Annotated in this window: 91 protein-coding genes and 1 pseudogene (2 of these 92 running past the window's edge); 39 read left to right on the top strand and 53 right to left on the bottom strand. The window is 72.9% G+C overall.

The features are described from left to right. The 3 genes from HCN51_RS06425 to HCN51_RS06435 form a co-directional block, all read right to left on the bottom strand. Positions 1–210, bottom strand: partial view of a HAMP domain-containing sensor histidine kinase gene (locus HCN51_RS06425; RefSeq protein WP_346433552.1) — the 5' end (the start) only. 1182 nt of this gene lie to the left of the window's left edge; the window shows 210 of its 1392 coding nt (coding positions 1–210); it begins with the start codon at positions 208–210; its stop codon lies beyond the left edge, outside the window. Next, positions 207–905, bottom strand: coding sequence for a response regulator transcription factor (locus HCN51_RS06430; RefSeq protein ID WP_080036568.1), 699 nt, complete (start codon positions 903–905; stop codon positions 207–209). Before HCN51_RS06430 ends, HCN51_RS06425 begins: the two co-directional genes overlap by 4 nt. Positions 906–969: 64 nt before the next feature. Continuing rightward, positions 970–2163, bottom strand: a complete 1194-nt coding sequence (locus HCN51_RS06435; protein ID WP_168007757.1) for a cytochrome P450 — start codon at positions 2161–2163, stop codon at positions 970–972. 91 nt (positions 2164–2254) lie between these two features. On the opposite strand from HCN51_RS06435, the gene HCN51_RS58000 reads away from it, so the two are divergent. Further along, a complete protein-coding gene (locus tag HCN51_RS58000; RefSeq protein ID WP_080036566.1) occupies positions 2255–2812 on the top strand; it encodes a TetR/AcrR family transcriptional regulator in 558 nt (185 codons plus the stop codon). Between the two features lie 7 nt (positions 2813–2819). Here the strand turns inward: HCN51_RS58000 and HCN51_RS06445 are convergent, their stop codons facing one another. Beyond that, on the bottom strand, positions 2820–4325 hold the full coding sequence (locus tag HCN51_RS06445) for an FAD-dependent oxidoreductase (RefSeq protein ID WP_168007759.1): 1506 nt from the start codon (positions 4323–4325) through the stop codon (positions 2820–2822). Between the two features lie 95 nt (positions 4326–4420). Beyond that, positions 4421–5311: a LysR family transcriptional regulator gene (locus tag HCN51_RS06450; RefSeq protein WP_080036564.1), complete on the bottom strand. Its 891-nt coding sequence runs from the start codon at positions 5309–5311 to the stop codon at positions 4421–4423. Positions 5312–5381: 70 nt separating this feature from the next. Between HCN51_RS06450 and HCN51_RS06455 the strand changes: the two genes are divergently transcribed. The 4 genes from HCN51_RS06455 (at position 5382) to HCN51_RS06470 (ending at position 11026) form a co-directional block, all read left to right on the top strand. Then, positions 5382–6392 (top strand): YeiH family protein, encoded by a 1011-nt coding sequence (locus HCN51_RS06455; RefSeq protein WP_168007761.1) that lies wholly within the window; start codon positions 5382–5384, stop codon positions 6390–6392. Between the two features lie 122 nt (positions 6393–6514). After that, positions 6515–7441 carry a pseudouridine-5'-phosphate glycosidase gene (locus HCN51_RS06460; protein WP_168007764.1) on the top strand — a complete coding sequence of 309 codons (927 nt, stop codon included), beginning with the start codon at positions 6515–6517 and terminating at the stop codon, positions 7439–7441. Beyond that, positions 7438–8367: a PfkB family carbohydrate kinase gene (locus tag HCN51_RS06465; RefSeq protein WP_168007766.1), complete on the top strand. Its 930-nt coding sequence runs from the start codon at positions 7438–7440 to the stop codon at positions 8365–8367. The genes HCN51_RS06460 and HCN51_RS06465 overlap by 4 nt, the downstream gene beginning before the upstream one ends. 79 nt (positions 8368–8446) lie before the next feature. Continuing rightward, positions 8447–11026, top strand: coding sequence for a hypothetical protein (locus HCN51_RS06470; protein ID WP_168007768.1), 2580 nt, complete (start codon positions 8447–8449; stop codon positions 11024–11026). A gap of 57 nt (positions 11027–11083) precedes the next feature. On the opposite strand, the gene HCN51_RS06475 is transcribed toward HCN51_RS06470, so the two are convergent. After that, positions 11084–11647: a helix-turn-helix domain-containing protein gene (locus HCN51_RS06475; protein WP_168007770.1), complete on the bottom strand. Its 564-nt coding sequence runs from the start codon at positions 11645–11647 to the stop codon at positions 11084–11086. Positions 11648–11709: 62 nt separating this feature from the next. Here HCN51_RS06475 and HCN51_RS06480 point away from each other — a divergent pair, with 62 nt between their 5' ends. Continuing rightward, positions 11710–13116 (top strand): erythromycin esterase family protein, encoded by a 1407-nt coding sequence (locus HCN51_RS06480; RefSeq protein WP_168007772.1) that lies wholly within the window; start codon positions 11710–11712, stop codon positions 13114–13116. 97 nt (positions 13117–13213) lie between these two features. Here HCN51_RS06480 and HCN51_RS61140 read toward each other — a convergent pair whose 3' ends face one another. The 6 genes from HCN51_RS61140 to HCN51_RS06510 form a co-directional block, all read right to left on the bottom strand. Further along, positions 13214–16180 carry an AAA family ATPase gene (locus HCN51_RS61140; protein WP_168007774.1) on the bottom strand — a complete coding sequence of 989 codons (2967 nt, stop codon included), beginning with the start codon at positions 16178–16180 and terminating at the stop codon, positions 13214–13216. Between the two features lie 85 nt (positions 16181–16265). Next, positions 16266–16700, bottom strand: a complete 435-nt coding sequence (locus HCN51_RS06490; RefSeq protein WP_080036556.1) for a GNAT family N-acetyltransferase — start codon at positions 16698–16700, stop codon at positions 16266–16268. Positions 16701–16746: 46 nt separating this feature from the next. Then, positions 16747–17883, bottom strand: coding sequence for an acyl-CoA dehydrogenase family protein (locus HCN51_RS06495; RefSeq protein WP_080036555.1), 1137 nt, complete (start codon positions 17881–17883; stop codon positions 16747–16749). A 3-nt stretch (positions 17884–17886) separates the two neighbouring features. Then, positions 17887–18780: a hydroxymethylglutaryl-CoA lyase gene (locus HCN51_RS06500; RefSeq protein WP_168007776.1), complete on the bottom strand. Its 894-nt coding sequence runs from the start codon at positions 18778–18780 to the stop codon at positions 17887–17889. Between the two features lie 12 nt (positions 18781–18792). Next, positions 18793–20862 carry an acetyl/propionyl/methylcrotonyl-CoA carboxylase subunit alpha gene (locus HCN51_RS06505; RefSeq protein WP_206066628.1) on the bottom strand — a complete coding sequence of 690 codons (2070 nt, stop codon included), beginning with the start codon at positions 20860–20862 and terminating at the stop codon, positions 18793–18795. A gap of 3 nt (positions 20863–20865) precedes the next feature. Further along, positions 20866–22419 (bottom strand): carboxyl transferase domain-containing protein, encoded by a 1554-nt coding sequence (locus HCN51_RS06510; protein WP_428981528.1) that lies wholly within the window; start codon positions 22417–22419, stop codon positions 20866–20868. Positions 22420–22485: 66 nt separating this feature from the next. Between HCN51_RS06510 and HCN51_RS06515 the strand changes: the two genes are divergently transcribed. From HCN51_RS06515 to HCN51_RS06535, 5 genes are all read left to right on the top strand, one after another. Further along, on the top strand, positions 22486–23079 hold the full coding sequence (locus HCN51_RS06515; protein ID WP_168007780.1) for an SACE_7040 family transcriptional regulator: 594 nt from the start codon (positions 22486–22488) through the stop codon (positions 23077–23079). Positions 23080–23161: 82 nt separating this feature from the next. Next, the gene (locus tag HCN51_RS06520; RefSeq protein ID WP_168007782.1) at positions 23162–23734 is read left to right on the top strand and encodes a PadR family transcriptional regulator; all 573 of its coding nucleotides are present in this window, start codon (positions 23162–23164) and stop codon (positions 23732–23734) included. Further along, entirely contained in the window at positions 23735–24712 is a 978-nt protein-coding gene (locus HCN51_RS06525; protein ID WP_168007784.1) for an ATP-binding cassette domain-containing protein, read from the top strand. Between the two features lie 2 nt (positions 24713–24714). Next, a complete protein-coding gene (locus tag HCN51_RS06530; RefSeq protein WP_168007786.1) occupies positions 24715–25569 on the top strand; it encodes an ABC transporter permease in 855 nt (284 codons plus the stop codon). 60 nt (positions 25570–25629) lie between these two features. Continuing rightward, positions 25630–26028 (top strand): hypothetical protein, encoded by a 399-nt coding sequence (locus HCN51_RS06535; protein WP_168007788.1) that lies wholly within the window; start codon positions 25630–25632, stop codon positions 26026–26028. 62 nt (positions 26029–26090) lie between these two features. Here HCN51_RS06535 and HCN51_RS06540 read toward each other — a convergent pair whose 3' ends face one another. Beyond that, positions 26091–27431, bottom strand: a complete 1341-nt coding sequence (locus HCN51_RS06540; RefSeq protein WP_168007790.1) for a hypothetical protein — start codon at positions 27429–27431, stop codon at positions 26091–26093. A gap of 198 nt (positions 27432–27629) precedes the next feature. Here HCN51_RS06540 and HCN51_RS06545 point away from each other — a divergent pair, with 198 nt between their 5' ends. Beyond that, positions 27630–29849 carry a thiamine pyrophosphate-dependent enzyme gene (locus tag HCN51_RS06545; RefSeq protein WP_168007792.1) on the top strand — a complete coding sequence of 740 codons (2220 nt, stop codon included), beginning with the start codon at positions 27630–27632 and terminating at the stop codon, positions 29847–29849. Between the two features lie 11 nt (positions 29850–29860). Here HCN51_RS06545 and HCN51_RS06550 read toward each other — a convergent pair whose 3' ends face one another. Next, the gene (locus HCN51_RS06550) at positions 29861–31735 is read right to left on the bottom strand and encodes a protein kinase domain-containing protein (protein WP_168007794.1); all 1875 of its coding nucleotides are present in this window, start codon (positions 31733–31735) and stop codon (positions 29861–29863) included. Between the two features lie 46 nt (positions 31736–31781). Continuing rightward, positions 31782–32480, bottom strand: coding sequence for a M50 family metallopeptidase (locus HCN51_RS06555; RefSeq protein WP_080036544.1), 699 nt, complete (start codon positions 32478–32480; stop codon positions 31782–31784). Between the two features lie 509 nt (positions 32481–32989). Here HCN51_RS06555 and HCN51_RS06560 point away from each other — a divergent pair. Genes HCN51_RS06560 through HCN51_RS06570 form a run of 3 tightly spaced genes read left to right on the top strand, consistent with a single transcriptional unit; the run spans position 32990 to position 34913 of the window. Next, on the top strand, positions 32990–33298 hold the full coding sequence (locus tag HCN51_RS06560) for a hypothetical protein (RefSeq protein WP_168007796.1): 309 nt from the start codon (positions 32990–32992) through the stop codon (positions 33296–33298). A 7-nt stretch (positions 33299–33305) separates the two neighbouring features. After that, a complete protein-coding gene (locus tag HCN51_RS06565) occupies positions 33306–33779 on the top strand; it encodes a nuclear transport factor 2 family protein (protein WP_080036542.1) in 474 nt (157 codons plus the stop codon). Positions 33780–33794: 15 nt separating this feature from the next. Further along, positions 33795–34913 carry a magnesium and cobalt transport protein CorA gene (locus HCN51_RS06570; protein ID WP_168007798.1) on the top strand — a complete coding sequence of 373 codons (1119 nt, stop codon included), beginning with the start codon at positions 33795–33797 and terminating at the stop codon, positions 34911–34913. Positions 34914–34937: 24 nt separating this feature from the next. Here HCN51_RS06570 and HCN51_RS61145 read toward each other — a convergent pair whose 3' ends face one another. The 9 genes from HCN51_RS61145 to HCN51_RS06615 form a co-directional block, all read right to left on the bottom strand. After that, positions 34938–35690 carry an IclR family transcriptional regulator domain-containing protein gene (locus HCN51_RS61145; RefSeq protein ID WP_168007800.1) on the bottom strand — a complete coding sequence of 251 codons (753 nt, stop codon included), beginning with the start codon at positions 35688–35690 and terminating at the stop codon, positions 34938–34940. Next, entirely contained in the window at positions 35687–37174 is a 1488-nt protein-coding gene (locus tag HCN51_RS06580) for a heparinase II/III domain-containing protein (RefSeq protein ID WP_346433553.1), read from the bottom strand. Before HCN51_RS06580 ends, HCN51_RS61145 begins: the two co-directional genes overlap by 4 nt. A 59-nt stretch (positions 37175–37233) precedes the next feature. Then, a complete protein-coding gene (locus tag HCN51_RS06585) occupies positions 37234–37995 on the bottom strand; it encodes a hypothetical protein (RefSeq protein ID WP_168007802.1) in 762 nt (253 codons plus the stop codon). Next, positions 37988–38575: an RNA polymerase sigma factor gene (locus HCN51_RS06590; protein WP_168007804.1), complete on the bottom strand. Its 588-nt coding sequence runs from the start codon at positions 38573–38575 to the stop codon at positions 37988–37990. The genes HCN51_RS06585 and HCN51_RS06590 overlap by 8 nt, the downstream gene beginning before the upstream one ends. Positions 38576–38633: 58 nt before the next feature. Beyond that, positions 38634–39593: a winged helix DNA-binding domain-containing protein gene (locus tag HCN51_RS06595; protein ID WP_168007806.1), complete on the bottom strand. Its 960-nt coding sequence runs from the start codon at positions 39591–39593 to the stop codon at positions 38634–38636. A 177-nt stretch (positions 39594–39770) separates the two neighbouring features. Then, positions 39771–42080, bottom strand: a complete 2310-nt coding sequence (locus tag HCN51_RS06600; protein WP_168007808.1) for a transglutaminase TgpA family protein — start codon at positions 42078–42080, stop codon at positions 39771–39773. Beyond that, on the bottom strand, positions 42077–43327 hold the full coding sequence (locus HCN51_RS62160) for a DUF58 domain-containing protein (RefSeq protein ID WP_206066629.1): 1251 nt from the start codon (positions 43325–43327) through the stop codon (positions 42077–42079). Before HCN51_RS62160 ends, HCN51_RS06600 begins: the two co-directional genes overlap by 4 nt. Beyond that, positions 43328–44470, bottom strand: coding sequence for an AAA family ATPase (locus tag HCN51_RS06610; protein WP_240972509.1), 1143 nt, complete (start codon positions 44468–44470; stop codon positions 43328–43330). It lies immediately after the preceding gene. Between the two features lie 14 nt (positions 44471–44484). Then, complete coding sequence (locus HCN51_RS06615) at positions 44485–46590, bottom strand: fibronectin type III domain-containing protein (protein WP_168007810.1); 2106 nt, start codon at positions 46588–46590, stop codon at positions 44485–44487. 173 nt (positions 46591–46763) lie between these two features. Between HCN51_RS06615 and HCN51_RS06620 the strand changes: the two genes are divergently transcribed. From HCN51_RS06620 to HCN51_RS06635, 3 genes are read left to right on the top strand one after another with little or no spacing between them, the layout of a single operon-like run. Next, entirely contained in the window at positions 46764–47963 is a 1200-nt protein-coding gene (locus tag HCN51_RS06620; RefSeq protein ID WP_168007812.1) for a hypothetical protein, read from the top strand. Then, complete coding sequence (locus HCN51_RS59120; RefSeq protein WP_240972510.1) at positions 47960–49249, top strand: hypothetical protein; 1290 nt, start codon at positions 47960–47962, stop codon at positions 49247–49249. The genes HCN51_RS06620 and HCN51_RS59120 overlap by 4 nt, the downstream gene beginning before the upstream one ends. Before the next feature lie 24 nt (positions 49250–49273). Continuing rightward, positions 49274–52441, top strand: coding sequence for a coiled-coil domain-containing protein (locus tag HCN51_RS06635; RefSeq protein ID WP_206066630.1), 3168 nt, complete (start codon positions 49274–49276; stop codon positions 52439–52441). 228 nt (positions 52442–52669) lie between these two features. Here HCN51_RS06635 and HCN51_RS59125 read toward each other — a convergent pair whose 3' ends face one another. Then, on the bottom strand, positions 52670–54166 hold the full coding sequence (locus HCN51_RS59125; protein ID WP_346433554.1) for a citrate synthase: 1497 nt from the start codon (positions 54164–54166) through the stop codon (positions 52670–52672). Between the two features lie 73 nt (positions 54167–54239). Here HCN51_RS59125 and HCN51_RS06650 point away from each other — a divergent pair, with 73 nt between their 5' ends. Continuing rightward, on the top strand, positions 54240–55457 hold the full coding sequence (locus HCN51_RS06650) for a LeuA family protein (protein ID WP_168007814.1): 1218 nt from the start codon (positions 54240–54242) through the stop codon (positions 55455–55457). Between the two features lie 33 nt (positions 55458–55490). Here the strand turns inward: HCN51_RS06650 and HCN51_RS06655 are convergent, their stop codons facing one another. Then, a complete protein-coding gene (locus tag HCN51_RS06655) occupies positions 55491–56870 on the bottom strand; it encodes an NAD(P)/FAD-dependent oxidoreductase (protein ID WP_168007816.1) in 1380 nt (459 codons plus the stop codon). A gap of 80 nt (positions 56871–56950) precedes the next feature. Continuing rightward, the gene (locus HCN51_RS06660) at positions 56951–58240 is read right to left on the bottom strand and encodes an MFS transporter (RefSeq protein WP_168007818.1); all 1290 of its coding nucleotides are present in this window, start codon (positions 58238–58240) and stop codon (positions 56951–56953) included. Positions 58241–58347: 107 nt separating this feature from the next. Between HCN51_RS06660 and HCN51_RS06665 the strand changes: the two genes are divergently transcribed. After that, entirely contained in the window at positions 58348–58980 is a 633-nt protein-coding gene (locus HCN51_RS06665; RefSeq protein WP_168007820.1) for an HAD family hydrolase, read from the top strand. Between the two features lie 24 nt (positions 58981–59004). On the opposite strand, the gene HCN51_RS06670 is transcribed toward HCN51_RS06665, so the two are convergent. From HCN51_RS06670 to HCN51_RS06680, 3 genes are read right to left on the bottom strand one after another with little or no spacing between them, the layout of a single operon-like run. Next, positions 59005–59889 (bottom strand): NAD-dependent epimerase/dehydratase family protein, encoded by an 885-nt coding sequence (locus HCN51_RS06670; RefSeq protein ID WP_168007822.1) that lies wholly within the window; start codon positions 59887–59889, stop codon positions 59005–59007. 40 nt (positions 59890–59929) lie between these two features. Beyond that, the gene (locus tag HCN51_RS61150; RefSeq protein WP_168007824.1) at positions 59930–63601 is read right to left on the bottom strand and encodes an AAA family ATPase; all 3672 of its coding nucleotides are present in this window, start codon (positions 63599–63601) and stop codon (positions 59930–59932) included. Continuing rightward, positions 63602–64711: an exonuclease SbcCD subunit D gene (locus HCN51_RS06680; RefSeq protein WP_168007826.1), complete on the bottom strand. Its 1110-nt coding sequence runs from the start codon at positions 64709–64711 to the stop codon at positions 63602–63604. A 107-nt stretch (positions 64712–64818) separates the two neighbouring features. Between HCN51_RS06680 and HCN51_RS06685 the strand changes: the two genes are divergently transcribed. Continuing rightward, the gene (locus tag HCN51_RS06685) at positions 64819–66312 is read left to right on the top strand and encodes an alpha/beta hydrolase family protein (RefSeq protein WP_168007828.1); all 1494 of its coding nucleotides are present in this window, start codon (positions 64819–64821) and stop codon (positions 66310–66312) included. Between the two features lie 6 nt (positions 66313–66318). Here HCN51_RS06685 and HCN51_RS06690 read toward each other — a convergent pair whose 3' ends face one another. Together HCN51_RS06690 and HCN51_RS06695 are read right to left on the bottom strand one after the other, a co-directional pair. Next, a complete protein-coding gene (locus tag HCN51_RS06690) occupies positions 66319–67236 on the bottom strand; it encodes an alpha/beta hydrolase (protein ID WP_168007830.1) in 918 nt (305 codons plus the stop codon). A 1-nt stretch (position 67237) separates the two neighbouring features. Continuing rightward, entirely contained in the window at positions 67238–68110 is an 873-nt protein-coding gene (locus HCN51_RS06695; RefSeq protein WP_168007832.1) for an enoyl-CoA hydratase-related protein, read from the bottom strand. A gap of 171 nt (positions 68111–68281) precedes the next feature. Between HCN51_RS06695 and HCN51_RS06700 the strand changes: the two genes are divergently transcribed. The 3 genes from HCN51_RS06700 to HCN51_RS06710 all read left to right on the top strand — a co-directional run bounded on the left by HCN51_RS06700 (position 68282) and on the right by HCN51_RS06710 (position 70810). After that, complete coding sequence (locus HCN51_RS06700) at positions 68282–69736, top strand: LCP family protein (protein WP_230465954.1); 1455 nt, start codon at positions 68282–68284, stop codon at positions 69734–69736. 37 nt (positions 69737–69773) lie between these two features. Continuing rightward, entirely contained in the window at positions 69774–70412 is a 639-nt protein-coding gene (locus HCN51_RS06705; RefSeq protein WP_168007834.1) for an ankyrin repeat domain-containing protein, read from the top strand. Between the two features lie 191 nt (positions 70413–70603). Then, a complete protein-coding gene (locus HCN51_RS06710; protein WP_168007836.1) occupies positions 70604–70810 on the top strand; it encodes a hypothetical protein in 207 nt (68 codons plus the stop codon). 6 nt (positions 70811–70816) lie between these two features. Here HCN51_RS06710 and HCN51_RS06715 read toward each other — a convergent pair whose 3' ends face one another. From HCN51_RS06715 to HCN51_RS06725, 3 genes are all read right to left on the bottom strand, one after another. After that, entirely contained in the window at positions 70817–71821 is a 1005-nt protein-coding gene (locus HCN51_RS06715) for an enolase C-terminal domain-like protein (RefSeq protein ID WP_168007838.1), read from the bottom strand. Between the two features lie 9 nt (positions 71822–71830). Next, positions 71831–73213 (bottom strand): MFS transporter, encoded by a 1383-nt coding sequence (locus HCN51_RS06720; RefSeq protein WP_206066632.1) that lies wholly within the window; start codon positions 73211–73213, stop codon positions 71831–71833. Between the two features lie 63 nt (positions 73214–73276). Then, positions 73277–74029 carry a TetR/AcrR family transcriptional regulator gene (locus HCN51_RS06725; RefSeq protein WP_168007840.1) on the bottom strand — a complete coding sequence of 251 codons (753 nt, stop codon included), beginning with the start codon at positions 74027–74029 and terminating at the stop codon, positions 73277–73279. 98 nt (positions 74030–74127) lie between these two features. On the opposite strand from HCN51_RS06725, the gene HCN51_RS06730 reads away from it, so the two are divergent. Next, the gene (locus tag HCN51_RS06730; protein WP_168007842.1) at positions 74128–75579 is read left to right on the top strand and encodes an MFS transporter; all 1452 of its coding nucleotides are present in this window, start codon (positions 74128–74130) and stop codon (positions 75577–75579) included. A 123-nt stretch (positions 75580–75702) separates the two neighbouring features. Here the strand turns inward: HCN51_RS06730 and HCN51_RS06735 are convergent, their stop codons facing one another. The 5 genes from HCN51_RS06735 to HCN51_RS06755 all read right to left on the bottom strand — a co-directional run bounded on the left by HCN51_RS06735 (position 75703) and on the right by HCN51_RS06755 (position 83415). Beyond that, positions 75703–76869 carry a VWA domain-containing protein gene (locus tag HCN51_RS06735; RefSeq protein WP_168007844.1) on the bottom strand — a complete coding sequence of 389 codons (1167 nt, stop codon included), beginning with the start codon at positions 76867–76869 and terminating at the stop codon, positions 75703–75705. 64 nt (positions 76870–76933) lie between these two features. Further along, positions 76934–79189 (bottom strand): DUF5682 family protein, encoded by a 2256-nt coding sequence (locus tag HCN51_RS06740; protein ID WP_168007846.1) that lies wholly within the window; start codon positions 79187–79189, stop codon positions 76934–76936. A 223-nt stretch (positions 79190–79412) separates the two neighbouring features. After that, positions 79413–80477: an ATP-binding protein gene (locus tag HCN51_RS06745; RefSeq protein WP_080036516.1), complete on the bottom strand. Its 1065-nt coding sequence runs from the start codon at positions 80475–80477 to the stop codon at positions 79413–79415. Continuing rightward, positions 80474–82000, bottom strand: a complete 1527-nt coding sequence (locus HCN51_RS06750; protein WP_206066633.1) for a DUF5691 domain-containing protein — start codon at positions 81998–82000, stop codon at positions 80474–80476. Before HCN51_RS06750 ends, HCN51_RS06745 begins: the two co-directional genes overlap by 4 nt. Continuing rightward, a complete protein-coding gene (locus HCN51_RS06755; RefSeq protein WP_168007848.1) occupies positions 81997–83415 on the bottom strand; it encodes an SWIM zinc finger family protein in 1419 nt (472 codons plus the stop codon). Before HCN51_RS06755 ends, HCN51_RS06750 begins: the two co-directional genes overlap by 4 nt. An 81-nt stretch (positions 83416–83496) precedes the next feature. Between HCN51_RS06755 and HCN51_RS06760 the strand changes: the two genes are divergently transcribed. After that, positions 83497–84042, top strand: a complete 546-nt coding sequence (locus HCN51_RS06760) for a cupin domain-containing protein (protein ID WP_346433555.1) — start codon at positions 83497–83499, stop codon at positions 84040–84042. 92 nt (positions 84043–84134) lie between these two features. Here the strand turns inward: HCN51_RS06760 and HCN51_RS06765 are convergent, their stop codons facing one another. Next, positions 84135–84875: an SDR family oxidoreductase gene (locus HCN51_RS06765; protein ID WP_168007850.1), complete on the bottom strand. Its 741-nt coding sequence runs from the start codon at positions 84873–84875 to the stop codon at positions 84135–84137. 122 nt (positions 84876–84997) lie between these two features. On the opposite strand from HCN51_RS06765, the gene HCN51_RS06770 reads away from it, so the two are divergent. The 3 genes from HCN51_RS06770 to HCN51_RS06780 all read left to right on the top strand — a co-directional run bounded on the left by HCN51_RS06770 (position 84998) and on the right by HCN51_RS06780 (position 88102). Next, entirely contained in the window at positions 84998–85546 is a 549-nt protein-coding gene (locus tag HCN51_RS06770; RefSeq protein ID WP_168007852.1) for a TetR/AcrR family transcriptional regulator, read from the top strand. 115 nt (positions 85547–85661) lie between these two features. Continuing rightward, complete coding sequence (locus tag HCN51_RS06775) at positions 85662–86531, top strand: UTP--glucose-1-phosphate uridylyltransferase (protein ID WP_080036512.1); 870 nt, start codon at positions 85662–85664, stop codon at positions 86529–86531. A 32-nt stretch (positions 86532–86563) separates the two neighbouring features. Next, positions 86564–88102, top strand: a complete 1539-nt coding sequence (locus HCN51_RS06780; RefSeq protein WP_168007854.1) for an aldehyde dehydrogenase family protein — start codon at positions 86564–86566, stop codon at positions 88100–88102. A gap of 40 nt (positions 88103–88142) precedes the next feature. On the opposite strand, the gene glnII is transcribed toward HCN51_RS06780, so the two are convergent. After that, entirely contained in the window at positions 88143–89162 is a 1020-nt protein-coding gene (gene glnII, locus HCN51_RS06785; protein WP_080036510.1) for a glutamine synthetase, read from the bottom strand. Between the two features lie 107 nt (positions 89163–89269). Further along, positions 89270–90373 carry an NAD(P)/FAD-dependent oxidoreductase gene (locus tag HCN51_RS06790; RefSeq protein ID WP_168007856.1) on the bottom strand — a complete coding sequence of 368 codons (1104 nt, stop codon included), beginning with the start codon at positions 90371–90373 and terminating at the stop codon, positions 89270–89272. Between the two features lie 112 nt (positions 90374–90485). Between HCN51_RS06790 and HCN51_RS06795 the strand changes: the two genes are divergently transcribed. Continuing rightward, complete coding sequence (locus HCN51_RS06795) at positions 90486–91667, top strand: TerC/Alx family metal homeostasis membrane protein (protein ID WP_168007858.1); 1182 nt, start codon at positions 90486–90488, stop codon at positions 91665–91667. Between the two features lie 106 nt (positions 91668–91773). Here HCN51_RS06795 and HCN51_RS06800 read toward each other — a convergent pair whose 3' ends face one another. Together HCN51_RS06800 and HCN51_RS06805 are read right to left on the bottom strand one after the other, a co-directional pair. Then, positions 91774–94848, bottom strand: a complete 3075-nt coding sequence (locus HCN51_RS06800) for an AAA family ATPase (protein WP_168007860.1) — start codon at positions 94846–94848, stop codon at positions 91774–91776. A 9-nt stretch (positions 94849–94857) separates the two neighbouring features. Further along, a complete protein-coding gene (locus tag HCN51_RS06805; protein ID WP_168007862.1) occupies positions 94858–95535 on the bottom strand; it encodes an LptM family lipoprotein in 678 nt (225 codons plus the stop codon). Positions 95536–95784: 249 nt separating this feature from the next. Between HCN51_RS06805 and HCN51_RS06810 the strand changes: the two genes are divergently transcribed. After that, on the top strand, positions 95785–96120 hold the full coding sequence (locus HCN51_RS06810; protein WP_168007864.1) for a carboxymuconolactone decarboxylase family protein: 336 nt from the start codon (positions 95785–95787) through the stop codon (positions 96118–96120). On the opposite strand, the gene HCN51_RS06815 is transcribed toward HCN51_RS06810, so the two are convergent. Continuing rightward, positions 96080–97237, bottom strand: coding sequence for a PQQ-dependent sugar dehydrogenase (locus HCN51_RS06815; protein ID WP_346433556.1), 1158 nt, complete (start codon positions 97235–97237; stop codon positions 96080–96082). The two genes, HCN51_RS06810 and HCN51_RS06815, sit on opposite strands and share 41 nt — an antisense overlap. A gap of 35 nt (positions 97238–97272) precedes the next feature. Here HCN51_RS06815 and HCN51_RS06820 point away from each other — a divergent pair, with 35 nt between their 5' ends. Continuing rightward, entirely contained in the window at positions 97273–98025 is a 753-nt protein-coding gene (locus HCN51_RS06820; protein ID WP_168007868.1) for an SDR family NAD(P)-dependent oxidoreductase, read from the top strand. A gap of 116 nt (positions 98026–98141) precedes the next feature. Here the strand turns inward: HCN51_RS06820 and HCN51_RS06825 are convergent, their stop codons facing one another. Beyond that, positions 98142–99356 carry an ABC transporter ATP-binding protein gene (locus HCN51_RS06825; protein WP_080036503.1) on the bottom strand — a complete coding sequence of 405 codons (1215 nt, stop codon included), beginning with the start codon at positions 99354–99356 and terminating at the stop codon, positions 98142–98144. A 201-nt stretch (positions 99357–99557) separates the two neighbouring features. Between HCN51_RS06825 and HCN51_RS06830 the strand changes: the two genes are divergently transcribed. Beyond that, positions 99558–100628 (top strand): LacI family DNA-binding transcriptional regulator, encoded by a 1071-nt coding sequence (locus HCN51_RS06830; RefSeq protein WP_168007870.1) that lies wholly within the window; start codon positions 99558–99560, stop codon positions 100626–100628. Here HCN51_RS06830 and HCN51_RS06835 read toward each other — a convergent pair. Beyond that, positions 100600–101787: a 2,5-dihydroxypyridine 5,6-dioxygenase NicX family protein gene (locus HCN51_RS06835; RefSeq protein ID WP_206066634.1), complete on the bottom strand. Its 1188-nt coding sequence runs from the start codon at positions 101785–101787 to the stop codon at positions 100600–100602. The two genes, HCN51_RS06830 and HCN51_RS06835, sit on opposite strands and share 29 nt — an antisense overlap. Positions 101788–101904: 117 nt before the next feature. Here HCN51_RS06835 and HCN51_RS61160 point away from each other — a divergent pair, with 117 nt between their 5' ends. Together HCN51_RS61160 and HCN51_RS06845 are read left to right on the top strand one after the other, a co-directional pair. Then, the gene (locus tag HCN51_RS61160; protein ID WP_168007873.1) at positions 101905–104880 is read left to right on the top strand and encodes an AAA family ATPase; all 2976 of its coding nucleotides are present in this window, start codon (positions 101905–101907) and stop codon (positions 104878–104880) included. Between the two features lie 3 nt (positions 104881–104883). Beyond that, positions 104884–105768 carry an alpha/beta fold hydrolase gene (locus tag HCN51_RS06845; protein ID WP_168007875.1) on the top strand — a complete coding sequence of 295 codons (885 nt, stop codon included), beginning with the start codon at positions 104884–104886 and terminating at the stop codon, positions 105766–105768. Here HCN51_RS06845 and HCN51_RS06850 read toward each other — a convergent pair. Beyond that, the gene (locus HCN51_RS06850; protein WP_080036498.1) at positions 105765–106250 is read right to left on the bottom strand and encodes a glutathione peroxidase; all 486 of its coding nucleotides are present in this window, start codon (positions 106248–106250) and stop codon (positions 105765–105767) included. The two genes, HCN51_RS06845 and HCN51_RS06850, sit on opposite strands and share 4 nt — an antisense overlap. A gap of 188 nt (positions 106251–106438) precedes the next feature. Here HCN51_RS06850 and HCN51_RS06855 point away from each other — a divergent pair, with 188 nt between their 5' ends. Beyond that, positions 106439–106834, top strand: coding sequence for an aggregation-promoting factor C-terminal-like domain-containing protein (locus HCN51_RS06855; protein ID WP_346433557.1), 396 nt, complete (start codon positions 106439–106441; stop codon positions 106832–106834). A 338-nt stretch (positions 106835–107172) separates the two neighbouring features. Beyond that, on the top strand, positions 107173–107652 hold the full coding sequence (locus HCN51_RS58005) for an aggregation-promoting factor C-terminal-like domain-containing protein (protein ID WP_206066635.1): 480 nt from the start codon (positions 107173–107175) through the stop codon (positions 107650–107652). Positions 107653–107682: 30 nt separating this feature from the next. On the opposite strand, the gene HCN51_RS06865 is transcribed toward HCN51_RS58005, so the two are convergent. Further along, positions 107683–108330 carry a TetR/AcrR family transcriptional regulator gene (locus HCN51_RS06865; protein WP_168007877.1) on the bottom strand — a complete coding sequence of 216 codons (648 nt, stop codon included), beginning with the start codon at positions 108328–108330 and terminating at the stop codon, positions 107683–107685. 21 nt (positions 108331–108351) lie between these two features. Next, a complete protein-coding gene (locus HCN51_RS06870; protein ID WP_168007879.1) occupies positions 108352–109215 on the bottom strand; it encodes a transglutaminase-like domain-containing protein in 864 nt (287 codons plus the stop codon). 59 nt (positions 109216–109274) lie between these two features. Here HCN51_RS06870 and HCN51_RS62905 point away from each other — a divergent pair. Next, positions 109275–109868: pseudogene (locus HCN51_RS62905) on the top strand (NACHT N-terminal helical domain 7-containing protein); the annotation flags it as partial. Positions 109869–112235: 2367 nt separating this feature from the next. Here HCN51_RS62905 and HCN51_RS06875 read toward each other — a convergent pair. After that, positions 112236–113519, bottom strand: a complete 1284-nt coding sequence (locus tag HCN51_RS06875) for a sensor histidine kinase (protein WP_168007881.1) — start codon at positions 113517–113519, stop codon at positions 112236–112238. Positions 113520–113585: 66 nt separating this feature from the next. Next, entirely contained in the window at positions 113586–114065 is a 480-nt protein-coding gene (locus HCN51_RS06880) for a deaminase (RefSeq protein ID WP_168007882.1), read from the bottom strand. 188 nt (positions 114066–114253) lie between these two features. Between HCN51_RS06880 and HCN51_RS06885 the strand changes: the two genes are divergently transcribed. Beyond that, positions 114254–115343 carry the 5' portion of an ABC transporter ATP-binding protein gene (locus HCN51_RS06885; RefSeq protein WP_168007884.1) on the top strand. 635 nt of this gene lie beyond the right edge of the window, so only the first 1090 of its 1725 coding nucleotides appear in the window; it begins with the start codon at positions 114254–114256; its stop codon lies off the right edge, out of view.

The raw sequence follows: 115343 nt of genomic DNA on the forward strand, positions 1-115343 counted from the left end.
CTCCAGGAACGGTTTGTCGCTCTTCCTGGCGCTCTGCTCGATGGTGGCGTCGAGGTTGCCCCGCAGCCGGTCCTGGAGGATGAAGTACGACAGGCCGGCGCACATCGCGATGGCCAGCGCCACCGCCACCGTGACCAGGAGCGTCAACCGCGTGCGCAGGCTGCCGCGCGTGGCCAGGGCGCGGACACGGTCACCCCATGTGCCCTTCACTGCGTGGCCCTGAGCACATAACCCACCCCGCGCACGGTGTGGATCACGCGCGGCTCGCCCCCGGCCTCCGTCTTGCGGCGCAGGTACATCACGTACACGTCGAGCGAGTTGGAGGTCGGCTCGAAGTCGAAGCCCCACACCTCGCTGAGGATCTGGTCCCTGGTGAGCACCTGGCGCGGGTGCGCGAGGAACAGCTCCATGAGCAGGTATTCGGTCCTGGTCAGGTCGAGCCGGCGGTCGCCGCGCGTGACCTCCCTGGTCGCCGGGTCCATGCGCAGGTCGCCGTACGACAGCGTGTCGCCCTCGGGGGTGCCGGCGCTGAGCGCGCCGCGCCGCAGCAGCGCCCGCACCCGGGCCAGCAGCTCGTCGAGCTCGAACGGCTTGACGAGGTAGTCGTCGGCCCCGGCGTCGAGCCCGGACACGCGGTCGCCGACGGCGTCGCGGGCGGTGAGCATGAGCACGGGCACGTGGTTGCCGGAGGCGCGCAGGCGGCGGCACGCGGTGAGCCCGTCGAGCCTGGGCATCATGACGTCGAGCAGCACCGCGTCGTACGTCTCCGCCGCCAGCGCGTCGAGCGCCTGCTGCCCGTCGTTGGCCGTGACGACCTTGTAGCCCTCGAACTCCAGGCTCGACTGCAGAGCCTCGCGCAACGCGGGCTCGTCGTCCACTACCAGCAACCGTGCGGGCTCACTCATGCTTGAAACGCTAGGGGCTCATCATGAAAACGTGATGAACGACCTCACGGAGATTTTATGAGGATCACCACGCGACGGGCATCGAGGTGAGCCCGAAGATGGCTCCATCGTACTTGGCGGTCAGGTCCGCGTCGGCCACGGTGACGCGCAGGCCGGGCAGGCGCTCGAACAGGGTGCGCAGCGCGATCTCCAGCTCGGCGCGCGCCAGGTTCTGACCGAGGCACTGGTGCACGCCGTAGCCGAAGGCGACGTGGTGGCGGGCGCCGCGCTCGATGTCGAACGCGTCCGGCCGCTCGAAGACGCGCTCGTCCCGGTTGGCGGAGGCGCCCAGCACGAAGATGCCCTCGCCCTTCCTGACGAGCTGCCCGCCGATCTCCTGGTCCTCGACGGCGACCCGGTCGAAGGCGGCCCAGTCGACGATGGAGTGGAAGCGCAGCAGCTCCTCCACCGCCATGGGCCAGCCGGCGGGGTCGGCGCGCAGCGCGGCGAGCTGGTCGGGGTGGCGCAGGAGGGTGAGCACGGCCAGGGGGATCATGTTGGCGGTGGTCTCGTGGCCGGCGACGAGCAGCAGGAACATCACGCCCACCAGCTCGTCGTGGGTGAGCCGGCCGCCGGTGATGAGCCGGCCGAGCAGGTCGTCCTTCGGGGCCTGCTCGGCGGCGGTGACGAGCCCGTCGAGGTAGTCCCTGATCGCGAACGCCGCCGCGTGGGAGTCGTCGTCAGTGCTGAGCATCTCCCGGGTGCGGGCCTGGAAGAACGCGTGGTCGGCGTACGGGACGCCGAGGAGCCGGCAGATCACCAGCGAGGGCAGGGCGAGCCCGAACGCCTCGACCAGCTCCGCCTCGGACCCCTGGGCGACCATGTCGTCGATGAGCCCGTCGACCAGCTTCTGAATGTCGGGGCGCAGCTCCTTGATCCGCCGGACGGTGAACTCGGGGATGAGCAGCCGCCGGAACCTGGTGTGCTCGGGCGGGTCGAGGTCGATGAAGTGGCCGGTCCTGAAGTGTTCGAGGGCCTGCTCCTCCTCGGGCGAGGGGGCCTCGGTGCGGAAGGCGGCGGTGGGATGGCCGGGCGTGGCCGGGCTGGTGCTGATGCCGGTGCCGGCGAGCACGCGCTGCGCCTCGGCGTGCCGGGTGACGAGCCAGACGTCGCCGCCGGGCAGGGAGGCCCGGACGAGCGGCGCCTCCTCGCGCATCCGCGCGTACTCGGGCGGCGGCGCGAACGGGCAGGTACGCGGAAGCGGGAAGGAATGCGCCATAGTCTTGACCCCCTGGGAAGCAGCCGATCGCATTGCTTACTTACGCGAAAGTAAGCAATGGTGCGATGGGCCGTCAAGTGATGGGAGCGGAATGGCGGGCCGGCGGACGGACACACGTGAGCGGATCCAGCAGGTGGCGCTGGAGCTGTTCGCCGAGCGCGGATACGACAAGACCTCGTTGCAGGAGGTGGCCGAGCGGCTGGAGATCACCAGGCCCGCGCTCTACTACCACTTCCGCACGAAGGAGGACATCCTGGCCAGCGTCGTCGACCGGCTGTGCGACTCGATCGACGAGCTGGTGGCCTGGGCCAAGGAGCAGCCCCAGACGGCCGCGTCCCGGCAGGAGATCCTGCGGCGCATCTCCGGGCTGCTGGAGGACCAGTGGCGGCCGCTGTTCAAGTTCGCCCAGGTGAACCAGGGTGTCATGCAGGGCAACCCGGCCGGGCAGCGCATGCGGAGCGGGATGCTCGGCATGCTGTCGGTGCTGTCCGTGCCCGGCGCGAGCGCGGTCAAGCAGTTCGAGGCCAGGCTGGCGGTGTTCGCGGTGATACTCGGGAGCGTGCCGTTCCTGTTCGAGATGGACCTCGACGAGGCCGAGCGCGCGGACGTGGCCCTGGAGGTGGCCACCAAGCTCGTCGGCGACGACTGAGCAGCCTCTACCGGCGCAGCAGCGCCATGGCGGCGTTGTGGCCGCCGATGCCGCTGACGCCGCCGCCCCTGCGGGCGCCCGCGCCGCACATGAGGACGCGCTCGTGCTCGGTCTCCACGCCCCACCCGCCGCCCTCGGCGAACGGCCAGCTCAGGTCGGTGTGGAAGATGTGGCCGCCGGGCAGGCCCGCGTCCCGTTCGAGGTCGACCGGGGTCTTGACCTCGACGCACGGGGTGCCGTCGGGGGCGGTGAGCAGGCAGTCCTCGATCGGCTCGGCGAGGACCGCGTTCATGGAGGCGAAGGTGGCGTCCAGGGCCAGCTTCCTCGCCTTGTCCGGATTTTTCCGGAAAAGGCGGGCGGGCATGTGCAGGCCGAACAGCGTCATCGTCTCCGCCCTGCCCCGCAGCTCCGGCCCCAGGATCGACGGGTCGGTCAGCGAGTGGCAGTAGACCTCGGCCGGCGGCAGGTCGGGGATCTCGCCCCGCTCCGCCTGCGCGTACGCCGCCGCGAGCTGATCGCGCCCCTCGTTGATGTGGAACGTCCCGCTGAAGGCCGCCCTCGGGTCCACCGAGTCGTCCTTGAGCCGGGGCAGCCGCGTGAGCACCATGTTCACCTTGAGCTGCGCCCCCTCCGGCACCGTCGCGGGCCGGCCCATCAGCCGGTCGAGCACGGCCGGCGGCAGGTTCACCAGCACGTAGCCGCCGCTCACGGTGTGCTCGCCGTCCTCCGCCACGAACGTCACCTCGCCCGACGGCGAGATGCCGACGATCTCCGCGCCGGTCCTGATCTCGGCGCCCGCCCGCCTGGCCGCCGCCTCCAGCGCGCCCGACACCGCGCCCATGCCGCCGACCGGGACGTTCCACTCGCCGGTGCCGTCGCCGATCACGTGGTAGAGGAAGCACCGGTTGGCCAGCAGGTCGGTCGACGGGTCGGCGAACGTGCCGATCAGCGCGTCGGTCAGCACCACGCCGCGCACGGTGTCGTCGCGGAACCGCTCGTCCACGACCTCCCCGATCGGCCGCGCGAACAGCTCACCCCACGCCTCGGGGCCGACCAGCCGCTCGATCTCGATCTGCGACCGCAGGGGTTCGAGCAGCGTCGGGGCGAGGGCCCGCGCCACCTCGGCGGTCATGCCGTAGAAGCGGCGCCACGCCTCGTGGTCGGCCTCGCCGCCCGTGACGCTTCTGAACGAGGCCGCCGTGCGCAGGTCGTCCTCGTTGTCGACGAGCAGGCCCGTGTCGCCGACGGGCGTGTACGAGGCGTAGCGGCGGCGCCGCAGCTCCAGGTCGAGCCCCAGGTCGCGGACGATCCGGGTCGGCAGCAGGCTCACCAGGTACGAGTACCGCGACAGCCGCACGTCCACCCCGGGGAACGCCTGGGCGGAGATCGCCAGGCCGCCCACGTGCGCGTACCGCTCCAGCACGAGCACCTGCCGCCCGGCGCCGGCCAGGTACGCCGCCGCGACCAGCCCGTTGTGCCCGCCTCCTGCCACGACCACGTCATACGAAGCCACCTTCGCACCCTACGACCCGCCCTGCCCCGCCCGTCAACGACCTCCCCGTGGGAAGGGCGAGCGAGTCAGGGGTGGTCGGCGCTCCGCGATCCGGGTCAGGGGCGGCTGGCGATCGCCAGGAGGGTGGCGGCCGGGCCGGTCAGCGGGCGGCCGCGCCGCCACACCGCCCGCAGGCTGCGCACCAGGTTGACCCCCGTGAGCGGCACCTCCACGAGCCGCCCCGTCGCCACGTCCGACTCCACCGCGTACCCGCTGAGCACCGCGGGCGCCACCCCGGCCTGGGCCGCCCCCTTCACCGCCGAGTTCGACCCGAGCTCCAGCCGCGGGCTGGCCCGGTGCATCGCGGCGAACGCCACGTCGAGCGTCTCCCGCGTCCCGGAGCCCGGCTCCCGCACGACGAGCGGCGTCGCGGCCAGCTCCGGCCCCCTCAGCACGGTACGGCGGCGCGCCCACGGATGCGCCGGCGCCACCACGACCACGAGCCGGTCGGTGCCCACGACCCGCACGGCCAGCCCGTCGGGCACGGTCGGCCCCTCTACGAACCCCAGCTCGACCTCCCCGGCCAGCACCCGGGCCGCGACGTCGGCCGAGTTCACGACGTCGAGCCCCACCTGGACGTCCGGCTCCCGGTGCTGCAGCTCGCCGAGCCAGCGCGGCACGAGGTACTCGGCCACCGTCATGCTCGACGCCACCCGCAGGTGGGCGGCCTCGCTGAGGCGCACGGCCTGGGCGGCCCGCATGAGCTCCTGCGCGGCCCCGAGCACCTGCGCCGCCCAGCCGGCCACCATCTTGCCCTCGGCGGTGAGCGTGGAGCCGCGCGGCGTGCGTTCGAGCAGGGGGAGGCCGAGGCGGCGTTCGAGCAGGGCGATGCGCTTGCTGGCGGACGGCTGGGCGATCCCGGCCGCCCTGGCCGCGCGCCCGAGGCTGCCCAGCTCGCCCACGTCGACGAGGAGCTTCAGCGAGTCGAGGTCGGGCAGCGCACTCATAGCCACAGGCTATGGCCTCACAGGCAAGGCATGGCTACTCGGCCCTCCTCCCGCTCTGAAGACTGGGATCATGCTCACCACTCCGCACGAAACCCGCTCCCACCTCAGGACATTGGCACCAGGAGCGGGTGTCGCGGGCGGGGCGGTGGTGCTGGCGATGCTCGTCAACCTGCTCGTCCCGGCCCTGTCGCCCGCCGTGGTGGCCGTCGCCGCCGGGGCCGCCCTGGCGAGCCTGGCGGGGGTCGGGGAGCGGCTCAGGCCGGGGCTCGCGTTCGTCTCCAGGCGGGTGCTGCGGGTGGCGATCGCGCTGCTCGGCCTGCAGATCGCCGTGCCGCAGGTGCTCGCGCTCGGCTGGCAGAGCCTGGCCGTCGTGGCGGTGGCGACGGGCGTGACGTTCGCCGTGACCCCGGTGATCGGGCGCCGGCTGGGGCTGAGCCGCGGCACGTCCCTGCTCATCGCGACGGGGGTGTCCATCTGCGGCGCCGCGGCCATCGCCGCGATGCGCGAGAGCACCGACCTGCCCGACGACGAGGAGGCCGCCGCGAGCGCGCTCGGCGTCGTGGTCCTGTACGGGACCGCGTCCATCGCCCTGATCCCCCTTCTGGCCTCCCTGCTGGGCCTGTCTCCGGCGGAGCTGGGCGTGTGGACGGGCGCGGCCGTGCACGAGGTGGCGCAGGTGGCCGCGATCGGCGCCGCCTCGGGGGTGCTGGCCGTCGCGGTGACGGTCAAGCTGGGGCGGGTCGTCCTCCTGGCCCCCATCGTCGCCCTGACGTCCTACCGTTCCCGCACCGCCTCACCCTCCGACCGGCCTGAGGCTGGGCGGAGGCCGCCGGTCGTGCCGCTGTTCGTGCTCGCGTTCCTCGCGATGGTGGCCGTCCGGAGCACGGGGCTGGTGCCGGCGTCGGTGACGGGCGCGCTGCCCGCCGTCACGAACGTGCTCATGGCCGCCGCCCTGTTCGGCCTGGGCACCGGGATCGACGTGCGGAAACTCGTGCGGGGCGGCCGGGCGGCGCTGCTCGGCGGCATCGCCACGGCGATCATCGCGGTCACGTCCCTGGCCGGGGTGGCGCTCCTCGTGTGATCCTCGGGGTGGACGGCCGGGCCTGCGGGGCCGTACCCTGCTCCGTTCGGAACAAATACCGCGAAAGCGGCCGTTCCCCGTAAGCAGTCCCAAAATCCACCCAAAGGAGCACGAAACCCGTCATGCACAGCACCACCGACTCCCTCCTCCAGCCGTCCGACGAGGTCGCCGAGGCCCTGGCGGCCGGCGCGCCGGTCGTGGCGCTGGAGTCCACGATCATCTCCCACGGGCTGCCGCAGCCGCGCAACCTGGAGGTGGCGCGGGAGCTGGAGGGGGTCGTGCGGGCGGCGGGCGCCGTGCCGGCCACCATCGCCGTCCTCGACGGCGTGCCCCGCATCGGCCTGAACGAGCCGGAGCTGGAGCGCATCGCGACCGAGCCCGGGCTGCGCAAGCTGAGCCAGCGGGACCTGCCCCTCGCGGCGGCGCTGAAGGCCAGCGGCGCCACCACGGTGTCGGCCACCTCGTTCCTGGCCGCGCGGGCCGGGATCCGGGTCTTCGCCACCGGCGGCCTCGGCGGCGTGCACCGCGGCTGGACCGAGGACCAGGACGAGTCCGCCGACCTCGACACGCTCTCCCGCACCCGGATCACCGTCGTGTGCGCGGGCGTCAAGTCGATCCTCGACGTGCCGGCGACGCTGCAGCGGCTGGAGACGCGGGGCGTCAGCGTCGTCGGGTTCGGCACCGACACCTTCCCCGGCTTCTACCTGCACTCCTCCGGCCAGCCGATCGACTGGCAGATCGGCTCGCCGGACGAGGCCGCGGCCATCATGCGCGGCCAGGACGCCCTGGGCGGCCCCGAGACCGCGCTGATCGTGGCCAACCCCGTCCCCGAGGACCAGCAGCTCGACCCCGAGCTGCACGACCGCGTGCTCGGCGAGGCGCTGGCCGCCGCCGAGCGCGAGGGGATCAAGGGGCAGGCGATCACCCCGTTCCTGCTCGGCTACCTGGTGGACGGCACCGGCGGCGCCTCCCTGGAGGCCAACCTCGCCGCCGTGCGCGGCAACACCGCCCTGGCGGCCCGGATCGCCGTCTCCTGGGCCCGATCGTGACCGACAACGCCCTCCTGATCATCGGGGACGTCGTCACCGATGTGGTGGCGTTGCACGGCTCCCCCGTGATGTCCGGCACCGACACGGCCGCCGACATCGTGCTGCGCCCGGGCGGCTCCGGCGCGAACACCGCCGCCTGGGCCGCCCGCCTCGGCGCCGAGGTCCACCTGCTGGCCAGGCTCGGGTACGACAGCAGCGAATGGCACACCACCGAGCTGGTCAAGACGGGCGTGCAGCCGCACGTGACGGTGGACCCCCACCGCCCCACCGCCGTCGTGATCGCGATGGTGGACCGCAGCGGCGAGCGCTCGATGCTCACCAACCGCGGCGCCGGCGGCCTGATCTCCGAGGCCGACTGGGACCCGGCGCTGCTCGACGGCATGGCCCGGCTGCACCTGTCGGGCTACATCCTGTTCGCCGAAGCGGGGCTGGGCCTGGCCCGACGCGCCATGGCGGACGCGGCGGCGGCGGGCGTCGGCATCAGCGTCGACCCGGCCTCCACGGGCCCGCTGCGCGAGTTCGGCGTCGAACGTTTCATCGCGGAGACCGCGCCGGCGGACCTGATCATCCCGAACCTCGACGAGGCCCTCCTCCTCGCCGGGGCCGAAACGGCGCAGGCGGCGGCCGTACACTTGAGTGAGAGATACGGCACAGCGGTCGTGAAGCTGGGCGCGCGCGGCGCGCTGGCCGCCGTCGACGGAGAGGTGGTGGCCACCGCGGAGGGTGTGTCCGCCGAGGTCGTCGACTCCACGGGGGCGGGCGACGCGTTCGCCGCCGGGTTCCTCGCCGCGAAATTGCTCGGCGCCGACGAACAGGCCGCTTTGCAGGCCGGTTGCCGTGCCGGTGCCGAATGTGTGGCCCAGGTGGGCGGCCGTCCACGGTACGGTTTGGATCTGAACCGTCTTTACCCTATTCACACTGATTGATAGCTTGCCGCGTAGGCTGCACCATTAGCCACAGGCGTTACGGGCAGCAGCGGCTCACTGGGGAGGATAAGGTCCGCCGATGGAAGTCGAGTCATCGATCTGCCTGAGCGACCTAGTCCCTGCGCTGCGTTGGAGCCGCCCGCAGCAGGTGGCCGAGGCGCTGGGCGACCCGCGGCTGCCCGCGGGGTGGTGGTCCTCTCTCGCGCTGTCCAAAGCGCTCGGCACGGCGGGGCTCGACTGGATCTGCGAGCGCCTGGCCCGGCTCGCCTCCGCCCGCTGGGACCACCTGCCGCTCGCCGACCTGCTGCCCGCGCTGACGGTTCACCACGTCGACCCCTCCCTGCCCGGCTGGCCCGAGGCCACCCGTACCGCGATCACCGGCCTCGGCGGCTGGCAACGGCTGCGCCGCCTGTCACCCAGCGACCTCGCGACCCCGTCGGCCACGCCCGAGGTCGTGATCGGATCGGTCTTCCGCGAGATCCTCGGCCGCATCCCGGCCCAGCGCGAAGCCCCCGCCCCGGCCACCACGGCCCATCCCGAGGTCACCCGGCCGCTGCAGCGCGGCCAGTCGCCCGCCTCCGGCTCCTTCCCCGACCAACCCGCCCCCGGCACGGGCTCGTTCCCGGCCCAGCCCGCGGCCGGTCCCGGCGCCCAACCCCCGGCCGGTACGGGGGCGTTCCCCGCGCAGCCGGCGGCCGGATCGCGCCAGACCGGCCCCTTCCCGCTGCCCGCGGCCGCCGACGCCGGGCCCGGGGCGCGCCAGACCGGCTCCTTCCCCGCCGTACCCGGCGATCGCCAGACGGGTTCCTTCCCGGCGGTCCCCGGCGAACGCCAGAGCGGCCCGTTCCCCGCGGCGCCCGCCGCCGACGGCAGCTCGGGAGCACGTCAGACCGGCTCCTTCCCCGCCGTACCCGGCGATCGGCAGACCGGCTCGTTCCCCGCTGTTCCGGGCGAACGCCAGACCGGGGCGTTCCCCGCCGTTCCCGGTGAGCGGCAGACCGGCTCCTTCCCCGCCACGCCTTCCGAACGCCAGAGCGGCCCGTTCCCCGCAGCGCCCGCCGCCGACGGCAGCTCGGGAGCACGTCAGACCGGCTCCTTCCCCGCCGTACCCGGCGATCGGCAGACCGGCTCCTTCCCGGCCGTTCCGGGCGAACGCCAGACCGGGGCGTTCCCCGCGCAACCCCAGGGCGGGCCGCGTCAGGGGCTCGCCGGTGAGGGCGGCCTGCCCCAGCGCCCCGCCCCCGGCCAGCCCGAACGCCTCCCGCAGCGCCCCACGGGCCCGCAGTCGGGCCGCCAGGACCCGAGCGCCCTGCCGTCCCGTCCCGGCACGCCGGGCGCCCCCGGCACCTCGAACGTCCCGGGCACGTCGAACGCGCCCGGCTCGCCCTTGGGTGCTCCCGGCGCCCGCCCCGCCGGCTCCCCGGTTTCCGGCGCCCCCGGCGCACCGGGCACACCCAGCACCCCGGGCGCGCCCGGCACCCCGGGTGTCACCCCGCCCTCCGGCGGTCCGGGCGTCGGCTCGGTCCCGCCTGTCCCCGGCGGCCCCGCCGACCCCGCCAAGAGCACCCCGTCCTACTCCACCCCCGTCCCCTCGGACACCGACCACGCGATGGTCCGCGTCGTCGACAGCCTCTTCCGGGGCCTCGACAAGCTGGAGCTGGCGGTGGCCGTGCACCGGCTGTTCGCCGAGGACCCGGTCAGCCTCCGTACCCTCGCCCACAAGCTGCTGGTCGAGCGGGAGGCGCTCTCGCAGGCGCAGCGCACCGCCGAGGAACGCGTCCTGCAGTGGCTGCGCTCCTCCGAGTCCGCGCCGGTCACCGGCCACATGTTCCGGCTGACCGAGTGGCTGGGCGCGGCGGCCACGGAGGAGCAGCTCATCGGCGCCGACCCGGCGCACCCGGTGATGGTCCCGTCGCTGCGCACGCCGCTGTGGCGGGTGCTGGTGACGCTCATGCCCGACCGCCGCCTCCAGGACGGCTGGCTGGTGGTCGGCGACATCCACGGGCTCCAGGCCCGTACGAGGCAGCTGCTGGCGGCCAGCCCGCCGGACGCCGACGTCGTCGAGCTGATGGGCGAGCTGGGCATCCGCGCCCACTCGGCCAAGGCGTGGCTCGACGCCCTGCCGCCCGAGACGGCCCAGGACCCGGTGGCCGCGGCGCCGTCCCCGGCCCAGCCGCTGCCCCGCCGCACGCCGGGCGCCAACGGCCACCACCATCGGGGCGGCCAGCCCGTCCCGCCGGCGACGGCCGGCTCCATCGACCCGTCCGCCGCGCTCGCCACGCTGTCGGCGCTGTCGGGCGGCCGCTCGCCGATGCTGCCCACGGGCGGCCTGGCGGGCACCCCGTCCACGCCTCCGCCGCCGCTGCCGAGCCCGTCGTCCGACCCGCGCCGCTGGCAGCGCATCGAGGTCACGCCCGAGCACCTCAGGGGCGGCCCGGTGGCGGTGCCCGAGGGCTACGCGGCCCAGCTCGGCATGCGCCCCGGCACGCTGCTGTCGGTGACGGGCCCCGGCGACAACGCGATCGTCCTGGTATGGCAGGGACACCAGCCGGTCTTCGACTCGCTGCAGCCCGTCCTGATGCGCCTGAACGCCCGCCCGGGCGACCAGGTGTACGTCACGGTGGACGGCTACCGCCTGGAGGCCCAGCTCACCGCCTGACGCGATCATCGGCCAGGAGACTCGGCGCACCGCCTGACGGGACCATCCGCGCGGCGCTCAGCTCACCGCCTGGCCGGGTCCTGCGCCCGGCTCCGGTTCCTCCGTCGGGAAGAAGATCGCGCTCAGAACGTACGGCCGCCGCCCGTCCCCCGGCCCGTTCCCCGCCCGGGGCGCGAGCACCTGCCGCAGCTCGCCCGCGACCTCCTCCATCTCCTCCGGACGGAGCCACAGCGTGCCCTGCCGGTAGCCCACCCGGTCGGCCACGGGGTCGGCCGCCGGCCGGTCGAGGTAGGCGTTGAACTCGGCGAGCAGCGCCGCCATGGCCGCCGCGAACCCGTGGCGGTGCTCCTCCAGCGACATCGCCCCGGCCGTCTCGGGGTCGACGTTCGCGGCGCCCTGGCGCAGCCGGTAGTGGCGCTCGACCATGCCCCGTACGCGCTGCTCGCCCGCCACCTCCAGCAGCCCGCCGTCGGCGAGCAGGGCGACGTGCCGGTACAGGGTGGTCTTGGGGATGTCGGGCAGGCTCTCGCACAGCTCGGACGTCGTACGCACCCGCCCGCCCGACAGCGCCCACATGATGCGCAACCGAACCGGATGCAAGATCAGCTCCAGGGTGTCCATTTTCCAATGTTCCCATAAGTGGTACTGTTCCCAAAGTTGGAAACAGTGGAGAGGGGCACCCAGTGAACACGCATCCGGCGACACCACCACCGTCCAGGCTCAGCGAATCGGCGGTGATCCCCCTGCGCACGCTCGACCCCGCCGCCCCGCTCGACGACCTCACCTGGCTCGACGACGCGATCGGCGACGCGCGGGTGGTGGCACTCGGCGAGAGCGCCCACTACAACCGCGAGTTCTACGACCTGCGCCACCGCATCCTGCGCTACCTCGCCGAACGGCACGGCTTCAGCGCCTACGCCATGGAAACCGGCTTCACCGAGGCCTGGCGGGCCAACGCCTGGGTCACCGCCGACGCCAGGGCTGCGGACAGCTCTTCGGGCACGCCCGGGTCCCCGCGCGAGGGCGCCTCGGGCACGGATGGCGGTGACCGGCTCGGTGAGGTCATGGCGAGCGGGCTGTCCTCGCTCATGGGTGTGTGGCGGCAGCTCGGCGCCCACCTGGAGTGGATGCGCCGGCACAACGCCACCGCCGCACGCCCCGTCGGCTTCTACGGCATCGACCTGGGCGGCCACAACGCCTCCCTGCTCCCCGCCCTGGACGCCGTGCTCGCCTACCTCGCGCGGGCCGACCCCGACCACCGGGTGGACCCGGCCGTCAGGGAGACGGCCGCGGCCTTCGCGGCGACGTCCGCGTTCGCCGCGCCCGCGGCCCTGGCCGCCTACGCCCAGCTCCCGCCCGAGACGAGGAACGCGCTCACCGCCGGCCTGGCCGCCCTGTCCGCGCGCATGAGGGGCCGCCGCCTGGAGTACGCCCGCCGCACCGGCGCGGAGGAGTACGAGCGCGCGCTGCGCTGCCTGTCGCTCGCCGTCACCCTCGACTCGGGCATCCGCGACATGGTCTCCGGAGACCTCCAGAGCGTCATGTACGAGCGCGACGCCGAGATGGCCGACACGGTCGAGTGGATCCTGCGCCGGCACGACCGGATCGTCGTGGCCGCGCACAACGGGCACGTCCAGCGCTGGCCGGGCGTGCTGCCCGGGATGGACCCCGTGACCCCGCTGGGCATGCACCTGGCGGACCGGCTCGGCGCCGACTACCTCGTCATCGGCGCCACCACGGGCACCGGCCAGATGCTCAACTCCGACCCCGCCGCCTTCCAGTCGGGCGCCCTCTTCGCACCGATGGGCCCGCCGGACCCCGGCAGCCTCGACGCTCTCCTGCATGCCGGCCACGACGGCCCGTTCGTCACGGACCTGCGGCGGCTGTCACCGGCCGACGCGGAGGCCGTCCGCGCCGCCGCCGTCCAGCGCGCCGGGAACGGCCCGCACCACTCCCCCATCAGCGCTCTGGACGCCTACGACCTCGTGGTGCACCTCCCGCACGTCACGGCGGCCGACCCGGACGAGGCCGCCCTCGCCGCCTCCCCCGAGGAGGTGCGGGAGATCTTCTCCCACTACAAACCCCTGTGACGATCCCTCGCCAAGGGCCCGCACCCGGCCCGCGACAAAGCCCGGCACCCGCCACGCCGCCTCCGACGAGGAAGGCACAAGGTGGCAAGCACGGCCGTCAGTCGAACAGGCGCAGCCGGTGGGCGGTGGCCGCGGCCTCGCCGCGGGTGGCCGCGCCCAGCTTGGCCAGGATGTTGGACACGTGCACGCTGACCGTCTTGATCGAGATGACCAGCTTTTCGGCGATCTCGCGGTTGCTCCGCCCGCGCGTCACCTCCCGCAGCACCTCCAGCTCGCGCGCCGTCAGCCCGAGCGGCTGCCCGCCGGCGGGCTCTTCGGGGCCGCCGATCCTGGCGCGCCGGCCGAAGACGTCGAGCTGCTCCAGCAGCGGGGTGGCGCCGAGGTCGCGGGCCAGGTCGCGGGAGCGGGTGAGCCGGGCCGCCGCCCCCTGCCGGTCGCCGGCCGCGAGCGCCGCCTGTGCGGCGGCCAGCAGGGTGAGCGCTTCGGCGTACGGCTCCCGCAGCGCCTGCCATGCCTCCACGGCGAGGTCGCACGCCTTGAGCCGCCAGGCTGCCGCCTCATCGGCGTGCTCCGGCGCCGGCTCGGGGCCGGTCAGCGCGGTGAACGTGAGCCGGTGTGCCTGCTGCAGCTCGCCCTCGGCCACCAGCTGACCGGCCAGCGCCCGAAGGCGGGGCAGCAGCGACAGCGCCAGCCGCTCGACCGGCCCGAGGGAGCCCGCCCTGGGCTCACCGGCCTCGGCAGACCGGGACGGCGGCACCACGGCCCGGACGAGCTGGGCGATGGTCACCAGCACCGGCCAGGCGTAACGCGGGCTGCTCACCAGGTCGCGCTCGTCGAGCGCCCGCGCGGCCATCTCGACCGCCTCGCCGAGCTGCCCCCGCGCCTGCCGCAGCCGCAGCTCCCTGCACAGGTGGGGCAGCGTCGTCTGGTCGCGGTAGCTGCCCCGCGACAGCACGCTCTTGGACGACTCCAGCAGCTTCTCGGCCCGGTCGTACTGGCCCCGCGCCATCGCGATGTCGGTGGCGAAGCCCTGGAGGCTGGCCCGGTAGGGGGCGGGCGGGGCGAGCTCGAGGGCGTGCTCGACGACCTGGAGCGCTTCGTCCCAGCGCCCGAGTGACACCAGCGGCTCGGCGAGGTTGATCGACAGGAACGTGCCGGATGTGCGCGCCAGGCCGTACTGGCGGGCCTCCTCGACGCCGTCGCGGGCGACCTGCGCGGCCCGCTCGTGCAGGCCGGCGCCTTCGAGGGCGTCGGACTCGGAGATGGCGCACCGCATCAGCGCGTTGTAGGCGTCGCCGCGGGCGGCGATGCGGCGGGCCTCGGCGAAGGCGGCGAGCTGGGCGTCCATGTCGGAGTAGCAGGAGTCGCCCCAGGTGAGGCTGATCATCGCGTGCGCCTCGACGTTGGTGTCGCCGACCTCGTGGCCGATCTCCATGGCGCGGCGGGCGGTGGCCTGCCGCTCGGGCCGGTCTTCGGGGCGGTGGAGCATGCGGGACAGGCTCTCCAGCACCTGGCCGCGCAGCTTGAGCTGGTCGGCGGGCACGAGCTCGGCGGCCCTGCGCAGGTCTTCGACGTAGCCGGGGCGGCCCAGGTCGTAGCGGGTCAGGCCGCGCTGGCGCAGCAGCATGGCGGCCCTGATCGGCTCGACGCAGTGGTCGAGCTCGTCGAGGGCGGCGCCGGCCAGGGCGATGCTGCGTTCGTACTCGCCGGACAGGTGGGCGACGGTGGCCGTCTGCCGCAGGACGTCGATGCGGTCGTGGCCGATGCGCTCGGCGGCGTCGGGCACGGAGTCCCACAGCTCCAGGACTCTGGAGAGCATGCGGAGCTGCTCGTCGTAGGCGGTGGACTTGCGTGCGGCGGCGGCGGCGCGCCAGGCGCTGATCAGCGCCCAGGTGGAGTCGTGGGCGGAGTGCCAGTGGTGGGCCAGCTCGATCGCGCCGCGCGGGGCGGGCAGGATCGACAGGTCGCGCTCCAGCGCCTCGGCGTAGCGGGTGTGCAGGCGGACGTGCTCGCCGGGCAGCAGGTCGTCGTGGAGTGCCTCGCGGATGAGGGCGTGGCGGAAGCTGTAGCCCTCGCCGTCGACGACGAGCACGTTTCCGGCCACGGCGGGCCGCAGCGCGCGGGACAGCGTGCTCTCGTCGAGCCCGGCGACGGCGCTGAGCAGGGCGTGCTCGATGCGCTGGCCGCCGGCGCTGGCGACGCGCAGCAGCTCCTGCGTCTCCTCGGGCTGCCGCTCGACGCTGGCCAGCAGCAGGTCGCGCAGCGACTCGGGCAGCGCCTCGCCGCCGTCGCACTCGTTGAGCAGCGCCTCGACGAACAGCGGGTTTCCCTCGCTGCGCGCGTAGATGAGGTCCATGTCGGCGGGGGACGGCTCGCGCTCCAGGATGCCGGCCGCCAGGGCGACGGCCTCCCTGCGGGTGAGCCGGCGCAGCTCGGTGCGGGTCACCCACTCGACCCGGCCGAGCTCGGCGAGCAGCGGGCGCAGCGGGTGGTTGCGGTGCAGCTCGTCGGTGCGGTAGGTGACGACGATGAGCAGGCGGGCCGCGGTGCGCTGATAGCGCACGAGGAAGGTCAGCAGGTCGCGGGTGGAGCGGTCGGCCCAGTGGGCGTCTTCGACGATGAGCACCACCGGCCGCTCCTCGGCCAGCCGCTCCAGCAGCCCGAGCACCTGCTCGAACAGGCGCGCCCTGGCCTCGGGCCCGTCTTTGCCGGGCTCGCCGAACTCGGGCAGCAGCCGGGCCAGCCCGCGCGCGTTGCCGCCGGGCACGAGCGCGGCCACGGCGTCGCGGCCCAGCTCGCGCACCAGCCCGCGCAGCACGGCGGTGAACGGCGCGAACGGCAGGCCCTCGGTGCCCAGCTCGAGGCAGCCGCCGACGAGGACGCGCGCGTCACCGGCCCGGTGGTCGGTGAACTCCTTGATGAGCCGCGTCTTGCCGACCCCGGCCTCACCGCCGACGAGCACGGTGGACGACGCCCCGGCGCGCGACCTGGCCAGGGCGTCACCGAGAGCGGCGAGCTCGCGGGCACGCCCGACGAACAAGGGGCTCACGGCATGGATACTCACGCCCTAAGGATGCCATCCGCCTACGACAGAAACGCGCGCCAGTCCGGCCGTACGCGCTAAGCGGACAAACTCCCACAAACTGGACTCAACGCAGGACCTTGCGGAAGAAGGTGGCCGACGCCTCGTACCCCAGAGCGTGGTAGAACTCCGGCGCCCGCCGCGTGGCCATCGCCACGTAACCGGCCTGCCGGGAGCGCGCCCAGCGCTCGAACTCCTCCAGCAGCGACCGCCCGATCCCCTGCCGCCGCGACCCGGACTGCACCATGGCCTCCTCGACCCAGGCCACCGGCCCGTTCGCGAACAGCGTCAGGTGCACGAACCCGAGCAGATACCCGTGCACCCGCCCGCCCACGACGGCGGTGAGCAGCAGGGCGTCGTCGTTGGCCAGCAGCTGGGGCAGCGCGGCGTCGAAGGCGTCGCGCTCCGGCCTGAACGTCAGGCCGAACTCGCGGGCCAGCGCGAACACCTCGTCCGCGTCCGACTTCTCCGCCCTCCTGATGAGAAGATCGTCAGCCGTCATGACCAACGACCCTAGATCGTCGCATGCGCATGACGCAAACACCTGTTCACAGGTCGCCCAGCCCGAGCTGGCGCGCGATGAGCATCCGCTGCACCTCGCTGGTGCCCTCACCGATCTCCAGGATCTTGGCGTCGCGGTAGAAGCGGCCGACAGGGAACTCGTTCATGAACCCGTAGCCGCCGAACACCTGCGTGGCGTCGCGCGCGTTGTCCATGGCCGCGTTCGACGAGACCAGCTTCGCGATCGCCGCTTCCTTCTTGAACGGCACCCCGGCCAGCATCCGCTCGGCCGCGTGGTAGTAGGCCAGGCGGGCGGTGTGCGCGCGGGCCTCCATGTCGGCGATCTTGAACTGGATGGCCTGGTAGTGGCCGATCGGATGGCCGAACGCGCGGCGGTCGCGCACGTACGTCAGGCACTCGTCCACGCACCCCTGCGCCAGCCCGACGCCGATCGCCGCGATCGCGACCCGGCCCTCGTCGAGGGTCTGCAGGAACTGCGCGTAGCCGCGGCCCCGCTCGCCGAGCAGGTTCGCAGCCGGGACGCGGCAGTCGGTGAACGACAGCTCCCGCGTGTCGGAGGCGTTCCAGCCGACCTTGGAGTACTTCTTCGACACGGCGAACCCGGGCGTGCCGCTCGGCACGAGGATCGTGGAGATCTCGCGCTCGCCGGTCAGCGCGGCCACGCCGATGACGCCGGTGATGTCGGTGCCGGAGTTCGTGATGAACGCCTTGGTGCCGTTGATCACCCACTCCTGGCCGTCGAGCACGGCCGTGGTGCGCATCCCGCCCGGCACGTCGGAGCCGCCGCCCGGCTCGGTCAGCCCGAACGCGCCCAGCCGCTCCCCCGAGGTCAGCCGGGGCAGCCACTGCCGGCGCTGCTCCTCGCTGCCGAACCGGAAGATCGGCATCGCGCCCAGCGACACCGCCGCCTCCAGGGTGATCGCCACGCTGGAGTCGACCCTGGCCAGCTCCTCCAGGGCCAGGCAGAGGGCGAAGTAGTCGCCGCCCATCCCACCGTACTCCTCGGGGATCGGCAGCCCGAACAGGCCCATCGCGCCCATCTGCCGCACCACGTCGTACGGGAACTCCTCCCGCTCGTACAGGTCGCCGATCACCGGCGCGACCACCTCACGGGCGAACGCCTCGACCGTCTTGCGCAGCTCTTCGTACTCGTCGGTGAGCATGTCTCAGCCTTTCGAAAGCGCCTGTACGACGCGGGACGGGCTGGGCCTGCCGAGCAGCTCCGCCAGCCAGGTGCTGGTGGACACGAGCTTGCCCAGGTCGAGGCCGGTCTCGATGCCGAGCCCGCGCAGCATCCAGACCAGGTCCTCGGTGGCCAGGTTGCCGGTGGCGGACTCCGCGTACGGGCAGCCGCCGATGCCGCCCGTGGAGGCGTCGATGGTGGTGACGCCGCATCTGAGCGCTGCCAGGGTGTTGGACAGCGCCTGTCCGTAGGTGTCGTGGAAGTGCACGGCCAGCCGCTCCGGCGTGCGGAAGGCCCCGATCAGCTCCGTGACGTGGCCGGGAGTGCCGACGCCGATGGTGTCGCCGAGCGACAGCTCGTAGCAGCCCAGCCCGAGCAGCCGCTCCCCGACCGCGACGACCTGCGCGATCGGGGTCGGCCCCTCCCAGGGGTCGCCGAAGCACATCGAGACGTACGCGCGCACCCGGACGCCGTTGTCCAGCGCCCTGGCCACGACCGGCTCGAACATCTCGAACTGGCTCTCCAGGCTGCGGTTCAGGTTCTTCGCGGCGAACGTCTCGGTGGCGCTGGCGAAGATGGCGATCTCGTCCACGCCGAGGTCGAGGGCGCGGTCGAGGCCGCGCAGGTTCGGCACGAGCACGGGGTAGCGCACGCCGGGCTTCCTGTGCAGCCTGGCCAGGAGCTCGTCGGCGTCGGCGAGCTGCGGCACCCACTTCGGGTGCACGAAGCTGGTCGCCTCGATCACCTTGTGCCCGGCGTCGGCGAGCCGGTCGATGAGCTCGGCCTTCACCTCGACGGGGATGACCGCGGACTCGTTCTGCAGGCCGTCGCGCGGGCCGACCTCGTAGATCGTGACCTGGTGCGGAAGACCTTCCATCGGGTACGGCACCTACGCCTCCTCGCTGGTGACCACGGCGTCGCTGGTGACCACGGCCAGGACCGCGTCCATGTCGACCGGCTGGCCGGGCCGCGCGGACAGCTCGGAGACGACGCCGTCGCGCGGGGCCGTGACCGTGTGCTCCATCTTCATGGCCTCCACGATGAGCAGCGGCTGGCCCTCGCTCACCCGCTCGCCCTGCTGCGCCTTGACCACCAGGACGGTGCCGGGCATGGGGCTCCTGACGACGCCGTCGGCCGCCGCGGCGGCGCCGGCCCGGTCACCGGGGTCGCCGATGAGGTGCCGGGTGAACGACCAGGAGGCGCCGTCGCGGCCGAGCCAGAGGGTGTCGCCGTCGCGTACGCACAGGTAACGCGCGGTGCGGCCGCCGATCGTGACGGCCAGCTCGGCGCCGCTCCGCCTGATCCTGGCCGGGACGGCCGCGCCGTCGAGCAGCACGTCGGCGGACTCCTCCGGCAGGCCGCGGACCTGGGCCGCGTGCACGCCGTCCCTGGTCTCCAGCCGCCACGTCGTCCAGGCCCGCTCGCCGACCCGCCACCCGTCGGTGACCTCCCAGGGGTCGTCGCCCTGCGGCATGGCGTGGAAGGTCAGCGCGGCGGCGGCGAGCACGTCGCCGGGCGGGGTCGTGCTCTGTTCGGGCAGCAGCTCTGGCAGGGCGCGCTCGACCAGGCCGGTGTCCAGCTCGCCCTTGACGACGGCCGGGTGCGCGGCCAGGGCGCGCAGGAACGGGACGTTGGTCACCACGCCGAGGACCGCCGTGCCGGCCAGCGCCCGGTCCAGGGCCTTGAGCGCGGTGTCCCGGTCGGGGGCCCAGGCGATGACCTTCGACAGCATGGGGTCGAACTCGCTGCCGACGACGCCGCCCTCGACCAGCCCGGAGTCCACGCGAACGACCGGCCCGCCGCCCTGGCGGCCCGGAATCACGCCGCCCCGGCCGCCCGGGAGCCCGCCGCCTTCGCCGCCCGGGAGCGCGCCGCCTTCGCCACTCGGGAGCGCGTCGCCGGGCTCGCGCAGCGCCAGCACGCGCCCGCCCGTCGGCAGGAACGCGCGCGCCGGGTCCTCGGCGTACACCCGGGCCTCGACCGCGTGCCCGTCGAGCCGCACGTCCTCCTGCCCGAACGGCAGCCGCTCCCCGGCCGCCACCCGCAGCTGCAGCTCCACCAGGTCGAGCCCCGTCACCAGCTCGGTGACCGGGTGCTCGACCTGCAGCCGGGTGTTCATCTCCATGAAGTGGTAGGCGCCGCTGGTGCCGTCGACGATGAACTCGACGGTGCCCGCACCCACGTAGCCGACCGAGCGGGCGGCCTCCACCGCCGCCGCCCCCATGCGCGCCCGCATGGCGTCGGTGACGAACGGCGAAGGGGCCTCCTCGATGATCTTCTGGTGCCGGCGCTGGAGGCTGCACTCGCGCTCGCCCAGGTGCACGACGTTGCCGTGGGTGTCGGCCAGGACCTGGATCTCGATGTGGCGCGGGCTCTCGACGTAGCGCTCGATGAGCAGGGTGCCGTCGCCGAACGCGGCCAGCGCCGTGCGCCGCGCCGACTCCAGGGCTTCGGGCAGCTCGGCGGCCGACCGTACGAGCACCATGCCCTTGCCGCCGCCGCCGGCGGACGGCTTGATCAGGGCGGGGAAGTCGCGCCACGCCTCAAGCCCCGGCCCAGGTTCCGACTCTGCCGCGCCGGGCACCACCGGCACCCCGGCGGCCGACACCGTGGCCTTGGCGCGGATCTTGTCGCCCATCGCGTCGATGGCGGCGGCGGGCGGCCCCACGAACACCACCCCCGCCTCGGCGCAGCGGCGGGCGAACGCGGCGTTCTCGGCCAGGAACCCGTAACCGGGATGCACCGCCCCCGCCCCCGCGTCCACCGCCGCGCCGGCGATGGCCTCGATGTCCAGGTAGGAGGGCACCTCAAGGGCGAGGTCGGCCTCGCGGACGTGCCTGGCCCCCGCGTCGGACGGCGTGTGCACGGCCACGGACGCGATGCCGAGCCGGCGCAGCGTGCGCGCGATCCGTACGGCGATCTCGCCCCTGTTGGCGATCAGAACACGGTCGAACAGCATGCGTCACATCCGGAAGACGCCGTAACCGGCGGGCTCGAGCGGCGCGTTGGCCGCCGCGGACAGTGCCAGGCCGAGGACCGTGCGGGTGTCGAGCGGGTCGATCACGCCGTCGTCCCAGAGCCTGGCCGTGGAGTAGTAGGGGTTGCCCTGGTGCTCGTACTGGGCCCTGATCGCGTCGGGGTCGGCGTCTCCGACGGTGGTCAGGACGTTCGCGGCCTGCTCGCCGCCCATGACGGAGATGCGGGCGTTCGGCCACATCCACAGGAACCTGGGCGAGTACGCCCGTCCGGCCATCGCGTAGTTGCCCGCCCCGAACGACCCGCCGATCACGACCGTGAACTTGGGCACCCGGGCGCACGACACCGCCGTCACCATCTTGGCGCCGTGCTTGGCGATGCCGCCCGCCTCGTACGCCTTGCCGACCATGAAGCCGCTGATGTTCTGCAGGAACAGCAGGGGGATGCGGCGCTGGTCGCACAGCTCGATGAAGTGCGCGCCCTTCATGGCCGATTCGCTGAACAGGATGCCGTTGTTGGCCACGACGCCGACCGGGTGGCCGTGGACGTGGGCGAAGCCGGTGACGAGCGTGGTGCCGTACTCGGCCTTGAACTCCAGGAAGCGCGAGCCGTCGACGATCCTGGCGATCACCTCGCGCACGTCGTAGGGCTGGCGGGTGTCGGCGGGCACGATGCCGTAGAGGTCGCGGGGGTCGTGGCGGGGCGGCTCTGGCGCGATCGTCTCCCAGGGCCTGGGGGCGCGCGGCGCCAGCGTGGAGACGATGTCGCGGACGATCGCCAGCGCGTGCGCGTCGTCCTCGGCGAGGTGGTCGGTGACGCCGCTGACGCGCGCGTGCAGGTCGCCGCCGCCCAGCTCCTCGGCCGTGACCTCCTCGCCGGTGGCCGCCTTCACCAGGGGCGGGCCGCCCAGGAAGATCGTGCCCTGGCCGCGGACGATGACCGCCTCGTCGCTCATGGCGGGCACGTACGCGCCGCCCGCGGTGCACGAGCCGAGCACGGCGGCGATCTGCGGGATGCCGCGCGCGGACATCGTGGCCTGGTTGTAGAAGATGCGCCCGAAGTGCTCGCGGTCAGGGAACACCTCGTCCTGCTTGGGCAGGAACGCGCCGCCGGAGTCGACGAGGTAGACGCAGGGCAGGTGGTTGTGCAGCGCCACCTCCTGCGCGCGCAGGTGCTTCTTGACGGTGATCGGGTAGTACGTGCCGCCCTTGACGGTGGCGTCGTTGGCCACGATCACGCATTCGCGGCCGGAGACGCGGCCGACCCCGGTGATGATGCCCGCGGCCGGGGCCTGGTCGTCATAGAGGCCGTTGGCGGCCAGCGGCGACAGCTCCAGGAAGCGGGAGCCCGGGTCGAGCAGGCCGTCGACGCGGTCGCGCGGCAGCAGCTTGCCGCGCTCGACGTGCCGCCGCCGCGACCGCTCGGGGCCGCCGAGCGCGGCGGCGGCGAGGCGTTCGAGCAGGTCGGCGGCGAGCCGCTCGTTGAGCTCGGCGTTGCGTTTGTACGCCTCGCCCGCGGGCTCCACCGCCGTCTTCAGCACCGGCCAGTCGCTCCTCATGACACCAAATGTTAGTCACCATTAACGTCATCGTCTAGCATGTGAGACGTGACCACCGCCTCTGACACCCCTACCCGCAGCCGGCGCAACAGGCGCGCGGAGATCCTGGAGGCGGCCGCCCGCCTGTTCGCGGCCCGCGGTTTCCACGGCGTCTCGATCGAGGACATCGGGGGCGCGGTCGGCGTCTCGGGCCCGGCCCTCTACCGCCACTTCGACGGCAAGGACGCGCTGCTGTCGGAGATGCTGCTCGACATCAGCTCCCGGCTGCGCGAGTCGGCCGTCACGGTCGCCACCGCCGCGGCCGGCCCGGAAGAGACCCTCGACGCGCTGCTCGACGTGCAGATCGCGTTCGCCACCGAGCACCCGGCGCTGATCACCGTGCACGACAGGGAGCTGGGCAACGTGCCCGAGCCGGCCCGCCGCCAGATCAGGCGGCTGCAGCGGCTCTACGTGGAGGAGTGGGTGACGGTGCTGGCCGAGCTGCATCCGGCCTGCCCGGCGGCCCGGCTGCGGGCGGCCACGCACGCGGTGTTCGGCCTGCTCAACTCCACGCCGCACAGCGCGGGCGAGCTGCCCGCGCAGGACATGCGCCCGATGCTGCACGCGATGGCGCGGGCGGCCATCGCCGCCGCCATTGGTTAAGGCTCGTTAACTTCCTGGCGTCGCCTTGTCGGCTCAACTATCTAGATATATCGTCACCATATCTCGATAGTTGGAGGCGATCATGCGCGACCACCACGAGTTCTGGGACGCTCCCCCACCCCCGCCGTTCCCGCCGGGTCCCATGCCCTTCCCCGGCCCGCCCGGAGCACCGCCGCCGCCACCGCACCACGTCGTCCACTGGGAGCAGCCCGCCCCCCGCATCCGCCGCGGCGACGTCAGAGCCGCCCTGCTCGCCCTCCTCCACGAAGGGCCGCAGAACGGCTACCAGATGATCCAGGGCATCGAGGAGCGCAGCCGCGGCGTGTGGCGGCCCAGCCCCGGCTCCGTCTACCCCGCCCTGCAACAGCTTGAGGACGAGGGCCTGGTGACCGGCGACGAATCCGGCGGGAGCCGGACGTACCGGCTGACCGAGCAGGGCCGCGACCTCGCGGCCAGGCACGCCGGCGCGGCCCCCTGGGACGAGGTCGCCCGCACCGTCCCCGACGACCACCACGAGCTGCGCCTGCTGTGGGCCCAGCTCAACGAGGCGTTCGGGCACCTCGTCCGCACCGGCGGCGACCGGCAGCTCGCCGAGGCCAAGAAGCTCATCAAGCAGACGCGCAAGTCCATCTTCCAGATCCTCGCGGAGGACTAGATGACCGCGGACGCCGCAGTGTCCGTACGCGGGTTACAGAAGGCGTACGGGAAGGTCGAGGCCGTCGGAGGCGTCGACTTCGAGGTGCGTCCCGGCGAGGTGTTCGGCTTCCTCGGCCCGAACGGCGCCGGCAAGACCACCACCATCAACATGCTCTGCACCCTGGTCAACCCGACCGGCGGCAGCGCCACCGTGGCCGGGCACGACGTCGTCAAGGAGCGCGACGAGGTGCGCAGGAACATCGGCCTCGTCTTCCAGGACCCCACCCTCGACGGCTACCTCAGCGCCGAGCAGAACCTGCGCTTCCACGCCGAGCTGTACGGCGTGCCCAAGAACGTCGTCGGCGACCGCATCCGCAAGGTGATGGAGATGGTCGCGCTGTGGGACCGCAAGGACGCCAAGGTCATGACGTTCTCCGGCGGCATGAAGCGGCGGCTGGAGATCGCCCGCGGGCTGCTGCACTCGCCGCGCGTGCTCTTCCTCGACGAGCCCACCGTCGGCCTCGACCCGCAGACCCGCTCCGCCATCTGGGGGTACATCAACCAGCTGCGGCTCATGGAGGACATCACCATCTTCATGACCACGCACTACATGGACGAGGCCGAGTACTGCGACCGGATCGCGATCATCGACCACGGCCGCATCGTCGTCATCGACTCGCCCGAAGCGCTCAAGGCCAGCGTCGGAGAGGACCGCGTCCAGATCCAGACCGCCGACGACAGCGCGGCGATCGAGGCGCTGCGGGAGCGGTTCGGGCTGGAGGCGGCCGTGCGCGAGGGCGCCGTGACGTTCGCGGTCGCCTCCGGCGAGGAGTTCGTGCCCCGCCTGTTCGCCGAGCTCGGCATGCCCATCAAGTCCGTGAGCGTGTCCCGGCCGTCGCTCGACGACGTCTTCATGTCCTACACCGGCTCCACGATCCGCGACGCCGAGGCCGGCGCCGACACCATGACGTGGATGAGAGCGATGGCGAGGCGATAGCCATGGCGACAGAGGCCGTCGGCGTGCGGGTGCCCGCCCGCAGCGCCGGGCACGACCTGCGGGCCGTCAAGATCGTGCTGCACCGCGAGATGCTGCGCTTCGTCAACGACCGCACCCGCATGCTGTCCATGCTCGTCCAGCCCGTGCTGTGGCTGTTCGTCATGGGGACGGGGCTCGGCTCCCTCGTCCGGGGCTCCATCCCCGGCGTCGACTACCGCACCTTCATATACCCCGGCATGATCTCCATGACCGTGATCATGACGGCCATGTTCTCGGCCGGCTCCATCGTCTGGGACCGCGAGTTCGGCTTCCTGCGCGAGATGCTCGTCGCCCCCGTCTCCCGAGGGGCGATCGTCATCGGCAAATGCTTCGGCGGCGCCGTCGTGGCCGTCGGGCAGGGCGTCATCATCGTGGCCATGGCGGGGCTCGTGGGCGTGCCGTACGCGCCCGGCCTGATCGTCACCCTGCTCCTGGAGATGTTCCTGGCCGCCTTCACCATCACGGCCTTCGGGGTGACGCTCGCCGCCCGCATGAAGAACATGCAGACCTTCTTCGGGCTGATGCAGATGGCCATCATGCCGATGATGTTCCTGTCGGGGGCCATGTTCCCGCTGGCCAACCTGCCGTCGTGGCTCCACCTCCTGACCGTCGTCAACCCGATGACGTACGCGGTGGACCCGATGCGCGAGGCCGTCTTCGCCCACCTCGACGTCCCGGCCGCGGCGGCGTCGATGCTCAACCCCGGGGTGCGCTGGTTCGACTTCCAGGTACCGGTGGGGCTGGAACTCGGGCTCGTGGCGGGGCTGGGGGTTGTGTTGCTGCTGGTGGCGGTCGTGGAGTTCCGGAAGGCCGAGTAGATACGACTGAACCACGTATCTCGCTGCGATCGATCATGGACGGAGGGTAGCTTTCCCGATGTGCCGCGCGGCTCGTCCTTTCCCTCCGTCCCCGAGGAGCATCATCCGATGTTGGATTGTGCAGAGAAGCACCTTGACCTGGAAGCTCGGGTCGAAGCCCTGGAAGAGGCTATTGTCAGTGGCGTGCCCCAGCAGAGCATCGCCACTCGCTTCGAGACGCAGTACACGCGCATCAGCGAAGTCGGGCAGAACATCAACGCACGGATCGGGCGCGAGGTCGACAGCCTCAAGGCCCAGATGAAGGCGGGCTTCGCCGCAGTCGACGAACGCTTCGAGCAGATCGATGTGCGCTTCGAGAAGATGGACGAGCGGCTCGAGAATGTCGAGAAGCGGCTCGACACCATCGAAGCCCTGCTCGCGCGCATAGACGCCAAGCTGGGCGACGACCGCTCCAACTGAGCTTCAAGAAGAACGAGGCCCGGGCAGGTGCCGCCCGGGCCTCGTTCCGGTGTTTCAGGTGGTCAGCGCTTCACTCGGACGTAGTCCGTACGGCTGGAGTCGCCGTAGGCGTCGTCGTCGCCGCTGAAGACGAACTTCCAGTGTCCCGACTTCCAGGCCTTGGCCTTGGTGGAGAGCCGGCCGCTGTCACTGGACCAGGTGGTCCTGACGAGCTGCCACTTCTTCGAGCCCACCGGCTTGAAGAACAGCGCCACCTTGCCGGAGTAGCCTTCCCACGAGCCTTCGTCGTCGATCTGCAGCAGCCCCTTGAACTTCAGGTACTTGCCGCGCTTGACCGGCTCCGGGTAGGCGTTGAACTTGATGAGCCGCGTGTCGGCCTTCTCCTCGGCGGGCGGCTGCGGGGCGGGCTGGTCGACCTTCACCCAGTCGGCCTCGCTGACCGAGCCGTTGATGCCGCGGGCGCCGCGGTACTCGGCGCGCCACCACCCGGAGGTGACGGCCTCCGCGGAGGCGGAGAAGCGGCCGTGGCGGCCGGTCACGTCGCTGGTGACGTACTCCCAGCGGCGCGAGCCGTCGGCCTTGAAGAAGATGGACACGCGCTGGCCGGCCAGGCCGCCGCGGTCCTCGACGCGCAGGGCGCCGCTGAAGGAGAGCGTGTCTCCCTTGTCGACCGGCTCGGGGGTGGCGTCGAAGCCGGCGATGCGGCTGCCGAGGGCGGCGCGCCGGACGTCCACCCGGTCGGCGTCGCTGACGGACGCCCTGGCGGTGCCGGTGGCCGCGAACTCGGCCCGCCACCAGCCGGTGGCGTTCGCCTCGGCGCGGGCGCCGAACCAGCCGCCGCGGCCGGTCGTCACCTTGGTGACCTCGCGGTAGTTGTCGGAGCCGCGCTCGCGGAAGGTGATGGAGACGGTCTGACCGTCGTACCCCTTGCCGTCGGCCAGCAGGCGGCCGGTGACCCGGATGGTGTCGCCCTTGGCGACGAGGTCCGGGCTGGCGTCGAAGTCGACGATCTTGGTGGTGAGTGCCTTGACGACGTCGAACGAGCCGGTCTGGGTGACTTCGCCGCCGTCGCCCTTGGCGGTGGCGGCGTAGTTCCACTTGCCGGCGGCGCCGGCGCCGAAGGACTTGGTGCCCGTCCACTTCAGCCCGCCGGTGACGGCGGTCGAGGTGACGTTGACGGTGTCACCGTTGAGCTTGAGCGCGGCCGTGGTCGCGTTCGTCGTGGTGAACGTGAACGTGACGCTGACATCGCTGTCGAAGACCACGATGGGCGCGGCCGGGCTGAGCTCGACCCTGGTGATGGTGGGGGTGGGAGCCGCCGACGCTGCGGGGGTGCCCAGGGCGATGGCCCCGGAGACGCCGAGCACGAGGGCGAGGGCGGCGACACGGATGCGTTGTAACATGCGGGTTCCTTCCTGGAGACCCCATTGGTTCAACGCGGCATTGAGGGTGCCACGTGTGCACTACAAGTAGACGTGCACGCCGACGGTGAAGTTGTGATTTCTGACAAACAGTTATGAAGGTGGGTCAAAAGGACCGGTCCACAACATGTCACCGGCGTCCGGCAGACGTCGGCGCCGATCAAAGACATAATCGATGCTGTGGCGCGCGACACAGTTGAGACTCACTTCACCGAGACGGTTTCGACGCTCAGGGCCGGCCCGGCGCGAGATCCGGGGCTGCCGGTCCGCGAGGGCACGTCGCTGACCGGCGAGCGATGCAGGTCGCTGTTCAGGCGCCAGCTCGAAAGCCGGCTGCTCGACATCGCGGCCCGCTGGCTGCGCGAGCGCGACGAGGGCTACTACACGATCGGCTCGGCGGGCCACGAGGGCAACGCGGCCGTCGCCGCCGCCCTGCGCCCCACCGACCCGGCGCTGCTGCACTACCGCTCGGGCGCCTTCTACCTGGCCCGGTCCGAGCAGGCCGGGCGGGTGCCCGAGCAGGGCATCCGCGACGTGCTGATGGGCCTGACCGCCGCCCGCGACGAGCCCATCGCGGGCGGCCGGCACAAGGTGTTCGGCCATCCCGACCTGGCCGTCATCCCGCAGACCTCCACGATCGCCAGCCACCTGCCCAGGGCCGTGGGCGTCGCGTTCGCCATCGAGCGGGCCCGCGCGCTGGGCGTGCCGGGCGCGTGGCCGTCCGACGCGATCGCGGTGTGCAGCTTCGGCGACGCCTCGATCAACCACGCCAGCGCCCTGTCCGGCCTCAACACCGCCGCCTACGCCACCTACCAGGGGCAGGCGCTGCCGCTGCTGTTCGTGTGCGAGGACAACGGCATCGGCATCAGCGTGCGCACCCCCAAGGGCTGGGTGGAGGCCGCCGCGCGGCGGCCCGGCATCGAGTACATCGCCGCCGACGGCTGCGACCTCGCCGCCGCTTATGACGCCGCCGTCCAGGCCGTCCAGCACGTACGCGAGCGGCGCGCCCCCGTGTTCCTGCACCTGTCGACCGTGCGGCTCATGGGGCACGCCGGGTCCGACGTCGAGTCGGCCTACCGCACGCAGCGCGAGATCCGGGCCGACCTGGAGCGCGACCCGCTCGTACGCACCGCCGCCCTGCTGGTGGAGGCCGGGCTGATCACGCCGGACGAGCTGCTCAAGGCGTACGAGTCGGACCGCGAGCACGTCCTGAAGATCGCCGAGGAGGCGGCGCGCAGCCCGCGGCTGAGCTCCGCCAAGGAGATCATGGAGCCGATCGCGCCCCGCCGGCCGGAGCTGATCGCCAAGATCAGCCCGATGGCGGCGCCCGCGGCGGCCAGGGAGAAGGCGTTCGCCGGCGCGCTGCCCGAGAACGACAAGCCGATGACGCTCTCCCAGGCCATCAACCGCACGCTCGCCGACGCGCTGGCCGTCTACCCCGAGATGACCGTGTTCGGCGAGGACGTCGCCAAGAAGGGCGGCGTGTACGGCGTGACACGCGGGCTGCAGAAGCGGTTCGGGGCGGGGCGGGTGTTCGACACGCTGCTCGACGAGCAGGCCGTGCTGGGGCTGGCGCTCGGCGCGGGCGTGTCGAAGCTGCTGCCGGTGCCCGAGATCCAGTACCTCGCCTACCTGCACAACGCCCTCGACCAGATCCGCGGCGAGGCGGCCACGCTGTCGTTCTTCTCGCGCGGCGCCTACACCAACCCGATGGTCGTGCGCGTCGCCTCCTACGCCTACCAGAAGGGGTTCGGCGGGCACTTCCACAACGACAACGCGGTGGCCGCGCTGCGCGACATCCCCGGGCTGGTCATCGCCTCGCCCGCGCGGCCCGACGACGCCTCCGCCATGCTGCGCACCTGCCTGGCCGCGGCCCGCACCTCGGGGTCCGTCTGCGTGTTCCTGGAGCCGATCGCGCTCTACCACACCCGCGACCTGTTCGACCCGGGCGACGGCGGCTGGCTCGCGCCGTACGCGCCGCCCGCCCGGTGGGCGGAGACGCACGTGCCGATCGGGCGGGCGCGCTCCTACGGCGACGGGCGCGACCTGACCATCGTCACGTTCGGCAACGGCGTGCGCATGAGCCTGCGCGCCGCCGTGCGCCTCACCCAGGAGGGGTACGGCTGCCGCGTCCTCGATCTGCGCTGGCTGGCGCCCCTGCCGGTCGAGGACCTGTTGCGGGCGGCCGAGCTGACCGGGAACGTGCTCATCGCCGACGAGACCCGGCACAGCGGCGCCGTCTCGGAAGGCATCGTGGCCGAGCTGCTCGACGCCGGTTTCACCGGGGCCGTCGGGCGGGTCACCTCGTCCGACAGCTTCATCCCCCTCGGCAGGGCGGCCGAGCACGTGCTGCTGTCGGAGGAGGAGATCGAGCAGGCGGCGCGCAAGCTCCTGGGTTGACCCCTGGGCTGTCACTGGGTGGAGCGGGCCACGGCGCCTCTGATGCAGGTCGGCTTCGACCAGGCGACCGTGGAGCTCTCCGAGATGCGCAGCGGCACGCCCACCAGGAAGCAGTAGCCGCTGTCCGGGTCCAGGCCCGCGACGCGCGTCGAGGTGGCGCCCTGCGCCAGCGGGGTGATCGCCTGCTCGCCCTTCTTCACCGGGGAGCGCTGGACGACCACCGGGTAGTCGCGCGCGCCGGCGGGCAGCGACCAGCGCAGCTCCACCAGCGCGCCCCGGTCGGAGGTCACCTTCACCTGGCGCGGGGCCAGGGCGGCCACCTGCTCCTTGCCGATGGGCTCCTGCTCGCCGGTGCCCGTCTTCGGCCCTTCCGTCGTCGTGGTCGTGGTCGTCGTGGCGGGCGGGCGCATCGAGAGGTGGACGGCCAGCGCCGTGCCGGCGACCACGACGGCCGCGACCGCCCCGCCGATCAGGACCATCCTGCCGGTACGGGAGGCGCCGCCGGGCGGCGGGATCGTGGCGGCCGGCGGAGCGATCTCCCCGGTCGGCCGTCGCGCCGGGCCTGGATGGGCGGGGGCGGGCGAGCCCGGGTACTCGGGCGCGAACGGGCTCGGCTCGGCGGGGGCGTACGGGCTGGGCTCGGCAGGCGCGTACGGACCGGGCGGGGCGGAGGTGTGCGGAGCGGGGTAGCCCGCGCCCTGCGCCCCCGGATGCGCGCCGGTGGGCGGCTGCGGCGCGAAGCCATCCTGCTGGGGCGGCGCGAAGGGGGAGCTTTGGACGGGGCCCGCGTGCCGGTCGGGCTGGGCCGCCGCCGGAAGGTGCCGGCCGGGCTGCTGGGGCGCGGGAAGGTGCTGGCCGGTGGCCGGGAAGCCGGTGCTCGCCGGCGGAGGCGGCGAGGCGCTGACGTCTTGGCGCGGAGATTGCGGGACGCCGAGATCCGGACGCGAAGGCTGAGGGCCCCCAAGGCCTGGGCGCGGAGCCTGTGGGGCGCCGAGGTCCGGGCGCGATGCCGGAGGTGTCGCCGGGCCCGGGTCCTGGCCGACCAGGTCGGTGACCGGGAGGCCGAGCTCCGCCTGCAGCGCCTGGAGGTGGCGGGCGAGCTCGCGCGCCGACCCGTACCGGGTCTCGGGCTGCTTGGACATCGCCCGCACGATCGTCTCGAACACCACCCCCGGCACGTCGGCCCGGTTGATGGGCGGCGGGTCGAGGCTGAGCACCCGGTACATCAGCGGGGCGATCGACGGGTCGGCGGGGTTGTGGAAGGCGGGCTGGCCGGCCAGCAGGTGGTAGAGGGTGGAGCCGAGCGAGTAGATGTCGGTGGAGGCCGAGTGCGGCTGCCCGGTGAGCACTTCGGGGGCGGCGTGCAGCGGGGTGAACGCCTGCGAGGTGACGGAGATCTCCGAGGAGTCGACGACGCGGGCCACGCCGAAGTCGGCGATGGCGAGCTCGCCGTACCGGGAGATGAGGATGTTCTGGGGTTTGATGTCGCCGTGCAGGACACCGGCCTCGTGGACGGCGGCCAGCGCGCCGGCGAGCTTGACGCCGGCCCGCAGCACGTCGGGCAGCGGGAGCGGGCCCTCTTTGCGGATCTTGTCGCGCAGGGAGCCGTTCTCGAAGAAGTCCATCGCGATGTACGGCTTGCCGGAGCGGGTGACGCCGGTGTCGAAGACGGTCACGACGTTCGGGTGGCCGGTGAGGCGGCCGGTGAGCTGCAGCTCGCGCTGGAACCTGCGCATGGTGCGCTGGTCGACCCGGTCCACGGACAGCACCTTCAGCGCCACGACCCGGTCGAGGCGCTCCTGGTAGGCGCGGTACACGACGGCGAATCCGCCCTGGCCCGCCTGATCGAGTACCCGGTAGCCGGGCGCGTCCTCGACTGGCAGCACTCCACTCTCCCCCTGTTGCTGAGGAGTTTAGTGCGAAATAGCGGGACTAGAGCGGGTTCATGAGGTACGCGCCGAACGCCACGGATGTCAGCGACACGAGCAGGAAGAAGAACACGTAGAACCCGCCGGGCAGGACCGTCAGCCGGGCGAGCTGGTCGGCGTCGGAGTCTCTGGCCTGCCTGCGCCGCCGCTTGTGCTGCAGCTCGATGATCGGCCGGACCCCGCCGAACAGCAGGAACCACGCCGCGACCAGGGCCACGACCTGCTGGACGTCCGCCGGCGCGTACATGATCAGGGCGAACACGGCGCCGCCGGTGACGAGGAGGATGAGCGCGCCGTACAGGTTGCGGATCAGCAGCAGCATGCAGACCAGGAGCAGCAGCACGCCCCAGATCAGCAGCGTGATGTGGCCCTGCTCGGTCAGCCAGGCGGCGCCGAGCCCGAGCAGCGGGGGCGCCAGGTAGCCGGCGAGCGCGGTCAGCACCATGCCGGGGCCCGTGGGCCTGCCCCTGGTCAGCGTCACGCCGGAGGTGTCGGAGTGCAGGCGGATGCCTTCGAGCTTGCGCCGGGTGAGCAGCGCCATCAGCGCGTGGCCGCCTTCGTGGGCGATCGTGATCAGCCCCCTGGACACCTGCCAGGGCATGCGGAAACCGACGATCACCAGCGCGACGAGAGCCGAGACCACCACCACCCAGGGGTCGGGGTCAGGCTGAACCTTGATCAGGTGGGCCCAGAACTTGTCCATCGAGGACAAACCCTAACGGGTCAGGTTCCGGTACGGGGCGGGGAAAGTCAGGGTTGTCCCGGTGAGGCGACACCGGGCCGCCGGAGCTCGTCCAAGGGCGGCAGGGACCCCCGGAGAAAATGCCCGACATTTCCCGATCAAGCCGGGCAAGGTGCCGGTCAGGCGGCTCAAGGGTGTGCTTCCTTCTCCTTCACTTCGCATGAACAGCGTGCCCGCTCTCCGCCGGCTCGGGCCGCGCGGGACCTCCCGCGCGGCCTCTGGCTTCAGGGGGTGGTTCGGGCGGACGGTCCGGCGACGATCCTGCTGCGCCGGCGCAAGCTGGTCGCGCCCGGCGTGCTGCTGGCGGTGCCGGGCCCTGCTGGACGAAGGGCTCGCCGACCTGCTCGCGCCCACCTCGGAGCGGACGGCCGGCGCCGCCCTCGTCCGGCTCGCGCGCGGCAGCGTCCAGCCCGTCCCCCCACGACCGGATCCGGCTCTTCCTGCACCGGGCGCAGCCGCAGGACACGCGGGTGGACCTCGACCTGCCGGTGGCCGCGTTCGACGCCGGCTGGGGGTTCGTGGGCATGTGCGGCTCCCCGCGCCTGCGCCTGGGCGAGGGGCTCACCCACTCGGGCGACCTGACCTCGGCGCCGGAGCTTCGTGATGGGCCGGACGGCGTCGGCCTGGCCGTGCTGGTCTCGGGGGACGTCGAGCTGACGGCCGGCGCCGAGGCGTACGCGCTGCATCCGTACGGGCTGGGCGAGGCCCGCCTGCTCGACGCCGCAGACCTGATCACCGGGCTCTCCCCCGTCCGGAACTCCCGGAAAGCCGTGGTCTGATAGGAGAGTGAACGATCGGCACGTGGCGCTCATCAGCGCCTTCTACGACGCTCTCGGCCGGGCGGACTTCGCGGCCATGGAGCGCTGTTACCACCCTGAGGTGAGCTTCGGCGACCCCATCTTCCAGGAGGTCGAGGGGCGCGACAGGGTGATGAGGATGTGGCGGATCCAGCTCGGCGTGCGCGACGGGCTGAAGTCGGAGTACCGCGACGTGACGGCCGACGACTTCACCGGCACCGCCCACTGGACCTCCCGCTACACCTTCCACAGCACCGGGCGCGAGGTCGTCAACGAGATCGACTCGCTGTTCAGGTTCGAGGACGACCTGATTGTTCGCCACCACGACGACTTCGATTTCCGCCGATGGTCGAAAATGGCACTAGGCAGGCCACATGGGCTTTTGTTCGGATGGACACCCATGTGGCGCAAGACCATCAGAGACCGTGCGACGCAGCAGCTCGACGAGATGCGTCCGTCGTAGACGTGAGGAGGGGCGATGGCCAGGGTCAAGGGCTTCAGGCGCGGCGGGGACGTGCGCGAGGAGCCACCTGAGCACTCCATGGACCCGCGCGCCAGCGAGGAGCACCCCTACCGGCCGACGGTCATCGACAACGCGATCTACCAGAACGGCGAGCGGGTCGACAACCCCGGCTCGCTCGCCGACGCCTTCGAACGCCTCAAGCAGATGCCGGACGCGATGGCCTGGATCGGCCTCTACCGTCCGAAGGAGTGGGAGCTGGTCAAGCTCGGCGAGGAGTTCGAGCTGCACGAGCTGGCGCTGGAGGACGCCATCGTCGGCTCCCAGCGCCCCAAGGCCGACCGCTACGGCGACACGCTGTTCGTGGTGCTGCGCGCCGCGCGTTACCTCGACGAGGTGGAGGAGGTCGCGTTCGGCGAGCTGCACGTCTTCGTCGGCCCCAACTTCGTGATCACCGTCCGCCACGCCGAGGCCCCCGACCTGCAAGGCGTGCGCAAGCGCATGGAGTCCGACCCCGACCTGCTGCGGCAGGGCCCGCAGGCGGTCCTGTACGCGATCGTCGACGCCGTGGTCGACGGCTACGCGCCGGTCGTGGCCGGGCTGCAGAAGGACATCGAGGAGATCGAGGTCCAGGTCTTCGGCGGCGACCCGTCGGTGTCGCGCCGCGTGTACGAGCTGTCGGGCGAGGTGATCGAGTTCCAGCGCGCCACGGCACCCCTGGTCGGCATGATCCACGGCTTCATCGCGGGCGCCCGCAAGTACGGCGTCACCGACGAGCTGCAGAGCTACCTGCGCGACGTGGCCGACCACGCCATCACCGTCACCGAGCGCATCTCCTCCTTCCGCCAGATGCTCCAGAACATCCTGGTCGTCAACTCCACCCTGGTCACCCAGGCCCAGAACGCCGAGATGGCCCGGATGACCGAGGCCAGCATCCAGCAGGGCGAGGAGGTCAAGAAGATCTCCGCCTGGGCCGCCATCCTGTTCGCCCCCACCCTGGTCGGCACCGTGTACGGAATGAACTTCGACTTCATGCCGGAAACGCACTGGGTGTTCGGATATCCGTTCGCCATCGTGCTCATGGCGGCGGTGTGCGTGGCCCTCTACACGGTCTTCAAACGCCGCGACTGGCTCTGACCGCCCGCGTGGGCTCCGGCGGAGTCAGCCGGGGAAGTGGGTCAGGGCGCGTTCGGCTTCGGCGACGGCGTGGCGGAGTTCGTCCACGTACGTCCCGAGCTCGTCCGCCGCGAACCGGGCCGACGGGACGGAGATCGACAGGGCGGCCACCGCGGAGCCGCGGCCGTTGCGGAGGGCGGCGCCGATGGCGGAGACGCCGCGTTCGGTGCCTTCGATGTTGAGGGCGATGCCGCTGGTGCGGATCTCGGCGAGCTCGCGGATCAGGGCCGCGCGTTCGCGGTCGGTGAGGTCGGGGTAGAGGGCGTGCAGCTCGTCCGGGGAGAGGGTGGCGAGGAGGGCTTTGCCGCCGGAGGCGAGGTGGGCGGGCAGGATGGTGCCGCGGCGGTCGGTGACGTGCTGGATGCGGGGGAACTCGACGCTGTCGAGGAAGCGGACTTCGGTGCCGACGCGGACCATGAGGTTCACGGTCTCCTGGACGCGGGCGCACAGGGACTCCATGGCGGGGCGGGTGCGGGCGCGTAACTCGCGCAGGGCGGAGCCGCCGGGGATGGCGGGGGCCGAGGCGAGGAACGGGCCGGGCAGGTAGGTGTGGTCCTCGTCCCGTACGGCGAAGTCGCGGTAGACCAGCATGGCCAGCAGCCGGTGGGCGGTCGAGCGGGCGATGCCGAGCTCCCCCGCCACGTCGGTGACCTGGACGCGGCCCCGGTCGCGGAGCATGTGCAGGACGAGAAGCGCGTTGTCCACCGAGCCCAGGGCGTACGGGGGCCTGTTCTTCACAGGAGGATGCTAGTACTGCCCGGCACGATCACCGTCAGGACACTGGGAGCCTCGGGCGACAGGACGGTCACGGCTTCGGCGGTGCGCAGGTAGCCGGTGGAGATCAGGGCGGGGCGCACGGCCAGGCCCTCGCCGGGGAACTGCAGCACGGTGACGTGGAAGCCGTCGGGGCCGGCCAGCACCACCGCGCCCGGGCGCCGGGACACGACCTTGAGCGCCGGGTCGAAGTGCCACAGGCTGCGCAGGGTTCCGGAGGAGACGGTGTCGTGGACGGCCATCGTGGCGGGGTCGTGGTTGACGGTGACGCGCCGCGTCCGCCGCACGCCGTAGGCGTCGTCGGCCAGCTCGTACGCCTGGCCGGACGCTCCGACGGAGGAGTGCAGGAGGCGGGTGGCGGTGCCGGGGCGGAACGTTCCCGAGGTGGGGACGGGGACGTTGTGGGCTTCGGGGGTGCGGGTCCAGTCGACGTAGCCGGTGCGTTCGTAGGAGTGGAAGCCGGCCTCCACGAGGATGCGGCGGCCGTGGGAGTAGTAGGTGACGCCGAGATGGTCCTCGTGGCCGTGCAGCCGCCGGCCCGGGCCGAACCTGATCGAGTAGTAGGAGGCGGCGGGGTCGTCCCAGGCGGTCCTGCCGAAGACGTAGCCGCCGTCGAAGACCCGCACGGCCGGCCCCTCGTGCGCGAACCCGTCCGCGCGGGCGTCCGCCGGGCTGTCGCCGATGGGGACGAGGTGGCCGTCCGGCTGGGTGGCGTGGGCGATGTACGACTCCAGCGCCCGCCGCCGCTCCAGCAGCCGCTGCGGCACCTCGGCCCCGCTCTCGCGGATGGCGCGCAGGGCGACGCCGAGGCGGCGGTGCACGTACAGGCCGTAGCGCGGGGCCTGCTCGTGCAGGACGCCCTGCGCGTCCACGGCCAGCTCGGTGGAGGCCGTCATCCTGCGCACGGCCAGGTCCCGCCAGCGCGCCCGGCCGAGGCGGCAGCCGACGACGAGCAGGGCGATGTCCTGGTCGAGGCCGTGGTTGTGGCCCTCGCGGTAGAGGGCGGGGTCGGCCAGGACCTCGCCGTGCTCGGCCAGGCTGTCCCACAGCTCCCTCGTCTGGACGTGCTCGCTCAGGCACACCAGCGCCGGGGAGCGCAGCGCGACCGCGTGCTCGGCCCACGCCCAGGGGCTGACGCCGGGGCCGCCGCGCGGGTTGGCGCGGATCCAGTCGTCGGTGATCGCGCCGGCCCGGTCGAGACACGCCCGGTCGCCGGTACGTTCGTACGCGGCCACGAGGCGGCCCATCCAGCGCAGCGTGTGCAGGTGCAGCGACCAGGAGCGGTTGCCGTGCGGGTCGGCCGTCCAGTCGATGGGGGTGCCGAGCCGCACGGGTGGCAGCTTCACGAACGTCACCAGGCCGTCCATCACCTCCTTCACGTCGATCCCCGGGAACTGGTCGCTCAGGCAGATGGCCTTGCCCGAGGTCGTTCTGGCACGCCGGAACACGTCGTCACTCCTGTTTCAGGGCGCGCGGAACCCACGCGCGGCGCCATGAGGGCGGGTTTCTAGCGGGGGCCCTCGTCGGTCCAGCCGGCCACGAGGACGAGCTCGGAGCGGGTGCCGTCCTCGCTGGACAGCACCTGCGAGGTGCCCGGATCGATGATCAGGGTCCGGCGGGAGCCGGAGGGCAGGCCGAAGGAGAACGCCGAGCCGGTCCGCCCCCGCTCGTCCGTGGCGGGGCCGAGGTAGCGGACCTCGGGCAGGTCGGCGAGCGCCCGGTAGGCGGCGGCGCGCACGCCCGGCGGGGACGGTTTCGTCCACAGCAGGCCGCTGAGCGCGTCGGCGAGCAGCCCCTCGGAGCCGGCGGGCAGCATCGCGGCGACCCGCTCGCGCAGCTCGCCGGGGTCGGCGGGCAGGGCCTGGATCTGGTCGTAGGTCAGGTCCCGGCCCGCCATGCTGAACGGCGAGCGGCCGGTGACGCGGGTGACGCGCCCCTGCTCGGCGGTCCACGCCCGCCCCTGCCTGGTCACCCAGAGCTCGGTCTGCCTGGCGCCGTCGTGCAGCTTCTTGACGTGCCAGTACGTCCCCCGCGAGGTGGCGGACGCGGCCGAGGTCGCGGCGGTCAGGAGGATCTGCCTGCCGGGCTCCAGGGGTTGTTCGCGCGGGATCAGCAGGAAGAGCGCGAGGGCGGCGGCGACCGCCGGGATCACGGCGAGCCAGGACAGGCGGCGGCGCCGGCGGCGGGCCGTGACGCGCCGCCACACCCTGGTCTGGGCGTGCGGGCCGGGCTGCGGCTTGCCGTACAGCTCGCGGATCAGCTCATCCATCGTCGCGCACCTCCCCCAGCCGGCCGCGCAGTTTCCTGCGGGCGCGGCTCAGGCGGGAGCCGACGGTGCCGTACGGGATGCCGAGCGCGGTGGCGATCTCGTCGTGGCTGAGCCCGGCCAGCGCGACCAGCAGCAGCACGTCGCGGTCGCGCCGGTCCAGCGCGGCCAGGGCGGCGGCCAGCTCGGGGCGCAGGCTCTGGGCGCTGACCCGCACGGCCACGGCCTCCTCGTGGCCGGGCGCGTCGGTGTCGGGGCCGCAGCGGCCGAGCGCGCGCAGGGTGCGCGCCTCCAGGCGGCGGTGCTTGCCGATGAGGTTCGTGGCGATCCCGTACAGCCAGGCCCGCACCCCCGCGCGGGACGGGTCGTACTGGGCGCGCTTGCGGAACGCGGTGAGGAACGTCTCGGCCACGATGTCCTCGGCGATGTCGGGGCCGAGCCGCTGGGCGACGTAGGCGTGGATCTCGCCGAAGTACGTGTCGAAGACGGCGGCGAACGCGTCGGCGTCGTCCAGCGTGTGCTGGGCGGCCCCGGGCGCGCGGGCCGCCCAGGGCACCGTGGCCGCGATGGTCTCCCCCGTCATGTGCAACCTTCCGATGGATCGGTTCTCATCAGGTATCACCCGATGCACCGGATCGCTTTCACGGCTTTCGCGGGGAGTTGTTGAGGAAGCGGCGCACGTCGGCGATCTCGCCGTCCACGTCGGGCAGCTCGCCGAACGGCTGCACGGTCACCTGGGCGCCCTTCCTCGCCCACACGCCCCTGATCATGGCGCCGACGACCACGACCGGCCGCAGGACGCCGCCCCCTGGGAACACCTTCCTGGCGTGCTCGGGGGCCAGGACCGGGTCCCTGCTGCGCCAGCCCAGCACGTACTCGTCGAAGGCCGGCGCGAGGCGTACGAGTGCGGGCTCCTCGGCGGGCGGCGGCGGGGGCGCGGCGCTCAGGCCCCAGGCCGTGCGGGCCGCGCCGAGCGGCAGGCCCGACCAGGCGGCCAGGTCGTCGGGGGTGGCCGGGTGGTGGGCGCGGCGGTAGCGGGTGGCCAGCTCCTTGAGCGCGCGGTCGCGGTCGGGTTCGGGGCGGACGGGGGCGCCGAGCCAGTCGGCGGCGTGCACGTACGTGGGCTTGCCGGCGCGCTGCGGCCCCAGGACGGCCAGGCCGTGGTGGGCGGCCAGCGCCACCAGGTGCACGACGCCCTGGCCGCGGGCCCGGCCCTTGAGGCGCTCCTCCAGGTCGGCCTTGGTGAGCGGGCCCTGGCCTTCGAGGGCGCCGGTGATGAGCGGGAGGAGGTCGTCGCCCGTGACGCCCTCCTCGGCGAGGCGGCGCAGGGTGCCGGTGACGCTGCCGGTCAGGGCGTGCAGCCAGGGCAGGTCGTCGGCGTGCACGAAGTGGAGGGTGCCGCGCGGGCCCCACGTCCGGACGATCTCGCGCGCCTCCCAGGCCGCCTCGACGTCCGCCGGGGTGAGGGTGGCGGAGCGGGCGCGGAAGGCGAGCAGCGCCGAGGGGACGTCCTGCGCCTGCACGGCCCCCAGCGCCCGGACGATCTCGCCCGCGGTCAGGCCGGGCGGGCGGTGCAGGAGCTGGGCCTCGACACTTCTCATGAAGGGATCATCGCAGGGGCCCGGCACTTCTCGCGGCCGGGCCACCGCCAGGCTGAACGCTGCTCGCGAGCGCGCCGCTGTGGGACTGGCTGCCCCTCGCGAGCGGCCGTCGCCGGACTGCACGTCCCTCGCGAGCGGGCCGTCGTCGCAGGGGCTCGGTGCTGCTCGGGGCGGGGGTCATCGGAGCAGGAGGCGGGTGCGCAGGCGGGTGAGGAAGGGGGTGCGGGCGCGGGCGGCTCTGCGGATGGCGTCGCTGTGGTGCCAGGCTTCGGTGGCGGCGGCGTCGGTGCCGCTTTCGGGGGCGTACCGCACGTGATTGTAAATTTCGGCCAACGGCTGGAGATGTACGGAAATATCGCCCGGCTGGCGGGACACCACGTCGCCCGCCGTCAGGGCGTGCTCGCCCCGCAACCCCAGGTCGTCGCACGCCTGCCGCCACGCCCCCAGCACCCGCTGCCCCGCGTCCGGGGCGCGGCGCCGGCCGTTCCTGCGCCGCCACGGCACGACGGCCACCACCCCCGCGTACGCCACCAGCAGCCCGCCCGCCGCCACCGCCGCGACCAGCCACGGGCCGGGACCGCCCGCCGCCTCCTCGCCCTGGTCGGCGGCCTGCGGCTCGGACGTCTTCGGCCGGTCGCCGCCGCCGCGGGCGAGCTCGTCCTCCAGCTTCTCGCTCTCCTCGATCGCCGAGGAGGCCACCTCGTGGTCGTCCTTGGCGCCGCTGCGTCCCGGCGTGGGGTAGAACGGTCGCCACCCCAGCCCCTCGAACTTGATCTCCGCCCACGCCATGACATGTCCGGACTTAACGTGATAAACGCCGCCGGACGCCTGCCCCGGCCTGAACCCCACAACCACCCGCGACGGCAGCCCCAGCGTCCTGGCCATCAGCGCGAACGTCGCCGCGAACTGCTCCGACGTCCCCCTGTGCGTCGTCCGCAGGAAGAACTCCAGGCTCTTGAGCGAGTGCCCGGGCGGCGCGGTCACGTCGTAGGCGGCGCTCGTGCGCAGATAGCTCTGCAGCCGGTACGCCTGCCTGATCGGCTCCTCGGCCCCCTTGACCGCCTGCCGGGCGAGCCGCCGGAACAGCTGCTCCTGGGGGCCGTCGGGAAAGGCGGTCAGGGCCGCGTCCCGCACCGGGGCGGCGGCCAGGAGGTCCTGCTTGGTCGGCTCCGGCACGCGCGAGGTCACCTCGTAGCTGAGCCCCTTGGCCGGCTTGGTCGTGGTCAGCAGCGACCCGCTCGACGGGTCCACCGCCAGGCCGCGCACGCCCGTCACCTCCTCGGGCCGCTCGGCGGCGGGCAGCCACGTGCCCGGCAGCCCCCCGAACGTGACGCGCTGCCGCACCACCTCGGCCGCGCCCGTCCACTCCCCCGCCGGGACACGGCCCCCGGTCGGCTGGAAGCGGGCGCCGGAGGTCCAGCGAACGCCGTCATAACGGTCGAGCACCGCCAGCCGCCAGTTCTGCGGCCGGTCGGCCTTGACCGTGAACAACTCCCGGTCCGGGATCTGCAACCACGCCGACACCCGGTCGAGAGGGCTGACGCTGTCCACGCGGGCGGGCGGGGGCAGGTCGGCGTCCTGCCGGGGGTTGTACGGCTCGGCGGCGATCGGCAGCAGCGGGCCCGCCACCAGGGCCAGCGCGGCCATCGCGGCGGCCGCCGGGACCCCGGCCAGCAGCCACACCGGCGGGCGGCCGTCCCTGATCACCGCCAGGGCCGCGATCAGCACGAACAGCGCCGCCGCCACCGGCAGGTTCGAGCCCTCACCGTCCACGCCCAGCAGCAGCGCCACACCGTAGACGGCCAGGGCGGGCAGCGCGGCGGCGACCCTCGTGCCGGTGCGGGTCAGCGTCTCGGCGCCTGCCACGGCCGCCGCCCAGACGAGCGTGTGCACGAGGACCAGCAGCTCCGGGTCCGGCTGGGCGGGGAGCAGGGTGGTCAGCAGGGCGTGCCACGCGTTCGCGACATCGGCCGGGACGGTCGGGGACAGCGTCCCGTACAGGGGGACGGTGCCGGCCACCCAGAGGACGACGTCCAGGATCAGGGCCAGCCAGAGCGGGCGGGTGCGCGTCAGGGCGGCGACGACGGCGGGGGCGGTCGCGGCGGGGACGATCGCCAGGACCAGCTCGGTGCCGGGGAACACCCGGTGAAAACCCCAGCCCGCCACGGCGGCCAGCGCGGCGACCACCCCGAGCCCGGCGGCACGCCGCCACCACGGCCCGCCCTCACCACCGCCACCACCCCGCCCGCTCCGGTCACCGCGCCCGCTCCGGGTGCTGTGCCCGCTCGGGGCGCTGTGCCGACCTTGGCCGCTCGGGGCACCGTGACCGCCTTGCCCGCTCGGGGCGCTGTGATCGGCCGGGACGCCGTGACCGCTCGGGGCGCTGTGCCTGCCTGGGCCGCTCCGCAGGCCGTGATCGGCCGGCGCGCCGAGGTGGGCGTCGGTGGGGGTGATGGGTGGGGGGACGGGGTGGGGGCCGTGGGTCATCGGGCCCCCCAGGCCATGGGCAGCTCGTCCAATGACGTGATCGGGACGACCGTCACCCCGGGCGGGCCGGCCGGGGCCGGGGCCGGGCCGACGTACACGCAGATGACGCGGTCGAAGCGGCGGCGTGCCCCCGCGGCCCGGCCCGCCTCCGCCGGGTCGCCCGTCACCAGCACCAGCGCCCCGCCGCCGCGTGCCATCCGCAGCGCCTCCGTGACCCCGGACGTGCCGGGGCGTACCAGGGCGAGCCGGTCCAGGACGCTGTCGGCGTCGGTCTTGGTGTCGGCCACCGGCCCCTCGCCGGTCAGGACGCGTACCGGGAAGCCGGCCCGGGCGGCGGCGACGGCGGCCGAGGCGGCGGCGTCCACGGCCGGCTCCGTCAGAACGCGCGTGTCGAGCAGGACCGTCGTGGTGGGCAGGCTGGCGTCGATGAGCTGGCGCACCATGAGGGTGCCGGTGCGGGCGCTGGAGCGCCAGTGGATGTGCCGCAGGTCGTCGCCGACGACGTACTCGCGCAGGGTGTGGAAGGTGACCGTGCCGGCCGGCGCGTTGTCGCTGGCGGGGCCCTCCAGGTGGTGGGCCTTGCCGGAGGGCGGGACGGGCAGGGGGACGGTGCGCGGGCGTACCAGGAGGGTGGCGGGCAGGCCGTACTCGCGGATCCGGCGCGTCAGCCCGAACGGGTCGGCGCGCACCAGCACGAGCGGCCCGACGGGGATCTCGCCGCGCGTGCCGGTCGGCAGCGGGTACGACACGGTGCGCGCCGCCCCCTTGGGCAGCCTGGGCAGGTCGATCGTGTGCTCGGACGGGCCGATCCGGTCCTGGGCCCGCAGCCCGGACAGGCTGCGGCCGCCGAGATTGGTCACGTGCAGGACGGCCACGGCCGCGTCGCCGCGCGGCACCTTGAGCGGGGTGACCTCCCGGTGCACCTCCAGCCGGGGCTTCGGAGCGGTCCACGCCAGGGCGGTCACCAGCGCGAGCACCGCGCCCGTGGCGAGCACGACGGGCTCCGGGTAACCGAGTACGAATCCGGCGGCGTACAGCACGACGGCCCCGGCGAGCGTCCCCCACCCCAGCGGCGTCAGCACTGCGACGAGCCGCGCGACCGGCGCGGGCTCCGCCGACGCGGGCCGGGCGACCGCCAGCGGCTGCGCCGACGCGGGCGGAACCGGTGCGGAGGCGGGCGGAGCCGCCGGCGGCGAGGCGGGCGGGGCCGGCGGCGAGGTGTGCGGGGCCGGCGGCTGGGGGTGCACCTACGCCGCCTGCGGCACCGGCATCCCGGCGAGGATCTCGCCGAGCGCGGCGGCCGCGGTGACCTCGCGCAGCTCGGCCTCCGGCGTGAGGATCAGGCGGTGGGCCAGCACGGGGACGGCCAGCGCCTTGACGTCCTCGGGCACCACGTAGTGCCGCCCGGCCGCGGCGGCCTTGACGCGGGCGGCGCGCAGCAGCGCGAGGCTCCCCCGGGGGCTGGCGCCGAGCCGCAGGTGCGGGCTGGTACGGGTGGCGGCGCACACGGCCACGATGTAGTCGTAGACGGGGTCGGCCACGTGGATGCGCGAGGCGAAGTCGATCATGCCGGCGACGTCCGACGACCGGGCAACCACGGGCAGCCGCTCCACCTGCGGCCCCGTCGGCATGCCCTTGAGCACCTCGACCTCCGACGCGTGGTCCGGGTACCCGACGGAGATCTTCATCAGGAACCGGTCGAGCTGCGCCTCGGGCAGCGGGTAGGTGCCGTCCATGTCGACGGGGTTCTGCGTGGCGACGACGAGGAACGGCCGGGGCACCGGGTGCGGCTCGGCGTCGACCGTGACCCGGCGCTCCTCCATCACCTCCAGCAGCGCGGCCTGCGTCTTGGGCGAGGCGCGGTTGATCTCGTCGGCGAGCACGATGTTGGCGAAGACCGGCCCCTGGTGGAACTCGAACTTCTGGTGCGCCTGGTTGAAGATCGACACGCCGGTGATGTCGCTGGGCAGCAGATCGGGCGTGAACTGGATGCGCCGCCACTCCGCGTCCACGCTGGCGGCCAGGGAGCGGGCGAGCGTGGTCTTGCCGGTGCCGGGCACGTCCTCGACGAGCAGGTGTCCCTCGGCGAACAGGCAGATCAGGGCCAGCTCGATGGCCTCGTGCTTGCCGCGGATGATCCGCTCGATGTTGGTGGCGAGGAGCTGGAAGCGCTGCGCGAACTGGCCGGCGAGCTGCTGCTGCGGCTGCTGTTGCGGCTGAAGGGCCTGCTGGTCGTAGGAAGGTTGCTGCTGGTGGGCCTGCTGGTCGTAGGCGGGCTGTTGCGGATAGGGCTGCTGCTCGTAGACAGGCTGCTGCTGGTAGGGCTGCTCGTACGCCGCCGCCCCCGGCTGCTGCTGGTACGGCTGCTGGTCGAAGTTGTACTGGGTCAACTGAGTCCCCCTTCTCAGTCGGTGCACTCGAAGAGCGGCCCCTCGGGGAAACCGCCGTCCGGAGTCGCGACCAGAGTGTCGTTCAGGTAGCCGTTGCCGTACTGGCTCTCGATCCGGTTCCAGATGTCGCTGGTCTTCCCGGTGGAGGTGTCGGTGTACGAAGCGCCCTTGACCTGGCAGATCACGGTCAGGGTGATGTACTCCCCCTTCGGGATCCTGCCGGCCTCGCCGCTGGCCGAGGGGCCGGGGCGGATGAGCGTGTTCGTGTCGTTGTTGCTGGCGTTCTTGTACTGCTGGCGCGGGTAGGCCAGGTCCACCTCGGCCGTGGCCACCTCGGGGCTATCGCCGGCCGCGTTCCTGGCCTTGAGCTTGAAGGTGTGCTTCTGGTTGTTCTTGAGCCCGTCCACGGTGAACGAGGTGCCCTTGATGCCGCTGTTCGTGGCGGCGCCGGTCAGCTCGTACGTGGTGGCGTCGTCGGCCCCTTCGGGGGCGGTCCAGGTGAGCTCGGCGCCCCGGTTCCTGGCCTTGGCGGCGAACCCGGTCGGCGAGCCGGGCGCCACGCACGGCCGCACGCCGGCGCTGGGCTCGGACTCGACCTCGCCGCCCGACCAGTGGGCGACCACGGTGAAGGTGTACTCGTTCGCGCAGTCGCCGCCCGTGAACTCGAACTGGAACGGCCCGCCCGCGTCCACCGACTGCGGGGTGGACCTGCCGTCGCCGGAGGTCTTCAGCGTGTACCGCTCGACCTTGCCGCCGGTGGACGCGCTGAACGTGATCGTCACCTTGCCGGGGCCCGACCTGGCGGTGACGGCGCCGGGCGCGGAGGGCGCGGCGGCCGAGGGCGTCTGGGAGGGCGTCCTGGTGGGCGTCTCACGCGGGGGCGTCGGAGTGGTCGTCGGACGCTGGGTGGTCCTGACGGGATCCGGGTCCGGGTTCGGGTCCGCGTCCGGTTCCCGCTCGGGCTGGGTGGGGCGGGTGCTGGGGGTCTGCCTGGGCTTGGGGGTGCTGGTCGGCCCCGGTACGTCGGAGTCGTCCTTGTCCACGTCGTGCTTGCGGCCCTCGGGGTCGATGACGACGGCCTTGTCGCCGTTCTCGTCGTTCGCCCAGAGCAGGCCGTCCTTGACGAACACGTCCACCGGCCCGGGGCCCTGCGCGACCTGGAGCGTGGTCGGGCGGCCGCCCGCCGCGCTGTCCCAGACGATCAGCGAGCCGCTGCCCCGGTCCGGCACGTACACCTTGCTGCCGAGCACCTGCGGCACCCCCAGCTCGGCCGGGTCCGCGGTGGTGAACTTGGTGCTGAGGACGGCGTTGGAGCCGGTGTCGATGACGACGAGCAGGCCGGAGTCGCCGGGCGACAGGATCGGCACGAGGGGGCCCTCGGTGGTGGCCGGGGTGAGCGCGCCGCCCTTGGCGGCCTGGGCCACGCCCTTGGGCAGGGTGATCTCGCCGACGCCGCCGTCGGAGCCGATGATCGTGGCGGTGGCGGCCCGGGTGTTGACCACGACGGGCCGGCCGTCGGCGATGGTGACCGACAGCTCCTCGCCGGGCTCGCCGACCTTGACGGGGCTCTGCGCCGTGCCGTTCGCGACGGGGACGACCTGGCCGCGCGCCGTCACGGGCACCCACAGGCGGCCGCCGCCGTCGACGCGGGCGGCGCCGAGCGGCCCCGGCAGGGTGAGCGGGGCGCCGACGGTGTCGAGCGTGACGGGGTCGATCTGCTGAACCTTGCCGGCCGCCGGGTCCACGGCGTAGGCGGTGCCGCCCGACATGGCGAGCTGCGTCCCGGCGGCGCCGAAGTCGCGGGTGCCGGTGACGCTGAGCTGGCTGGGCTCGACGCGGCTGACGTACCCGGTGCGGTCGTCCACGAGCAGGACGTCGCCGCCGTCCTGGACGACGCGGAGCTGGCGGCCCGCCTTGTCGTCGAGGTAGCCGTCCACCTCGCCGGACAGGCCGTTGACGTGCACGATCTTGCCGCGGGCCTTGGTCCACAGCCAGGCGCCGACGTCGGCCAGCTTGGGGTTGGCGCTGGAGACGCCCACGCCGAACCACGCCGCCGCGGCGACCAGGACTGCGGCCGCGGCCCCGGCGATCACCGCCGTGGCACGATCGCCTCGGAGCACGCCCACCTTGCTTACCCACCCCGGTTTGTACGACTAGGGAGCGTTTCGCCCCGGAATAACGGGCATCACCCTAGCGCCCAGGCGTCCCTTACGTGTATGTACCGGCTGGTAGCCATGGGAGCGCCGGGGCGACAGTGCCAAGAGTGTCGGTGCGAAGCCGTACCTTAGAGCCCGTGTCCGAACAGCCCCTGACCCTCGACTCCGTCCTCACCGACGAGGCGGTCCTGTCCACCTACCGCCGCATGTTCGCCGCGCTGGCCCGCGACAGCGGGGCCGTGGTCGACGATCCGGCCCTGGTCGACATCGTCGAGACACTGTTCGCCGCGTTCGCCGAGGCGGGCGAGGAGTGGCTGACGCACGAGCAGATGCGCTTCGCCTGCCGCGCCTACCCCACCGACCAGTTCGACAACCGGCTGCGCGTGCTCAAGGGGCTCGGCGCCATCCGCGAGGTGTTCCCCAAGCCCAACCAGCTGCGCTACCGCGCCTCGTTCACCAGCGTGGTGGGGCTGATGTTCATCAGGCGGATGATGGACGACGGCGGCCAGTCCGAGATGCACCGGCTCCTCGCGCTCGAAGACCTCAACGTCGCCGACCCGCGCACCACCATGGAGGAGGCCCGGCAGAGCGCGCTCAACCTGGCGCGGGCGTTCCGGCTGTGGGCGCTGGAGCTGATCACGCTCACCACCGGCACCATCGAGGAGCTGCGCGAGCAGGCGCCCAAGCTGTGGGGCACCGAGGAGATCGCGCGGCGGGCGCAGAGCCTGCACGGCACGATCCTGACCCGCTGGCCCGAGCTCGACCGGGTCTGCACCGACCTGCGGGCCGCCATCTACGCCTACAGCGACGCCTCGCGCCGCGCCGCCGGCCGGCTGGCCGACTCCGCCGGCACCACCCGCAACCTCACGCTGCTGCCCACCGAGACGTGGCGGACGTTCGCGCAGACCGCCTCCCGAGAGCGGCTGGCGGCCGTGCTCGACGGGTTCGTCTTCGACGCGCCCGCGCCCTGGCACGATCCGGCCGCCGTCGCCCGCGCCGTCGACGAGGCGCCCCGGCCCGCCCCCGCCCAGCCCACTCCCCCACGCTCCACGCTGCCCGACCCCGGCCCCGAGTCCTCGCTCGACTCCTCGCCCAGCGCCGCCCTCGAACGGCTCACCCAGATGGCCGAGTCGCTGCTCGGCGACGCCTCCCGGGTGGCGCTGGCCGACGTGCTGGGCTCCGACTGGGTGGCGGCGCGGCGGGTGCTGGCCGACCTGACCACCGTCGACCTGCGGCCCGAGCTGCCCTACCGGCTCGTTTGGTCCGACGGGCTGAGCGTCGATCCCGACCGCGAGCCCGCCTGGCTCTCCCACGGCTACCTGGAGCGCGCCTCATGACCGCCCGCCAATCCGCTGTCGCCCACGCGCTCGTGCGCGCGTACGGGCCCGCGCGGCTCGGCGCCGGGGTGCCCGCGCCGCCCGGCATGGCGCGGCTGACCCGGCCCGACTCCACCGGCGAGGCCCTGCCGGTGTGGCCCGACGGGGCGACACCGTCGCTCCTGGAGGAGCACCAGGTGGCGCCCGTGCCCGTGGAGCGGTCCGGCGAGACCCGCCGCGTCCTGGCCGCGGTGCTCAAGTGCTGCTGGACCGACCTGTCCGTGGATCCCTGGCCGGGCGATCCGGCGCCGGTGGAGCTGGTGCTCGACACCTACCGGGAGCTGATCGGGCGCACCGACGACCTCATGCGCAACTGGGCGCGGGGGGCGCTGCGGCGGCTGCACGACTCGGCCTGGATCGTGCTCGACGACGGCGTGGTGCTGCTCGGGCCGCGGTGCGCGTTGTGGCCGGTCGAGGCGCACGCGCAGCTCCAGGAGCTGGTGCGGCGGCTGCCCGAGCCCGAACGCGCGGAGCTGACGGTGGTGGGCGACGCCGACATCGTCGCGGCGGCCCGGTCGGGCACCTCCGATCCACCGCCGGATGACGTGGTCGAGATCGTCCCCGAGAGCGCCGGAGGGGGCGGGCGGGTCGAGGGCGGGGTGGCCGAGTTCGACGACCTGCTGGGCGGCTACGACGAGCGGCGGCGGGCCGAGCTGGTGGCCGCGTTCATGGTGGTCGAGCACGCCGCCGAGCCGGTGCCGGAGGTGCGCTTCGCCGCCCTGCGCGACCCGGCGCTGCGGCACACGCTGGGCGAGATGCTGGCCAGGCGCGGCCGCACGCTGATCCAGCACCGCGACCGCTGGACCTCCGGCTACGACGACGGCGTCGCCGCCGCGATCGGCGCGCTCGGCGCCGGCGACCTGCCCGAGACGGCGCGCGGGCCGCTGGGGGTCAGCGAGCGGGCGGTGCTGACGCTGGTGCTGGTGCACTCCGTGGCCATCCCGCGCGCCGAGGGGCTACTGCCGGAGGATTCGTGGCTGTCGCCGCACCCCACGCCGGTCGAGGAGCTGCGCCGGCACACCCAGCTCCCGATCGGCGAGCTGGAGTCGGCGCTGCGGTCGTTGCGGCACGCGGGGCTGCTCGGCCAGGTGAAGGCGGGCGAGGAGGCGGGCGGCTACGTGCCGGGGCCGCAGTTCCACCGGCTCACCCCGGCGGCGCGGCGGCGGTTGCAGGAGGAGCTGATCCTGGCGGCCGGGCCCAACACCCCGCTCGCGGCGGCCGTACTCGCCCGAAGATCGGCCAGATGAGGGCCATGTCAGCGTTCGTCACGGATGGAAGGGTTACGGGGGTTCGAGGTGTCGCAGGTGGAGAACGTCGTCGGAGACCGGGTGCTGATCGCCATGCAGGCGGTCAACATCTCACGGCTGTCCACCCATCCCGTGCCCACCGTCCCCGGCACGCTCATCGTCGTGGCGGGCGCCGGGCCGAAAGACTCCAACGGGGCGGGCAAGTCGTCGTTCATCGCCTCGATCACCGCGCTGCTCGGTGACGAGCAGTGGCGCTTCGCCTCGGGTGCCAAGGCCGTGTCGGAGCTGCTGTTCAACGCGGAGCTGGCCAGCGGCGCCGGGTCCCGGCAGTGGGCGAGCGCCGACCACGGCTACATCGTGGGCGTCTTCGGGCCGCCCGGCATGAACGGCTTCGATTCGCCCACGCACGACACCGCTTCCAGCGGCGAGCAGGGCGGCTCCGAGGCGACGAGCGCCGATGGGGAGCTCGTGCTCGCCGAGGACGGCGGAGAGCTGTTCGAGGTGCCCGACACCTCGGGCGGGGCGCTGACCGTGTGGCTGAAGGTCAACCAGGAGGCGCCGCACCTGGAGATCCGCTGGCGGGAGGGCGTGCACCTGGCGGCGTCCCCGTCGGAGGCCGAGCGGGTGGCGCGGGCCGACGAGATCTGGGCGTCGCTGCCGAAGTCCGCCGGCAAGCGCGACGTCGTGGCCCGCGACCTGACGAAGGTGCTCTACGGCGACAAGGTCAGGTGCGTGTCGTTCCTGTCCACGTCCGTGCGCAGCAAGGTCGCCACCAACCTGCTCTCCCAGCCGCTCAACGAGATCTCCCCCGAGCGCGTCTTCGAGGCCATCGCCGCGCTGACCGGCCTCGACGCCGAGCTGGAGCAGGAGCGCGAGGCCCGCCGCGACGAGCACGCCAAGCGGGTGCGCGCGGCGCAGGCGGCCGACCGGCTGGCCGAGTTCGAGGCCGAGTCGAAGGCGCTGCTGACCACGTTCGACCGGAGAGACCAGGCGCGCATCCGGCTGGCCGACGCGCTGCGGTGCTGGCGCGGGCGGCAGGCCCGCAAGCTCGCCGACGCCGCCGCCAAGGACGAGGCGCTGGCCGCCGACCTCCAGCGCCACCGCGCCGCCGGCGAGGCGGCGGCCGAGGCGATCGCCATGGTGAAGGCGGAGATCGCCACCCTGCGGGAAGACACCCTCGACCGGCAGGTCTCCCAGGCCCGCAAGGAGCTGTCGGCGCTGCAGGCGCGCGCGGCCAAGCTCGACGCCGACCGCGCCGTGGCGGAGAACTCCGCCGACGAGCTGCGCGGGCAGATCCCCGCGCTGGAGGAGAGCCGGCGCTTCGCCGACGGCCGCGACGTGCCCACGGCCGAGCAGGAGCTGCGCGAGGTGCGGCTGCGCCTCAACGAGGCGCTCAAGGCGCTGGGCGTGGCCGACCAGGAGGTGGCCTCCGCGCAGGCCGCGCTCGACGACGCCGAGGGCGGCCCCGCCGCCGCCCAGCTCAACGCGCTCGCGGCCACCGGCATCCCGGCCACGGGCCTGCTCGACGCCCTCGACGTGGCCGAACAGGCCCGCGACGCCGCCCACACCCCACCGCTCGCACCCGGGCCCGACGACGAGCGGGCGCTGGGCGAGGCGCTCAAGGCCCGCTACGGCAAGGCGGGTCAGGGGCGGGGGCTCGCGCTGGGTGAGCTGCGCGGCTGGCCGAACGAGCACGCCGTGATCGTCGACGCCGACCGGCTCGGCGAGGCCGCCGCCGCCCTGGCCGACCTGCCCGGGTCCGTGCTGGTCAGCGCGGCCGGGGTGAGCGTCGTCGGGGCGTTCGACGGGGTCGCGACCGGGCGGGAGGCCCGCATCAAGGCCGCCGAGCAGCGGCTCAACCGCGCCAAGGACGCCCAGGAGAGCGCGGCGCAGGCCGTACACGAGGGGGAGGAAGCGGTCGCGCAGGCGCAGCGGCGGCTGGAGGGCGCCAGGGCCGGAGTGCGGCTCGCCGAGGTGGAGGCCCGCCTGGGCGAGCGGCGGGCCAGGCTGGCCGAGCTGGTCGCCGCCGTCGAGGAGCTCGCGCCGCAGGTCGCCGAGGCCGAGCGGCAGGCGGGCGCGCTCGACTTCCGCGCCCGCACCCGAGACATGGAGATCGAACGGCTGGAGGGCCGCCGGCACCGGCACGAGGCGGAGCGCGCGCAGGCCCGCGAGCAGGAGGCGCGGGTCGCGACGGAACGGGAGGCGCTCAGGATCGACGCGCTGGCCGCCGACTGGGGCGGCACGGTCGAGACCGCCCGCGAGTGGCTCGACGCCCTGCCCGAGGAAGAGCGGCCCCGGGCGGCCGAGGAGTGGTGGCGGGTCGCCGAACGCCACCTCGACCAGGCGTTGCGCGACACGTTCCCGTCGGAGGACGAGACGGAGATCCCGGAGGAGCTGCGGTTCCTGCTCAGCGAGCGGGAAGGCAGCACGGCCCGCGAGCAGGCCACGTTCGCGGCGGTGTGCGGAGCGCTGGCGTCCTACCTGCGGGGGCAGGAGGAGTACGAGCGGCACCAGCGGCGCCAGATCGAGGCGCAGCTCGTCTCCCGCCAGCGGGACCTGTCGGCGGCGGCCAGGGGCGCCGAGGAGGCCGCCCAGTCCACGGCCGTGCACCGGGCGGCGCTGACGGCCGCGATCAAGGCGCGGCTGACGCGGGTGGCCGAGGAGTTCGACAAGCTCGACACCTCCTACGGCGGCTACGGGGCGACCCTCGAGTTCCCCGTGCCGCCCGCGCCCGCCGACCCCGAGCAGCGCTGGCAGTGGCGGGTCACGCCGAAGTGGCGGCGCGGCGAGGGCCAGGGGTTCGTGCCGTACAACCGGCGGGCCAACACGGCGCTCATGGACGAGAAGGCCGTCAAGCTGGTGTGCGCGGCGGCCATCGCGTCGTCCGGCGGCGGCCACCTGTGCCTCGTGCTCGACGAGCTCGGCCGCAACCTCGGCAAGGAGCACCGCCGGGAGGCGGTGGCGCTGTTCAGGAGGATCGGGGAGACGTACGGGATCACGGTGATCGGGGCGCTGCAGGACGACATGGAGCCGTACGCGATCGACGCCTGCGGGCAGTACATCAAGCTGCGGCGGTCGTCCGACGCGATGCCGTACAACGAGCCGCCGGTGATCGTGGGGCACGATCAGCATGCCGAGCGGGTGCGGGCACTGGCGGCGTACGTGGACCGGGGCACGCCCGCCCTCACGTGACCGCAGACCGGCCACGGCATGTCGTCGGAGGATCGGTGAGGTGGCGTGCCGCCCGGGCCCATGCGGCCCGGCCCCTCGCTCCCCGGTCCGTTGCCTGGCGGGCGCGAGCGTGGCGGGCGCGAGCCTGGCGGGCGCGGGGCTGCGGACGCGAGCCTGGCCGGACGTGAGCGTGGCGGGCGCGAGGCCGGCCGGACGCGAGCGTGGCGGGCGGGCGGTGGGGGTGCGTGGTCACGTGATGGGCGGGCCGGTGTAGGAGGCGCGGAGGCGGAGGAGGGAGCCGCGTTCGTACTCCTCCATGGCGTGGGCCAGCCAGCCCGCCGCCCTCGCCACCGCGAAGACGGCCTCGCCGGCGCCCGGCACCATGCCGCTGATGGCGGACAGGAGCGCCAGGTTGAAGTCGATGTTGCGGTCGGGGAGGCGGCGGCGCCGCATCTCGGCCAGCACCGCCTCGGCCGCCGCGATCCGGGGATGGTCCGGCGCGGCCCGCTTGACCAGGTCGAGCAGGGCGGCGCCACGGCCGTCGCCGTTCTTGTAGACGCTGTGGCCGAAGCCGGGGATGCGCTCGCCGCGACGTACCCGCTCGGCGATGACGCGGGCGGCGTCGCGCGGCTCGGCGACCTCGCCCAGCAGGCGTTCCGCGCCGTACGAGGCGCCGCCGTGCAGCGGGCCGCCCAGCACGCCGAGGCCCGTCAGGACCACCGCGTACGGGTCCGCCTTCGCGGAGGCGGCGACCCTGGCGGCCAGCGTCGAGGCGGCCAGCTCGTGGTCGGCGAGCAGCACCAGCGCCGCCTCCATGGCCGTGAGCAGGGCCGGGGTGGCGGGGCGCGGGCACAGGCGGGACCACAGCCGCTCGGCGATGGAATCGCCCTGGGGGTCGGACAGCGGGGGCAGCGCGTCCACCATGCCGGCGATCAGGCGGCGGCCGGTGGCGGCTACCGAGGCGGGGTCGAGCTGGTAGCGGAGGGTGTCGGACGCGCCGAGCACCGTGGTGATCACCTGGAGGCGGTCGAGGGGCAGCAGGTCGTCCGGCAGGCCGCGCTGCGCGGTGACGGCGGCCCGCACCGCCTCCTCAGGCTCATACCGCCACACCGCACCGGCCGCGGCATCGCCCTCACGGTGCCGTGTCGGGCCGGGTCTGCGGTGCGCATGCGTGTCGGCGTCGCCGTTCCGCTCTGCGGGGGGAGGCGGGCCGGACGTGCCGCGCCGCCCCTCGTGCGCCCTCGCGCCGGGCTCGCCACGCGTCGCCGTGCCCGGCTCGCCGTTCCGGGCTTCGGGCAGGGGCGCGGCCGGTCCGGCGCGCCGTCGTTCGCGTGGTCCTGCGGCACGCACGCCGGCCCCGGTGCCGACGCCAGCGCCGACGTCAGTGCCGGTGCCGGTGCCGGTGCCGGTGTGCGCGGGGTGCCGGACGCTCGGGTCGCCGGTCCAGAGCCATTCGGCGACCGTTTCGAACGGGGTCGTTCCGGCGAGGGTCAGGACGTCGATGCCGCGGTAGTACGGCCGGTCGACGCCCAGTGCCGTCACGGCTGACTCGATGACCAGCTCCGGCGGCTGGCTGCGGGGCCGGCCGCGGCGGGCGAGGTGTTCGATCTCCTCGGCCGAGAAGAGGCTGCGCCGCCCGTCCTCGCCGTGCCGTCGCCGCAGCACTCCCCGGCTCACGTACGCGTACAGCGTGGCGGGCTTGATGCCCAGCCGCCGCGCGGCCGTGGCCGCGTCGATCCACTCCACAGCCGCCCACCCCTCTCATGGTTGATGAAAATCAATATTGATCCACGTTGAGCGGGCGTGTCAACGTGAGGGCATGCCAAAAGTTCACTTCCTCGACGTCACCAACCGGGACGGCGTGCAGACCGCGCGCACCGGCCTGTCGAAGTTCGGCAAGACCATGGTCAACTTCTATCTGGCCAAGCTCGGGGTGGCGCAGTCCGAGATCGGCTTCCCGTTCCTCTTCCACGAGGTCCCCTACGTGCGTGCGCAGGTGGCGCTGGCGGAGGCGGGCGCGTTCGGGGAGCTGCGGCTGTCCGGGTGGTGCCGGGGCGTGCCGCAGGACGTGGAGAAGGCGGCGCCGCTCGGGCTGCGGCACTACAACCTGTCCATCTCGACGTCCGACTACATGATCCAGAACAAGTTCCGCGGCCGGCTCGACCGGGACGCGATCATCAGGGAGATGACGGCGGCCGTCCGCGTGGCCAAGGACGCGGGCGCGCTGACCGTCGGGGTGAACGCCGAGGACGGCTCACGGACGGACGACGGGTTCCTGCTGGAGTTCGCGCTGGCGGCCAAGCAGGCGGGCGCCGACCGCGTACGGTACTGCGACACCATCGGCGGCGACACGCCCGACCGGATCCGGGAGCGCTTCGCCAAGCTGGCCGCCGCCACCGCGATGCCGGTCGAGACGCACTGCCACAACGACCTGGGCATGGCCGTGGCCAATTCGGTGTCGGGCGCGCTCGGCGACCTCGACGCCGGGCAGGACGCCTGGATCAACACCTGCGTGAACGGCGTCGGCGAGCGCTCGGGCAACGCCGACCTGCTCTCCACGATCCTGGCCTTCCGTCACGGGTTCGGGCTGGAGGCGGCGCAGATCGGGGACGCGCTCGACCTGGAGTGGGCTCGCCGGTTCGGCCTGTGGGCGAGCTACGCGCTGGGGCAGCCGCTGCCGTACAACCAGGTGGGGGTGGGGCGCAACGCTTTCGCGCACGAGTCGGGCATCCACGCCGACGGCGCACTGAAGGATCACGGCAATTACGAGCTGTACGACGAGGCGACGCTGGGGCCGTTCCCCGACGACTGGCACGCGCGGCCGGGCCGGGTGGTGCTGACCGGCGAGTACGGCGGCAAGGCCGGGTTCCGGCACGTCATGGACGGGCTCGGGGTGGAGGTGGCCGATGAGGAGGGGTCGTTCCGGCTGGTGCAGCTGTGCAACGCGATGACGGGCAGGCCGCTCACGGACGACGAGTTGCGCCTGATCGCGGCCTACCCGCGCGAGTTGTCGCTGATGTTCCCTGGTTACGAGTGACGCTCACGCGTGTTGTCGGACGGTGAGCGACACTCATGCGGCGGGCGCCTGACGAGCGGCCTCCGCCGGACCGGCCTCCCCGGCCGCGACGACGTGGCGCAGGCCCTCGTCCGGCTGCCCCGCTGTGAAAGCGTGCCGGAAGTCCTCGTCCGCGTGCTCGATCGCCTCAAGCTGCACCGTCTCGCGCCGGAACAGCCCCGCCAGCAGCCAGTCGGCGAGCACGGCGGCCTTGTGCCGGGCGGTCGGCACCCAGCCGAGGTGGTACGCCCGGTGCGCGAGCCATCCGAGCACCCCGGTGAGCTTGAGCCGGTACACCTGGGCGACCCCCTGGTGGTGGCCTAGCCCGGCGACCGAGCCGAGGTAGGCGTGCCGGTACGGCTTGAGCCGCCGCCCCCGCACGTAGGCGACGAGGTTGCGCCCGAGCAGCTTGCCCTGCCGTACGGCGTGCTGGGCGTTGGGCCCGGTGAACTCGCCGGGGCGGGTCAGGTCGGGCACGGCGGCGCCGTCGCCGGCGGTGAAGGCGTCCTCGACGCCGGCCACCGTCAGGTATTCGGTGGCGAGGAGCCGCCCGGTGCGGTCCACGGGCAGCCCGCTGGCGGCGGCGAGGGGGCTGGGCCGGCCGCCCGCCGCCCAGACGACGGTGCCGGCGTCGATCTCGGTGCCGTCCGAGAGCACGGCGACGCCGCCGGCCAGGGAGGTGAGCCGGGTGCCGAGCCGGACGTCCACGTCGCGCTCGCGCAGGGCGTCGACGGTCCAGCGGCCGAGGTCGGCGTGCAGCTCGGGCAGGATGTGGTCGGTGGCCTCGACGAGGGTCCAGCTCAGGTCGGAGCGCCGGATGCCGGCGTGGTAGCGCACGGCCTCGTCGGCGAGCCCCTGCATCTCGGCCAGCGCCTCGACGCCCGAGAACCCGCCGCCGACCACGACGAACGTCAGCGCCCTGCGCCGGATGCGCTCGTCGTCGGTGGAGTCGGCGGCGGCGAGCTGGGCCAGCACCCGGTTGCGCAGGTGGACGGCCTCGCCGATGCTCTTGAAGCCGATCGCGTGCTCGGCCAGCCCGGGGATGGGCAGCGCGCGGGTGATCGAGCCGGCCGCCATGACGAGGATGTCGTACCGAAGGGTCCTGGCGGGGCCCTGGACGGGCTGGAACTCGGCGCTGCGCGCCTGGTGGTCCACCCGCGTGACGCGCCCGGTCAGCACCCGCATGCCCTTGAGCACCTGCCCGAGCGGGGCGGCCACGTGGCGCGGCTCGATCGAGCCGCCGACGGCCTCGGCGAGGAACGGCATGTAGGTCATGTAGCCGCGCGGGTCGACGACGGTGACGGTCGCTTCCCCGGTACGGACGAGCTTGCGCAGCCCCATGGCCGTGTACATGCCGACATATCCGCCACCGACGATCAGGATGTGCTTCGTCATTTGTCCCGTCTCCTCATGAGTGGTTCTCACTTCATGGACGGGCCAGCGCCGCCGTTCGTGACATGTCCGGCAAGGAGTTTTCAGAGCGCCCGGTCGCCGGTCTCCGGGAGGGCGAGCAGGCAGAGCAGGCTCAGCAGCGCCATGGCGGAGACGTACCCGCCGATGGCCATGACGCCCAGCCCGCCGGCCTGCATGCCGGTGGCGACCAGCGGCGGCACCGCGCCACCGAGCACGCCGCCGAGGCTGTAGGCGACGGACGCGCCGCTGTAGCGGTACTCGGTCCTGAACAGCTCCGGCAGGTAGGCCCCCATCGGCCCGAAGATGAGGCCCATCAGCGCGAGCGCCCCGGCCAGCGCCAGCCCGACCAGGAAGATCGAGCGGGTTTCCATCAGCGGGAACATCACCAGCCCCCACGCGACCGCCACGGCCGTGCCCCAGATGAGCGTGCGGCGCCGGCCCAGCCGGTCGGCCACCATGGCCGAGGCCACCGTGCCCGCCGCCATGAACACGACGCCGACCATGGTCAGCGCGAGCATCGTGGTGCGCGGGATCTCGAGGGTGTCGGTGCCGTAGGCCAGGCAGTAGGTGGTGGCGGTGTAGAAGAGCGTGTAGGCGACGGTCATGGCGCCGGCGCCGAGCAGCACGCGCCGCCACTGGTGCCGCATCAGCCCGGCGAACGGCACCTTGGCGATCCTGCGCTCCTCCATGGCCGCCTGGAAGACGGGCGTCTCGGAGATCTTCAGCCGGACGTACAGGCCGACGATGACCAGCAGCAGGCTCGCCACGAACGGCAGCCGCCAGCCCCAGCTCTCGAACTGCCCGTCGCTCAGCGCCGCGCCGAGTATCAGGAACAGCCCGTTGGCCACGATGAACCCGGCCGACGGGCCGAGCTGCGGGAACATCGCGTACAGGCCGCGCTTGCCCGGCGGGGCGTGCTCGGTGGCCAGCAGCGCCGCGCCGCCCCACTCGCCGCCGAGGCCGATGCCCTGCGTGAAGCGCAGCAGCACCAGCAGGACGGGCGCGAGCACGCCCATCGTGGCGTAGCCGGGCAGCAGGCCGATCAGGACCGTGGACAGCCCCATCACCAGCAGCGAGACGACGAGCATGGACTTGCGGCCGACCCGGTCGCCCCAGTGCCCGAACACGGCCGAGCCGAGCGGCCGCGAGATGAACGCCACGGCGAACGTCGAGAACGAGGCCAGCGTGCCCGCCACCGAGTCCATCTTGGGGAAGAACGCGGTGTTCAGCACCAGGGCCGCGGCGGTGCCGTAAATGTAGAAATCGTAGAATTCGATCGCGGTGCCGATGAGGCTGGCCGCCGCGATCCGCGACCGGCTCGGGGGCGCCGCGGTCTGGGGGGATGTCGTCATGGATGTCTCACTATGCGGACTAGCGTCTTGTGAAGCGATACACAGACGCTACCACCTGCGCAATGTCACGTTGCGCCGGGTAGAAAACGGGGAGAAAGGGCCACGGTTTGGCTGTCGATCTGGTGATCTTCGACTGTGACGGGGTGCTCGTGGACAGCGAGCCGATCTCCGTACGCGTCGGCACCGCCGCGCTGCGGCGCATCGGCTGGGACATCGACGAGACCGAGTACGCCGAGCGGTTCGTCGGCTGCACCAACGAGTACTGGGCCGAGCAGATCGGCCAGACCCCGCCCGGCTGGCGCGAGCAGGTCAACGCCGACTACGCCGCCGCCGTCGCCGCCGAGCTGTGCACGGTCGAAGGCATCGAGGCCGCGCTCGACCGGCTGGACATCCCGTTCTGCGTGGCCTCCAACGGCCGGCACCGCACCATCCGCCGCAGCCTGGAGCTGACCGGGCTGGCCGACCGGTTCGCCGGGCGGGTGTTCAGCGCCGAGGACGTCGCCGCCGGCAAGCCGGAGCCCGACCTGTTCCTGCACGCCGCCGCCACGATGGGCGCCGAGCCCGAGCGCTGCGTCGTGGTGGAGGACAGCCCGTTCGGGGTGACGGCGGCGATCCGGGCCGGCATGCGCTGCCTGGCCTTCGCCGGCGGCCTCACGCCCGCCGCCCGCCTGTCCGGCCTCGGGGCCACGCTCTTCCACGACCCCGCCAAGCTGCCCGACCTGATCGGCGCCCTCGACTGAGTCATGCGGCGCGCGCTCTGAGGCTCACGCGGAGCGGGTGCGGCCGTTCTCGTCCAGGTAGTCGCGCCACGACCGCTTCGGCGTCCAGCCCAGCAGGCGGTGCGCCTTCGCGCACGACAGGCCCGACGCGTCGGTACGGGCCAGCGGCCGCAGCTCGATCCGGTCGCCGAAGTACCGGCGCAGCATGGCGGCGAAGTCGTGCCCGCCCGCGTTGTCCGGGGCGGCGATGTAGAACACCTCGTGCCCCGGCAGGTCCGACTCCGTGGCCAGCACGATGGCGTCCGCCAGGTCGTACACGTCGGTGTAGCTCCACAACCCCGGCCCGGCCTGCGTGCTGTCACGCACCTGCGGCCCGATGTTGCGCTCGTAGTTGCCCTCGTGCTGCACCCAGCTCGGGCGCAGCGAGATGCACCGGATGTCCGAGCGACGCACCGCCGCGTCCATGAGCTGCTCGCCGAAGTGCTTGGACAGCGCGTACGGGTCTTGTGGCCGGACCGGGTGCTCCTCGTCCACCGGCGCGTAGTCGGGCAGGAACGGCCGCTCGGCGAAGAAGTAGCCGGGGACGGTCTCGCTGGAGATGTTCACGAACCGCGAGACGCCGAACCGCACCGCCGCCTCGATCATGTTGAACGTCGCCATCAGGTTGTTCTGGAACACCACGTGCGGCGCGTTCGCCGTCGGGTCGGGGATGGCCGCCGCGTGCACCACCGCGTCCGCCTCCCGCGCCACGGCGAACGCCTGGCCGGCGTCCGTCAGGTCCGCCTGCACGTAACGCGGCTCGCCCGGCTCGTGCCGCTCCCAGACCGGCCGCGTCAGATCGGTCGCGGTCACCTCGTGACCCGCCGCGACCAGGGCGTTGACGGCCGCCCTGCCGACCTTGCCGTGGGCTCCGGTGACGACAACACGCATCAATGACTCCTTCAGGGGGTGGGGTTCAGGGTAGCGCCAGTCACACTCCCACCGCTCTGAGCGTGGAGCCCGTACGCGTCTTCGTCACCTTCAGCTGCGCCGTGATCCTGGAGCGCAGCTCCGCCACGTGGCTGACGATGCCCACCGCCCGGCCGCCGTCACGCAGCCCGTCGAGGATGTCGAGGACGCCGTCGAGCGTGTCCTCGTCGAGCGTCCCGAACCCCTCGTCCACGAACAACGTGCCCAGCTCCGCGCCGCCCGCCTCCGCCGTGACCACGTCGGCCAGGCCCAGCGCCAGCGCCAGCGAGGTGATGAAGCTCTCACCACCGGACAGCGTCGCCGGATCCCGGTCCACGCCCGTCCACCCGTCGGCCACCCGCAGGCCCAGCCCGCCGCCCGCCCGCGCCCGCGAACCCGCCGTCTTGCGCAGGTCGTGGCGCAGCAGGTAACGGCCGCCCGACATGTGGTCGAGCCGCTCGTTCGCCGCCGCCACCACCTGACGCAGCCGCTCCCCCAGCACGAACGACGACAGGCTCATGCTCCACTGGTTGTCGTTGGAGGTGCCGCTGGCCAGCGCCGCCATCCGCTCCGCCAGCCGGTGCCGCTCCGCCGCCGGACGCCAGCGCTCGATGCGCTCCGCCAGCTCGCCGTACAGCTCCTCCAGCCGCCGCACCCGCGCCTCCGCCCGGTCGCGGGCGCTGGCCAGCCTCGTGTACGCCCGCTCCAGCTCGTCACGATCGGCCCCGATCGCCGCCAGGTCCGGCGCCGGCTCGGCCGCGGCCGCCACCAGCTCCGGGTCCGCCAGCACGCCGCTCACCGCCGCGTGCTCGTCGTCCAGCCGGCGCAGCAGCTCCGCCTTGCGCTCCCGCTCCGCCACGCTCCGGTACGCGGCCTCCGCCTCCCGCACGTCCCCGAACCCGGCCTCGGCCGCCGCCTCCTCGGCCGCCCGCCCGGCCCTGTCCAGCTCCTCCCGTGCCGCCACCGCCGCCTGCGTGGCCTCCAGCGCCTCGCGCAGCAGCTCCGCCTCGTCGTTCAGCCTCGACAGGCGGGCCGCCAGCGTGGCGTCGTCGCCGCGCGCCGCATCCAGCCGCGCGCTCAACCGGCCCGCGTCGCCGCTCAGCTCCTCATGCCTGGTACGCCCGGCCGCCAGCCGCGCCGTCACCTGACGGCCCCGCTCCTCCAGCTCCTGCCGCTCCCGCCGCAGCCCGTCCACCTGCCCGGCCAGCGTCCGCTCCCGCCCGGCCGACGCCTCCAGCCTGCGCAGCTCCCGCTCGACAACGGCCAGCATCCGCTCCCCGTCCACCTCGCCGGCTTCCGGGGTCACGGCCGCTTCCGGGGTCACGAGCGCGGCCCCCTCACCTGCTGCGGCGGCCATGAACACGTCCTCGCCGCTCGCCAGGGCTCCGGATGTGCTCGTCTGGGCGAGCTGGGTGGCGACGCGGGCGCGTTCGGACTCCAGGTGGCGGTGGTGGGCGCGGTGGGCGGCGAGGGCTTCGGCGAGCTCCCTCGCCTGGTCGCGGACCCGTTCGCGCTCCGCCTCCACCCGTTCGAGCGCGGCGGCCAGCGCGGGCTCGCGGTCGGCCACCGCCTGGAGGCGCGCCACCTCCTCCTCGGCCCGCTCCACCCGCTCCTCGGCCGCCGCCACGTCGAGCCCGCCGGTGGCCTCCACCGCGTCGGCGTGCCGGGACTCCAGCGACGCGAGCGCCCGCTCGGCCGCCTCACGCTCGGCCGAAGCCGCCTCGTGGGCGCTCTCGGCCTCACGCTCGTCGTCGGCCGAAGGAGCGCTCGGGGCCGGGGAGGCGGGTCGAGGGTGGTGCTCGGAGCCGCAGACGGCGCACGGCTGCCCGTCGGACAGGTCGCGCGCCAGCTCGGCCGCCATCCCGTCGAGCCGGGCCTGCCGCAGGTCGAGCCAGCGCTCCCGCGACGCCTGCGCCTGGTCCACGAGCACCTGGTGCGCGGCGACGGCCGCTTCCAGCTCCGCGGCCAGCGCCTCCCGCCGGTGGGCGGCCTCCAGGGCGGCCCTGGCGGCGTCGAGGCTCGCGGTCGCGGCGGGGATGGCCGCCGCCTGCGCGCGTACCTCGGCCAGAGCGGCACTCGCGTCGGCGAGCCGGCCGGGAAGCTCGGCGTCGGCGGCGGCCACCTCGGCCTCGCGCTGGGCCAGCGCGTCCAGCTCCGCCGCCAGCCCGGCCAGCTCCCTGTCGATCTCGATCAGGTGGACGGCGGCGTCGCGCACGGCCTGGACCGCGGGGATCCTGGCCGCGTCCACGCGCGCCTCGGCCAGGCCCGCCTCCGCCCGCTCGATGAGGCCGGGCAGCACGGCCAGCCGCGCCGCCACCTCCTCGTCGGCGCGGACGAGGTCGGCCAGCTCCTGCTCGACCCGCAGCAGGTCCCGCCGCACCACCGACAGCCTGGCCTCCTCGGTGAGCAGCTCGGACAGGCGCGCGATCTCGTCCTGCCGCCGCCTCTCCAGGGTGGCCAGCTCCGCCACGGACGGCTCCCACCCCCGATCCTGGCTCTGGTGTGGCGTACTCGTGGCGGAAGGCAGGAGGGGGCGGGCGCGGGCGAGGGCGTCGGCGGCCAGCGTGCGGGCCTTGGTGGCGGCCTCGGCCCGCTGCCGGGCCGCCGTGATGAGCGGGAGCACGCGGTCGGCCCTGGCGGCGTCGTCGAGGATCGCCTGGAGGTCGGCCCGCTCGTCGGCGCGCTCGTCGAGGGTGCGGCGCAGCGTGAGCGCCTCGGCGTGGCGGCGCTGGCGGTCGGCGAGCGCGGCGGCCCGCTCGAATCGCGTCCGCGCCGCCCGCAACTCGTGCCCGGCGGCCACGTGCTCCTCGTCGGCCCGCCGCACGACGGCCCGCGCGGCGTCCAGCAGCGCCCCCGCCCACCGCAACGGATCACTCTCGGGCGTCGGCACCTCCTCCTCCGCCTCGGCCACGTCCTGCGACACGGCGGGCAGGTCGAAGAGGGCCGGCGGCGCGGCCTCGGCCCCGGCCGGGGAAGCGTCCGACGCGGGCGCGGTGACGGTGGTCGTCAGCAGGAGGGGAAGGTCGTCGCCTGCTGCTTCCTCCACCCGCTGGACGGCGAAGTCGACCTCCTGCCGCAGCCCCTGCACCTCCCGCCAGGCCAGCTTGCGATGCTCGGCCAGCCAGGCCTCGGCGGCCGTGAAGATCTTGACGGTGAACAGCCGCTCCAGCAGCTTCGACCGCTCCTCCCCGTCGGCCCGCAGGAACCGCGCGAAATCCCCCTGGGGCAGCATCGCCACCTGGCAGAACTGGTCGGCGTTCATGCCGAGCAGCCCGCCCACGAGATCCCCGGCCTCGTCGAGCCGCGTGGTGAGCCCGTGCCAGTCGCCCGCCAGCCACTCCGACAGCACGACCTTGGACTTCTCCTCCGTCGTGCCGGAGCCGCGCAGCTTGGGGCGCAGCCAGGCGGGCGAGCGCTGGATGCGCAGTAAGCGGCCCCGGATGGTCACCTCCAGCGTGACCGACGGCCCGACGGTGGGCGGGGCGTGATCGCAGCGCAGGCTGCGGGCGCTGTTGCGCTGCCCGGGCACCTGGCCGTAGAGGGCGAAGCAGAGGGCGTCGAGGATGGTGGTCTTGCCCGCCCCGGTGGGACCGTGGACGAGGAAGAGCCCCGCCTGCGACAGGGCGTCGAAGTCGACCGTCTCGGTGCCGGGGAAGGACCCGAACGCCGTGAGCGTGAGCCGGTGCGGCCGCATCTACGCCATCGTCTCCTTCACCCTGGACGCCTCGATGGCCTGTCTTAGCAGGTCTTCCTCCTCGGGTGCGGCAGGCTCGCCGCGTACCTCACGGACGAAGTCGAGCGCGACCTCGGCCTCGGGGCGCCCGCTCAGCCGCACGGGGGCGGCGGCGGGCGCGGCGCCGACCGGGTCGAAGGAGAGGGCGAGGGTGTGCGGGAAGCGGGCGCGCAGCCGGTCCATGGCGGATTTGGGGCGGACGGCGTCGGTGAGGACGACCTGCAGCCAGTGGTCCTCGTAGGCGGCGTAGTCGGGGCGGGTCAGCAGCTCCTCCAGCTCGCCGCGCAGCCGGCCGACCGGGCGCGGCACCGGCGCGGGGACGAACTCGGCGCCCTCCCCCAGCGTCACCAGCCACGACCCTTTGAGGTGCCCCACCTCGGAGAAGGAGTAGGCCAGCGGCGAGCCCGAGTAACGCACGGTCTCCGACATGCGCTGCCGCCCGTGCAGGTGGCCGAGCGCCACGTAGTCGACCCCGTCGAACGCCTGCAGCGGCACGTGCGCCACGCCGCCCACGCTGATGTCGCGCTCGCTGTCGCTGGCCTGCCCGCCGGTCACGAAGCAGTGCGACAGCACCACCGAGGCCCGGTGGCGGGCGGCGTCGGCCCTGACGCGCGTCATCGCGTAGGAGATGGCCGCCGTGTGGCTGCGGTCGGGCAGCTCCCACGCGGCCCGCACCAGCTCGGGCTCCAGGTAGGGGATGCCGTAGAAGGCGACGTCGTCGACCAGCACGGGCTCCCACGACTGGTCGGGCGAGGTGCGCACGTGCACGCCCGCCGCCTCGAACAGCGCCGAGCCGAACCGCAGCCGCAGCGCCGAGTCGTGGTTTCCGCTGATCAGCACCACCCGCGCGCCGGCCGCGCGCAGGCGCCCGAGCGCCTCGTCGAGCAGGGCCACCGCGTCGACGGGCGGCAGCGCCCGGTCGTAGACGTCGCCGGCCACGGCCACCACGTCGACCCGCTCGGCCCGCACGGTCTCGACCAGGTGGTCGATGAACGCCGCCTGCCCGGCGAGCAGGCTCTCCCGGTGGAAGGAGCGGCCGAGGTGCCAGTCGGAGGTGTGCAGGATCCGCATGTCGCAGGAAGCTAACAGGTCTCACTGACAAATGAGGTACCTCCAGCCCCACTCAGCGGGAGTAGGCTGGAAGATCAGCGGGCAAACCAACGCACATGGGGAGGCCAATGCGCACTGGCCGTGGCACCTTGAGCGTCGCCGCCGGTCTGGTGCTGGTGGCTCTCGCTTCGGTCGGATACGTGCTTCCACCCGCGTTCGACCCGCCGCCGCTCAAGGCCGATCCAGCCTTCCAGTCGATCCCGGCGCAGCCGGCCGACGAGCTGAAGCCCGTGGTGGCCGCCGATCCGGTCCGCAGCGAGGAGATCTCCGTCCCGGCGGAGGCGCAGCGGCTGGAGGGCACCCTCCGGGTGCCGCTCACCCCTGGGCGGCATCCGGCGATGGTGTTCGTGTCGGGCTCGGGCAACGGCTCGCGCACCGAGTTCACGCCGCAGGCGGAGTTCCTGGCGAAGTCGGGGGTGGCGACGATCGCGTTCGACAAGCGCACGATCGGCTACGACTTCCGGCACCGCGACTTCGGGCTGCTCGCCGACGACGCGCTGCGCATGGTCGAGTACCTGCGCACCCGCCCGGAGGTCGATCCCGACCGGGTCGGCATCTGGGCCGTCTCCGAGGGCGGCTGGGTGGCGCCGATCGCGGCGGCCAAGAGCGCGTCGGTCGGGTTCATGGTGCTGGTGTCCTCGCCGAACGTCTCCCCGCTGCGCCAGGTCGCCTGGGCACTGAACGAGCAACTCCTGCGGCTGCGCGCCCCCATCGGCGCCCGCGACCTGCTGACCAGGGCGATGGGCGGGGTCGGCTTCGACTTCCTGCGCTACGACGCGATGCCCGCGTTAAGCCAGGTCAAGCAGCCGGTCCTGGCCTTCTACGGCACCACCGACCCCTCGATCCCCTTCGTCGAGTCCACCAAGGCGCTCATCACCGCGATGCACAAGGCGGGCAACGACGACTACACGATCCGCTTCATGGCAAATGGCGACCACGCCATGCGCGTCAAGGGCGGCCCCTTCACCAAGGGCTATCTCGAAACCCTGGCCAACTGGATCAAGGGCCTGCCCGGCACCGCCCGGCCCGCCGTGCACATGGCGGGCGCCACCCCCGTCCAGCGGTTCGAGGCCAGCGACGTGCCCGCCGCCCCCTGGTACGCCGGCGGCACGATGCTCGGCCTGACGATCTGCCTGGCCGCCGTCGGCTACGTGGCCGGCCCGGTCGCCGCCGTCGTCGTACGCCTGCGCCACCGCCACCAGACCCCCGTCGAGACCAACGCCCGGCTGTGGCCGCCGATCAGGCGCCGGCTCAGCCGGATGGCCTGGACCGGGCTCGGCCTGCTGGCCTCGGTGGTCGCGTTCATCACGCTGCTGGTGATGTTCTCGGTCAACCAGGCGGGTGCCTGGCCCGCCGTGCTGGCGGGCTGGCTGGTCGTGCGGCTGCTGGCGGTGCTCATGCTGATCCAGGAGGTCACGGCGGTGGCGGCGTACCTGTCGGCGCTGCGCGAGGGCCTGCAGCCGGGCCGCTGGCAGTACGTGGCGGTCGGGGGCGTGCTCGGCGGCACCGGCCTGCTGCTGGTGGCGGCGGCCTACTACGGCCTGTTCTCGTTCCCCTGGTGAGCCGGTCTATGACCGAGGCTCTATATAGGCACCCATCCAGCGGTCGAGCTCGGCGAAGACCTGCTTGCGTACGGGCTCGGCCGACAGCACCAGGTCGTGCACCCCGTCGGGGATCCGCACGCAGGTCACGTGCGGCCCGAGCGAGGTGGACCAGCGGGCGATGTGCCGGGGGTCGAGCACGATGTCGGCCGAGCGCGCTTCGGGCACGAAGTCGCGTACCCGCAGGCCGTTGGTGGAGGCCAGCACCAGCACGGGCACGTCCACCGACAGGCCCTTGTGCAGCCGCCGCTGCGCGCGCCTGATCGCGGCCAGCCACATGGCGTGCACCGAGAAGCCGCCCAGCGGCTTCAGCTCCAGGTCGTAGTCCCACTCGCCTTGCTCGCTGCGGTGCAGCGTCCGTCCGTAGACGGTGCTGGAGCCGAGCGGCAGCGGCCGGCGCGTGTACGACAGCGGCGTCTTCAGCAGGTCGGCGGCCAGCCGCAGCGGGGCGGGCACGTTGAGGTCGAAGAACGGGCTGTTGAGCACCAGCCCCTGCACGAGGCCCCGGCCGCGCACCCGGTCGGCCCACAGGGGCGCGATCAGGCCGCCCGTGGAGTGGGCGTTGATCGTCAGCTCGTCGTGGTCGCGGCGGATGATCCGCACCGCCTCGTCGATCTCGGGGAAGTAGTCGGTGACGCTCCTGATCAGGCCCCTGGTCTGGTGCGGCAGCAGCGAGCGGCCGTACTTGCGCAGGTCGAGCGCGTAGAAGTCGATGCCGCGCTGCACGTAGTGGTCGGCCAGGTGGTCCTGGAAGAAGTAGTCGGTGAAGCCGTGCAGGTAGAGCACCGCACGGCGCGAGTCGGTCTCGGCCCTCCTGGTCACCAGTGTCGCGACGACCTCGCCCTCGAAGTCGTCGGGCATGGGCAGCACGGTGGTCTCGTACATGCTAGACACCATAAGGATTGTCGGGCCACGACGGCAGACCGGGCGGCAGATCCCGGCTCACCCTCATCGGGAAGTCGGCCTGCCGCTTGTCCAGGAACGCCGTCACCCCCTCCGCCGCGTCGGCGGCGCCGCCGAGCTCGGCCATGAGGCGGGAGTCGGCGGCGTGCGCCTCCCACGGCGACGACGCCGACAGACCCGACCACATCAGCCTTCGGACGGCGGCCACGGAGACGGCCGAGGTGTTGTCGGCGATCTCCCTGGCCAGCGCGTACGCCGCCGGCAGCAGCTCCTCCTGCGGGTAGACGCGCGAGACCAGCCGCCCCTCCAGCGCCTCGGAGGCGGGGAAGACGCGCCCGGTCGCCGCCCACTCCATGGCCTGGGCGATGCCCACGATCCTGGGCAGGAACCAGCTCGACGCCGCCTCGGTGACGATGCCGCGCCGCGCGAACACGAACCCGAAGCGCGCCGTCTCCGACGCCAGCCGCACGTCCATGGGCAGCGTCATCGTGACGCCGACGCCGACGGCGGGGCCGTTGATGGCGCCGATGACGGGTTTGAGCGAGCGGGCGACCCTGAGGGCGACGGTGCCGCCGCCGTCGCGCGGCGCGCCGTCCACGGTCTCGCCTTCGCCCGGGCGCTCGCCCAGATGACCGAACGTGCCGCCGCCGCCGCTGAGATCGGCACCGGCGCAGAACGCCCGCCCGGCGCCCGTGACCACCACCGCGCGCACGTCGTCATCGGCGTCGGCGCGATCGAAAGCCTCGATCAACTCCCCGCGCATCGTAAAGGTGAACGCGTTGAGCCGCTCGGGACGCTTCAATGTGACGGTGGCGATGCGATCGGTCACCCCGTACTCGATCTCCGTGAAGGCCATGCCCCGAATGTTATTCGGTTACCGATGTTCACCTACCGATAAAGACATATTTCGTATCTGACGCATAGGCTGCCGCCTCTATGGGAGCCTGAGGCGACCGCGCCCCCTGCGGTTCACCGCAGGTTGCGGAGTTTGCGCCTATGGTGGAAGTCGCGGGGAAACGGGGAAGGCGTGCGGCAGGCTAAGGAACCACTGAGCGCCGGAGCGGTCCTCGGGTGGCTGGTGCTGGCGGCACTCGCACCCGGGTCCGCCCATTTGCGTGCCGGATGGCGCAGGACCGGCCTGGTCCTCCTGTCCTGCTACGCCGTCCTGCTGCTGGCCCTGCTCGCCTTCGTCCTCACCAACGACCTGGGCAACCTCATCGGCTCCGCCACACAAGACTCCACGCTCGCCGCCCTCATGTTCGGCGCGATCGCCCTCGGCCTGGCCTGGTTCGCGCTGATCGTGCACTCGTTCGTGGTGCTGCGGCCCGGCCGGCTCGCGCAGTCGCAGCAGATCCTCACCGGCACCCTCGCCGGGCTGCTCGCCGTCGTGGTCGTCGTCCCCTTCGGGTTCGCCGCCCAGACCGCCAGCACCTCGCGCCAGGCGCTCGACAACATCTTCCAGGCACCCGAGAACGAGGGCCAGCCCCCCGCTCCCGAGCCCAAGCCCGAAGACCCGTGGGCCGGCCGCGACCGCGTCAACATCCTGCTGCTCGGCGGCGACGCCGACGACAACCGCGTCGGCGTGCGCACCGACAGCATGAACCTGGCCAGCATCGACGTGAAGACCGGCAACACCGTCCTGTTCAGCCTGCCGCGCAACCTCGAAGACGTGCGCTTCCGCCCCGGCACCCCGATGGCCCGCCGCTTCCCCAACGGCTTCGACCTGCCGAAGGACCCGGGCGGCGGCGCCAGCGACCTGCTCAACAGCGTCTGGGAGTACGCCGACGCCCACCCCGAGCTCTTCGACGGCAAGAAGAACCAGGGCCCCAAGGTCCTCATGGACACGATCGGCTACACCCTCGGCCTCAAGGTCGACTGGTACGCCCTGGTCAACATGTGGGGCTTCGCCCGCCTCATCGACGCCATCGGCGGCGTCACCATCACCGTCGAGCAGGACGTCGTCTTCGGCAAGTACAACGAGGGCCTGGTCAAGGCCGGCACGCGCAAGCTCAAGGGCGCCGACGCCATGTGGTACGCCCGCTCGCGCACCTACAGCGACGACTACACCCGCATGCGCCGCCAGCGGTGCGTGCTCGGCGCCCTGCTCGACCAGGCGGACCCGGCGACGGTGCTGACCAGGTTCAACCAGGTCGCGCTGGCCACCAAGGAGCTGATCAGGACCGACATCCCGCGCACCTGGCTGCAGCACCTGGTGCCGCTCGCGCTGAAGGTCAAGGACGCGAAGGTGACGAGCGTGCAGTTCGTGCCGCCGCTGATCAACACCGGCTACCCCGACTGGGAGAAGATCCGCCAGATCGCGGCGAAGGCGATCGAGGACTCGACCCGTACGAAGGCGGCCGTGGCGGCCTCCGCCAGCCCGTCCTCGTCGATCTCCCCCTCGCCGAAGAAGTCCAAGAAGGCCGGTGACGACCCCACCAAGGGGCTCACCGAAGGGTGCGGCAGCTCGTCCGCCAAGGGCTGATCGCGCCTTTACGTTGTAGATCACAAATGGAGGGCTGATGACGGCGCCGGCGGCGCTCTACCAGGCCGCCGTGCAGGGGCATGGCGACATCGTCCGGACGTTGCTGGCGGCCGGCGCCGACCCCGACCAGGAGACCGAGGACGGCCTGCCGCTGTGCGCCGCCGCCTGCTGGGGGCATCTCGACGCGGTGAACGCGCTGCTCGACGCGGGCGCCGACCCCGACCGGCAGGAGAGCCCCGGCGCCATGACGGCCCTGCACTGGGCGGTCGCCAACGACCGCCTGGCCGTCGTGGAGGCCCTGCTCGCCCGGGGCGCCGACCCGGACCTGCGCGACTCCGCCGGCAACACCCCGCTCTCCCGCGCCGCCGAACGCGGCGCCACGGCCGTGGTGCGGGCCCTGCTCGACCACGGGGCGGCCCCGGACCCGCGCTCACTCGACCTGGCCCGGAGCCTGGCCGGCCAGGACATCGAGGCCGAGGTGCGGGCACGGGCCGGGCAGTACGCGCCGGAGGGCGCGCGGATCAGCGTGCGGCGCGAGCCGGCGGAAGGGGGCGGCGAGCTGGTCGTGGCCGAGGTGCACGACGCCGGGGGACGGCCGCGCTCGGAGACCCGCCTCGGCACCGGCCACGCCGAGATCGCCCGCCTCCTGGAGACGCGGCTGGGCACGGGGGCCTGAAGGAGCGGGGCCTGAACGAGCGGGGCCTGAACGAGCGGGGCCTGAAGCCAGCGGGGCCTGAAGCCAGCGGGGCCTGAACGAGCGGGGGCTGTAGGAGCGTAAAGAACGGGCCTGACCGCTGTGGCGTACCCGGCGGGACGGTCACGGGCCGTGGTCTGCTGGGCGGAAAGCCGTCACACAGGAGGTCCGACATGCGCCACCGCGTCCAGCTGCTGCTCGCCACCGCCGCCCTGGCCACCGCCCTCGCGCCGGTGGTCGCCATCGACCGCCCCACCCCGCCCGGGGTGATCCGTGGCACGCAGGCCGTACGGCACGCGCTCATGCAGGCGGGCCGGCACTTCTACCGCCTGTCGGACATCATCGGCGGCATCAACTGGCACCACCAGCTCACGCTCTGACGTCAGTCACGAACGAAACGACTCCTTGGCCAGCCGCCGCACGCGCGTCTCGTCGATGGCGTGCCCGAGCCCCGACTGGGTCAGCGGCACCGCGATGACCCCGGCGTTCGCGCCCACGATCGGGGTGACGATCTGGTTTTGACGGGGTGGCTGGGTGACGTCGCACGGGAGGGTGCAGCCCGGCAGGCTGGCCACCGCGACCGTGGCCGCCCTGGCCAGGCCGGCGCCCTGGCCGCCGGTGCACTGGATGTCCCAGCCCGCCGCGGCGGCCTTGTCGTGGGCGCGCCTGACCTCCGACAGCGACGCGAACGCGGAGGGCCGCAGCAGCAGCACGCGCGCCGCCCGCAGCGTCAGGTAGTCGTCGAGCTCGGCGGACGAGCCGGCCTCCACCGCCACGGAGGCGGCCACCTCGTCCTGGAGCGCGGCGTGGGCGTGGACGTCGGAGGTGGCGAAGGGCCGCTCGATGACCTCCAGGCCGTAGTGGTCGAGGGCGACGAGCTGGCCGAGGTCGGTGTAGGCGTTGCCGCAGTCGACGGCCAGGGTCAGCGCGGGGTACGCCTGGCGCACCGCGCGGACGGGCTCGACGTCCCAGCCGGGCCGCACGTCGAGCGTGACGTGCCCGTAGCCGGCGCAGACCTGCTGGTTGACCCGGGAGACGAGGCTCTCGACGGACGGGTCGGGCGCCAGCCGGACCGTGGCCATGAGCGAGGTGCGGGTGCCGCCGATCGCCTCGGCGAGGGGCACCCCGCGCATCCTGGTCCACAGGTCCCAGCAGGCCATGTCGACCGCGGCGTCGCCGCCGGCGACGGTGTCGGGGTGCTCCCAGTCCACTCCGACGAGCAGCGCCGACAGCGACTCCTCCAGCTTCGACCAGGTCTTCGCCTCGGGGGCGGTGGCCTCGCCCCAGCCCGTCATGCCACCGTGGTCGGTGAGCTTCACGAGCAGGGTCTCCGTCTTCCTGCCGTACGGCAGGACCAGCCGGAAGACCTCGAGCTCCCGCACTCGCGGCATGTACCCCCCTTATGACGCGGTTCTCTCCATAGTGCCCGCTGCCGGGGAGTGCACGAAACGCGGGGCCAGCACGGCGCCCAGAACGGCGAGCGCGACGGTGAAGGCGAGACCGACGGCGTAGTTCTGGGCGGCGGCGGTGAACAGGGCGCCGCTGACCGCGACGGCGACCACGGTGAACACCGACTCGCCGACGCCCACGGCCGCCGAGTTGGCGCCTTCCTCGCCCTCCTTCGACATCTCCAGCACCAGCACCGACACGGTCGGGTGCAGCACGCCGATGCCGAGCCCGACGGCGGCCATGCCCACGTGCGCGAGCACGAGCGGCACCGGGTCGATCAGGACGAGCGTCACCAGCGTGATGCCGGCCGCGATCAGCACGGCGCCGCCGCGCAGCGCCGCCATGTTGCCGATCATGCCGCGGCCCTTGATCCAGGAGCCGGTGGACCAGCCGAGGGCGCCGATGGTGAGCACGATGCCGGCCGCGGTGACGCTCAGGCCGCGCTCGTACTTGAGCATGAGGGGGATGAGCACCTCGGCCGCCGTGTACGAGCCGAAGGCCAGCCCGCGCAGGAGGGGGCCGGTCGGCAGGCCGCGGGCGGCCCGCATCGAGCCGGGCAGCAGCAGCTTGGGCAGCGACACGGCCAGCAGGACGATGCCGGCGGCGAGCAGGGGCAGGCCGGCGAGCTTGAGCGCGCTGCCGTACTGGATGAGGGCGGCGGCGACGGCGGTCAGCGTGGCGTAGACGAGCTTGCGGCCGAGGCCCGGAGCCGGCTCGGCGACGCCGTCCTGGACGGCCCGGCCCGCGGTGCCGCGCCACAGCAGCAGCGCCGACGGGATGACGACCACCGTCACGCCGAGGAAGATCCACCGCCAGTCGAAGCTCTCCGCCACGAACCCGGCGATCGCCGGCCCGATCATGGACGGCACCACCCAGGCGGCCGAGAACGCGGCGAACACCCGGGGATGCATCGACGGCGGGTACGCCCTGGCGACCAGCACGTACAAGGCCACCTGCGTCAACCCGGTGCCGAGGCCCTGCACGAACCGTCCGGCGACGAACACCTCCATGGTCGGCGCGAGCCCGGCCAGCAGCAGCCCCGCCACGAACGTCGCCACCCCGGCGCCGATGGGCTGGAGCGGCCCCCGCACGTCGCTCCACCTGCCGCCCAGCACCGTCGCGATCACGCTGGCCGCCAGGGTGGCGCTGAAGGCCAGGTTGTACAGGGACATGCCGTCGAGCTCGCGGGCCACGACGGGCATGGCCGTGGCCACCGCCATGGCCTCGAACGCCTGCAGCGTGACCAGCGCCACCAGCCCGATGCTCAGCGCGCGGTACTGCGGCGAGATCACGCTCGCCGGGGTCTCCACGGGTCCTTCAACAGTCGTTGTCATACCCGGCAAACTATGGCGAAGACCCAGGTAGGCGCATCGGGCGCAGGGCCTAGGCAATTGGGCCTAAGGCCTTACCGGTTTCTTCGGCATGCGGGCCTCGATGCCGTCGAGCATCAGCTCCAGCCCGTACGCGAAGCGGTCCTCGCCGTCGCCGGCGGTCAGGTCGGCCACGTGCGCCTGGAGGTGCGGGAAGCGCTCGGCCGGCAGCGCCCGGTAGTAGGCGCTGATCTGCCCGACGAACGCCTGGAAGTACTCCTCCGGGCTGGACATCCCGGCCGCGCGCATCCGCGCCCGGTGCAGCGAGCCCTCGTAGGCGTCGCCGACGAGGTAGAGCGAGAGCCGGTCCATCGCCAGGGACGCCTCCGCCGGGGGCATGCCCGCCTCGACGAGCAGCCCGTAGGTGAACTCGCCGGCGCGCAGCGAGTTCTCCCCCGTCGGGATGTTCGCCAGCGCCGCCCTGGCCACGTCGGCGTGCTCGCGGAAGACGCGGTGGACCTCCAGGGAGTACTCCCGCAGCTGCTCCTTCCACCGGGCCGGGTCGGGCCGCTGCGGCAGGTGGATCTCGCTGAGCACCCGGTCGTAGATCAGCTCCAGCAGCTCCTCCTTGCCGGAGACGTGCGCGTACAGCGAGGCGGGGCCGGTGTCGAGCTCCTGGGCCACCCGTCTCATGCTGAGCGCGTCGAACCCCTCGTCGTCGAGGATGCGCAGCCCCGTCTCGACGATCAGCTCCTGGCTGAGCTGCCGCTTGGGCGGAGCGGGGCGGCGCGACTTGCGCCACGGGGGCGCCGGCACGTCACTGGGTTCCTTGGCTGCCATACGAACACTGTACTTGACACGAACGGTGTTCGTCACTAAAACAGTGTTCGTGAACGAACGCCGTTCGTTACCTAGAACACCGTTTTTCAGGAGATGTCATGACCGTTACCGCCTCAGGGGCGGCCACCGAGGTCCAGCCCTACCGCTGGCGCTTCGTCGCCCTCTTCGTGATCCTCGCCGCCGAGGTGATGGACCTGCTCGACGCGCTCGTCACCGCGATCGCCGCCCCCACCATCCAGAAGGAGCTGGGCGGCTCCGACAGCCTCGTGCAGTGGCTCAGCGCCAGTTACACCCTGGCCATGGCCGTCGGCCTCATCACCGGCGGGCGGCTCGGCGACCTGTTCGGCAAGAAGCGCATGTTCGTGATCGGCGCCGCCGGCTTCACCGTCTCCTCGCTGCTGTGCGGCATCGCCGTCAGCCCCGAGATGCTGATCGCCGGCCGCGCCGTGCAAGGGCTGTTCGGCGCCGTGATGCTGCCGCAAGGGCTGGGGCTGATCAGGGAGATGTTCCCGCCCGACGAGATGGGCAAGGCGTTCGGCATGTTCGGGCCCGTCATGACCATCTCCTCCGTCGGCGGCCCCGTGCTGGCCGGCTGGCTCGTGGACGCCAACCTGTTCGGCACCGGCTGGCGCATGATCTTCCTGATCAACCTGCCCATCGGCCTGGCCGCCGTCCTCGCCGCGCTGCGCTTCCTGCCCGAGTTCCGCCTGTCCAACGCCACCCGGCTCGACCTGCCCGGCGTCGCCCTCGTCTCCACCGCCGCGTTCCTGCTGATCTTCCCGCTCATCCAGGGCCGCGAAGCCGGCTGGCCCGCCTGGACGTTCGTGTCGATGGCCGCCTCCGTCGTCGTGTTCGCCCTCTTCGGCCGGTACGAGTCCCGCCGCGCCCGCTCCGGCCGCGACCCCCTCGTCACCCCCACCCTGTTCCGCAAGCGCTCCTTCGTCGGCGGCCTCGTCGCCGGCCTCGCCTTCTTCTCCGCCCTGACCGGCTTCGGCGTCGTCTTCAGCTTCTACACACAGGCCGGGCTCGGCTTCACCCCCCTCCAGGCCGGCCTGGCCGCGCTCCCGCAGGCCCTCGGCGGCGTCGCCGGCTTCGGCCTGGCCATGAGCGGCCTGCAGCAGAAGCTCGGCCGCGGCCTCATGCAGATCGGCACCGTCGTCATGGCCGCCGGCGCCGCCGTCCTCGCCCTCACCATCCACCTCGCCGGGCTCGACGTCGGCACCTGGCAGCTCGCCCCCGGCCTCGCCCTCGTCGGCATCGGCATGGGGCTCACCATGGCGCCGTTCTTCGACATCGTCCTCGCCGGCGTCGAACCGCACGAAACCGGCTCCGCCTCCGGCACCCTCACCGGCGTGCAGCAACTCGGCGGCGCCTTCGGCACCGCCGTCCTCGGCACCCTCTTCTTCAACCTGCTGGCCGACCAGTGGGAGTTCGGGGCGTCCATGGAGGTCACGGTCTGGGTCGAGGTCGGGCTGCTGCTGCTCACGTTCGCCCTGTCGTACCTGCTGCCCCGGCACGCCCGCCCGGACCAGCAGGCGCACGGCGCATGACCCCGCCCCGGCGGTTGCCACCCAGCCGCCGGCGGCGGGCCACACGCGAGCACGTCCCGCGCCCAGCGGGACACGCCCTGCACCCCGCACCCGGCGCCGCGCCTTGCCGCGCGGGGCGGGCGGTCAGCGGGCGAGGTGGCGTTCGGCCCACTGGGTGATGTCGCGGCGCTCGATCGCGGCCGCCATCAGGTCGGGGAACGCGTCGGGGGTGCACGCGAACGCCGGGACGCCCATCGCCGCCAGCGCCGCCGCGTTGTCGTGGTCGTAGAACGGGGCGCCCTCGTCCGACAGGGCGAGCAGCACGATCACCTGCACCCCGGCCTGCGTCATCGCCGCCACCCTGCGCAGCATCTCCTGCCTGATCCCGCCCTCGTACAGGTCGCTGACCAGCACGAAGATCGAGTTGGCCGGGCGGGTGACGAGCCCCTGGCAGTAGGCGACGGCGCGGTTGATGTCGGTGCCGCCGCCGAGCTGGGTGCCGAACAGCACCTCCACCGGGTCGTGCAGCTGGTCGGTGAGGTCCACCACCGCCGTGTCGAACACCACCAGCGACGTCCGCAACGACCGCATCGACGCCAGCACCGCCCCGAACACGCTCGAATACACCACCGACGCCGCCATCGACCCGCTCTGGTCGATGCACAGCACCACCTCCCGCTGCACCGACCGCTGCCGGCGCGCGTAGCCGACCAGCCGGGACGGGACCACCGTGTTCCTGTCGGGCAGGTAGTTCCTCAGGTTCGCCCTGATCGTGCGGTCCCAGTCGATGTCGGCCACCCGCTTCGGCCGGTGCGTCCTGGCCGAGCGGTCCAGCGCCCCCGACACGGCCGCCCTCGTCTTCTGCGCCAGCCTGCGCTCCAGCTCCTCCACCACCCGGCGCACCAGCGCCCTGGCCGACTCGCGGGCCTGGTCGGGCATGACCTTGTTGAGGGCGAGCAGGGTGCCGACCAGGTGCACGTCCGGCTCCACCGCCTCCAGCATCTCCGGCTCCAGGAGGAGCCTGGTGAGGTTCAGCTTCTCGATCGCGTCCTTCTGCATGACCTGGACGACCGTGGACGGGAAGTACGTCCGGATGTCGCCCAGCCACCTGGCCACGCGCGGCGCCGACGCCCCCAGCCCGCCCTGCCTGCGGTCCCCGCCCCCGCCGCCTTCACCTCCCTGGTCGTAGACGGCGGCCAGGGCCGCGTCCATGCGCGCGTCCACACCCTCGAGCCCGACACCGGTGCCGTCGGCCGGCCCGCCGCCGAGCACGAGCCGCCACCGCCGCATCCGCTCATCAGCCACACTCATCGCCCGGCCCTCCGCAGCCGCCCGCCACGCTCATCGCCCCGCCCTCCGCAGCCGCCCGCCGCACTCATCGCCCCGTCGTCCCTTCGCGCACGCTGGTCTTCCCGAGGATCGACAGGACGGTGGCGACGGCGGGCGCCGCGCGGCGCTCGTCCACGGCCTGCTCCCCCGCCTCCTCGTCGCGGTCCGCCGCGCGCAGGCGCTCGCCGATGGCCCGGCGTTCCGGTGCCGCGAAGCCGCCGAACGTGCGGCGCAGCAGCGGCAGCACGTCCGTGAACTGCTCGCCCGACAGCCCCGTCAGCCAGCCGTCCACCAGCCCCAGCAGGCGCGGGTCGTGCACCAGCAGCAGCCCGCCGCCCGCCAGGAACCCCTCCACCCACGCCGCCACCCGGGCGGGCGCCTGCCCCCAGGACATGGCCCTGGACATGCGGTCGCCGGCGTCGTCCAGCTCGCCGGAGTCCAGCAGGATCCTGGTGAGGCGGCCCTCGATGAGCCCGTGCAGGTCCTGCCGGTCGCTGATGCCCCGCAACGTGCCCAGCCACCGCCCCCTCGGCCCCGCGCCGTTGCCGCCCGCCTCAGGGGCGTCGGACAGGAGGGCGACGGCCGAGTGCACCGCGTCCACGTGCTTGAGCAGGTTCGCCGCCGCCTCGTCGTCCAGGCTCGTCACCGCCACCGGCAGCCCGACGCAGATGCGCTCCAGCATCGAGCGCACGATCACCGCCAGCCCCTCCGCCGGCGTGCCGCGCACGTCGCCGTAGCGGTGGGCGCGCACCATCGCGGGCAGCGCCGCCATCAGGCTGGTGACGTCGGTGTCGAGCGCCGCCTTGGCCGACAGCGCCGCCAGCACGGCGGGCAGCGCGCCCGTCAGATCCGCGAGCAGGCACCTCTCCACCAGCGACGCCAGGTCGGCCAGCGCCGCCGACGGCTCCTCCGCCAGGTCCCTGGCCTGCTGCGCCGCCGCCGCGGCCACGGTGGTGCCGAGGGCGGCGTGCTCGATGAGCGCGAGGTCGTGCTCGGGGCGCCACCGTAACGTCCACGTCTCCCTGAACGTGCCCTTGCCGCGCGCCTGCCCCGGCGTGCCCCAGCCGACCTCGAGCAGCCCCAGCCGGTGCAGCAGGTGGCTGCGGTCGAGGTCGAGCGGCTTGCGCAGGTCGAGGTCGATCTCCCGGTCGAGCGCCTCCGGCTTGAGCTTGAGCCGCCGCTGCTGCTCGCGCAGGTCCCGCTGCAACGGCACCATCGGGGTGCCGTCGGAGACGTGGCCGAGCCGGTCGCCGACGACCATGCGCCGCTGGATCAGCTCCACCGCCAGATCGTCGCCCTCGCACAGCACGGCCCTGGTCGCCTCGGTGACCTCGCCGAGCCCGGCCAGCGGCCTGCCGCGCAGGGTGGCCAGGCCGTGCGCGAGGCGTACGGACTCGATGACGTGCGCCGACGACACCGCCAGCCCCTCGTCCCGCAGCACCCCGGCAGCCTGCGCCAGCCACCGCTCCACCGGCCGGTCCGGCGCCTCGAACAGGTGGTGGTACCAGCCCGGCGAGGTGATGCCCGCGCCGTAGCCGCTCCACGAGGCCAGCCGCCCGTACGTCCACGGCACCCACGTCAGCTCCGCCTTCACCTTCGGCAGGCCGCGCAGGACGGCGTTGTCGGCCGCCACGGACGGCAGCGGGCCGCTCAGCGCGGGCACGTGCCAGGCGCCGCAGATCACCGCGATCCGCTCGAAGCCCTGCTTGAGGGCCGCGCGGAGGGTCTTGCGCATGTACGCCTCGCGCCGGGCCTCCCGCTCGTCCGGCACATATCCCTCACGCACGGCGGCCATGGCCTCCGCGATCACCTCGAACGGCGTGTCGCCGCCCCGGTGCTCGACGACGTCCTCCCACCAGCGCTCCGGGTCGTCGTACCCGGCCGCCGCGGCCAGCGCCCCGATGGGGTCCACCCGCACCAGGGAGGGCGCCGCCTCGTCGCCCGGAGAGCTCTCGTCCTGGTCACCGGCAGGGGATTCGGCGTCGCCGGCCAGGGTGTGGGCGGCGGGCAGGTCGCAGAAGCGGACCGGGATGCCGGCCGCCGTGCCGTACATGACGGCCTGCCATTCGGGTGAGAACACGGCGAACGGCCAGAAGGCGGCTCGCGACGGCTCGCCCGGCACGTGGGCGAGCAGCGCGACCGGCGGCTCCAGGCCGGGTGCGAGCGGGATCAGGGCGTCGGCCTCGGGCGGGCCCTCGATGAGGATCGCGTCGGGACGCAGCCGTTCGAGCTCCCGCCGCACGGCCCGCGCGGAGCCCGGCCCGTGATGCCGCACCCCCAGGATCGACACGCCGCCGCTCACCGGACCTCCTCCGCCGGAACGCCGCCCGCACGGCCACCATCACGCACCGGAACGCCGCCCGCACGGCCACCATCACGCACCGGAACGCCGCTCGCACGGCCATCGCCACGCGCCGGAACGCCGCCCGCAGGACCGCCCTCACGCGCCGGAACGCCGCCCGCGCGGCCGCCATCGCGCGCCGGAAGGCCGCTCGTCCGGTCGCCGCGGGGAGCGGGGGCGGCGTTCATGAGACCTCGCGGCAGGCGCGGTAGAAGTCGCGCCAGTCGGATCGCTCGCGGACCACCGTCTCCAGGTACTCGCGCCACACCACCCGATCCGACACCGGCTCCTGCACGACCGCGCCGACGATCCCGGCCGCCACGTCGGACGGGCGGAGCACCCCGTCGCCGAAGTGGGCGGCCAGGGCGATGCCGTTGGTGAGGACCGAGATGGCCTCGGCCGTGGACAGGGTGCCGCTGGGCGACTTGACCTTGGTGCGGCCGTCCTCGGTGACGCCCGCGCGCAGCTCCCTGAACACCGTCACCACCCGCCGGATCTCCGCCAGCCCCGTCGTCGTCTCCGGCAGCTCCAGGGAGCGGCCGAGCTGGGCGACGCGGCGCGCGACGATGTCGACCTCCTCCTCGGCGGTGGCGGGGACGGGCAGCACGACGGTGTTGAAGCGGCGGCGCAGCGCGCTGGACAGCTCGTTGACGCCCCGGTCGCGGTCGTTGGCGGTGGCGATCACGTTGAAGCCGCGCTGCGCCTGGACCTCGCGGTTGAGCTCGGGGATCGGCAGCGTCTTCTCCGACAGGACGGTGATCAGCGCGTCCTGGACGTCGGACGGCATGCGGGTCAGCTCCTCGACGCGGGCCACCCGGCCCTCGGCCATCGCGCGCATGACCGGCGACGGGGTCAGCGCCTCGAACGACGGGCCCTCGGCCAGGAGCCTGGCGTAGTTCCAGCCGTACCGGACGGCCTCCTCGGCGGTGCCGGCGGTGCCCTGCACGAGGAGCGTCGAGTCGCCGCTGATCGCGGCGGCCAGGTGCTCCGACAGCCACGTCTTCGCGGTGCCGGGCACGCCGAGCAGCAGCAGCGCCCGGTCGGTGGCCAGCGTGGCCACGGCGACCTCGACGATGCGGCGCGCGCCCACGTACTTGGGGGTGATGCGCTCGCCGTCGCCCAGGATGTAGGTGGTCACCGCCCACGGCGACAGCTTCCAGCCCGGCGGCCTCGGCCGGTCGTCGTCCTTGGCGAGGACGGCCAGCTCCTCGGCGTACTGGTCTTCCGCGTGCGGGCGCAGAACGGTCATCGGGCAAGCTCCTTGTACATGTCAGCACGGAAACGCAGCAGGGCGGCGACCTGCTGGACGGGCTCGGCGGGCGAGTAGTCTTCGGCCAGCTCGAACAGGGCCGGGTCGATGTGCTCGCCCGCCAGCTTGACCAGCTCGCCGAGGTTCCACGGCTGCGTGGTGTGCACCTTCACGATCTTGTTGAGCACGGCCGTCGCCAGGCCCTCACGCCAGAGGGACGACACGCCGCCGAGCACCATGATCAACTGGCTGTCGAGGTCATGGCCACGGACGAACCGGGCGGCCAGCTCCTGCTGCTCCTCCGGCGGGAGGGCTTCGAGCAGGTCGGCGATCGGGTCCCAGCCGAACATCGCCCGCGCCCACTCCGGGTCCTTCTGCAGCACCGCGGCCCGGACCCAGGCCGCCTTCACCTCGGCGTCCCAGTCGGGGATCTTCATCGCCAGCAGCTCGTCCGGCGATCTCCCCCACACGGACAGGGGCGCGCGGGCGATGATCTGCTGCAACCACCAGGCGCGCTCGCCGATGCCGCGGGGCGGCTTCGGGCGGACGCCGTCGCGTTCCATCTCCTTGTCGCACGCCGCCGGGGCCTCGACGGCGATCACGTCACCACTGATCGTCACGCAGGCGCGCACCCGCTCGGCCATGCGGCGGGACAGGCGGGAGGCGGGCAGGCGGGTGAGGAGGTTCGCGGCGGCCTGGCGGACCTCCCTGCGGCGGTCGTCCAGCGCCTGCTCCAGGAACGGCTCGTCCTCCATGCTCAGCCCGTCGGCCAGCACCTCCACGAACCCCGCCCGGTCGTCCGGCGTCTCGCGCTCCCACGTGCCCTCCAGCAGCCGCCGCGCCTGACCCGGGTCGGCCGCCCTGAGCGCGCTCAGGTGAGCGCGCCGGTCGGCGGCGCCGCCCAGCTCCCACGTCTCGCCCGTGGGCTCCTCCAGCAGGTACGCCCACGCGGGGTTGAGCCCCGCCAGCCAGCGGCCCCGCTGCCCGGCCAGCACCCCCAGATGCACCCTGATCGAACGGTCACGGCGACCGCGCTCCAGCAGCTCCGGCAGCACGTACGGGGGCACCCTGCGGCCGGTGGCCGCGGCGGCGGCCAGCCATTCGGGGATCAGCCTCTCGTGCTCACCGCCGAGCAACCGGCCCAGCCGCTCGGCCGCCCGCCTGCCAACCGCCTCCCGCTCCTCACGGGGCGCCGCCTCCCTGCCGCTCCCGCCGGAGTCGTCAGCACTGGTGGCGCTTCCGGGATCGATGGCGTCGCTGCTGCTGATCGGATCGCTGGGGCCGTTGTCCTCGGCGCTGGTGTCGTGGTCGGCGCCGGTGTCGTGGTCGGCGCCGGTGTCGTGGTCGGCGCCGCCGCTATTGGCGGCGCTGGCGTTGGCGCTGTCGCGGGGGGTTTCCGCGCGGCGGCCCGCGCGGCGGCGGGCCACCTCGACGGCCGCCGCTTCGAGCAGGTCGCCGCCAGGGTAGGGCCTGCGGTCGGTGCCCACGAGGGCCGTGGAGGTCAGCTCGTCCCAGCCAGTCACAGGATCACCGCCGTCTCGTCGTCCCAGGCCGTCAGGGGGCGCAGGCCCTGCGGTGTCCACTCGGCCGCGACCGTCACCGGGTGCCCGCCGGAGACGGCGATCAGCCGCCAGGGGTCGTGCGCCCGAGGGTGGAGGGGCAGGCCGCCGAGCGACGTCCGCCCCGGAACCACGCCCGTGAGGACCAGCGGCCAGGACTCCGTCCACGGGTCCTCGGCCAGCGCTCCCGCCACCTCGTCGAGCGCCTCGTCGGGCGACTTCCCCGGCGGCACGCCGGCCGAGGCGACGGTATCGTGGCGGGCGGCCACCAGGGCGCGGAGGGGGGCGGCGCCCGGGTAGTAGGTGAGGTCGGCGTCGATGGTCGTGCCCGTGACCAGGGAGGCGTCCAGTGGCTGGCCCTGCGGGGCGAACGACAGGACCAGGGCGGGCCGCCCGGTGCGGCGGCCCCGCAGCCAGACGCGGCGGGCCGTCAGGCGGTCCTGTACCTCGTCGCGCCTGCCCAGGACGTCCCAGTGGTCGCGCACCGGAGGGCCGGCCAGGACCTCTTCCCTCGTGACGGGGAAGCCGACGCGGATCAGGACGGTCTGGGCCAGCGCGTCAGGCAGGGCGGCCCGGCGGCGGTAGGCGATGGCGAGCAGGTTGACCAGGGCGTACTCCTCCAGGAGCCGGCCCGGCCAGCCCTCCTCGGCGCGCACCCTGGCCAGCCGGGACACCAGGCCCGCCACGCCGGGCGCCTGCGCGTCGATGAGCCGCTTGGCCAGCCCGTCCCAGTCGTGCTCCTGCGCGCCCGCCAAGCCCTGCCGCACCTGGTCGGCCAGCCACCGCTCCAGCTCGGCCAGCCCAGCGGCGACCCGCTGGTGCCGCACGGACTCGGCCCGCCCACCGAGACTCGTACCGGTGGCGAGGGCAGGGGCCGCGCCCGGGCTGGAGCCCACGGCTCCGGGCGCGGAGTCAAGGTGCGTGCCACCTACACCGACGCCAGAACCAGCGCCGCCGGCGGTGGCGGCGGCGGCCTCCGCACGTGCCGGGCCCGAACGGGCGGCATCCAGACGGGCGGCCTCGATGCGGGCGGCCGACTTGGCGGCGCGTTCGGCGCGGTCGTCCAGCCATTCCGTCACCCACTGCGGTGCCGCCGGTTGCTCGGGCACCCCGTCGGCCGACCACAGGAGCAGCAGCCCCAGCGCGTGCTTGCAGGGGAACTTCCTGCTCGGGCAGCTGCACCGGTATGCGGGCTCGGTGAGGTCGACGGCGGCGAGGTACGGCTTGGCGCCGCTGCCCTTGCACTCGCCGTACAGCACCGTGCCCGTCGTGCCGCGCAGCGCCCACTTGCCGGCAGTCGCCACCCCTTGGGCCGCCTTCTGGGACGAGGCGTCGGGGGCGAGGGCGAGCACCTGGTCGCGGCTCCACCGTTCAGTCACCCGCCGCAGACTAGCCAGTCCGACCGACAGTTCAGAAGCGGCCCGGGATCATGCCGTGAACGGACCCGTAGACTCTGTCCCGTGGAGTTGCGGATCTATCCGGACGGCCCGTCCGTCGAGGTGCCCGACGAGGCGGCGGCCCTGAAGAGCGGCCTCGACGGCCAGCTCGTCCTCGACGGCAGCCGGTTCCTGCGCAGGGACGTCACGGGCGCCCCCGTCGCGTTCGTCGAGCGCCCGCCCGTCGCCGAGGCTCTCGACCTGCTCCCCCATCCCGAGGGCGGCTGGTTCAGGGAGACCTACCGGTCGCCGGTGACGTTCACGCCGGACGGCTACCCCGGCCCGAGGGCCAGCGTCACCGCCATCTACTTCCTGCTGCGTCCGGGTGAGGAGTCGGTGCCGCACGTGGTCAGGTCGGCGGAGATCTGGCTGTGGCATCGTGGCGGGCCGCTCGACCTGAGGATCGGGGACGAGACGGTGGTCCTCGGCCCCGACGTCGAGCGGGGGCAGGTGCCGCAGGCGGTCGTGCCGGGCGGCGTGTGGCAGTCGGCGCGCCCGGCGGGCGACACGGAGGTGCTGGTGAGCTGCCTGGTCTCGCCGGGCTTCGACTTCGCGGACTTCGACGCCTAGGGTCCGGCCCGTGCCGACCTCGCCCGAACCCTGCTCGACGTGGCCGCGGTGGGCGGGCGAGTCCTGCGAGCGCCGCCGCCCGCCCCCTCAGGTCAGCCCTGCACGGTGGGGCGGATGACGATCTCGCCGATCTCCACGTCCTCGGGCTGCTCGATGGCGAACGCGATCGCCCGCGCCACCGCCTCCGGCGCGATGGCGAGCCGTTCCATGTCCTGCCGCACCTGCTCGCGCACCTCGGCGTTGTCGATCCAGTCCGCGAGCTCCGTACGGACGTAACCGGGCGACACGGCGGTGGTGCGGAGGACGCCGTCGGTCGACTCCTGCCGGAGCCCTTCGAGCAACGTGCGCACGGCGTTCTTGGTGGCGGCGTAGACGGCCTGGGTGGGGACGATCTTCAGCCCGGACGTGGACACGGTGGTCACGAGGTGGCCGTGGCCCTGGCGGCGGAAGACGGGCAGGGCGGCGGCGATGCCGTGCAGGACGCCCACGAGGTTGACGTCGATCATCTGGGTCCAGCCGGCCACGTCGAGGTCGGCGACGGGGCCGGTCCTGGCGATGCCGGCGTTGCCCACCAGCACGTCGAGCCGCCCGTACTCGCTGACCGCCAGGTCGACGAGCCGTTCGAGGCCCTCGCGGCGGGTGACGTCGGTGGCGCGGGTGACGGCGCGCCCGCCGGCGGCGCGGAGGTCGGCGGCGAGCCGGTCGAGGCGGTCGGTGCGCCGCGCGCCGAGGACGACGGCGGCGCCGCGCGAGGCGAGCAGGCGCGCGGTGGCCTCGCCGATGCCGCTGCTGGCGCCGGTGATGGCGACGACCTGGTCAGTGATGGCAGGCATGTTCTTGAGCCCCCGATAGAGTGGACACGTGTCCGTTTAAGGATCTCGAAGCGGACACGTGTCCGCTTCACCAGCTCCCATCGTACCGGACACATGTCCGCTTAGCCAACCCGTGAGGACCGATGAACCGACCCCGCCGCGCCGACGCCGCCGACAACCGCGAGCGCATCCTGGAGGCCGCACGGGCGGTCGTCGCGACCGCGGACGAGGTGCGGCTGAACGAGATCGCCAAGCGGGCGGGCGTCGGCCAGGGCACCCTCTACCGCCACTTCCCCACCCGCGAGCACCTGCTCGCCGAGGTCTACCGGCAGGACGTGGACGAGCTCGTGGCGACCGCCCCGCACCTGCTCGCCGAGCACGACCCGGTCACCGCCCTGACCCGCTGGCTCGACCGGCTGGTCGAGTACGCGCGGATCAAGCACGGCGTGTTCGCCGCCGTCGAGGCGGGGGTCAGGAAGGACCTGTCGGCGCACAGTCTCGGCCCGATCGGGGACGCGCTGACCACGCTGCTCGACGCGGGCAGGGCCGCTGGCACGGTGCGTCCCGACGTGGACGCCCGCGACCTCATCCTCCTCGTCGGCTACCTGACCCGGCTGGAGCAGGACGAGTGGGACACCCGGGCCCGGCACCTCATCCGGATCATCCTGGAGGGCGTGCGCAGCCGCGGCTGAAGGCGGGTTTACCGCCGGCTCGCCGGGTGCAGTGGGCAGGGGCATGGAGACGTACTGATATTTCCGACCGGTAACGTCCTCATCGTCCCCCGCCGTCCGTACGAGGAGAGTTCGCATGATCCGCAAGGCCGTGATCCCGGTGGCCGGGCTGGGCACCCGGCTGCTGCCCCTGACGAAGGCGCTGCCGAAGGAGATGCTGCCGATCGGCGACAAGCCGGTCATCGAGCACACGATCCGGGAGCTGGTGGACTCCGGCATCGACGACATCACGATCGTGACCTCGGCCCGCAAGGACCTCGTCCAGCGCCATTTCGCCCCTGACGCGGACCTGGAGCGGGAGCTGCGCGCGGCCGGCAAGGACGACCTGGCCGGCGCGGTGGCGGAGCTGTCGTCGCTGGCCCACATCACGTACCTGTACCAGCGCGGCCCGTACGGCAACGGCACGCCGATCCTGAACGCCGCGCGGGTGATCGGCGACGAGCCGTTCATGGTGTTGTGGGCCGACGACGTGTTCGTGGCGGAGGTGCCGCGCGCGCAGCAGCTCAAGGCCGCTTACGAGGCGACGGGCGCGCCGGTGCTGGCCCTGATGCCGATGGCGGTGGAGGACGCCTCCCGCTACGGCGTGCCGATCGTCGAGGAGGACCTCGGCGGGGGCCGCCTGCGCATCTCGGGGCTGGTGGAGAAGCCGCGCCCGGAGGAGGCCCCTTCGCGGTACGCCGCGATCGGCGGGTACGTCGTCACCCCGGGGGTCGTCGCCGAGCTGGAGGAGGCCACGCGCCGCTGGCACGAGCACCCCGAGGGCGAGATCTACCTGACCGACGCCCTGCACCGCCACGCCGCGGGCAACCCGGTGTACGGGCAGGTCATCGACGGCACCTGGTGGGACACCGGCTCGCCGCTCAACTACCTGCGGGCGCAGTTCGCCGCGGCGCTGGCCGATCCGGTGTACGGGCCGGAGCTGCGCAAACTGGCCCGGGAGAGCTAGCGTCTACGAAAGAACTTACGAGGAGGGCAGCGGTGAGCCGACAAATCGTTTCCATCGTGGGCGGCAAGGACACGACGGCCGCGAGCACGTACGAATCGATCAATCCCGCCCGCACGGGCGAGGTCGTGGCGCGGGTCGGCCTGGCGGACGCGGAGACGTTCGCGGCGGCCTGCCGCACCGCGAGGGACGCGCAGCGCGAGTGGGCGAAGGTGCCGGCGCCGGTGCGCGGCCGGGTGATCGCCTCCATTGGGCGGCTGGTGGAGGCCAACACCGAGCGGCTGGCCCGGCTGGTGACCGAGGAGATCGGCAAGCCGTACGCGGAGGCGCTGGGCGAGGTCAGGGAGATCGTGGACACCTGCGACTTCTTCCTCGGCGAGGGCCGCCGGCTGTACGGGCAGACGGTCCCGTCGGAGATGCCGGACAAGAACCTGTTCACCTTCCGCAACCCGGTCGGGGTGGCGGCGGTGGTGACGGCGGGCAACTTCCCGGTGGCGGTCCCGTCGTGGTATCTCGTGCCGGCGCTGCTGTGCGGCAACGCGGTGGTGTGGAAGCCCGCCGAGTACGCCGCCGCCTCCGCGCACGCCCTGTTCCGGCTGCTCACGGCGGCGGGCCTGCCCGACGGCGTGCTGAACGTGGTCTTCGCCGGCGGCGCCGACACCTTCGGCGGGCTGGAGCGGGCGCTCGACGAGGGCACGGTGCAGAAGGTGGGCTTCACCGGCTCCAGCGAGGTCGGCAGGAAGATCGGCGAGCTGACGGGGCGGCACCTGCAGTCGGCGTGCCTGGAGCTGGGCGGCAAGAACCCGATGGTGATCATGCCGGACGCGGAGCTCGACCTGGCCGTCGAGGGCGCGCTGTTCTCCGGTTTCGGCACCGCCGGGCAGCGCTGCACCAGCCTGGGCACGGTGATCGTGCACGAGAGCGTGCACGACGCGTTCGTGGAGCGGTTCGCGCGGGCGGTGGGCGCGGCCAGGATCGGCGACCCGGCGGAGGACGTGCTGGCGGGGCCGCTGCTCGACCGGAAGTTCGCCGACCGGTACGAGGAGTACCTGACCTGGATCGAGCCGCACCACAAGGTCGTCACCGGAGCCACCGGCCGCATCACGAAGGACAACCCGCGCGGCGGCTTCGACGGCGGCGAGGGGCTCTACTACCACCCGGTCGTGGTCGACGGCGTGCGGCCGGGCGACCGGCTGTTCATGGAGGAGACGTTCGGCCCGATCGTGGGCGTGACCTCGTTCTCCACCATGGACGAGGCGCTCGACCTGGCCAACCTGCCCGGTTACGGCCTGTCGAGCTCGATCTACACCACGAACCCGCAGCACGCCTTCCGCTTCCGCGAGGGCATCTCGGCCGGCATGGTCAGCGTCAACAACTCCACCTCGGGGGCGGAGGCGCACCTGCCGTTCGGCGGCAACGGCAAGTCGGGCAACGGCAGCCGCCAGTCGGGCATGTGGGTGCTCGACCAGTTCACCCGCTGGCAGGCGATGAACTGGGACCACTCGGGGCGCCTGCAGAAGGCGCAGATGGACGTGGCGGACATCGTCCCCGACCTGGACTTCCGCCTGGCATGAGCAAGGGCCCCCGCGCGGCGGGGGCCCCTGTTCGAAGAGGTCAGACCTGGCCGGCCTTCTCCAGGGCGGCGCAGCAGGTGTTCACCAGCAGGCGGGTGACCACGTACGGGTCGACGTTGGCGTTCGGGCGGCGGTCCTCGATGTAGCCCTTCTTGTCCACCTCGACCTGCCACGGGATGCGCACGGAGGCGCCGCGGTTGGAGACGCCGTAGCTGTACTTGTTCCACGGGGCGGTCTCGTGGTGGCCGGTCAGGCGCAGCTCGATGTCGGCGCCGTACTGGGAGACGTGCTCCATCGGCTTGTCACCCTCGCCGAGCGCCTCGCAGGCGGTGATGATGGCCTCGTAGCTCTCGCGCATGGCCTTGGTGGAGAAGTTGGTGTGCGCGCCGGCGCCGTTCCAGTCGCCGCGGGCGGGCTTGGGGTCGAGGGTGGCCTCGACGCCGTACTCCTCGGCCGTCCGGTAGAGCAGGTAGCGGGCGACCCACATGTGGTCGGAGACCTCGAGCGGGCCCGCCGGGCCGATCTGGAACTCCCACTGGCCGGGCATGACCTCGGCGTTGATGCCGGAGATCTTCAGGCCGGCGGCGAGGCAGCGGTCGAGGTGCAGCTCGACGATCTCGCGGCCGAACACGGCCTCGGCGCCGACGCCGCAGTAGTAGTGGCCCTGCGGGGCGGGGAAGCCGCCCTCGGGGAAGCCGAGCGGGCGGCTGCCCTTGAAGAAGGTGTACTCCTGCTCGATGCCGAACCAGGACTCGTGGGCGGCGTACTGCTCGGCGACCGGGCGGAGCAGCGCGCGGGTGTTGCTGGCGTGCGGCTCGCCGTTGATCTCCTCGACCTCGCACAGGACCAGCTTGTTGTCGCCGCCGCGGATCGGGTCGGGGCAGACGAACACGGGGCGGAGCACGCGGTCCGACGAGTGACCCTCGGCCTGGTTGGTGCTCGAACCGTCGAAGCCCCAGACCGGAGGCTCGGCACCGTCGGCAAGGATCTTCGTCTTCGAGCGCATCAGAGCGGTGGGCTCGGTGCCGTCGATCCAGATGTACTCAGCCTTGTAGCTCACGGCGGTCCTTTCGGGGTTTTTCTCAGCCACGCCGAGTCTTACGGATGCCCGTTTCCCGCTTTTTGCCCGAATGTGAACGCCGTGTTAATCGGGACGCCTCTGGTAACTCAAGGGGCGAACCCCGCCAGCTCGGGCACCGTGACACCGTCGAGGATCGAGCGGGCCAGCGCGTCCCCCGTGTACGGCGCCATGGTGAGCCCCGCCGCCCCGAACCCCGTCACCACGTGCAGCCCGTCCTCCCCCGGCAGCGGCCCGGCGATCGGCGCCTGCTCCGACGGCAGCGGGCGCAGCCCGACCCGCGTCTCGATCAGCGTGGCGTCGGCCAGCCCCGGCGCGATCCGCAGCGCGTCGGACAGGACCTGCCACTGCCCTTGCGCCGTCACCCGCGCGTCGAACCCGCTGCCCGTCTCCCTCGTCGCCCCCACCGCCACCCGCGAGTCGTCGAAGGCCACCATGTAGTGGTGCGACAGCGGATGCACCGACGGCCACCGGCTGGTGTCGACGCCGTCGAGGCGCAGGTGCGAGATCTGGCCGCGCTGCGGCTCGACCGCCAGGCGCAGGCCGCGCGGCTCCAGCAGCTCGTTGGCCCAGGCGCCGCAGGCCGCCAGCACCGCGTCGCCCTCCAGCACCTCGGAGCCGACCTCGACGCGGGGCGGGCCCTGCGGGCGCAGCCTGGCCTGCCCGTGCACCTGCCGGGCGCCGTACCTGGCGGCGCCCTGGAGCAGCGCGTCACGCATGGTGCGCCCGTCCACCCGGCCGCCGCCGGAGATGAGCACGCCCTCCAGCGTGGGCGCGAGCACGGGGAACAGGGCGCGCACGTCGTCGTTGCCGATGCGCCGCACCTCGCCGATGATCGAGGCGGCGATCGTCCCGGCGTCGCGGGCGCGCGCCTCGACGCGGGCCTGCGCCTCGTCCAGCCGGGCCGGGTCCTCGTGCACGAGCAGCTCGCCGTTGCGGCGGTAGTCGGTACGCTCCACGCCCGCCTCCGCCAGCAGCCCGATGACCTCGGGATAGTAGGCGGCGCCCGTCGCGTACAGGTCGTAGAAGGGCCCCTCCACGGCGGAGGCCCACGGGGCGATGATGCCGGCGCTGGCCGCCGTGGCCTGCCCGGCCGCCCCCGAGTCGACGACCGTGACGGCCGCGCCCCTGCGGGCCAGCGCGAAGGCGGCGCTCGCGCCCGCGATCCCGGCGCCGATGACGATCACATGCATGATCCCCTTCCTACCGCATCGGGCATGGGCCCCGGCCTACCGGGTAGCACCAGCGGAAACACGCGTTCACAGTCGACTCCCCTCACGACGGCCGGCACACATGGAGCTCTGAGTGCACGTTTCCGCCGCGGTGTGGTGGCTGACGATCCTGGGGATCGTCGGGCTGCTGCTGTTCGACTTCGTCTTCCACGTCCGCAAGGCGCACATCCCCACGTTGCGCGAGGCGTCGCTCTGGTCGGCCCTGTACGTGGGCGTCGCCCTGCTGTTCGGCGCCGGCGTGTGGCTCTTCGGCGGCTCCGAGCCCGGGGCGGAGTACTTCGCCGGTTACGTGACGGAGAAGGCGCTGTCGGTCGACAACCTGTTCGTCTTCCTCGTGATCATGTCGAGCTTCAAGGTGCCGCGCGCCGACCAGCAGAAGGCGCTGCTGTTCGGCATCGTCTTCTCGCTGCTCGCGCGGAGCGGGTTCATCCTGGTGGGGGCGGCGCTGATCAACATGTTCGCGTGGGTGTTCTACGCGTTCGGCCTGATCCTGCTGCTCACGGCGGGCAACCTGCTCAAGCCGGAGAGCGAGGAGGGCCACTCCCCCGACAACCTCATGGTGCGGGCGGCGCGGCGGCTGCTGCGGACCAGTGACACCTACGACGGCGACAAGCTCTTCACGGTGCAGGACGGCCGGCGGGTCATGACGCCGATGCTGCTCGTCATGATCGCCATCGGCGGCACCGACATCCTGTTCGCGCTCGACTCGATCCCGGCCATCTTCGGCCTCACCCAGAACGTCTACCTCGTCTTCACCGCGACCGCGTTCTCCCTGCTGGGGCTGCGGCAGCTCTACTTCCTCATCGACGGGCTGCTCGACCGGCTGATCTACCTGACCTACGGCCTGGCCGTCATCCTCGCGTTCATCGGCGTGAAGCTGATCCTGCACGCGCTGCACGAGAACAACGTGCCGTTCATCAACGACGGCGAGCCGGTGCCGGTGGTGGAGATCAGCACGGGCCTGTCCCTGTCGGTGATCATCGGCGTGCTGGCGGTCACGGTGCTGGCCTCGCTGGCCAGCCCCAAGGGACGGGCGCAGAACACGGTGTCCAGGGCTCGCCGGTACGCCCAGGAGTACCTGGACGTCGAGCACGACCCGGAGCTGCGCGCGGAGCTGTTCGCCAAGCTCCTCGCCGAGGAGGAGCAGCTGCGGCGGCTGCCGGAGAAGTACCGGCGGCGGATCAGGGAGCAGGACAAGCTGACGGCGCTGCTGCGGCGCGCCCACGAGGAACACGAGGAACACGAACGCGGGTGAGCACCCGGTGGAGACGGACGAGCGGGCCGGGGCGTCCGCTGGAACGCCCCGGCCCGCACGCTGTCCCCCTCGGACGGGTCACGTACGACGGGTCAGGTACGACGGGTCAGCTACGCCGGTCGATGCCGTTGTTGCCGTCGTAGCCGAGCAGCCGCATGGCCGTGTCCGGGTCCATCGCCGCGGCCAGGAGCTGGGCCCGGGCGTGGGCCTGGTCGCGTTCCCGCTCCGCCTTGGCCTGCGCCGCACGGATGCCCTTGATCGCGACGAACGCCAGCCCCGCGCCCACGATCCCCGCGACGACCACGACGAACAGCAGGAGCAGCAGCAGCCCGGGCGAGGCCACGCCGGACACGGCCGCCCCGGAGCCGTTCCCGCCCGCCAGCGTGCCCGTCACGGCGAGCGCCGCGATGACGGACAGCGCCACGAGCCCGAGCAGGCTGGCGACGACCAGCCAGACCCGGCCCGCGATCCGCCGCTTCCCCGCGCTCTGCGGCGCCGGGGCGGCGGTGGGCTCGCCGACCACGACGGGCACCACCGGCTGCGGCGCCGCCGCCGGTTGCGGGGTGGCCGCCCAGGGCACGAACTCGGGCCGGTCGGACTGCTCGGCGGGCAAGCCCGCCAGGGTGTCCTGCGCGGGCGGGCCCACGGGTGGTCCCACCGGCGGTCCTACTGGCGGTCCCACTGGCGGCACCATGGGCAGGGCCGTGCCCGGGGGCGGTGGTGGCGCCTGGATCACCGGGGCGGCGCCGGGCGGCGCCAGGTAGGCGCTCTGACCGGCCGGTGCCGCGCTCACGCTGGCCGCCACCGGCTCCTGGATCCCCGGCAGCTCGCGCTCGATGTGGCTGTGCTCCTTGTGCGCCCTGACCGCGTCCCGGTGGTAGTCCTCCAGCTCCTGGTACAGCTCGTCGGAGGCGTAGACGCTGCCGTCGAGCAGCGGCCCCGGCTCGCGGCGGATGATGGCGACCACGTCGTCGCCGTTGAGCGTCTTGTGCGTCTCCAGCGCGTGCGCCAGGCAGAGCACCTCCCTGCGGTGCTCCTGGAGCAGCTGCTCGGTCTTCTCCAGCAGCCGCACGAGGTTGAACTCGATGCGCTCGCCGAGCACGTCGGGCGTCAGGTCGGGCTGGTTGCGGCTCGGCTCCCTGTCGGTGATGCCGATGCCGCCGCCACCGCCCGGGGCCTTGCGGACGGCCTTGCCGCCCATGATCTCCAGCTCCTGGAGCGCGGGCAGCGAGGTGACGCCCGAGCCCATGCCCCAGTACGACTCCATCATCGCGGTCAGGTACGTCGCGGAGTACAGGTCGCCGGAGACGCCCGAGGAGTTGTCCTCGCCGAAGAACATGCGCTCGCCCGCCAGCGAGGCGAGGGAGACCATGATGTCGGCCTCGTGCTCGGACTTCCATCGGGTGAACTGGTCCTCGGGCTTGATCGAGGCGACCATGCCCAGGTAGTCGGCGCCCTTCTCGATGGTGGCGATGTCGATCTCGAGGTGGAAGCGGGTGACGTAGGCGACGACGGCGTGGCACGCCTCGTGCACGGCCACGGCGTGCCGCTCCCGCTCGATGTACTCGACGTCCTCGGGCGGGCCGAGCTGCTTGAGCCGCTTGGCGCGCAGCACGTCGGACCAGGTGATCACCTCGCGGCCGTCCCTGATGGCGGTGATGAGCGACTCGTTGACGAGGTCCTTGATCGTGGCGCCGGTGGCGTACGGGGTGATCGTGGCGAGTTTGTCGATCTGCTCGGGGGTGAGCTCGTGCTCGACCTTGTCGAAGTAGCCCTGGTAGGTGCGCACCCGCCCGGCCTTGGACGGGTAGCCGACCTTGTAGATGCGGTCGATGCGGCCCGGCCGCAGCAGCGCCTCGTCCAGCGCGTCGGGCCGGTTGGTGGCCATCATGACGAGGATGCGGTACTTGGGCGGCGGCTTGGGCCGCATGCCGAGCAGGCGGCGCACGAGCCGGTTGAAGAACCCGCGCGGCTTCTTCAGCCCGGACAGCTCGGTCAGCAGCGCCTGCAGCGTGCCGGGGTCGCCGCTGTTCATCATGCCGCCGCCCATCATGAAGCGGTTGCGGCGGCCCGGCTCCTCCTCGGCGCCGCGCCCGCCGCGGAAGGCGAGCAGTTGGCGGGTGGCCTCGGACATGTAGCTCATGCCGTGGCAGCCGTCGAGGCCCGTCGAGTGCCCGGCGAAGCCGCCGCCCTGGCCGGGCGGGCCCTGCTGGGCGAGCCGGCCGCGCTTGCCGAGCGAGTCGGCCTCGTCGAAGAAGACGATCACGCCGCCGTAGCGCAGGGCCAGCTTGCGCAGCTTCCTGAACAGCGACTTGACCTTGAGGATGCCGATGCCCATGAACATGTTCGTGAACGCGCCCGGGTCCACGAACACGTACGGCTTGCCGGTCTCGCCGGCCACGGCCTCGGCCATGAGGGTCTTGCCGGTGCCGGGCGGCCCCCACAGCAGCAGGCCGCTGGGGACGTACCCGCCGCGCCGCTCGATCTCGTCGGGCCGCTCCAGGAAGACGATGTTCTCCTGGACGCGCTCGACCACGTGGTCCTGGCCCCACACGTCGTGGAAGCGGGTCTTGATGTCGTCGGGGAAGTACGTCTCGACACCGCCCCTGGACAGGAACCAGAACAGGCCGACGAACTGGATGATGACGAAGAAGAACAGGAAGACGATCTGCAGGAAGAACGGCAGCGCCTGCCACAGCAGCGCGGGCGCCTGGAGCAGCGCGGCGAACGGGCTGACGTCCAGCACCGCCCCCAGCACCAGGGCGACCAGCGCGACGAAGAAGGCGATCTTCAGTGCCCGCGCGAGGCGGAAGCGGGTCCAGTCGTCGAAGCGGCGGTGCGTCCAGCGCTCGAACCCGCCGAAGACCTTCTGGCTCCAGAAGCGGTGGTAGCCGGACCAGTGCTCGCTGACGAAGAAGTGCAGCTGCCGGATCAGCTCCGCGCCGAGCAGCCAGAAGATCCACTGGTAGGCGAGCGCGATCTGCTGCGCGGCCTGCGGGAAGGTGATGATGCCCGCGAAGTCCGCCATCACCTTCCAGGTGAGGACGAGGTAGGCCAGGACGAGGGCGATGAGGAACTTGCTCCGGTCCCAGAACTGCATCTTCTTCCTGGTCACGGATTCGGGATCAGTGGGCCCGCTGCCGGGGGCGCGCAGCCCTTCGTGGTGAACTGTGGTGGTCATGAAGCTCCCTCATCCGGGCAGCCGGAGCAGCTTGAAAGAACTCGCGATCTTGTCGAACTCGGCGGCGCGCTTGGCGTAGCAGATCGCCTGGCAGCCGATGAGCATGACGGAGACCGTGGCCCCCTTCTCGTCGAGGATGGCCGTGTGGTCGAACGTCTGGACCTCGGGGCCGATCTGGTAGTTGAAGCGGACGTGCACTCCCCTGGCACCGCCGTCGAGGCTCAGGACCTCGTCGCTGATGGGCTCGAAGCGGTTGAACATCGGCATCTGGTTCGCTGCGAGGGCCTGCTGCAAATAGGCGGTGCGCATCTCCTCCGTCACCGGGAGGATGAAGTCGCGCAGCCTGTTCAGGGAGATCGAGTCCCGTTGCTCTTCCGTGAGCTGGTGCACGGCGGCGTAGACGAACGGCTCCGTCGAGCCGAGCAGGTGGTTGACCGACGGATCGGCCGACTGGTCGAAGGCCGTCGACCAGACCCGCTGCGCCCGCAGCAGCGCCGCCTGTGAGTTCGGATGGTCGCCGGACAGGTACAGCTCGATGGGGTAGGCGTCGAGCTGGGTGAACGAGGCGGGCACCTTGAAGTACGTCGTGCCGGCCTTGTCGCGTACGTAGGTGAACTCCGGCTGTCCGCACGCGGACAGCATCAGGACCGCGACCATGAGCGCGATCAAAGCCCGTGTCTTTTTCACCAGGGCTTACCTCCGCATGACGGACCAACGGAGTTGTTGTGCCCGCTTTGGAGGCAATTCAGCTCGCCGCACGATGAGAAATCTTGACCAAATCTTGGCCATCCATTGGCTTTACTTGTTACAGACCCAAAAGCCCTCCGTGCAGGGGCTGCGTCGCACCGCTACAACGTTCATGCAACCCCCATTGGTTCATCCCAGGAAGTAGCGAAAGATGTGAGGATCTCCTATCGACAAGCCCTGGAGCGGACAATGACAGAACCCGCGATGGAGACCGTCGACGGCTTCGGCATCACCGCCGAGCGCCAGTTCGCCGACCTCTGGTCACGGTCGGTGCTGACGGTCAAGGAGCGGCGCCTGCTCCTTCTCGGGCTGCTCGTCGGGCAGGGGCTGCACGACATGACCGACGTCCAGCTCGACGTGGCACTGCGGGCCGGCGAGCTGAGCGAGGCCGAGCTGCGGGAGGTGGCGGTCTTCCTCACCCACTACGCGGGCTGGGCCCGGGGCGCCCAGCTGAACGACCAGGTGGAGTCGCTGATCGAGCGGGTCAGGCGGGCTCGATCCGATAGAGCGGGCCCTGGAGGCTGAGCGCGTACAGCTCGCCGTCGGGGCCCTGGCCGAACGACGAGAGCTGGTCCACCTTGCCCACCTCGGCCGAGTCCGTCACGTCGCCGGCGGGCGCGGCCCTGACCCAGCCGGCGCAGAAGTCGCCGTACAGGAACTGCCCCCGCAGCCAGGGGATCTTCTGCCCGCGATAGACGTAACCGGCGATGACCGAGCAGTTGCCGCCCTCGCGCAGCGGGTAGACGATCACCGGCTCGACGAGATCGGGGGCGTCGCCGTCGCGGAAGCGCACCTTGCCCTCGCGCAGGCTCCACCCGTAGTTCTCGCCGCCCTTGGAGCTCGCGGGCTGGTGGTCGACCTCCTCCCACGCGTCCTGGCCGACGTCGCCGATCCACAGGTCGCCGGTGGCCCGGTCGAAGCTGAACCGCCAGGGGTTGCGCAGGCCGTAGGCCCAGATCTCGCCGCGCGCGCCCCGCCGGCCGGCGAACGGGTTGTCGCGCGGGATCGTGTACGGGTCGCCGCGCGGGTCGATGCGCACGATCTTGCCGAGCAGCGTGCGCAGGCTCTGGCCGTTGCGCTGGGGGTCGCCCGCGCTGCCGCCGTCGCCGAAGGCGATGTAGAGGTAGCCGTCGGGGCCGAAGGCGAGCTGGCCGCCGTTGTGGTTGGCGTACGGCTGGTCCTGCTTGAGCACGTCGCGCCGGCCGGTCGCCCGCTCGCCGTCGTAGGCCCACTCGGTGATGTGGGTGTCACCCCGCGCGTCGGTCCAGTCGAGGTAGAGCCAGCGGCCCGTGGGGTGGAAGGCGACGCCGAGCAGGCCCTGCTCGTTGCCCGAGCTCACCTCGCCGGACAGGTCGATCACGGTCTTGCCGTCGGTGGTGCGCAGCCGGCCCGTCTGCTCGGCCACGTAGAGCCGGTCGTCGCCCTTGCGCACGGCGAACGCGACCGGCCGCTCCAGCTCGGCGATCTTCGTGAAGCGCAGCTCGCCCCGCTCGGGCGTGGCCTGCTGCGGCTCGGGCAGGCTCGTGCGCTCGGCCGGCGAAGGGGCGGTGCTCCCCGGGGCGCGGGTCGCCGACCCGGCCGGTTGCTCGGGCGTGCAGGCGGTGAGGGCCATCAGGACGAGCCCGGCCACGACGAGGCGCACGTTGCCCATCCTGCCACGACCGTTAAGGTGCAGGCATGCCAACCGCACTGATCACGGGCGCGACGGCCGGAATCGGCGCCGCCTTCGCCCGCCACCTGGCCGCCGAGGCCTACTCGCTCGTCCTCGTGGCGCGCGACGAGCAGCGCCTCGCCAAGACCGCCGACCAGCTCAAGCTCCGGTACGGCGTCAGCGTCGAGGTGCTGCCCGCCGACCTGTCCACCGAAGACGGCCTGACCAGGGTGGAGTCGAGGCTGCGCGACGGCGTCGACCTGCTGGTCAACAACGCCGGCTTCGGCAACGCGGGCAGCTTCCCCGACGTGCCGGTGGCCAACGAGCTGCGCATGCTCAAGGTGCACTGCGAGGCCGTGCTGCGGCTGACGCTGGCGGTGCTGCCCGGCATGCGCGAGCGCGACCGGGGCGCGATCGTGAACGTGTCGTCGGCCGGCGCGTTCTTCCCGAGCGCCAGCACCTACAGCGCGTCGAAGGCGTGGGTGGTCAACTTCAGCGAGTCGGCCGCGAGCACGCTGAGCAGGTCGCGCATCAGGGTCATGGCGCTGTGCCCCGGCTTCGTGCGCACCGAGTTCCACCAGCGGGCCTCGATGGACTCCTCGGCCATCCCGTGGTTCCTGTGGCTGAAGGCCGACGACGTGGTGCGCGCGGCGATGCGGGACCTGGCGCTGGGCAAGCGGGTGTCGGTCCCGGACGTGCGGTACAAGGTCCTCCTCGCGATCGGCCGGCTCGTGCCGCGAAGCCTCCAGAACATGGTGGCCGCGCGCATCGCGCACTGAATCCCGTACCGGAGCAAAAAGGCGGGCCCCCGCCGCGGGAGGGGGTCGCGGTGGGGGCCCAGGCGGTCGCGGGCTCACGCCCGCGGCCGGGAACAGGATGTCAGGGGCTCAGCGGCTCAGCGGTTGGCCTCGTGGCCGATCGACAGGCCGGAGGCCGGGTCGAAGAAGTGCAGGTTGTGCGTGTCGACGACCAGGTCGATGCTCTGGCCGGGGCGCACGTGGCTGCGGGCGTTGACGCGGGCGGTCCACAGGGACTTGTCGCCGGTCAGCGGCAGCGAGGCGTCCTCGTCGTCGCCCGCGTCGGCGGCGGCGACGGTGTCCTTGTGCTCGACCGGCGGGGCGTCGATCAGGAACAGGACGTTGATCTCGGAGCCCAGCTCCTCGGTGACCTCCGCCTTGACGGGCAGCGTGGCCCAGCCGTTGGCGTGGTTGCCGGCGGAGGCGGCGTCCTCGAAGTCGGACGGGCGGATGCCCAGGATGATCTTCTTGCCGATGTACTGGTCGAGGCCCGGCTTGTCGGAGAAGGTCGACTCGGGGATCGGCAGCTTGATGTCGGCGAAGGCCACGGCGGGGCCGCCGTCGCCGCGGACCAGCTCGGCGGTGACGAAGTTCATCGACGGCGAGCCCATGAAGCCGGCCACGAACAGGTTCACCGGCTTGTCGAACAGGTTCTGCGGGGTGTCGACCTGCTGCAGCAGGCCGTCGCGCAGGACGCAGACGCGGTCGCCGAGGGTCATGGCCTCGACCTGGTCGTGCGTCACGTAGACGGTGGTGACGCCGAGGCGCTCGTGCATCTGGTTGAGCGAGGCGCGCATGGAGACGCGGAGCTTGGCGTCGAGGTTGGACAGCGGCTCGTCCATGAGGAAGGCCTGCGGCTCACGGACGATGGCGCGGCCCATGGCGACACGCTGGCGCTGACCACCGGACAGGGCGGCCGGCTTGCGCTTGAGGTAGGTCTCCAGGCCGAGCATCTTGGCGGCCTCGTTGACCCGCTTCTGGATCTCCGGCTTCGGCATCTTGCGCAGCTTGAGGCCGAAAGCGAGGTTCTCCTCGACGGTCATGTGGGGGTAGAGCGCGTAGTTCTGGAAGACCATCGCGATGTCGCGGTCCTTGGGCGGCAGGTGGTTGACCACCTTGTCGCCGATGGCGATCTCGCCACCGCTGATGTCCTCCAGGCCCGCGATCATCCGGAGCGCGGTCGACTTACCGCAACCGGAAGGACCGACCAGCACCATGAACTCGCCATCCTTGATCTCAAGGTTGAGCCCGTTCACGGCCTTTACGCCACCGGCGTAGATCTTGTCGACGTTCGTCAGAACGATGGATGCCATGACATTCCTTCGCGCTCCAGGGCGGATGGCCCGGATGGTCCCGTCAGATCCACTCGCGCGGAGTGAATCTCCCACTCGGCGTGGATACGTTTTCAAGCATCTCACCCGAAACGGACATCGGTGTCAAGGGTTATGGCGTGACCAGCCCTTGTCCTCACAGGTGGCTTCCCGTTTTCGCGGAACCATGATGGAATCGTTTCCATGGAGAAGCGGGCGACGATCAAGGATGTGGCGGAGGCGGCCGGCGTGGGCGTCGCCACCGTCTCCCGCGTGCTGTCGGGCGGCTCGGCCAGCCCGCGCACCAGGGAGCGCGTGCTGGCCGTGGCCGCCCAGCTCGACTACCGCCCCAGCGCGCTGGGCCGCAACCTGCGCCAGCGCCGCACCGGCGGCATGGGCCTGCTCGTCCCCGACCTCACCGACACCTTCTACGCCCAGTTCGCCGAGGGCGTGCTCGCCTGCGCCCGCTCGGCCGGCGAGCCCGTCGTGCTCGGCTCCACCGGCGGCGACCCCGAGCAGGAGGCCGAGCTGATCGGCATGCTCCTGGAGCAGAGCGTCGACCGCCTCATCGCCGTCCCCTCCGGCGACGAGGACACCTGGGCACCCGCGGTCCGCGCGGGCATGACGGTCGTCTTCGCCGACCGCCTGCCCGCCCGGCCCTTCTCCGAGGACGACGACCCGGCCGCCACGGCCGTCAACGACCTCATGCTCCTCGACGGCCTGGCCGCTCCCCCGCCCGCCGCCCACCGCCCGCCCGAGCTGCCGTCCGTGCTCGCCGACGACCGGGCCGGCATCCGTACGGCGGTCCGCTACCTGCGCGGCCTCGGCCACCGGCGCATCGCCTTCCTCGGCGGCCCTGGCCACGACCGGCGGGTGGCGGCGTTCAGGGAGGCCGTCGGCGCGCCCGTGGACGAGGAGCTGGTCGTGTTCGGCACCGGCAGCCGCGACTCCGCCTACGCCGCCGCCTCCGGCCTGTTCCAGAGCCGCCCCGACCTGTCGGCGGTCGTCGCCGGCGGGAACGTGCTGGGCGAGGCGGCGGTGCTGGCCGCCAGGGAGCTGGACCTGCGGGTGCCGCGCGACGTGTCGCTCGTCATGTACGACGACGTGCCCTGGGCCGAGCTGTGCTCGCCGCCCCTGACGGTGATCGCCCAGCCGGGCCGCGACATGGGCTACCGGGCGGCCGAGCTGGTGCTGCGCTCGGGCGGCAGGAGGGCCCGCTCCGTCGTGCTGCCCACGGAGCTCATCATCAGGGGAAGCTGCGGCCCCCACCGCTAGGATCGCCGTAGGGGCCGCTCGCCCACCGCTGCCCGAGCCCCGTGTAGCGGCGTGGCAGGATCATCACCGGGTTGTCGTCGAGGATCACCTCCGGCGGCCCGAACCGCGCCGCCACCTCTCTGACCTCGGGCTCGTCGAGCAGCAGCAGCCGCCCCCGCTCCACGAACGTCTCCCCGTCCACGATCACCGTCGGCCGGTCCACCTGGCAGTCGCAGTGCGCGAACCCCGGCCCCGTCGTCACCGGCACGCCGTCGGTCAGCCCGTCCAGGCCGCAGTAGAAGGCGCCCGCGTGCTTCTCCCGCTCGAACTGCGTGCCGCCCGCCACCCGCACCTTCGGGTTCAGCCCGAACAGGGCGTGCCGCATGTAGAAGCCGCCGGGCGCGTAGCGGCGCAGCTGCCCGGCGGCGGCGCCGCCCTCGATCTTGCGGACCAGGTTGCCCTCCAGCGTGACGCGCAGCGGCTCCTCCGGCACGCCGGTGACCGTGCTGTCCTCCACGACGAGCACCCCTTCCGTGCCGGTCGGCCAGAAGTTCACGCCCCCGTACGGGAACGGCCGCCAGTCGCCGGGCCGCAACCCGTCCGGGCCGGCGTCCTCGAAAGTGACGCCCGAGAACGTCAGGTCCGTGCCGCGCGCGGACGTCACCCTGATCGAGGACGCCCCGGACAGCCGGCGCAGCGCCACCGCCACCAGCGCGTGGAAGACCTGCACCGGCAGGCGCGCCCCGGTCAGCAGCGCGCCGGCCGTGGCCGTCATGTGCAGGGACAGGAACCGCACCGAACGGGCGGCGATCTGGTCGAAGAACAGCGGCGCCGTGTGCACCTCGCCCCACCAGGTGCCGCTGATCACGACGTCCGCCTCGTGGAAGGCGGCCGTCTCGATCGGCAGCGGCGCCTCACGGTCCCAGCCGCCCGCGCTGAACGGCGGCACCGACAGGATGCGCACGTCCGCGTCACGCAGGGCCGCCGCCGCGGCGATCGCCTGCACCACCACCGGGTCCACCGTGTGCTCCATCATCAGCAGCACCCGCTCGCCCGCCGCCAGCCGCACGTACTCGCACAGGTTGTGCGCGCCGGGCATCAGCTCGACGATCGCGTACGGGGCCGCGGCCGGCTCGGCGACATAGCTGAAGGGCGATCCGGCGTACGGATTGGTCGTCATTCGCGCGTCTCCCTCGACCATACGTTCTCAGAGCGTTCGTTACCCACCGTGACGAAGCCGTACTCTTCGTGCCCGCCCGGGCGAACAGGCCGGTCAGGGCCTCTACAGTGGACGTCTGTGCTGTTCGGAAGATCGGCGGAGATCGCCGCCATCGAAGACGTGATCTCCCGGGCCCGCTCCGGCGCGGGCTCCGCACTGGTGCTGCGCGGCGAGGCCGGGGTGGGCAAGACGGCCCTGCTCGACCTCGCCGTCACCCGGCGCGGCGACCTGCGCGTGCTCCGCACGACCGGCGTCGAGCCCGAGTCCGACCTCGCCTTCGCCGCCCTCCACCAGCTCCTGCGCCCGGTCGCCGGCCTCCTGGACGCCCTGCCCGAGCCGCAGCGCGCGGCCGTGGGCGGTGCTCTCGGGCTCGGCGGCGGCGCCTCCGGCGACCGCTTCCTGCTGGCGGCGGGCGTCCTGTCGCTGCTGGCGGAGGCCGCCGCGCCGCACGGGCTCGTGTGCGTGGTGGACGACTTCCAATGGGTGGACCGGGCCTCCGCCGACGCCCTCCTGTTCGCCGCCCGGCGCCTCGGCACGGAACGCATCGCGATGCTCCTGGCCGTACGCGGCGACACGCCGCTGAAGGGCGTCCCGTCCCTGCCGATCGACGGCCTGCCCGAACCCGCCGCCACCGGACTCCTCAACGCCGCCGCACCCGCACCCTGGCAGGAGGACACAGCGGCGTCCCATGCCGCCGCTGGAACCGGCGTGCCGGGCGTCGGGGTGCCGGATGCGAGGGTGGCCGGGGCGGGTGTGCCGGAGGATGGTGCGGGAGGCGGGATGGCGCCTGGGGTGCGGCGGGAGCTTGCGGCGCTGACCGGGGGCAATCCCCTGGCCCTGCGCGAGACCGTGCGGCGGTTGAGCCCCGGGCAGCTCGCCGGGCGGGAGCCGCTGCCGGACCCGTTGCCCGGCGGCACAAGGCTCTTCGGGGAGCAGGTGGCGGCGCTGTCCGGGGAGGCCCGGCTGGTCGCGCTGCTCGCGGCCCTGGAGGGCGATCTCGACGTGGTGCTGCGCGCCGCCGCACGGATGGGCGCGGGACGGGAGGCGTTGCACGAGCTGGAGGCGGCCGGGCTGGCGCGGGTCGAGGGCCCGTCCGTACGGTTCCGCCACCCGCTCGTACGGTCGGCCGTGCACGAGGCCGCCACCCCGGCGGACCGGCGCGAGGCGCACCGGGCGCTGGCCGGTCAGGCGGAGGGGGACCGGCGCGCCTGGCACCTGGCGGCGGCGACGCTGGGCCAGGACGAGAGCGTCGCCGCCGCGCTCGCCGAGACGGCCGCGCGGGCCCGCGACCGCGGCGGGTACGGCGACGCCGCCACCGCCCTGGCCAGGGCCGCCGAGCTGACCCCCGCCCCGGCGGTGCGGGCGGCCCGGCTCAAGGACGCCGCGGTGGCGGCCTGGCTGGGCGGCCGTCCGGGGCAGGCGGAGTCCCTGCTGGCGGAGGCGAGGGAGCACGCGGCCGGTGACGCGGCGCTGGGGATGGAGCTGGCCCAGCTGCGCGGCCGGTTCGAGCTGAACTCGGGCAGCGCCGCCGAGGCCGTGCGCATCCTGGCGGCGGGTGACAGCCTGGACATGCTGGCCGACGCGGCGGAGGCGGCCTCGTACGCGGGCGACACGGCCGCCATCGTCGAGATCGGCCGCCGCGCGTCGTCCCACCCGGAGGGCTTCCTGCGCGACGTCCTGACCGGCATCGGCCTGACCCTGTCCGGCGGCACCTTCCCCGACGCCCCGCCCCCTGACGCCTCCGGCCTCCGCCGTCCAGCAGGTCCCCCTGGTGCGGGCCAGACGCAGACGCACGAGGGCACGCCCACGCGGGCGCCGCGCGCCGTACCTCACAAGCAGGCGCGAGCCGACCGCACGGTGCGTCACGAGCAAGCGCACGCCGGCCGCACCACGCCCCACGGCCACGAGACCGCGCACGCGCTCCTCAGGCGGGCGCTGGCGCGGGCCGATGAGCTGAGTGAGGCCGCCGGATTGCTGTGGGCGACGGCGGCGGCGAGCTACCTGGGTGAGGCCGACCTGTCGGCCGAGCTGGCCGCCAGGGCCGGGCGGGTGGCGAGGGTGTCGGGGATGGTGGGGCAGTTGCCGGTGGTGCTGGAGTTCGTGGCGACGGCGGAGCGGGTCGCGGGCCGGCTGGCGGAGAGCCAGGCGGTTTCGGAGGAGGGGCTGGAGCTGGCCCGCGAGGCCGGTTACGGCAACACGGTGGCCGCGCACCTGGCCAATCTCGCGGTGCTGGCGGCGTTGCGGGGCGAGGAGGACGAGTGCCGCCGGCTGGCTCAGGAGGCGCTGGCGATCGCGCTGCCGCATCGGGTGGGCCTGCGGGCGGGGGTGGCCGCGTACGCGCTGGCGATGCTGGATCTGGGGCTGGGCCGGTTCGCGGCGGCGCACGACCGGTTCGTGGCGATCGCGGCGGCGGGGCCGGGTGCGGGGCATCCGACGGTGGTGTGGCGCTCGACGCCGGACCGGATCGAGGCGGCGGTGGGCGCGGGCGACCTGGAGGCGGCGGGGGCGGCGCTGGAGGCGTACGAGCGGTGGTCGGCGAACGCGGCGACGCCCGAGTCGCGGGCGTTGCTGGCCAGGTGCCGGGCGCAGGTCGCGGACGGCACGGAGGGGTTGGAGGAGGCGCTGCGGCTGCACGGGAACCCGTACGAGGCGGCCAGGACGGCGCTGCTGCTGGGTGAGCGGCTGCGCAGGGCGCACCGGCCGGGTGAGGCGCGCCCGCACCTGCGTGCGGCGCTGGAGACGTTCCAGCGGGCGGGTGCGCGGCCGTGGGCGCGGCGGGCGCGGGGCGAGCTGCGCGCGGCGGGCGAGAGCGCCGAGCCGGCGGCGACCGCTCCGGCGCTGGACGTGCTGACCCCGCAGGAGCTGCGCATCGCGGGACTGGTGGCGGACGGCCTGTCCAGCAAGGAGATCGCCGCGCAGCTGTTCCTCAGCCCTCGTACGGTCGAGTACCACCTGTACAAGATCTATCCGAAGCTGGGCATCGGTACCCGTACGGAGCTGGCGCGGCTAGTAGTTCTACGGAAGGCACCCGTGGCCGGACCGGACATGCTCTGAGGCATGCGAAACGACATCTGGAGTGAAGAGTTCGGCAGCGCCGCCGACGAGCCGATCCTGCTGATCATGGGTTCGATGTCGCAGGGGGTCCTGTGGCCGGACGAGTTCGTGGGCAGGCTGACGGCCGGCGGGCGGCGGGTGATCCGGTACGACCACCGCGACACGGGCCGTTCCCGCACGTACGACTTCGGGAAGGAGCCGTACACGTGGGAGGACATCAAGGACGACGTGTACCGGGTGATGGACGCGCACGGGCTGGACAGCGCGCACCTGGTGTGCCATTCGGCGGGCGGGCTGCTGGGCCAGTTGGTCGCGGTGGAGCGGCCGGAGCGGGTGCGGACGCTGACGGTGATCGGGTCCTCGCCGCTCGGCGGGGGTGAGGGCGGGGTGATCATGCGGGCGCTGATGGGGCAGCCGCAGCCGGAGGGCAGCCTGCCGGAGCCGACGCCGGCGTTCGTGGACTTCTTCCGCGCGCTGATCGCCGCTCCGCCGGCGACGAGCCGGCGGGAGCGGATCGAGACGATGATCGCCGAGCAGCGGGTGCTGCACGGCGACGCGCTGCCGTTCGACGAGGACGCGGCCCGCCGCCTTCAGGAGCGTATCTACGACCGGGCGCGCGACCTGGACGCCGTGGTCAACCACCGCCTGGCCGCCGCGGCCCGGCCGGACTTCGAGCCGGTGGGCGTGCTGCACCGGATCAAGGCGCCCACGCTGGTCATCGAGGGCACGCATGAGCCGGCCAAGCCCGGGCACGGCGCGCTCATCGCCGCGGGCATCCCCGGCGCGCGGCTGCTGATGATCGAGGGTATGGGGCACACGCTGCCGCCGGAGGTGCACGAGGAGCTGGCGGAGGCCGTCCTCGCGCACACCTCGGCGGCGAAAGGCTAGAGCAGTTTCTCGATGGCCGAGGTGATCGCCGGGTCTTCGGGCGCGGTGCGGGGGCGGAAGCGGGCGACGACCCGCCCCTGCCCGTCGATCAGGAACTTCTCGAAGTTCCACTGGACGTCGCCCGCCTCGCCCTGCTCGTCGGGCGTGCTCGTGAGCTCGGCGTAGAGCGGGTGCCGGCCGGGGCCGTTGACCTCGGCCTTCTCCAGCAGCGGGAAGTCCACGCCGTACGTGGTGGAGCAGAAGTGCTGGATCTCCTTGGCCGTGCCGGGCTCCTGGCCGCCGAACTGGTTGCAGGGCATGCCGATCACGGTGAAGCCGCGCGGGCCGTACTGCTCCTGGAGCTTGACCAGGCCGGTGTACTGCGGGGTGAGCCCGCATCTGGAGGCCACGTTCACGATGAGGGCGGGCTTGCCGCCGGTCAGCTCGGCGAGCGTGGTCGGCTCGTCCGAGAGGGTGCGAAGCGGGATGTCGCTGAGGCTCATGTTCTGACCCTACAGAACGAGTCAGGGCCAAAATTGTGACGCACTTCTCATTTTTCGGACAAATCCGCAAGAAAAGGTATATATCGAGATCTTTACTGACGATCTACGTAGTCATGGTCAATTCGCTGTAAAGGGTCTCTATCGGGCAGGGTGGCGCGGTCCACGAACCCCCTCGAAAGGGATCCCGCATGCCCATGCTCCGCCGTACCGGCGTCCTGGTCCTGACCGCCACCCTCGTGGCGGCGGGCGGCGCCACGGCCGCACAGGCGCAGAGCTCCCAGACCAGCGGCAGGAACAAGGCCATCGCCAAGCCCATGGTGGCCTCTCGTGGCTGGGGCGAGACGCAGTTCAGCTGCCTGGTGAAACTGTGGCACCGCGAGAGCGGATGGAACCACCGCGCCGGCAACGGCTCCGGCGCCTACGGCATCCCGCAGGCGCTGCCGGGCCACAAGATGGCCTCGTCAGGACGTGACTGGCGGACCAACCCCCGCACCCAGATCAAATGGGGTCTCGGTTACATCAAGGGGCGTTACGGCTCCCCGTGTCGCGCCTGGGGGCACTTCCAATCCCACGGTTGGTACTGAGCCAAACCCCAGGCTTGCGCGCTCTTTCCGGCAAGGCCCGCCCAATCGGGCGGCGGACCGGGCAAAACCGGCCCAGCGAGCAGCCCCTTTATCCGCAACGGTCACACAAACACCTGTCCTTCGCGTGTCCTGACGAATGACCCGCGGTGACACCGCGTAATAGGAATCGTGCTAGAGGACACGTCGCGGTGCCCTCCGGGCCGCCCAGCACCACCGGGCGGAGGCGAAGGACCGTCCCGGAGGGCCGCGCGGACCCTCTGCGTCCGAGCCACGGACGCGGACGGCAGGGCACCCGTCTCGGGTGCCCGTCCGCACGCGACCCGACAGCGAGGATCGAGTTGGACAGCAAACGCGCGCTCAACGGCACGCTCATCTCCGTCACCGCGTTCACCACGCTCGGCGCCACGTTCGGCGCCACTGTCAGCGCAACGGCCGCATGGGCCGAGTCGAAACCGCCGATCAGGACCGGAGTCTGGACCACGTCGGCACAGCCCAAGATGGCGGCCGTCCGGCCCGCCAGCAGGAACAAGAAGATCGCCCTCGGCCACGTCGTGCAGCGGGCCTGGAACTACCAGGAGTTCCGCTGCCTGGACAACCTGTGGACCAGGGAGAGCAACTGGAACCACCGGGCGCTCAACCACTCCTCCGGCGCGTACGGCATCCCGCAGGCCCTGCCGGCCGGCAAGATGAGCGGCGCCGGGCGCGACTGGAAGTCGAACCCGGAGACCCAGATCCGCTGGGGTCTGGCCTACATCAAGGGGAGGTACGGCAGGCCTTGCGGCGCCTGGGGGCACTGGAAATCGCACAACTGGTACTAGCCGGCTCGGGAGGGCATCCGGAGCGGCTGCTCACCGGGTGCCCTCCCGACGCCCCGCGTACGCCTCGATCGCGGTGATCAGCAGGTCGAGGCCGAACTCGAACTCCTCCTCGTGGTCGCACGCGCCGAGCAGCGCCGACAGCGAGCTGACCTCGGGGAACAGCGCGGGGTCCACCCCGTCGGGCTGGATCGTCCTGGTCTGCACGGGCGCGAACGTGGGCGTCACCCCGACCTCGCGCAGCAGCGAGCCCACGATGTAGGCGATGAACATCCGCAGCATCCGCACCGCGTCGGCCCCGTCGAACCCGGCGCCGCGCAGCGTGGCCAGCGCCCGCTCGACGGGCAGCAGCCCGGCGGCGGAGTGGAGCTGGCGGCTGACGACGAGCATCGTGGAGCGCGGGTAGTGGTGGGCGATCTGCCGGAACGCCCTGGCCTGCACGCGCACCCGGTCGGTCCAGTGGGCGTCGGGGTCGTCGGTGAACTCGATCTGGCTCAGCACCGACTCGGCCACGCCGTCGAGCAGGGCGTCCTTGCCGGGCACGTGGTTGTAGAGCGACATGACGCCCACGCCCAGCTCGGCCGCGATGCGGCGCATGGAGATCGCGTCGGCGCCCTCTCGCTCGATGAGGTCGATGGCCGCCGCGACGATGCGTCCCCGGGAGAGGGGCTCAGTGCTCATGGCTCATTCTATGGACGGGCGTCAGGCTCCGGCCGCTCTCAGCGTGATCTCCGTGCGACGGTGGTCGGGCGGCGGGTAGCTGGCGACCACGTCCGGCACCACGACGTCCGGGCCGGCGTACGCCTCCCTGAACCGGCCGACCTCGATGTCGGCGGCCAGATCGTCCACCCGCTCGCCGGGCAGGTCGTCCATCGCGCCCCACCGGTCCCAGGTGAGCATCTCGTACTTGTTGAGCGCGGCCAGGTCGAACACCACGCTCCTGGCGATCAGCGGCAGCCCTCTGAGCCTCGGGTCCTCGATCCCCGGCGCCGTCACGAACCGGCGCGGATCGGCCTTCCCGACCCGGCACGACCGCCACGCCCGCCCGGCCGTCAGGAACCGCTCGCGCGGCATGTCGCCGAGCGGCAGCGGCTCGCTCTCGCCGGGTGTCGTGTACCCCTGCTCGAACTCCGGCTCCACCAGCCGCCACCGCTCGCCGTCCCACACCTCGGGGATCATGTGGTCGAGCCACCATCCCGGGATCAGATAGTCGGCGAAGCCGTAGCGGGCGCGGGCCGGGATGCCGTGGTGGCGGGCCAGCGCCAGGTACAGGACGGTGTTGTCGCGGCAGCACCCCAGCACCCGCCCGGTCGCCTCCCGCCCGGCCGGCGGCGGGGCCGGATCGAGCTCTCTCGCCCGGGCCAGCATGGCGTCGGCGTAACGGAGGTTCACCTCGCCGACCCGGCCGGGCGTGAACCCGTGCCGGGCGAGATCCCCGTTGGCCCAGTAGTGGAAGACCAGCCGGGCGGCCGACTCCCTGATCAGCTCGCGCGGCACGCCGTCGATCCACGCGGCCAGCGGGCCCGGGTCGGTGAAGGTGCTCTGGGTCGCGTAGAAGTCGAGCATGCCCGCCAGTGTGCGTAACGGGTCCCCGCGACGCCACAGGTTTTCGGCAGACTGGAGCCGTGCGGCAGATCCTGACCTATCACGACGCCGTCGTCCTGCTCGGAGGGCCCAGCAGGATCACGAACCTCCTCGACAAGGCGTCGTCGCTGGCCCTGTTCGGGATGGGCGCGATCGACCTGTTCGACGCCCGCGGCGAGGCGGTGCGGCTGGGCGACGCCTTCATCCGCGGCCTGCGTGACAAGGTCAAGGGCCTGAGCCGGTACGACGCGACGCGGCGACTGGTCGCGGCCCACTCGATCATCGTGGTCACCGCGTATCTGGAGGCGCTGGCCGAGACGGACGTGCTGCGCGAGCTGACCGCGGAGGACCAGCGCCGGATCACCCGCGCCGAGCACCTCGGCGTGCTGATCGAGCCCCTGCCCATGCCCGCCCCCGACCTGCCCTACGAGCACGTGCTGGCCGACCTCGGCCGCGTGTACCGCTCCTTTACCGGCCCGCTGGTCGAGCTCCTGTCCGGCCTCGCGCTCTGGGACACGTGGGACGAGACCGCCCGCGACCGGCTGCCCGCGGACCTGCCCGCCCGGGCGGTGCGCCGTTACGAGGAGCTGTTCCGGCGGCTCGTCGCCGAGTTCCCCGAGGTGGCCTCCTGGTCCGACCGCGTCGAGCACCAGGCCACCAGGAACGAGATCAGAGGTCTGGCGCACGACCTGGCCGGGATCCAGGAGCAGGTGGCCAGGCTCCCTCCGGCGCGCGGGCCGTCCGAGCGGCTGGCGGCGCTCGCCCGCTCGAACCGGGCCACGCTGCGGCGGCCGATCGTGAGCGCCGCCGCCACGCCGAGCGGGGTGACCATCCCGCCGCTGGACGAGGGTTACGTCAACCCGGCCTACCGCCTGCTCGTCTCCTCCTGGCGTCACCTGGTCATGTCGGAGGACGTCTGGGCGAAGCTGCCCCGCCACAGCCGCCTGGACGCCTTCCTGACCGGTCATCTCACGCTCCCCCAGGCCACGAGGACACCTCTCCTGGTGCTCGGCCAGCCGGGCGCGGGCAAGTCGTTGCTGACCCGGGTGCTCGCGGCACGGCTGGCCGCCGCGTCGTTCCTGCCGCTCAGGGTGGAGCTGCGCGCCGTCCCCGCCGACGGCGACGTGCGCACGCAGATCGAGCACGGCATCCGGGCGGCACTGGACGAGCCGATGTCGTGGCCGGACTTCGCGCACGCCGCCGAGGGCGCGCTCCCGGTCGTCATGCTGGACGGCTTCGACGAGCTGCTCCAGGCGACGGGCGTCAACCAGACCGACTACCTGGAGCGGGTCGCCCAGTTCCAGCAGGACCAGGCGGACAAGGGCCGGCCGCTGGCGGTCATCGTCACGTCCAGGACCGCCGTGGCGGACCGGGCGCGGATCCCCGAGAAGACGCTCGTCCTCCAGCTGGAGCCCTTCGACGACGACCAGATACGCGAGTGGGTCGCCACGTGGAACCACGTGAACCGCGGGCACTTCCGCCGCCGCGGCCTGGAGCCGCTGCCCGTGGACAAGGTGCTGGCCGTCCGCCAGCTCGCGGGGCAGCCCCTGCTCCTGCTCATGCTGGCCCTGTACGACGCCGACGCGAACGCGCTGCGCCACATGCCGGTGGACCTGCACGAGGCGGAGCTGTACGAGCGGCTGCTGCACGACTTCGCCGTCCGCGAGGTCGGCAGGTCCCATCCCCATCTGGCGGGCGGCGAGCTGGAGCGGGCCGTGGAGGACGAGCTGCTGCGCCTGTCGATCACGGCGTTCGCGATGTTCAACCGCGGCCTGCAGTGGATCGCCGAGCCGGACCTGGACGCCGACCTGCGGGCGCTGCTGGTCGAGGAGGCGCGGCGGCCGGCGGAGCCGCGCCGCGCCGTGACGCGGGCGGAGGGCGTCATCGGCGGTTTCTTCTTCGTGCACACCTCCCAGGCCCTGCGCGACGAGGAGCGGCTCACGACCTACGAGTTCCTGCACGCCACCTTCGGCGAGTACCTGATCGCCCGCCTGGTCGTCAGGGAGCTGTCCGACCTGGCGGAGGAGCTGGCCGCCGCCGGGTCCCGCCGCCGTCCCGCCCCGCCGGACGACGCCTACCTGCACGCGCTGTCGTCGTTCGCCGCCTTCACCGTCCGGGCGCCCATCGCGGACTTCCTGCGGTACGGCCTGCGCCACGCCGTCCCGGCCGGCCGGCGCCGGCTCCTGACGGGCCATCTGTGCGAGCTGTTCGCGGCGGCGCTGCACGGCCGGCCCGGCTCGGTGTACGACGCGTACCAGCCGGTGCGCAACATGGAGCTGACCGCCCGGTGCGCCGTCCACAGCGCCAACCTGCTGCTGCTCGCCGTGCTGTCGTCGGACGAGCCGCTGGCGGGCACGCAGTTGTTCCGCGTCGAGCAGCCGGAGCACGCCAACGAGCGGTGGCGCCGGATCGCCCGGCTCTGGCACTCCCAGCTCGGCCGGGCGGAGTGGGACTCTCTCACCCGCACGCTGCACGTCCGTCATGAGCTGTGCGACGGGACGCGGACGATGCGGGTCGCGTTCGACCGGGACCCGGTCTTCGACTCGCGGGACCTGGTCTTCTTCACCTGGCCCGGAGCCGACTCCGACAGCCCGCACCGGCTGCGGGCGAGCGACGAGAGCTGGATGCGGGAGATCTCCTTCCGCGACGACACCTCGCTCGGGCATCTCTTCGTCAACCTGATCCCCTACTACGAGGTGGCCGGCACGCTGGACGCGCATCCGCGCAGCCCGGCCGCCGACCTGCTGGCGCTCCTGCTGGCCGACGCCCCGGACCTCGCCCTGTACGAGCGCGCGCTGTCGGGGTCGCCGTCGCCGCGCTACACGGACCGGGTGCTCAGGCAGCTCGCGCTCGACGCCCTCGCGCTGCCGGGGCCGGGCGTGCTCGCTCTCCTGGCCACGGCCGCCGGGCGCGGGGCGGGCCAGGAGCCGCTCGAGCGCCTCCTCCGGATCCTGGCGGAGCATCCCGGCGTCGAGACGGAGGAGCTGCGGGCGGCGGCCAGGCTAATCGCGCGGCAGCCGCAGGACCAGCCGGGTCCGCGGCCCGTCCTCGATCCGGAGGTCTCCCCCGTGGGCCCGGGCGATGTCGCGGGCGATGGGCAGCCCGAGCCCGCTCCCCCCGGTGTCCCGTGACCGGGTGCGGTCCAGGCGGGTGAACCGCTCGAAGACCCGCTCCCGCATCTCCTGCGGGATCCCCGGCCCGTCGTCGGACACCTCCACCACGGCCTCGTCCCCGCGTGCCGCGACCGACACCCACACCCGCGTGTCGCCGTAGCGGTCGGCGTTGGACAGCAGGTTCGCGACCAGCCGGGCCAGGCGCAGGCGGCTGCCGCGGACGTACACCTCCGGCTGCACGTCCAGGGTCACGGGCAGGCGGCCGGGACGGCGGGCGGCCTCCTCCTCGACCAGCCGGCCCAGCTCGAACCGGTCGGAGCCGATCTCCACGCCGGCGTCCAGCCGGGCCATGAGCAGGAGGTCGCCCACGATGTCGGACAGCCGCTGGGCGTCGTCCATGGCGGCCCGCCAGTCGGCCTCGGTGCGTTCCTCGACGCCGGACTCCAGCCGGACGAGCAGCCCCGCGATGGGGGTGCGCAGCTCGTGGGAGGCGTCGGAGACGAAGCGGCGGTGCCGCTCGACGGCGTCCTCCAGGCGGCTGAGCGTGTCGTTGACGGTGACGGCCAGCTCGGCCACCTCGTCGCCGGTCGAGGGCACGTCCACCCGGCGGGTGAGGTCCTCGGCGCTGATGCGTTCGAGGCCCTGGCGGATGCACTCCACGGGGGCCAGCACGTGGCCGACGCCGTACCAGGCGGCCCAGCCCATCAGCGCCAGCAGCGCGGCGGCGGAGCCGTACAGGACCAGGGGCAGGAACGAGGAGCGTAGCAGGACGGGCTCGCGCACCGCCGCGTAGACCACGACCGGCCCGTAGGCGCTGATGTGGTTGCTGGTCCCGACGACCACCATGCAGCCGCGGCCCTGGCACACCCGGTCGCTGACGCGGGGGTCGCCGCCGCCGGGCCGGGCCGAGGTGAGCGGCGGGCGGCCCGCGACGGCGGCGCTGGCCGCGACGACCCGGCCGCGGGCGTCCACGACCTGGAGCATGCTGACGTTGTCCTGGGGCGGGATGGGCCCGGTGTAGCGCCGGTCGTCGATGACGGTGGTGATGCGGCGGCTGGCCTCGTCGGCCTGGTCCACGAGGTCCGACCGGACGAGCATCGGGTACATGACGGAGATCAGCGTCACTCCGGCCAGGATGAGCACCCCGAACGAGACCACCGTCGCGATCGTCATCCGGGCCCTGATGGAGCGGCCGTGCATCATACGTCCGACTGTGCCACCTGCCGTACAAACCGCAGGTCAAACGGATGTGTAGAAGCGGCGGTGCAGCTCGCGGACCTCCTCTGCCAGCTCGGGCACGGGGCCGTCGACGATCACTCCTGGCGCGATCTCGGCGACCGGCAGCGTGCGCACGGGCGGCGCCGGCACGCCCAGCTCGCTCAGCCAGCCGGCGAGCTGGGCCGAGGAGGCGACGTAGGCGATGCGCCCGAGCCCGACCCACGCGTGGGCGGCGGCGCACATGGGGCAGTGCTCGCCTGAGGTGTAGACGGTGGCGGCGGCGCGCTGCTCGGGCGTCAGGTGCTCGGCGGACCAGCGGGCGAGGGCGAACTCGGGGTGGCGGGTGCGGTCTCCTGACGCCACCCGGTTGTGGTCCTCGGCGAGCACGGTGCCGTCGCCGGAGACCAGCACGGAGCCGAACGGCTCGTCACCCACCTCCAGGGCGCGGGCGGCCAGCTCGACGCAGCGGCGCAGGTACGGCAGCTCGGACGACTCGATCACAACAGACTCCAGCAAAGGTAACGGCCCGCCGAAAGTGCATGAGCTTTCATGTTTCCCCACGTCATGTACGGATATCCGGCCTTGGGGCCACAGAAAATGGGTTGATCCCACGTATTAGCCTAGAAGGGATGCCTCCCGATACGCACAAACCTCGCCGTCCCCTGCTGTCTTCCAACTCCCTGTGGCGGATGAAGCCGTATCTCCGCCCGTACGTCGCCAGATTGGTCATCATCTGGCTGACCGCGCTCGTCGGTGTCGGCCTCGTCATCGTGTTCCCGCTGATCATCAAGTCCGTCATCGACGGGCCCGTCGAACACGGTGACTCCGGCGCGCTGCTGCCCCTGGGGCTGCTCGCGATCGGCGTCGGCGCGCTAGAGGCGCTGCTCATCCTGTTCCGGCGCTACATCCAGGTGAAACCGGTGCTCGGCCTGGAGACCGCCGTCCGCGACGACCTGTACGAGCACCTGCAACGCCTGCCCATGGGCTTCCACGGAGACTGGCAGTCCGGGCAGCTGTTATCGCGGGCGACGACGGACCTGTCGACGATCCGCCGCTTCCTCGGCTTCGGCGCCCTGTTCCTCGTGATGAACGTGCTGCAGGTCGTCACGGTCACGGTGCTGCTGCTGAACATGTACTGGCCGCTGGGCCTGCTGGTGCTGGCCTCGGTCGTGCCGATCGTGTGGACGTCGCAGCGCTTCGAGAAGCGCTACATCAAGATCTCCCGCCAGGTGCAGGACGAGCAGGGCGACCTGGCCACGCTCGTCGAGGAGTCCGCGATCGGCATCCGCACGATCAAGGCGTTCGGCCGCCGCCACCACGTCTACGACCAGTACGACGACGCGGCGCTCAAGGTCTACGGCTCCTCGATGGACAAGGTGCGCCTGTCGGCCAAGTTCTTCTCCTTCCTGGAGATCATCCCCAACATCACGCTGGCCCTGGTGCTGCTGATCGGCGCGCTCGCGGTCGGCTCCGGCGCGCTGACGCTGGGCGCGCTGATCGCCTTCACCACGCTCATGCTGCAGCTCGTCTGGCCGGTGGCGAGCCTCGGCTACCTCCTGGTCATGGCCCAGGAGGCGATGACCTCGGCCGACCGGCTCATGGAGGTCATGGACACCGTCCCGGCCATCGAGGGCGGCACCGAGACGATCGAGGAGCCGCGCGGCCACCTGCGCTTCGAGGGCGTCGGCTTCCGCTTCCCCGACTCCGACAAGCCGGTGCTGCGCGACGTGTGGCTGGAGGTCCGGCCGGGCGAGACGGTGGCCGTCGTGGGCGCGACCG

It is taken from the genome of Nonomuraea composti, from assembly GCF_012034275.1.
Taxonomy (GTDB): Bacteria; Actinomycetota; Actinomycetes; order Streptosporangiales; family Streptosporangiaceae; genus Nonomuraea; species Nonomuraea composti.

Excerpts from the sequence above, each read along its gene's own strand:
- HCN51_RS06430 (WP_080036568.1), bottom strand. The coding sequence starts at position 905 with ATGAGTGAGCCCGCACGGTTGCTGGTAGTGGACGACGAGCCCGCGTTG.
- HCN51_RS06435 (WP_168007757.1), bottom strand. The coding sequence starts at position 2,163 with ATGGCGCATTCCTTCCCGCTTCCGCGTACCTGCCCGTTCGCGCCGCCG.
- HCN51_RS58000 (WP_080036566.1), top strand. The coding sequence starts at position 2,255 with ATGGCGGGCCGGCGGACGGACACACGTGAGCGGATCCAGCAGGTGGCG.
- HCN51_RS06450 (WP_080036564.1), bottom strand. The coding sequence starts at position 5,311 with ATGAGTGCGCTGCCCGACCTCGACTCGCTGAAGCTCCTCGTCGACGTG.
- HCN51_RS06455 (WP_168007761.1), top strand. The coding sequence starts at position 5,382 with ATGCTCACCACTCCGCACGAAACCCGCTCCCACCTCAGGACATTGGCA.
- HCN51_RS06460 (WP_168007764.1), top strand. The coding sequence starts at position 6,515 with ATGCACAGCACCACCGACTCCCTCCTCCAGCCGTCCGACGAGGTCGCC.
- HCN51_RS06470 (WP_168007768.1), top strand. The coding sequence starts at position 8,447 with ATGGAAGTCGAGTCATCGATCTGCCTGAGCGACCTAGTCCCTGCGCTG.
- HCN51_RS06475 (WP_168007770.1), bottom strand. The coding sequence starts at position 11,647 with ATGGACACCCTGGAGCTGATCTTGCATCCGGTTCGGTTGCGCATCATG.
- HCN51_RS06490 (WP_080036556.1), bottom strand. The coding sequence starts at position 16,700 with ATGACGGCTGACGATCTTCTCATCAGGAGGGCGGAGAAGTCGGACGCG.
- HCN51_RS06495 (WP_080036555.1), bottom strand. The coding sequence starts at position 17,883 with ATGCTCACCGACGAGTACGAAGAGCTGCGCAAGACGGTCGAGGCGTTC.
- HCN51_RS06500 (WP_168007776.1), bottom strand. The coding sequence starts at position 18,780 with ATGGAAGGTCTTCCGCACCAGGTCACGATCTACGAGGTCGGCCCGCGC.
- HCN51_RS06505 (WP_206066628.1), bottom strand. The coding sequence starts at position 20,862 with ATGCTGTTCGACCGTGTTCTGATCGCCAACAGGGGCGAGATCGCCGTA.
- HCN51_RS06520 (WP_168007782.1), top strand. The coding sequence starts at position 23,162 with ATGCGCGACCACCACGAGTTCTGGGACGCTCCCCCACCCCCGCCGTTC.
- HCN51_RS06525 (WP_168007784.1), top strand. The coding sequence starts at position 23,735 with ATGACCGCGGACGCCGCAGTGTCCGTACGCGGGTTACAGAAGGCGTAC.
- HCN51_RS06530 (WP_168007786.1), top strand. The coding sequence starts at position 24,715 with ATGGCGACAGAGGCCGTCGGCGTGCGGGTGCCCGCCCGCAGCGCCGGG.
- HCN51_RS06540 (WP_168007790.1), bottom strand. The coding sequence starts at position 27,431 with ATGTTACAACGCATCCGTGTCGCCGCCCTCGCCCTCGTGCTCGGCGTC.
- HCN51_RS06555 (WP_080036544.1), bottom strand. The coding sequence starts at position 32,480 with ATGGACAAGTTCTGGGCCCACCTGATCAAGGTTCAGCCTGACCCCGAC.
- HCN51_RS06570 (WP_168007798.1), top strand. The coding sequence starts at position 33,795 with ATGGCCAGGGTCAAGGGCTTCAGGCGCGGCGGGGACGTGCGCGAGGAG.
- HCN51_RS06585 (WP_168007802.1), bottom strand. The coding sequence starts at position 37,995 with ATGGATGAGCTGATCCGCGAGCTGTACGGCAAGCCGCAGCCCGGCCCG.
- HCN51_RS06590 (WP_168007804.1), bottom strand. The coding sequence starts at position 38,575 with ATGACGGGGGAGACCATCGCGGCCACGGTGCCCTGGGCGGCCCGCGCG.
- HCN51_RS06595 (WP_168007806.1), bottom strand. The coding sequence starts at position 39,593 with ATGAGAAGTGTCGAGGCCCAGCTCCTGCACCGCCCGCCCGGCCTGACC.
- HCN51_RS06600 (WP_168007808.1), bottom strand. The coding sequence starts at position 42,080 with ATGACCCACGGCCCCCACCCCGTCCCCCCACCCATCACCCCCACCGAC.
- HCN51_RS59120 (WP_240972510.1), top strand. The coding sequence starts at position 47,960 with ATGACCGCCCGCCAATCCGCTGTCGCCCACGCGCTCGTGCGCGCGTAC.
- HCN51_RS06635 (WP_206066630.1), top strand. The coding sequence starts at position 49,274 with ATGGAAGGGTTACGGGGGTTCGAGGTGTCGCAGGTGGAGAACGTCGTC.
- HCN51_RS06650 (WP_168007814.1), top strand. The coding sequence starts at position 54,240 with ATGCCAAAAGTTCACTTCCTCGACGTCACCAACCGGGACGGCGTGCAG.
- HCN51_RS06655 (WP_168007816.1), bottom strand. The coding sequence starts at position 56,870 with ATGACGAAGCACATCCTGATCGTCGGTGGCGGATATGTCGGCATGTAC.
- HCN51_RS06660 (WP_168007818.1), bottom strand. The coding sequence starts at position 58,240 with ATGACGACATCCCCCCAGACCGCGGCGCCCCCGAGCCGGTCGCGGATC.
- HCN51_RS06670 (WP_168007822.1), bottom strand. The coding sequence starts at position 59,889 with ATGCGTGTTGTCGTCACCGGAGCCCACGGCAAGGTCGGCAGGGCGGCC.
- HCN51_RS61150 (WP_168007824.1), bottom strand. The coding sequence starts at position 63,601 with ATGCGGCCGCACCGGCTCACGCTCACGGCGTTCGGGTCCTTCCCCGGC.
- HCN51_RS06680 (WP_168007826.1), bottom strand. The coding sequence starts at position 64,711 with ATGCGGATCCTGCACACCTCCGACTGGCACCTCGGCCGCTCCTTCCAC.
- HCN51_RS06685 (WP_168007828.1), top strand. The coding sequence starts at position 64,819 with ATGCGCACTGGCCGTGGCACCTTGAGCGTCGCCGCCGGTCTGGTGCTG.
- HCN51_RS06690 (WP_168007830.1), bottom strand. The coding sequence starts at position 67,236 with ATGTACGAGACCACCGTGCTGCCCATGCCCGACGACTTCGAGGGCGAG.
- HCN51_RS06695 (WP_168007832.1), bottom strand. The coding sequence starts at position 68,110 with ATGGCCTTCACGGAGATCGAGTACGGGGTGACCGATCGCATCGCCACC.
- HCN51_RS06705 (WP_168007834.1), top strand. The coding sequence starts at position 69,774 with ATGACGGCGCCGGCGGCGCTCTACCAGGCCGCCGTGCAGGGGCATGGC.
- HCN51_RS06710 (WP_168007836.1), top strand. The coding sequence starts at position 70,604 with ATGCGCCACCGCGTCCAGCTGCTGCTCGCCACCGCCGCCCTGGCCACC.
- HCN51_RS06715 (WP_168007838.1), bottom strand. The coding sequence starts at position 71,821 with ATGCCGCGAGTGCGGGAGCTCGAGGTCTTCCGGCTGGTCCTGCCGTAC.
- HCN51_RS06720 (WP_206066632.1), bottom strand. The coding sequence starts at position 73,213 with ATGACAACGACTGTTGAAGGACCCGTGGAGACCCCGGCGAGCGTGATC.
- HCN51_RS06725 (WP_168007840.1), bottom strand. The coding sequence starts at position 74,029 with ATGGCAGCCAAGGAACCCAGTGACGTGCCGGCGCCCCCGTGGCGCAAG.
- HCN51_RS06730 (WP_168007842.1), top strand. The coding sequence starts at position 74,128 with ATGACCGTTACCGCCTCAGGGGCGGCCACCGAGGTCCAGCCCTACCGC.
- HCN51_RS06735 (WP_168007844.1), bottom strand. The coding sequence starts at position 76,869 with ATGAGTGTGGCTGATGAGCGGATGCGGCGGTGGCGGCTCGTGCTCGGC.
- HCN51_RS06745 (WP_080036516.1), bottom strand. The coding sequence starts at position 80,477 with ATGACCGTTCTGCGCCCGCACGCGGAAGACCAGTACGCCGAGGAGCTG.
- HCN51_RS06765 (WP_168007850.1), bottom strand. The coding sequence starts at position 84,875 with ATGCCTGCCATCACTGACCAGGTCGTCGCCATCACCGGCGCCAGCAGC.
- HCN51_RS06770 (WP_168007852.1), top strand. The coding sequence starts at position 84,998 with ATGAACCGACCCCGCCGCGCCGACGCCGCCGACAACCGCGAGCGCATC.
- HCN51_RS06775 (WP_080036512.1), top strand. The coding sequence starts at position 85,662 with ATGATCCGCAAGGCCGTGATCCCGGTGGCCGGGCTGGGCACCCGGCTG.
- HCN51_RS06790 (WP_168007856.1), bottom strand. The coding sequence starts at position 90,373 with ATGCATGTGATCGTCATCGGCGCCGGGATCGCGGGCGCGAGCGCCGCC.
- HCN51_RS06800 (WP_168007860.1), bottom strand. The coding sequence starts at position 94,848 with ATGACCACCACAGTTCACCACGAAGGGCTGCGCGCCCCCGGCAGCGGG.
- HCN51_RS06810 (WP_168007864.1), top strand. The coding sequence starts at position 95,785 with ATGACAGAACCCGCGATGGAGACCGTCGACGGCTTCGGCATCACCGCC.
- HCN51_RS06820 (WP_168007868.1), top strand. The coding sequence starts at position 97,273 with ATGCCAACCGCACTGATCACGGGCGCGACGGCCGGAATCGGCGCCGCC.
- HCN51_RS06825 (WP_080036503.1), bottom strand. The coding sequence starts at position 99,356 with ATGGCATCCATCGTTCTGACGAACGTCGACAAGATCTACGCCGGTGGC.
- HCN51_RS06830 (WP_168007870.1), top strand. The coding sequence starts at position 99,558 with ATGGAGAAGCGGGCGACGATCAAGGATGTGGCGGAGGCGGCCGGCGTG.
- HCN51_RS06835 (WP_206066634.1), bottom strand. The coding sequence starts at position 101,787 with ATGACGACCAATCCGTACGCCGGATCGCCCTTCAGCTATGTCGCCGAG.
- HCN51_RS06845 (WP_168007875.1), top strand. The coding sequence starts at position 104,884 with ATGCGAAACGACATCTGGAGTGAAGAGTTCGGCAGCGCCGCCGACGAG.
- HCN51_RS06850 (WP_080036498.1), bottom strand. The coding sequence starts at position 106,250 with ATGAGCCTCAGCGACATCCCGCTTCGCACCCTCTCGGACGAGCCGACC.
- HCN51_RS06855 (WP_346433557.1), top strand. The coding sequence starts at position 106,439 with ATGCCCATGCTCCGCCGTACCGGCGTCCTGGTCCTGACCGCCACCCTC.
- HCN51_RS06865 (WP_168007877.1), bottom strand. The coding sequence starts at position 108,330 with ATGAGCACTGAGCCCCTCTCCCGGGGACGCATCGTCGCGGCGGCCATC.
- HCN51_RS06870 (WP_168007879.1), bottom strand. The coding sequence starts at position 109,215 with ATGCTCGACTTCTACGCGACCCAGAGCACCTTCACCGACCCGGGCCCG.
- HCN51_RS06875 (WP_168007881.1), bottom strand. The coding sequence starts at position 113,519 with ATGACGATCGCGACGGTGGTCTCGTTCGGGGTGCTCATCCTGGCCGGA.